Source organism: Pantoea sp. Ae19-2, assembly GCF_059801205.1.
In genome coordinates, this window is record NZ_JBCHWE010000002.1 from 173,015 (window position 1) to 288,357 (window position 115,343).

General features: G+C 51.5%; 87 protein-coding genes, 9 pseudogenes and 1 riboswitch (2 of these 97 running past the window's edge). Of the genes and pseudogenes, 42 read left to right on the plus strand and 54 right to left on the minus strand.

Going from position 1 to position 115,343, the window contains the following annotated elements:
* Positions 1-389: the 5' portion of an ABC transporter substrate-binding protein gene (locus tag AAIE03_RS21430; RefSeq protein WP_014333166.1), read on the minus strand. 364 nt of this gene lie to the left of the window's left edge; the window shows 389 of its 753 coding nt (coding positions 1-389); it begins with the start codon at positions 387-389; the stop codon falls past the left edge of the window.
* A 270-nt stretch (positions 390-659) separates the two neighbouring features.
* Here AAIE03_RS21430 and AAIE03_RS21435 point away from each other — a divergent pair, with 270 nt between their 5' ends.
* Positions 660-1,310, plus strand: a complete 651-nt coding sequence (locus AAIE03_RS21435) for an amino acid ABC transporter permease (RefSeq protein WP_105083258.1) — start codon at positions 660-662, stop codon at positions 1,308-1,310.
* 1 nt (position 1,311) lies between these two features.
* Positions 1,312-2,058: an amino acid ABC transporter ATP-binding protein gene (locus tag AAIE03_RS21440; RefSeq protein ID WP_194761669.1), complete on the plus strand. Its 747-nt coding sequence runs from the start codon at positions 1,312-1,314 to the stop codon at positions 2,056-2,058.
* Positions 2,059-2,595: 537 nt separating this feature from the next.
* Here AAIE03_RS21440 and AAIE03_RS21445 read toward each other — a convergent pair.
* Positions 2,596-2,925: a hypothetical protein gene (locus AAIE03_RS21445; RefSeq protein WP_014598315.1), complete on the minus strand. Its 330-nt coding sequence runs from the start codon at positions 2,923-2,925 to the stop codon at positions 2,596-2,598.
* Positions 2,918-4,462 (minus strand): methyl-accepting chemotaxis protein, encoded by a 1,545-nt coding sequence (locus AAIE03_RS21450; protein ID WP_498563190.1) that lies wholly within the window; start codon positions 4,460-4,462, stop codon positions 2,918-2,920. The genes AAIE03_RS21445 and AAIE03_RS21450 overlap by 8 nt, the downstream gene beginning before the upstream one ends.
* Positions 4,463-5,078: 616 nt before the next feature.
* Between AAIE03_RS21450 and AAIE03_RS21455 the strand changes: the two genes are divergently transcribed.
* The 3 genes and pseudogenes from AAIE03_RS21455 to AAIE03_RS21465 form a co-directional block, all read left to right on the plus strand.
* Positions 5,079-6,014: a flagellin N-terminal helical domain-containing protein gene (locus AAIE03_RS21455; protein ID WP_013027894.1), complete on the plus strand. Its 936-nt coding sequence runs from the start codon at positions 5,079-5,081 to the stop codon at positions 6,012-6,014.
* A gap of 281 nt (positions 6,015-6,295) precedes the next feature.
* Positions 6,296-7,960: a methyl-accepting chemotaxis protein gene (locus AAIE03_RS21460; RefSeq protein ID WP_041457888.1), complete on the plus strand. Its 1,665-nt coding sequence runs from the start codon at positions 6,296-6,298 to the stop codon at positions 7,958-7,960.
* Positions 7,961-8,133: 173 nt separating this feature from the next.
* Positions 8,134-8,362: pseudogene (locus AAIE03_RS21465) on the plus strand (TolC family protein); the annotation flags it as partial.
* A 314-nt stretch (positions 8,363-8,676) separates the two neighbouring features.
* Here AAIE03_RS21465 and AAIE03_RS21470 read toward each other — a convergent pair.
* The gene (locus AAIE03_RS21470) at positions 8,677-9,714 is read right to left on the minus strand and encodes a tyrosine-type recombinase/integrase (protein ID WP_014333174.1); all 1,038 of its coding nucleotides are present in this window, start codon (positions 9,712-9,714) and stop codon (positions 8,677-8,679) included.
* 759 nt (positions 9,715-10,473) lie between these two features.
* Between AAIE03_RS21470 and AAIE03_RS21475 the strand changes: the two genes are divergently transcribed.
* The 3 genes and pseudogenes from AAIE03_RS21475 to AAIE03_RS21485 all read left to right on the plus strand — a co-directional run.
* On the plus strand, positions 10,474-11,511 hold the full coding sequence (locus AAIE03_RS21475; protein WP_498563191.1) for a nucleoid-associated protein: 1,038 nt from the start codon (positions 10,474-10,476) through the stop codon (positions 11,509-11,511).
* Between the two features lie 306 nt (positions 11,512-11,817).
* Positions 11,818-12,957, plus strand: coding sequence for a hypothetical protein (locus tag AAIE03_RS21480; protein ID WP_498563192.1), 1,140 nt, complete (start codon positions 11,818-11,820; stop codon positions 12,955-12,957).
* 310 nt (positions 12,958-13,267) lie between these two features.
* Positions 13,268-13,791: pseudogene (locus tag AAIE03_RS21485) on the plus strand (transposase); the annotation flags it as partial.
* A gap of 19 nt (positions 13,792-13,810) precedes the next feature.
* Here AAIE03_RS21485 and AAIE03_RS21490 read toward each other — a convergent pair.
* The 4 genes and pseudogenes from AAIE03_RS21490 to AAIE03_RS21505 all read right to left on the minus strand — a co-directional run bounded on the left by AAIE03_RS21490 (position 13,811) and on the right by AAIE03_RS21505 (position 17,844).
* A pseudogene (locus tag AAIE03_RS21490) lies at positions 13,811-14,921 on the minus strand (IS3 family transposase).
* A 185-nt stretch (positions 14,922-15,106) separates the two neighbouring features.
* Entirely contained in the window at positions 15,107-15,820 is a 714-nt protein-coding gene (locus AAIE03_RS21495; protein WP_024472081.1) for a 4'-phosphopantetheinyl transferase family protein, read from the minus strand.
* A gap of 142 nt (positions 15,821-15,962) precedes the next feature.
* Positions 15,963-17,083, minus strand: a protein-coding gene (locus AAIE03_RS21500) for an IS3 family transposase (RefSeq protein WP_498563193.1) whose coding sequence is annotated in 2 segments (ribosomal slippage) — positions 15,963-16,825 and positions 16,825-17,083 — 1,122 coding nt in all. Because the reading frame shifts where the segments join, the coding sequence is not laid out codon by codon here.
* 470 nt (positions 17,084-17,553) lie between these two features.
* Positions 17,554-17,844 carry a TetR/AcrR family transcriptional regulator gene (locus AAIE03_RS21505; RefSeq protein WP_019105949.1) on the minus strand — a complete coding sequence of 97 codons (291 nt, stop codon included), beginning with the start codon at positions 17,842-17,844 and terminating at the stop codon, positions 17,554-17,556.
* A gap of 161 nt (positions 17,845-18,005) precedes the next feature.
* Between AAIE03_RS21505 and AAIE03_RS21510 the strand changes: the two genes are divergently transcribed.
* Positions 18,006-18,716, plus strand: a complete 711-nt coding sequence (locus tag AAIE03_RS21510; protein WP_019105948.1) for a KAP family P-loop NTPase fold protein — start codon at positions 18,006-18,008, stop codon at positions 18,714-18,716.
* Here AAIE03_RS21510 and AAIE03_RS21515 read toward each other — a convergent pair.
* Together AAIE03_RS21515 and AAIE03_RS21520 are read right to left on the minus strand one after the other, a co-directional pair.
* Positions 18,703-19,003 (minus strand): annotated as a pseudogene (locus tag AAIE03_RS21515) (ExeA family protein); the annotation flags it as partial. The gene AAIE03_RS21510 and the pseudogene AAIE03_RS21515 sit on opposite strands and share 14 nt — an antisense overlap.
* Positions 18,936-19,154 (minus strand): annotated as a pseudogene (locus AAIE03_RS21520) (IS481 family transposase); the annotation flags it as partial. The pseudogenes AAIE03_RS21520 and AAIE03_RS21515, both read right to left, overlap by 68 nt.
* Positions 19,155-19,245: 91 nt before the next feature.
* Between AAIE03_RS21520 and AAIE03_RS21525 the strand changes: the two are divergent.
* From AAIE03_RS21525 to AAIE03_RS21565, 9 genes are read left to right on the plus strand one after another with little or no spacing between them, the layout of a single operon-like run.
* Positions 19,246-23,622 carry a type I polyketide synthase gene (locus AAIE03_RS21525; protein WP_235193349.1) on the plus strand — a complete coding sequence of 1,459 codons (4,377 nt, stop codon included), beginning with the start codon at positions 19,246-19,248 and terminating at the stop codon, positions 23,620-23,622.
* Positions 23,623-23,667: 45 nt separating this feature from the next.
* Entirely contained in the window at positions 23,668-27,279 is a 3,612-nt protein-coding gene (locus AAIE03_RS21530; protein ID WP_498563194.1) for an SDR family NAD(P)-dependent oxidoreductase, read from the plus strand.
* A 32-nt stretch (positions 27,280-27,311) separates the two neighbouring features.
* Positions 27,312-32,087, plus strand: a complete 4,776-nt coding sequence (locus AAIE03_RS21535) for a non-ribosomal peptide synthetase (protein WP_019105943.1) — start codon at positions 27,312-27,314, stop codon at positions 32,085-32,087.
* Positions 32,087-34,012: a beta-ketoacyl synthase N-terminal-like domain-containing protein gene (locus AAIE03_RS21540; RefSeq protein WP_024472079.1), complete on the plus strand. Its 1,926-nt coding sequence runs from the start codon at positions 32,087-32,089 to the stop codon at positions 34,010-34,012. The genes AAIE03_RS21535 and AAIE03_RS21540 overlap by 1 nt, the downstream gene beginning before the upstream one ends.
* 2 nt (positions 34,013-34,014) lie before the next feature.
* Positions 34,015-34,752: a thioesterase II family protein gene (locus AAIE03_RS21545; RefSeq protein WP_498563195.1), complete on the plus strand. Its 738-nt coding sequence runs from the start codon at positions 34,015-34,017 to the stop codon at positions 34,750-34,752.
* Between the two features lie 35 nt (positions 34,753-34,787).
* Positions 34,788-35,627, plus strand: coding sequence for a GNAT family N-acetyltransferase (locus AAIE03_RS21550; protein ID WP_019105940.1), 840 nt, complete (start codon positions 34,788-34,790; stop codon positions 35,625-35,627).
* The gene (locus tag AAIE03_RS21555) at positions 35,603-36,835 is read left to right on the plus strand and encodes a M42 family metallopeptidase (protein ID WP_232285099.1); all 1,233 of its coding nucleotides are present in this window, start codon (positions 35,603-35,605) and stop codon (positions 36,833-36,835) included. Before AAIE03_RS21550 ends, AAIE03_RS21555 begins: the two co-directional genes overlap by 25 nt.
* Positions 36,832-38,007, plus strand: coding sequence for an MFS transporter (locus AAIE03_RS21560; protein WP_019105938.1), 1,176 nt, complete (start codon positions 36,832-36,834; stop codon positions 38,005-38,007). Before AAIE03_RS21555 ends, AAIE03_RS21560 begins: the two co-directional genes overlap by 4 nt.
* A gap of 1 nt (position 38,008) precedes the next feature.
* Complete coding sequence (locus AAIE03_RS21565; protein WP_498563196.1) at positions 38,009-38,839, plus strand: TauD/TfdA dioxygenase family protein; 831 nt, start codon at positions 38,009-38,011, stop codon at positions 38,837-38,839.
* A gap of 307 nt (positions 38,840-39,146) precedes the next feature.
* On the opposite strand, the pseudogene AAIE03_RS21570 reads toward AAIE03_RS21565, so the two are convergent.
* Positions 39,147-39,248 (minus strand): annotated as a pseudogene (locus AAIE03_RS21570) (hypothetical protein); the annotation flags it as partial.
* Between the two features lie 110 nt (positions 39,249-39,358).
* Here AAIE03_RS21570 and AAIE03_RS21575 point away from each other — a divergent pair.
* Positions 39,359-39,466: pseudogene (locus AAIE03_RS21575) on the plus strand (IS3 family transposase); the annotation flags it as partial.
* Between the two features lie 480 nt (positions 39,467-39,946).
* On the opposite strand, the pseudogene AAIE03_RS21580 reads toward AAIE03_RS21575, so the two are convergent.
* Positions 39,947-40,345 (minus strand): annotated as a pseudogene (locus tag AAIE03_RS21580) (MBL fold metallo-hydrolase); the annotation flags it as partial.
* A 654-nt stretch (positions 40,346-40,999) separates the two neighbouring features.
* Between AAIE03_RS21580 and AAIE03_RS21585 the strand changes: the two are divergent.
* Positions 41,000-42,145 (plus strand): lactonase family protein, encoded by a 1,146-nt coding sequence (locus AAIE03_RS21585; protein WP_019105935.1) that lies wholly within the window; start codon positions 41,000-41,002, stop codon positions 42,143-42,145.
* A 168-nt stretch (positions 42,146-42,313) separates the two neighbouring features.
* Here the strand turns inward: AAIE03_RS21585 and uca are convergent, their stop codons facing one another.
* From uca to AAIE03_RS21615, 6 genes are all read right to left on the minus strand, one after another.
* The gene (uca, locus tag AAIE03_RS21590) at positions 42,314-45,919 is read right to left on the minus strand and encodes an urea carboxylase (protein WP_019105934.1); all 3,606 of its coding nucleotides are present in this window, start codon (positions 45,917-45,919) and stop codon (positions 42,314-42,316) included.
* A gap of 111 nt (positions 45,920-46,030) precedes the next feature.
* Positions 46,031-46,666 (minus strand): urea amidolyase associated protein UAAP2, encoded by a 636-nt coding sequence (locus tag AAIE03_RS21595; protein WP_024471515.1) that lies wholly within the window; start codon positions 46,664-46,666, stop codon positions 46,031-46,033.
* A 10-nt stretch (positions 46,667-46,676) separates the two neighbouring features.
* On the minus strand, positions 46,677-47,405 hold the full coding sequence (locus AAIE03_RS21600) for an urea amidolyase associated protein UAAP1 (RefSeq protein WP_013027907.1): 729 nt from the start codon (positions 47,403-47,405) through the stop codon (positions 46,677-46,679).
* Positions 47,402-48,184 (minus strand): ABC transporter ATP-binding protein, encoded by a 783-nt coding sequence (locus tag AAIE03_RS21605; RefSeq protein ID WP_014333189.1) that lies wholly within the window; start codon positions 48,182-48,184, stop codon positions 47,402-47,404. The genes AAIE03_RS21600 and AAIE03_RS21605 overlap by 4 nt, the downstream gene beginning before the upstream one ends.
* A complete protein-coding gene (locus tag AAIE03_RS21610; protein ID WP_013027909.1) occupies positions 48,181-48,996 on the minus strand; it encodes an ABC transporter permease in 816 nt (271 codons plus the stop codon). Before AAIE03_RS21610 ends, AAIE03_RS21605 begins: the two co-directional genes overlap by 4 nt.
* A 24-nt stretch (positions 48,997-49,020) precedes the next feature.
* Positions 49,021-50,079: a putative urea ABC transporter substrate-binding protein gene (locus tag AAIE03_RS21615; RefSeq protein ID WP_014598306.1), complete on the minus strand. Its 1,059-nt coding sequence runs from the start codon at positions 50,077-50,079 to the stop codon at positions 49,021-49,023.
* A gap of 55 nt (positions 50,080-50,134) precedes the next feature.
* Positions 50,135-50,233: riboswitch (guanidine-I (ykkC/yxkD leader) on the minus strand.
* A 589-nt stretch (positions 50,234-50,822) separates the two neighbouring features.
* On the opposite strand from AAIE03_RS21615, the gene AAIE03_RS21620 reads away from it, so the two are divergent.
* Positions 50,823-51,482: a DUF1345 domain-containing protein gene (locus tag AAIE03_RS21620; RefSeq protein ID WP_013027911.1), complete on the plus strand. Its 660-nt coding sequence runs from the start codon at positions 50,823-50,825 to the stop codon at positions 51,480-51,482.
* A 122-nt stretch (positions 51,483-51,604) separates the two neighbouring features.
* On the opposite strand, the gene AAIE03_RS21625 is transcribed toward AAIE03_RS21620, so the two are convergent.
* Both AAIE03_RS21625 and AAIE03_RS21630 read right to left on the minus strand, forming a co-directional pair.
* Positions 51,605-51,838 carry a hypothetical protein gene (locus AAIE03_RS21625; protein ID WP_014604649.1) on the minus strand — a complete coding sequence of 78 codons (234 nt, stop codon included), beginning with the start codon at positions 51,836-51,838 and terminating at the stop codon, positions 51,605-51,607.
* A gap of 337 nt (positions 51,839-52,175) precedes the next feature.
* The gene (locus AAIE03_RS21630) at positions 52,176-52,439 is read right to left on the minus strand and encodes a hypothetical protein (protein WP_042677088.1); all 264 of its coding nucleotides are present in this window, start codon (positions 52,437-52,439) and stop codon (positions 52,176-52,178) included.
* A gap of 533 nt (positions 52,440-52,972) precedes the next feature.
* Between AAIE03_RS21630 and AAIE03_RS21635 the strand changes: the two genes are divergently transcribed.
* Complete coding sequence (locus AAIE03_RS21635; RefSeq protein ID WP_013027915.1) at positions 52,973-53,329, plus strand: cupin domain-containing protein; 357 nt, start codon at positions 52,973-52,975, stop codon at positions 53,327-53,329.
* Between the two features lie 35 nt (positions 53,330-53,364).
* Here AAIE03_RS21635 and AAIE03_RS21640 read toward each other — a convergent pair whose 3' ends face one another.
* From AAIE03_RS21640 to AAIE03_RS21665, 6 genes are all read right to left on the minus strand, one after another.
* Positions 53,365-54,057 (minus strand): aspartate/glutamate racemase, encoded by a 693-nt coding sequence (locus AAIE03_RS21640; protein WP_014598302.1) that lies wholly within the window; start codon positions 54,055-54,057, stop codon positions 53,365-53,367.
* A gap of 176 nt (positions 54,058-54,233) precedes the next feature.
* The gene (locus AAIE03_RS21645; protein WP_104933846.1) at positions 54,234-55,469 is read right to left on the minus strand and encodes a protein-disulfide reductase DsbD family protein; all 1,236 of its coding nucleotides are present in this window, start codon (positions 55,467-55,469) and stop codon (positions 54,234-54,236) included.
* 23 nt (positions 55,470-55,492) lie between these two features.
* Entirely contained in the window at positions 55,493-56,056 is a 564-nt protein-coding gene (locus AAIE03_RS21650) for a peroxiredoxin (protein WP_498563197.1), read from the minus strand.
* A 213-nt stretch (positions 56,057-56,269) separates the two neighbouring features.
* Positions 56,270-56,806, minus strand: coding sequence for a DUF4865 family protein (locus AAIE03_RS21655; RefSeq protein WP_041457898.1), 537 nt, complete (start codon positions 56,804-56,806; stop codon positions 56,270-56,272).
* 10 nt (positions 56,807-56,816) lie between these two features.
* On the minus strand, positions 56,817-57,224 hold the full coding sequence (locus AAIE03_RS21660) for a tautomerase family protein (protein WP_014333201.1): 408 nt from the start codon (positions 57,222-57,224) through the stop codon (positions 56,817-56,819).
* Positions 57,225-57,233: 9 nt separating this feature from the next.
* Complete coding sequence (locus AAIE03_RS21665) at positions 57,234-57,548, minus strand: carboxymuconolactone decarboxylase family protein (protein WP_028716082.1); 315 nt, start codon at positions 57,546-57,548, stop codon at positions 57,234-57,236.
* Positions 57,549-57,648: 100 nt separating this feature from the next.
* On the opposite strand from AAIE03_RS21665, the gene AAIE03_RS21670 reads away from it, so the two are divergent.
* On the plus strand, positions 57,649-58,527 hold the full coding sequence (locus AAIE03_RS21670; RefSeq protein WP_072137385.1) for a LysR substrate-binding domain-containing protein: 879 nt from the start codon (positions 57,649-57,651) through the stop codon (positions 58,525-58,527).
* Positions 58,528-58,806: 279 nt separating this feature from the next.
* Here the strand turns inward: AAIE03_RS21670 and AAIE03_RS21675 are convergent, their stop codons facing one another.
* The 5 genes from AAIE03_RS21675 to AAIE03_RS21695 are packed head-to-tail and all read right to left on the minus strand — an operon-like array spanning position 58,807 to position 63,870.
* Positions 58,807-59,715 (minus strand): metallophosphoesterase, encoded by a 909-nt coding sequence (locus AAIE03_RS21675; protein ID WP_104933842.1) that lies wholly within the window; start codon positions 59,713-59,715, stop codon positions 58,807-58,809.
* 11 nt (positions 59,716-59,726) lie between these two features.
* Positions 59,727-60,545 carry a carbohydrate ABC transporter permease gene (locus AAIE03_RS21680; protein WP_013027924.1) on the minus strand — a complete coding sequence of 273 codons (819 nt, stop codon included), beginning with the start codon at positions 60,543-60,545 and terminating at the stop codon, positions 59,727-59,729.
* Positions 60,542-61,459, minus strand: a complete 918-nt coding sequence (locus tag AAIE03_RS21685; protein WP_176697742.1) for a carbohydrate ABC transporter permease — start codon at positions 61,457-61,459, stop codon at positions 60,542-60,544. Before AAIE03_RS21685 ends, AAIE03_RS21680 begins: the two co-directional genes overlap by 4 nt.
* 4 nt (positions 61,460-61,463) lie before the next feature.
* Positions 61,464-62,741, minus strand: coding sequence for an ABC transporter substrate-binding protein (locus tag AAIE03_RS21690; protein ID WP_498563198.1), 1,278 nt, complete (start codon positions 62,739-62,741; stop codon positions 61,464-61,466).
* A gap of 25 nt (positions 62,742-62,766) precedes the next feature.
* On the minus strand, positions 62,767-63,870 hold the full coding sequence (locus AAIE03_RS21695; protein ID WP_014333208.1) for an ABC transporter ATP-binding protein: 1,104 nt from the start codon (positions 63,868-63,870) through the stop codon (positions 62,767-62,769).
* A 501-nt stretch (positions 63,871-64,371) separates the two neighbouring features.
* Here AAIE03_RS21695 and AAIE03_RS21700 point away from each other — a divergent pair.
* Complete coding sequence (locus AAIE03_RS21700) at positions 64,372-64,959, plus strand: TetR/AcrR family transcriptional regulator (RefSeq protein ID WP_013027929.1); 588 nt, start codon at positions 64,372-64,374, stop codon at positions 64,957-64,959.
* Positions 64,959-65,891: a DMT family transporter gene (locus AAIE03_RS21705; RefSeq protein ID WP_013027930.1), complete on the plus strand. Its 933-nt coding sequence runs from the start codon at positions 64,959-64,961 to the stop codon at positions 65,889-65,891. Before AAIE03_RS21700 ends, AAIE03_RS21705 begins: the two co-directional genes overlap by 1 nt.
* Before the next feature lie 456 nt (positions 65,892-66,347).
* Here the strand turns inward: AAIE03_RS21705 and AAIE03_RS21710 are convergent.
* A pseudogene (locus AAIE03_RS21710) lies at positions 66,348-68,011 on the minus strand (methyl-accepting chemotaxis protein).
* A gap of 341 nt (positions 68,012-68,352) precedes the next feature.
* Here AAIE03_RS21710 and AAIE03_RS21715 point away from each other — a divergent pair.
* Positions 68,353-68,910: a GNAT family N-acetyltransferase gene (locus tag AAIE03_RS21715; RefSeq protein WP_014333214.1), complete on the plus strand. Its 558-nt coding sequence runs from the start codon at positions 68,353-68,355 to the stop codon at positions 68,908-68,910.
* 194 nt (positions 68,911-69,104) lie between these two features.
* Here the strand turns inward: AAIE03_RS21715 and AAIE03_RS21720 are convergent, their stop codons facing one another.
* Positions 69,105-69,737 carry a LysE family translocator gene (locus tag AAIE03_RS21720; RefSeq protein WP_013027933.1) on the minus strand — a complete coding sequence of 211 codons (633 nt, stop codon included), beginning with the start codon at positions 69,735-69,737 and terminating at the stop codon, positions 69,105-69,107.
* A gap of 318 nt (positions 69,738-70,055) precedes the next feature.
* On the opposite strand from AAIE03_RS21720, the gene AAIE03_RS21725 reads away from it, so the two are divergent.
* Positions 70,056-70,796: a nitroreductase family protein gene (locus AAIE03_RS21725; protein ID WP_029569646.1), complete on the plus strand. Its 741-nt coding sequence runs from the start codon at positions 70,056-70,058 to the stop codon at positions 70,794-70,796.
* A gap of 60 nt (positions 70,797-70,856) precedes the next feature.
* Here AAIE03_RS21725 and AAIE03_RS21730 read toward each other — a convergent pair whose 3' ends face one another.
* The 4 genes from AAIE03_RS21730 to AAIE03_RS21745 all read right to left on the minus strand — a co-directional run bounded on the left by AAIE03_RS21730 (position 70,857) and on the right by AAIE03_RS21745 (position 76,147).
* Positions 70,857-72,398 (minus strand): sensor domain-containing diguanylate cyclase, encoded by a 1,542-nt coding sequence (locus AAIE03_RS21730; protein ID WP_026021009.1) that lies wholly within the window; start codon positions 72,396-72,398, stop codon positions 70,857-70,859.
* 265 nt (positions 72,399-72,663) lie between these two features.
* The gene (locus tag AAIE03_RS21735) at positions 72,664-74,022 is read right to left on the minus strand and encodes a c-type cytochrome (RefSeq protein WP_014333217.1); all 1,359 of its coding nucleotides are present in this window, start codon (positions 74,020-74,022) and stop codon (positions 72,664-72,666) included.
* Complete coding sequence (locus tag AAIE03_RS21740; protein WP_014598283.1) at positions 74,015-75,619, minus strand: GMC family oxidoreductase; 1,605 nt, start codon at positions 75,617-75,619, stop codon at positions 74,015-74,017. The genes AAIE03_RS21735 and AAIE03_RS21740 overlap by 8 nt, the downstream gene beginning before the upstream one ends.
* Before the next feature lie 24 nt (positions 75,620-75,643).
* A complete protein-coding gene (locus AAIE03_RS21745) occupies positions 75,644-76,147 on the minus strand; it encodes a sugar dehydrogenase complex small subunit (protein WP_014598282.1) in 504 nt (167 codons plus the stop codon).
* Positions 76,148-76,613: 466 nt separating this feature from the next.
* Between AAIE03_RS21745 and lplA the strand changes: the two genes are divergently transcribed.
* Entirely contained in the window at positions 76,614-77,630 is a 1,017-nt protein-coding gene (gene lplA, locus AAIE03_RS21750) for a lipoate--protein ligase (RefSeq protein WP_089517847.1), read from the plus strand.
* 86 nt (positions 77,631-77,716) lie between these two features.
* Here the strand turns inward: lplA and AAIE03_RS21755 are convergent, their stop codons facing one another.
* Complete coding sequence (locus AAIE03_RS21755) at positions 77,717-78,607, minus strand: ABC transporter six-transmembrane domain-containing protein (RefSeq protein ID WP_128392700.1); 891 nt, start codon at positions 78,605-78,607, stop codon at positions 77,717-77,719.
* A gap of 94 nt (positions 78,608-78,701) precedes the next feature.
* Here AAIE03_RS21755 and AAIE03_RS21760 point away from each other — a divergent pair, with 94 nt between their 5' ends.
* The 5 genes from AAIE03_RS21760 (at position 78,702) to AAIE03_RS21780 (ending at position 83,900) form a co-directional block, all read left to right on the plus strand.
* The gene (locus AAIE03_RS21760) at positions 78,702-79,286 is read left to right on the plus strand and encodes a TetR/AcrR family transcriptional regulator (RefSeq protein WP_014333223.1); all 585 of its coding nucleotides are present in this window, start codon (positions 78,702-78,704) and stop codon (positions 79,284-79,286) included.
* Between the two features lie 466 nt (positions 79,287-79,752).
* Positions 79,753-81,135, plus strand: coding sequence for a diaminobutyrate--2-oxoglutarate transaminase (locus AAIE03_RS21765; protein WP_014598279.1), 1,383 nt, complete (start codon positions 79,753-79,755; stop codon positions 81,133-81,135).
* A 14-nt stretch (positions 81,136-81,149) separates the two neighbouring features.
* Complete coding sequence (locus AAIE03_RS21770) at positions 81,150-82,616, plus strand: pyridoxal phosphate-dependent decarboxylase family protein (protein WP_014333224.1); 1,467 nt, start codon at positions 81,150-81,152, stop codon at positions 82,614-82,616.
* 305 nt (positions 82,617-82,921) lie between these two features.
* Positions 82,922-83,392, plus strand: coding sequence for a DUF1203 domain-containing protein (locus AAIE03_RS21775; RefSeq protein WP_013027943.1), 471 nt, complete (start codon positions 82,922-82,924; stop codon positions 83,390-83,392).
* A 220-nt stretch (positions 83,393-83,612) separates the two neighbouring features.
* The gene (locus tag AAIE03_RS21780; protein WP_014333227.1) at positions 83,613-83,900 is read left to right on the plus strand and encodes a VF530 family protein; all 288 of its coding nucleotides are present in this window, start codon (positions 83,613-83,615) and stop codon (positions 83,898-83,900) included.
* A gap of 79 nt (positions 83,901-83,979) precedes the next feature.
* Here the strand turns inward: AAIE03_RS21780 and mqo are convergent, their stop codons facing one another.
* A complete protein-coding gene (mqo, locus tag AAIE03_RS21785) occupies positions 83,980-85,629 on the minus strand; it encodes a malate dehydrogenase (quinone) (protein ID WP_014598277.1) in 1,650 nt (549 codons plus the stop codon).
* 380 nt (positions 85,630-86,009) lie between these two features.
* Complete coding sequence (locus tag AAIE03_RS21790) at positions 86,010-86,954, minus strand: Rpn family recombination-promoting nuclease/putative transposase (protein ID WP_014333229.1); 945 nt, start codon at positions 86,952-86,954, stop codon at positions 86,010-86,012.
* Positions 86,955-87,222: 268 nt separating this feature from the next.
* On the opposite strand from AAIE03_RS21790, the gene AAIE03_RS21795 reads away from it, so the two are divergent.
* The gene (locus AAIE03_RS21795) at positions 87,223-88,854 is read left to right on the plus strand and encodes a sensor histidine kinase (protein WP_014598276.1); all 1,632 of its coding nucleotides are present in this window, start codon (positions 87,223-87,225) and stop codon (positions 88,852-88,854) included.
* Positions 88,851-89,570, plus strand: coding sequence for a two-component system response regulator DcuR (gene dcuR / locus AAIE03_RS21800; protein ID WP_013027948.1), 720 nt, complete (start codon positions 88,851-88,853; stop codon positions 89,568-89,570). Before AAIE03_RS21795 ends, dcuR begins: the two co-directional genes overlap by 4 nt.
* Here the strand turns inward: dcuR and AAIE03_RS21805 are convergent.
* Together AAIE03_RS21805 and AAIE03_RS21810 are read right to left on the minus strand one after the other, a co-directional pair.
* Positions 89,564-90,532, minus strand: a complete 969-nt coding sequence (locus AAIE03_RS21805; protein ID WP_028716071.1) for an FAD:protein FMN transferase — start codon at positions 90,530-90,532, stop codon at positions 89,564-89,566. The two genes, dcuR and AAIE03_RS21805, sit on opposite strands and share 7 nt — an antisense overlap.
* A 66-nt stretch (positions 90,533-90,598) precedes the next feature.
* Entirely contained in the window at positions 90,599-93,376 is a 2,778-nt protein-coding gene (locus AAIE03_RS21810; RefSeq protein WP_014333233.1) for a flavocytochrome c, read from the minus strand.
* A gap of 589 nt (positions 93,377-93,965) precedes the next feature.
* On the opposite strand from AAIE03_RS21810, the gene AAIE03_RS21815 reads away from it, so the two are divergent.
* The gene (locus AAIE03_RS21815) at positions 93,966-95,474 is read left to right on the plus strand and encodes a DASS family sodium-coupled anion symporter (protein ID WP_013027951.1); all 1,509 of its coding nucleotides are present in this window, start codon (positions 93,966-93,968) and stop codon (positions 95,472-95,474) included.
* A gap of 156 nt (positions 95,475-95,630) precedes the next feature.
* A complete protein-coding gene (gene fumA, locus AAIE03_RS21820) occupies positions 95,631-97,277 on the plus strand; it encodes a class I fumarate hydratase FumA (RefSeq protein WP_014598272.1) in 1,647 nt (548 codons plus the stop codon).
* A 52-nt stretch (positions 97,278-97,329) separates the two neighbouring features.
* Here the strand turns inward: fumA and AAIE03_RS21825 are convergent, their stop codons facing one another.
* Positions 97,330-97,983: an SDR family oxidoreductase gene (locus AAIE03_RS21825; RefSeq protein ID WP_013027953.1), complete on the minus strand. Its 654-nt coding sequence runs from the start codon at positions 97,981-97,983 to the stop codon at positions 97,330-97,332.
* 87 nt (positions 97,984-98,070) lie between these two features.
* Positions 98,071-99,135 carry an SDR family oxidoreductase gene (locus tag AAIE03_RS21830; protein WP_014333237.1) on the minus strand — a complete coding sequence of 355 codons (1,065 nt, stop codon included), beginning with the start codon at positions 99,133-99,135 and terminating at the stop codon, positions 98,071-98,073.
* Between the two features lie 99 nt (positions 99,136-99,234).
* Between AAIE03_RS21830 and AAIE03_RS21835 the strand changes: the two genes are divergently transcribed.
* Positions 99,235-100,137: a LysR family transcriptional regulator gene (locus tag AAIE03_RS21835; RefSeq protein ID WP_013027955.1), complete on the plus strand. Its 903-nt coding sequence runs from the start codon at positions 99,235-99,237 to the stop codon at positions 100,135-100,137.
* Positions 100,138-100,433: 296 nt separating this feature from the next.
* Positions 100,434-101,219 (plus strand): CDP-diacylglycerol pyrophosphatase, encoded by a 786-nt coding sequence (locus AAIE03_RS21840; RefSeq protein WP_019105901.1) that lies wholly within the window; start codon positions 100,434-100,436, stop codon positions 101,217-101,219.
* Positions 101,220-101,224: 5 nt separating this feature from the next.
* On the opposite strand, the gene AAIE03_RS21845 is transcribed toward AAIE03_RS21840, so the two are convergent.
* Positions 101,225-101,404: an alpha/beta hydrolase gene (locus tag AAIE03_RS21845; protein ID WP_019105900.1), complete on the minus strand. Its 180-nt coding sequence runs from the start codon at positions 101,402-101,404 to the stop codon at positions 101,225-101,227.
* 21 nt (positions 101,405-101,425) lie between these two features.
* Positions 101,426-101,986, minus strand: a complete 561-nt coding sequence (locus tag AAIE03_RS21850) for an alpha/beta hydrolase family protein (RefSeq protein ID WP_019105899.1) — start codon at positions 101,984-101,986, stop codon at positions 101,426-101,428.
* Between the two features lie 273 nt (positions 101,987-102,259).
* Between AAIE03_RS21850 and AAIE03_RS21855 the strand changes: the two genes are divergently transcribed.
* On the plus strand, positions 102,260-103,462 hold the full coding sequence (locus AAIE03_RS21855; RefSeq protein ID WP_014598266.1) for an MFS transporter: 1,203 nt from the start codon (positions 102,260-102,262) through the stop codon (positions 103,460-103,462).
* Positions 103,463-103,824: 362 nt separating this feature from the next.
* Positions 103,825-105,300: a glycine betaine/L-proline transporter ProP gene (gene proP / locus AAIE03_RS21860; protein ID WP_013027960.1), complete on the plus strand. Its 1,476-nt coding sequence runs from the start codon at positions 103,825-103,827 to the stop codon at positions 105,298-105,300.
* Between the two features lie 60 nt (positions 105,301-105,360).
* On the opposite strand, the gene AAIE03_RS21865 is transcribed toward proP, so the two are convergent.
* On the minus strand, positions 105,361-105,897 hold the full coding sequence (locus AAIE03_RS21865; RefSeq protein WP_019105898.1) for a YbhB/YbcL family Raf kinase inhibitor-like protein: 537 nt from the start codon (positions 105,895-105,897) through the stop codon (positions 105,361-105,363).
* Between the two features lie 368 nt (positions 105,898-106,265).
* On the opposite strand from AAIE03_RS21865, the gene AAIE03_RS21870 reads away from it, so the two are divergent.
* Positions 106,266-106,439 (plus strand): GhoT/OrtT family toxin, encoded by a 174-nt coding sequence (locus AAIE03_RS21870; RefSeq protein WP_014333244.1) that lies wholly within the window; start codon positions 106,266-106,268, stop codon positions 106,437-106,439.
* Between the two features lie 318 nt (positions 106,440-106,757).
* Here the strand turns inward: AAIE03_RS21870 and AAIE03_RS21875 are convergent, their stop codons facing one another.
* The 7 genes from AAIE03_RS21875 to AAIE03_RS21905 form a co-directional block, all read right to left on the minus strand.
* A complete protein-coding gene (locus AAIE03_RS21875; protein ID WP_498563199.1) occupies positions 106,758-108,149 on the minus strand; it encodes a VasL domain-containing protein in 1,392 nt (463 codons plus the stop codon).
* A 326-nt stretch (positions 108,150-108,475) separates the two neighbouring features.
* Positions 108,476-108,931, minus strand: a complete 456-nt coding sequence (gene tssE, locus AAIE03_RS21880; RefSeq protein ID WP_013027964.1) for a type VI secretion system baseplate subunit TssE — start codon at positions 108,929-108,931, stop codon at positions 108,476-108,478.
* Entirely contained in the window at positions 108,931-109,476 is a 546-nt protein-coding gene (tssJ, locus tag AAIE03_RS21885) for a type VI secretion system lipoprotein TssJ (protein WP_498563200.1), read from the minus strand. The genes tssE and tssJ overlap by 1 nt, the downstream gene beginning before the upstream one ends.
* Positions 109,454-110,539 carry a type VI secretion system baseplate subunit TssG gene (gene tssG / locus AAIE03_RS21890; RefSeq protein WP_498563201.1) on the minus strand — a complete coding sequence of 362 codons (1,086 nt, stop codon included), beginning with the start codon at positions 110,537-110,539 and terminating at the stop codon, positions 109,454-109,456. Before tssG ends, tssJ begins: the two co-directional genes overlap by 23 nt.
* Positions 110,503-112,257, minus strand: coding sequence for a type VI secretion system baseplate subunit TssF (tssF, locus tag AAIE03_RS21895; protein WP_210448559.1), 1,755 nt, complete (start codon positions 112,255-112,257; stop codon positions 110,503-110,505). Before tssF ends, tssG begins: the two co-directional genes overlap by 37 nt.
* A 37-nt stretch (positions 112,258-112,294) precedes the next feature.
* On the minus strand, positions 112,295-113,896 hold the full coding sequence (gene tssA / locus AAIE03_RS21900; RefSeq protein WP_498563202.1) for a type VI secretion system protein TssA: 1,602 nt from the start codon (positions 113,894-113,896) through the stop codon (positions 112,295-112,297).
* Positions 113,893-115,343 carry the 3' end of an ImcF-related family protein gene (locus AAIE03_RS21905; RefSeq protein ID WP_498563203.1) on the minus strand. It continues 2,017 nt past the right edge of the window, so 1,451 of the gene's 3,468 nt are visible here — the last part of the coding sequence; its start codon lies beyond the right edge, outside the window; the stop codon is at positions 113,893-113,895. The genes tssA and AAIE03_RS21905 overlap by 4 nt, the downstream gene beginning before the upstream one ends.

Below are 115,343 nucleotides of genomic sequence, written 5' to 3' on the forward strand. Positions count from 1 at the left end.
TGCTGAGAGCGATAGACTTTTTTGTTGTCATCACGCACGACCAACCCGGGTCCGAATGCGGTGACCGGCTGTGAGAACGAGATACGTTTTTCACGCTCGGGTGTTGGTGTCATCCCGGCCACGATCATGTCAATTTTGCCAGCAATCACAGACTGAATAAGCGTAGAGAAGGGCACAGCCGTAAAGTTAACATCCAGGTGCTGACGTTTAGCCACTTCGGCAGCCACATCCGGCATGAAGCCTTCAATCTTACCGGTTTTCGTATCCAGAAATGTCGTTGGCGCACTGGAGGGCGGCGAGCCTGCCGTTAATGTGGCAGCGTGCGCACTGTAAGTGACGCCGAGGGCAACAGACAATAAAGCCATAGTAACGTGCGATCGAATAGACATCACTCACTCCTGATTAACATGCGAACAATTAACTTCACTATAATGAAATTAAATCCCCACCTGTCAATCTTTTCTTTTTAAAAATGCCGCGCCTCACAAATTAACACAAAACCCTTTGATTTCGGGGCAAAGTGAGCCTTCAATCCATTTTGTTACATGAATAAGTTAATGCTATGACGTCATCAGATGAAAAGTTTGACAATATTTACGGGTAGCCATATTCATTAAAATGAATTTTAGCCTCACACTCAACACCGGCGGGAGCGCATAATGGACTGGAGCAGTATTCACGTTTACCTTCCCTTTCTTTTGCAAGGGGCGGAAATGACAATTTATATCACGATCTTGTCCTTGCTCATCAGCACGCCGTTAGGTCTGGTGTTTGCTGCCGCAAAAATGTGTCCTTTTAAAATCATCTCCTGGCCCGTGAGCGTCATCATCAATATCACGCGTGCCTTACCGATGATTGTGGTGCTGTTTTATATCTATTTTGTTTTCCCCGATATCGGCATTACCCTGACATCGTTTCAGGCCAGCGTGGTCGGTATCGCTTTCTGCTTTTCTACCTTCCTCGCAGAGATTTTTCGCTCGGGTATTCAATCGGTCGATCGTGGTCAGCTTGAAGCGGCGCGCTCGATGGGCATGAGCTTCTTTAAAGCGATGCGGCGCGTCATCCTGCCTCAGGCTTTTCATGTCGCGCTGCCGCCGTATAGCAATACGCTGGTGATGATGCTGAAAGATTCTGCGCTGGCATCAACGATTGCGGTTACCGAAATGACCCGGCAGGGACAGCTTCTGGCCGCCTCAACCTTTGATAACACCACCGTATATACGCTGGTGGCGTTACTTTATCTGACCTTGTGCATGCCACTGCTGGCTTTCACTAAGCACCTTGAAAATCGTCAGAAAAAAGGAGCCTGAGATGATTGAAATTCGCGATGTCCATAAGCGGTTTGGTGCAGTTGAAGTGCTGAAAGGGGTAAGTTTCCGCGTCGATGAGGGCGAAGTGGTATGCCTGGTGGGGCCCTCCGGTTCCGGAAAATCGACTGTGCTGCGCTGTATTAACGGGCTTGAAAGCTATGAAAGCGGCACCATTCGCGTGCTCGACCAGCATGTTGACAGTAAAAGTAAAAATATCAATTCGCTTCGTCGCCAGATAGGAATGGTTTTTCAACGATTTAACCTCTTTCCGCACCGTAGCGTGCTGGAAAACGTGATGGAAGGTCCGATTTACGTTAACGGTGAATCGCGCAGTAAAGCCGAAAAGATAGCCAAAGAGTTACTGGAAAGAGTAGGGCTGGCCGACAAAGTCTCCGCCTGGCCGTCGCAGCTTTCCGGTGGTCAGCAGCAGCGCGTGGCCATCGCCCGAACGCTGGCATTGCAGCCGAAAGCCATTCTTTTCGACGAACCGACATCAGCACTGGATCCGGAGTTAGTCGGCGAGGTTCTGCAGGTCATGCGCAACCTGGCACAGCAGGGAATGACCATGATCGTGGTCACGCATGAGATGCAGTTTGCAAGAGAGGTCGCCGATCGCGTCTGTTTCCTGCACAGCGGACAAATTGTGGAGCAGGGCCACGCTGAACAGGTGCTGTTGCGCCCTCAGGAGGCGCGCACGCAAGATTTCCTACGGCGGGTTCTGGGAACATCTGCGTCCGGAACAGGATGAGACGGGAGCAATTCTGTCACTCCTGAGACTTTTTAGCGCCTCAAGAAAGGGCATGACGCGCAAACAGCGGATTGACGACGTTACCGTGCAGATACACCCGCCTTGCTGATGGCCACAATCAGCGCGGTTCCGCCGAATCCCCATCCCCAGAATGTTTTCGCAGACTTAATTTTCCTGTCACAAGCGCCTTTAGCATTGTCAGTTCCCTGTCTGAATCCGGTTATATTCGGTCAACGACAGGCTCAAACAGAAACTTTCCTGACATTCTCTTTGAAGACACGCTACCAGACCGAAAGGATGGCCGCGTGTGCGTGAGGCCCGTCAGGTACGGGGAAAGCGTGTCCGGAGAAGGAGAACCGTGCAGCTTCCGGATGATGCATTTACCCGGCATCAGTCGTCGGACAAAAAAAGGCCCGTCAGCATGAACGCGACGGGCCAGCACGGAGGCGACGAGAATATTTCTGACAACAGACACATCACAGCGGAGTAACGTTGACCGGTGTTCTGTGAAAGACGTATTTCAACTGCAGGGAGAGTTTATCGGGGCTTGCTGCCATTCTCTCTGGCCTGGTGCTCCAGGCATCTTATAAAATTCTCTATTATCTGCACAGAGTAAGTTATGGCCAGCAACTCTGCCGTGAGCCGGACATCCATACGCATCAGCGTCTCTATGACGCCGGGCTTGCTGAGGACCGGCTTCATATTTTTTACCCGGTCCATCAGATGTGTCCAGTTATTGATAAAGGTGTCCGGGTCAGCATAGGTTCCATCCCTCAGTTGCGTGTAAATCGCGTCAACATCCGCTTTCATTAGCCTGACGGCCTTAATCAGTCTTTCCTCGTAAGTGGGCTGGTTTTCATCAGACACGGAACGTTTCCACCATACCTCTCAGCGCATGCGCCTGCTCAGACAGTGACTGCGAAGCCGAGGATGACTCCTCGACCAGCGCCGCGTTGTTCTGCGTCACGCCGTCCATCTGACTAACGGCAACACTCACCTGCGAAATGCCCTGCATCTGCTCTGCGGACGCCAGGGAGATGTTATCCATCGCCTCAGCGAGCTCACCGACCAGGCCGACCACCTTCTGGATACTCTGTCCGGTCGATGAAGCTACGCCGACGCCGCTTTCAATCTGATCGACGGCCTGCTCAATCAGCGTCTTGATGTCCTTTGCGGCCGTCGCGCTGCGCTGTGCCAGCGTACGCACCTCTCCGGCTACCACGGCAAATCCGCGTCCCTCTTCACCTGCGCGGGCCGCTTCCACCGCGGCGTTCAGTGCCAGAATGTTGGTCTGGAACGCGATGCCCTCAATCACTGACGTGATGTCGCGGACTTTTGCGGCACTCTCTGAGATGTCCTGCATGGTCGCTGACATGCGCTGTACTTCCGACCCGCCTGCGTGAGCCAGCTGCGCGGTCCCGCGGGCGGACTCTGCTGTCTGCTGCGCACTGGCCGCGTTGCTCTTCACCGTGGCGGTCAGCTGCTCCATGCTGGCGGCCGTTTCCTGCAGCGCAGCCGCCTGCTGTTCGGTGCGGGATGACAGTTCAGTATTACCCTGCGCGATTTCGTCCGAGGCGAGGGCCACAGAGGCAGAGGTCTCTTTAATCTGCGACACCAGGCCGCGCAGGTTGGCCTGCATGCTGTCAAGCGACGCCAGCAGGCTGGTCGTGTCGTTGCTGCGAAGCACGACCGGCGAGGTGAGGTCGCCGGCCGCAATGGTGGCGGCCAGTGCCTGCGCCTGGGCAGGCTCACCGCCCAGCTGGCGCATTAGTACACGGACAACCAATACACAGGCCCCGACACTGATGAAAATGGATGCACCGGCCAGAAGGATCAGGATGAGAGATGAGCGTGAAGTTGAAGTGCTGTTCTCCTTCACCTCAGCAATGCTTGTCTTCTGCTGTATCCCTGTCACAACCTGCAAATCGCTGAGCATTTTATCCTGCACGGGCTGGACCTCTTTTGTCAGACACTCAAAGAAGTCTTTATCGCGATTGGCCAGGCCAAGCTGACTGGCCTTTGTAAAAATGGCAAAAAAAGAGGCCTCTGTATCGGTCAGTCTCTTGAAAGCGTTCCGTCCTGCCGGAAGAGAATCGATCTTCAGCAAGTCACCAAGAGCCTGGCGGTTAGCGCTATATTGCGCCTGAGTTTTCTGCATGCGCTCTGCTACGGGTTTCATTGCCACAGGATCGCTCAGCAGCCCAAGCGTTCTGACGTCTATGGACATCTCTCTCAGTTCACCGAGCATGTCCTGCGCAATTTGGTACTTTTTCATTTTGATGTTTACGATCCTGTCCATTCCTTCCCGGGCTTTATAGAGCGCATTCAGCGCAGTACCGGTGCAGATGATGAACAGGAAGATAAGCAGGCCGAAACCTGCAGCAAGGCGAGTCGATATTTTCATGTCTTTTCTCGTTATATAGGGCGTTCTGGTGTTGGTTAATCTTTGCCGGACGTCAAGAGCAGTCCGACCGGATTAATCCTAGATAGGTTTTTGCATTTAGTGCTTATTTCGCTCCAATATTATTGAGAATAATCTGAAAAAAATTGTTTCTGCGTACTTCAATTGCCTGCGCAACGGCTTTGCCTGACGTCGGAATCTGTCATTTCAGTCACGTCCTGCCCCACTGATGGGATTGCCTTCAGAAAACCCTTATGATGAGAAATCCGTCACGCAAAAAAAGTTGATTGAGAGACTCAACGTCCTTTTCCAACAAACATCTCTCCCCGATCGAAAAGCCGCGATTATCCGTGCCATTACTCGACTTACCTGAGTCCGTGACCAGACAATCCCGGCTTGACGTGAAATGAATGCCCCTTTTTAGGAGGCGCAGGCCATCTGGGCTGATTGACAGGTGGTCAGTAAAAAGAGGCCTGTTGCATGGTCAACATGACACGTCGTCAGTATGTCAAATTAATTCCAGTGATAAATGATCGACCTGCGTCACAATTAAAGAAAGCAACTATCGTGACGATAACGTTAGGGCGTGATTTGCACGCTTTGACTACAGGGAGTCAACATGGCCGTTATCAACACAAATACGCTGTCACTGGTTACGCAGAATAACCTGACAAAGTCACAGTCTTCACTAGGCACGGCGATTGAGCGCCTGTCTTCCGGTCTGCGCATCAACAGTGCAAAAGATGATGCAGCCGGTGAGGCCATCGCTAACCGTTTCACCTCCAACATCAACGGGATGACCGTTGCCGCCCGCAATGCCAACGACGGTATTTCGCTGTCGCAGACCGCCGAGGGCGCGCTGACTGAAATTAACAATAATCTGCAGCGAGTTCGTGACCTGACCGTTCAGGCGCAGAACAGCTCTAACTCAGCCTCGGATGTCGACTCGATTCAGGCTGAAGTTAACCAGCGCATGCAGGAAATCGACCGCGTTACGAAACAGACTGATTTCAACGGTATCAAAGTGCTGAACACCGGCTCCGGCAGCACCACCTACAACTTCCAGGTGGGCGCAAAAGACGGCGAAACTATTGGTATTGCGCTGAGCTCAAGCGACGGTTTTGACCTGGCTGCAGCGGGCAACGCTTCTACAGGCACCACTCAGAATACCAGTTCTACGACAGGCCAGACGGTCAACGGCAATGCCCGCACCACGTCAGCCATCGGCTTCGACGTGCTGAAAGGGGCTGTCACCGGTGGTTCAGGCGGCACAGCGTCAGGTACCACGCCGCTGGCCGACATTGATAAAGCCATCAAAGCGGTCGATAACCAGCGCAGCCTGCTGGGTGCCTCGCAAAACCGTTTCGAGTCCACCATCAGCAACCTGAACAATACCGTGACAAACCTGACCGCGGCCCGCAGCCGTATTCAGGATGCGGATTACGCGACGGAAGTGTCGAACATGTCCCGCGCGCAGATCCTGCAGCAGGCGGGCTCTTCTGTACTGGCCCAGGCCAACCAGGTGCCACAGACCATGCTGTCACTGCTCCGCTAATAAACGCTGAGGAACTGGATGCTGTCTGATGCAGTTCCTCACGATTTCGTCCCGCTCTGTAACCAGAAGCGGGCAAAACCCTGATTCTCGTCGCGGTGGAAATGTCAGGTTGAACATGGGATGTGGGGCGGAGTAGCACTCTGAACACGCCATCAAGATGCTTAAGCAGGGCTATGGACTGATTTAAGAACACCATCTTGCCAAACGCCCGTATTATCGGCTCCCGGCACGAAGCCGTTTTCTTTACTGTTTCATTTTCGAGTGTTAACCGAGGAAAGATAATGAACAATATTAAAATCGGCGTCCGTCTCGGTGCCGGATTTGGCTTTATCCTGCTTCTTCTCATCGTTATTACCCTGGCCGGTTTAATGCGTATCGACTCACTGGGCGACACCGTGGATAAACTGGCCGGCGATCGTTTTGACAAGGCTACCGCTGCCAGTAATCTTCGCTTTTACGTTACTGATATGAGTCGTATGGTTCGCAGCATCGCGCTTGTCGACGATCCGGCGCAAAAAGAAAGACTGAAACAAAATTATGAGCAGGCCCGCACCCGGCTTGAAACGGCTTTCAACAAAGTCGATCACATACTGCACGCTCCAAGAAGTCGCGAGCTGATTGACGTCATGAAAAAAGCAGGGAAACAGTATCTATCTTATTCTGAGCAGGCGGTAAAACTGGGTATGGAAGGCAAGCGGGATGAGGTGACGCAACTACTCACCGGGCCGGCTTATCAGGCTCAGGACGAATACACAACGGCCATCACGGACCTCGCCAGCTTCCAGGGGGAGCAGATGAAGACCGCGGGAGCTAAAGCCGCGTCAGAGCAGCGCAACGCCGTAACGCTACTCGTTTCACTCAGCCTGGCTGCCATTGTACTGGCAGCAACGCTCGCCTGGTTTATTACCCGCAGTATCGTCAGGCCCGTCAATATCGCACTTGAAGCGGCGGTAAGGGTTGCTGAAGGTGATCTCACTGCAGAGGTGCCGGTGAGTGGACGAGACGAAACCGGGAAACTGCTTGAAGCTATTCGTGGCATGCAGCATTCCCTGGTGCAAACCGTGAGTGCCGTTCGGGCGAATGCGGAAAGCGTTGCCGCAGCAAGCCTTCAGATAGCTCAGGGAAACACCGATCTGTCACAGCGCACTGAAGAACAGGCCAGCGCGCTGGAACAGACCGCTGCCACGATGGGTGAACTGGGTGTCACGGTCAGGAATAACGCAGATAATGCCAGCCAGGCCGCCACGCTGGCCGTTACGGTACGTGAGGTTGCCCGGCAGGGTAATGACATCACTTCAGATATCACCGATACCATGAAGGGCATAGGCGAAAGTTCAGGGCGCATTGCGGATATCACATCAGTGATAGACAGCATCGCTTTCCAGACCAACATTCTGGCGCTCAATGCCGCCGTCGAAGCTGCCCGCGCGGGTGAGCAGGGTCGCGGCTTTGCCGTTGTCGCTGGTGAAGTTCGTTCACTGGCGCAGCGCAGTGCGACTGCTGCGGGTGAGATTCGTCAGCTCATTGAGGCCAACGCTCAGCGCGTCAGTGAAGGCTCAACGCTGGTAGCGCGTTCTGCTGGCACGATGTCTGCCGTTGTTTCTTCGGTGGGCCAACTCACTGACAGGGTAGAGGAAATTACCGCCGCTACTGCTGAACAGGCGCGCGGCATTGAACAGGTCAGCATAGCCGTGACGGAAATTGATGACGTCACGCAGCAGAATGCTTCACTTGTGGAAGAGTCTGCCTCTGCGGCAGCAAGCCTGCGTGAACAGGCCGATCTGCTAATGCAGTCTGTATCCGTTTTTACACTTTCAGATCATTCATCCTCCGCCGTTAAAACAGCACTTGTTGCGCCCGTAACGGTTACCGCATCCCCGACGACGCATGACAATTCCATGCGATCAAAAGAGACAACGCTGGAAGAAAACTGGACAACATTCTGAGCATGCCCCGATGTGAGGGGGTAGCAGGCAACGCTACGTGAATTCTGTATAACCCGCAGGGGTTCTGTGCGCCAGTTTTCACGTAGCGCGCCCGGTGATTAACGGGCTTCAGGTCCAGAGAGGACGCAGGTTAGATAAGTAAGTCTGCGATCCTGAGCTGGAGTGCATCATAACCAGCCAGTTTTGCAGTCTAGTGGGAAGGATTATATGATCCTCTCCTGAGTGAGCTCGTTACAGTCGTGCTGTTGCCATCAAGATAGGTCAGTGGTCAGGCGGCACTTGCGTATCAGTCCGCTGAAACGCCACTTGGGCAGGTTCACATTTCCAGGCCGGGATATTGACCTTTTGAGCGGTCTGCGCCGAAGTCGCAAGGCTGCTCAGGATGACTATCAGGCCTCAGAACGCCACCCTTATTGTCGCGAATACTTTGACGGCGTACAGTGGCTCTCGTACGGCGGTGAGCGGGTTTGACTTTTGAGGGTGAGGGCCGGGAAAGGCTGAAACTGCCATAACATAACCGGCGGCGCAGGGCGACTGGCGCCATGTGGGCAGTTCACCTTGGCAGGCATCAACTGTCGCCTGTGATTTTTTATTACCATACAGTCTTGAAGCTGTTAAAAACAAATATAACGTATAAGCGGTAAAATAGAAGCTCCCAATCATGCTTGATGATCAAGCGACTGTGGGACAGAAAACGATTTGTGAGTATTGGCCTTTCAACTGACCACATGTGCATCCATAAAATCAACCATGGCGCCTGCATGAGCATCAACATGCCGGATATAGCGCATCACAGTTTCTGCCTTTTTCCAGGTGCCTTCCTGCATAATCTGTACAGTACTGTATTTTTTTGTGGCCATGTCGATGGCAGCACCCACTCGGGTACTGTGTCCTGACCATCCCCGGTACCGGTTTTTATTGGGTTTAACATCCGCAGCGGGACCCGCCTCGTGCCAGGCGCGGGCAAAAATATCTTCCATTGCACGTGTGGAAAGCGGCCTGTCGGTACTGATTTTCGCTCGATTGGTGCGGTGAACGGGGGAGAATATAAAGGCATCAGGCTCGTTAATCAGGCCCGACGCGTTCAGCCATTCTCTCAGGCGTTGCGTTGAAAGTGCGCCCAGTCCTTTGATAAGCCCCCCGGTCATCACAATGGTTTTCGTCCAGCCGACATCCAGCACAATTCTTCCGTCTGAAGCATGTGAAACATCACGTACGCGGAGACGTCCCAGTTCGCTCACCCGAAGCAGTGTGGAATAGCCCACGTGTAAAAATGCCAGGTCGCGCTGGTGCTGCAGAGAATCTGACCCCGACCATCTGGTATCAAGCGTGAGAAGATCGGTCAGACGAAAGGGTATTGCCTGGCCTGTGCGCTCGCCACTAACCACAGCAGTCCGGCTAATTTTCTTCATTGCCCGAAAAACTAAGGGTGAAGCATGGGGAGGAGTCAGCCCTGCGTTACGGTGTAACATACTGATAAGAGCGAGGTGTGTACCTATAGTCGAAGATGCCCGTCCGTTTGCCTGCAGCCACATAAGATAATCACGCAGGCATTCGGGTGTCATGGGCAGAAAGGTGCGGCCGTACTCCTTCGCCCAGCCGGCGCAGATCCGCATCACGCTGAGCAGCTGCCGCCAGGTATTGTCAGAAAAGGCCTCTCGGTCCTGAACAAACGCCTGGAGCTGCGCCACCACGTCAGCCTGGCCGGGCAGCTGAGCATCAGATACGGGTAAATGTGGTCTGAAATCGTCCATTTTTATCCTTTCAGGAGACAGCGCTACGTGAATTCTGTAAGAGGAGCAGGGGAGAAACCCTGCAGATTTTACGTAGCGATGCCTGTTAATTTGTTCACACAGGCCTGAAGATTTCATGCGCGGTTGTGATCTTCAGACCGGATCCCATGATACAGGGATTCGCTGCCGGATCCTAACTTCATATAAGGTCAATTATATGAAGTTAGGCGTGCAAGGTTAGTAACCAGAAAGAGGCGGGGCGCCCCGAGCGCGTAAGGTTCAAAAAACACCTATTCACAGAACAGGCGCCCGAACGAAGGCGTTTTGGGTACCGGCGCATCTGGCAGTTATTAAGTCGAGAGGGCCTATAACGAGTCCAGACCTCATTCATCGCTGAAATACCAGACGCCGGCTGAATTTGCAGCAAGCTGGAGAAATGGAAAATTAGAAGGTAAACAAACTGACATTACTAACTGAGCTTTGTATCTAATCTTGGGGGCAGGTCACAGGCATAATCATTTGAAAGCATTCTCATTACCTCGAGCTACCGTGATAATTTGACATAAGGAATGGTTTTAAATGTGAAGCTCTAAGAGGTATAAGCCTAATTGAACTTTTTTAATTTTAAACCTTTACAATTGAGATGTGTATTTTCATAACCATCTGAATAATATGTTTTTTTGTTTTAATTTTATCTATTGCTGCATGATTTTTTTTGAATTATCATTAGGCTTGATAACGTATTGGGACTGATTTTTATTACTTTACACAGGCAAATAAATGAGCTTACTAACTGAAGAAGAAATTCAGCAACTCACTATTAATAAGATGATATTTCATGTTGTAGGTAAAGGATTAACTGCCCCTATAACTTTGAAAGAAATAACCCCATTGATTTATAATGAATTTTTTCTGGCGAGGATAAAAAGCAGTCTCAAAGGGAATCTTTTCAAATTTAAGGCTAATTCTAACGTTGAAAGAATTCTCAGGATTATGAGTGAAATAAATAAGCACCCGAAAACGAATTTCACTGAAGAATCCAAGCAATTAGCGGTAGACTTTCACACTAAACATAAAGGAAATGCTAGTAAAGGTGCTTTCTTTGTTTTTGAACTTAATTCAGATGTTAAACGTTTTTATGCATTACTTAAGTACGAGAATGATGAAGTAGTAAGATATTATCTTGATGCAAACAAGAAAAATTACAAACCAAAATTAGAGTTTTTTACCGAGTCATTTACACGTAAAGCTGACTCTATTCAGAAGGTTGCATTGGTAAAACTCGACCCAGTACAGGGTGGAGATATCACTGTTCTTGACCGAAGTAATCGGGCGCATATATCAGAATATTTCGAGGGTTTTTTAGAGGTTAAGCGTTCAAATTCTATAGTTGACCTTAATGTAAAATTGCTTGATGCTTTAAAAGATGTATTCAAAGAAAATCGCTCATTTCTCCCGGAGCATGTTGCCACAGATGGTGTGAAAAGAATATATAAACACTTAGGGACTAAAGAGTTTTCATTTGATACAGTTGATCCTGATACAACTCTAACGGCAATATTTGGTCCACTCGATGACATACCAAAAATCAAGGAGGCTTTTAATAAAAAAGTGAAGGAGTCAGGGTTTCTCGGTGAGTCATTTCAGGTTAAACCAGAATACATAGAAAAACCAGCAACCTATAAATGGGTTACAAAAGAGGGTGTTACAATAATCTTTGACGATAACTCTAAAGTTCAGCGCAAACCATTGCCTAATGGTAAATATGAAATAAAAATCATAACTACAGGATTAAAACAGGATGATTTCAATTCTTAAACTTATTGATAAGGCGATTAGCTCTACAAGACTTTCTGACCCGCTGTCAACAGTGACTGAAACATATGATGAAGTCAATCAGTCTGCAATCGTTATTGGAACAATGACGAAAATATGTCTCAATAAATGGCAGAATATATATGATCACAAAAAAAAGATTGGCTAAATTTTAGTTTTAAGGACTCATTTGATGATTATGTTGAGCCTAAGAAGGCTTGCCCAGGTACTGAATGCACGGTATACCTAAGTTTTAAACAACATAAAAACTCTTATTACTTCCTTTCGATTGAAGGTTGGTCTGATTTCTTGGCTGATTCTACTTCGCCATATAATTGTAGCAATGTTTTCTTACTGGGTTTAACCTCTGGCTTCAGTACCAATTCTTTTGCTGTACATCCATGGTTGTCTGAACCAGTGGAAGGTGAAGATGGTGAAAAAAATGTCAAGTTGAAAGTTCGCCATTTCGTGAAGGTGTCTACATTTGGCATTGAATTTCCGACTAATATATCACCATGGATGATAATGGACAATGTTGATATTAAAAACCCTTATTTTGATGAGTGGAAAATATCAGCTGTAAGGAACCTTCTTTTAACAATTGTTAATGAAGTGGATAAGATTGATGAAGAATTATATGTAAAAATAAGTGGTAAACCACCAAAGAACTTGTTATTTACTCCAAGTAATGCTCCAATCCATATCTATCCCGTCCTCAATGAAATAGTAAGGTGGATCTATTTAGCAGGTGATGAAATCGAGATAAAACACACACTTTTTACATGTGAGCTTGCTCGTGAATGGCCTGAGACTGTTGCATACGAAACTGGGATCGTTAAGAAAATGAATTCTGCTTTTGAATCAGCACGCCTCCTTTACAGGGCTCATTTACTTTCGGCTAGTAAAGAAACGTTGAAAACGCTAGGTGACCTGAGAAAGAATTTGGTAGAAGAAGTTCAGAAGATTGTACAACAGACAAAAGATATTGCTAGCACTTTATGGAAAGATCTCGCACTTGTTCTTGCAACTATAGTTTTTAAATATGCCATGGATAATTCCAGAATGGCTGGAAATAGTCATGTTTATGGTTATGTTTTTATAGCACTTTCAATTTATATTTTATTATCAACCTTCATAACATTGAGAATCAATACCAAGCATATTGCCATAATGAATGAGAGTCGGGAGGTGTGGAAGAGTAAGCTATATTCATTTCTCGATGAGGACGAATATAACAAAATTGCAGGATCTGCATTGAATAAGTCATTTTTTGAATATAAAATTATAGCAAGTACTATAAAATCTATTGCATTTTCAATGTTTTTCTTCCTTATCATGATGGGAATTGATATCATATTTGGATGGGGATGGCTTTGCGACTTTATTGAAAATACCAAGTCATGCATTTCTAATTACTTATATTTTTTAAAACTAGCAATTGGAGGTTGAATTAACATTTTCGTTTTTTGAAATATAATACATGATATGAAAGCTGAGGTCGCATATACAACGATTTGAGACAGTTATCACCAGATTGTATATCTATTAACGCGGCTGACAACGCTATTTAAATTTTGCGAAAGCCGCAGGTGAGGAGCCAGTGATGCCATCTGAGTACGTAAAGGAATACCTTATTTAACTATTCTGGGTTTGAGGGAAGTACATAATTAAAATTATAATCAAAAAGTTCAAAATTTGAATCGCCACGGGTTTAACAGACACCTCAGAGTCATTTAAGATGACTTAAAGAGAGGTGCCCATGAGCGGTAAGCGTTATCCAGAAGAGTTTAAAATTGAAGCAGTCAAACAGGTTGTTGATCGTGGTCATTGTGTTTCCAGCGTTGCAACACGTCTCGATATCACCACCCACAGCCTTTACGCCTGGATAATGAAGTACGGTCCGGATTCTTCCACTAATAATGCACAGTCGGATGCTCAGGCCGGGATCCGCCGTCTTCAGAAAGAGCTGAAGCGGGTCACCGACGAACGGGACATATTAAAAAAAGCCGCGGCGTACTTCGCAAAGCTGTCCGACTGAGGTACGCCTTTATCCGCGACAACAGCCGTTGTTGGCCTGTTCACCTGCTCTGTCGGGTTCTGGATGTACATCCGGGTGAATTTTATTTCTGGCTTCAGCAGCCACATTCACAGCGCCACCATGCAGACCAGATGGTGACCGGGCAGATCAAACAGTTCTGGCTTGAGTCTGGCTGCGTCTATGGTTATCGCAAAATCCATCTCGATCTTCGTGATACCGGGCAGCAGTGCGGAGTGAACCGGGTCTTGTGTAAGCACACCCGTTTTAGTTCCACGCACTTTTTGAGGTTTCCGGTTTTTCGGCCATCAACCGGTACTCCTCCGGCGTCAGGTTATTCAGGGATTCATGAGGCCGCTCGCTGTTGTATTCCATCAGCCAGCGACTTCTGATTTCCCGGGCTTCATTCAGCGTTCTGAACAGGTAAAAATCCAGGATTTCTGTTCGGTACGTCCGGTTAAACCGTTCGATAAAGGCGTTCTGCGTTGGTTTTCCCGGCTTGATAAATTCCAGCATCACTCTGTGCTCTTCAGCCCACTGTGCCAGCGTCAGTGAGACCAGTTCTGGTCCGTTGTCCATCCTCAGTTTCAGTGGATAACCCCGGTTTGCCACGATTCTGTCCAGCACCCTGACCACCCGCTGTGCCGGGATATTCAGATCAATTTCTATGGCGAGGGCCTCGCGGTTAAAGTCATCAACCACATTAAAGGTCCGGAAGCGTCTGCCGCAGACCAGCGCATCATGCATAAAATCGATGGACCAGCTCTGGTTAAGCGCTTCCGGCGTAGCCAGTCGCGCCGGGTTACGTGCGGGTAAACGCTGTTTTCCCTTGCGACGAAAATTCAGTTTCAGCAGGCAGTAAATCCGGTGAACGCGTTTATGGTTCCAGGTGTTACCCTGCCTGCGCAGCAGCTGGAACAGCTTTTTGAAGCCGTATCGCGGGTAGCGCTCTGCCAGCTCAGTCAGCACCTGGATCACCGGTTCATCACGCCGGGTATCGGGCTGGTAAAAACAGACCGTCCTGCTCAGCGATAACGTCCTGCAGGCCTGGCGAATGCTCATGGTAAATTGCGCAGTCAGGTAACCGACGAGCTCACGCTTTATCGCTGGTTTTAAAGCTTTTTTTCGATGACTTCTTTAAGTGCCCGGCATTCAAGGCTGAGATCAGCAAACATCTGTTTGAGGCGACGGTTTTCATCCTCCAGGTCTTTCATCTTTTTTATATCAGAGGCTTCCATACCGCCAAACTTCGCTTTCCAGTTGTAATAGCTGGCTTCAGAGATACCGGCTTCACGGCAGACATCCTAACGGTATGTCCGGCTTCGACGGACTTCAGAACGGCAATGATCTGGTGTTCGGTGAATCGGGCTTTACGCATGGTGATCTCCTCACAGGACATAATCAGTATGTCGGAAGATCTCTAAAAGTGAATGGTCCGGTTTGTCGGGGTACTTACAAGAACAGTAGCAACAGGATATAGAGAGCACAAAAAACAATCATAAATTAAATCATCAAATCTAGAACATCCCCCTAAGAGCTTTACTAGGTCAGCAAAGAAAACCTTCAGGCTACCACTGTAATAACTCTGCCATCTGAAATACTATAATAGCCCTCTATACGAGAACCTGTAATGCGATTACGCGAAAGGTTTTGGGTCAATTCTAATGTTATCTTCTTATTTGAAGTATCGATTCTGCAAACTTTAGCTGCATCAAAATTGAAGAAGCGCCCAACTTCAGGGTAGAGCGCTTTAAAAAGACTCTCTTTCACGGAAAAGATGAGTAATAACGCAGTAGTATAGTCAATGCCGCTGTCTGAAAGAACATACTTTTCATCCGCCGACACAAACATGTCTGCTGTATCCCTCATTGTTTCCGGAGCAAAAAACTCTATGTCAACACCAGGTGTCATACCCGATTTCTTTGGAGCAATTACTGCTATGGAGCATTCATCAGAGTGCGACAAACTTCCGCACCACTCAGATGGCCAAACCGGAGAGCGGTTTGATGACGTCCCTGGTGTTTCGTTACAACCAAATAGCCTGAGAGCTTTTTGTGCAGCATAACGTGCTGCAAGATATTCAGCTTTTCGTTTCACAACGGCCAGAATCAGTTGATTCGGAAAAGGAATTGAAAATTCAGTAAAAAGTTCGTCATCATATTGCTCAACTGAAAATTTAACCTGACAATAAAACATAGACGGAAATGGTTCAACCCAACCCATGTTAATATTTTGGATGAAAGGAGGGGCGGAGTCACTTTTCGTTTCAGTAAACATAAAATCTATCAATTATTTGTAATATTTTAAACAGAAGTACAATTATACCTTACCCACTGTACATTTCATAGACTGACCTCAGGGGGATATTTTTTTAGAATGACACATGATGTTGACCTGCCCCCAGAATTAAATACAAGGCTCAATTAGTAATGTCGGATCCTTCACTCTCAGAATTACCCTTTCTACAGCTCGCTGCAAATTCAGACGGCGTCTGATAATTCAGCGTGGAGTGCGGGCGACATTCGTTATAATCCTGACGCCATTCGCTGATGGTTTTCCTGGCATGACTGACGTCGCTGAACCAGTGTTCATTCAGGCATTCATCGCGAAAGCGCCCGTTAAAACTCTCAATAAATCCGTTCTGTGTCGGCTTGCCGGGCTGGATAAGTCGCAGCTCAACTCCATGCTTAAAGGCCCACTGATCGAGTGCGCGGCAGGTAAACTCCGAGCCCTGAACGGTTATTATCGTAGCCGGACAGCCGCGAAACAGCGCAATGCTGTCCAGAATACGCGTGACCTGCGCGCCTGAAATCCCGAAGGCAACAGTGACCGTCAGACATTCCTTTGTTAAGTTATCGACGCAGGTAAGGCACTTGATCCTGCGACCGGTAGCCAGCGCATTCATGACGAAATCCATCGACCAGGTCATGTTGGGCGCCGCCGGGCGGAGCAGCGGAAGCCGCTCAGTCGCCAGACCCTTGCGACGACGCCTGCGTTTAGCGCCCAGCCCGTTCAGATGATAAAGGCGGTACACGCGCTTGTGATTAACCATAAGCCCTTCACGGCGCAGTAACTGCCATATGCGGCGGTAGCCAAAACGCCTGCGCTCCGGTGCCAGTTCAGTAATGCGCCCTGATAAATGTGCATCAGCAGCCGGACGCTGAGCATCATAACGGCAGGTCGACAGGGACAAACCTGTAAGCCTGCAGGCACGACGTTGCGACAGACCGGTGGCATCACACATCAACAACACGGCTTCCCGCTTCTGGCCTATCGTCAGTACTTTCGCCCCAGAGCCACCTGAAGCGCCTCCTTATCCAGCATGGCTTCGGCAAGCAGCTTCTTGAGCCTGGTTTTCTCTTCCTCAAATGACTTCAGGCGCTTAACCTCAGGCACCTCCATACCGCCATACTTCTTACGCCAGGGATAAAACATGACGTCGGGAATGGCGTGCTTACGGCAGAGTTCCCGGGCAGAAACTCCGGCTTCAGCCTCGCGGAGAATACTGATGATCTGTTCATCGGAAAAAAGCTTCTTCATGGGGATGTCCTCATGTGGCTTATGAAGACATTACTAGCATCGCGGTGTATTACAATCAACGGGGAGCAGGTCACGTGCTTGATAAACTTCTTACGAATGGGTAACAGGTCAAGTTTAAACCTCTGTTTTTAATGTGTTTAAAGTTGATGCTTTTCCCACTTGCATTACAGGCTTGTTTCTACTGAAAGACCTGCGAATGTTGATGTGATTCCCATCTGTGCCCGGCTACAGATTTCAATGACAGTTTTTTGAAAAGCCTGATATCTGCCGATGGCGTGTTATTGATGCCTTTCCCACACCAGTTTCGTCCATGACTTGATGCTTTTCCCATATTTTGGTTCATTGAACCATTATCACCCAACCTTGTGCAGGTGACGGGGAGGATCTGAGGATGTTGACCCTTTTCCCACAAGTAAACAGTTAGCAAGTTGATGCCTTTCCCATACCTCTCCCCGTATGATGAAGTTGACTCATTTCCCATAAGCAAACTGCTCAGTGAAGTTGACACGTTTCCCAATTTCATCGAGATGCCTTTTGCGAACAGCCTCGGCGATCGCCAGCTTATTCGGGAAATACTGATACAGCGAACCGATGCTGACGCCGGCGGTGTGCGCCACCTCGTTGGTCGTGAAGTTTGCCCAGCCTCTCTGCGCCAGAACGCGAGCACCTGCCTCGACAATACTCTCCACCGTACTCTGGGAACGCTGCTGTTTGGGGCGTTTGCGCATCGCGCGGTGTTCTGTGGGAATGCGAGTAGCCATTAACAACCTCCATTATTAATATGAGGATGCGCTCATATTCTGGATTTTTGTAAAACCGGAAGAGTATCTGCAGCTGGAAGCGGGGTTTCTGGCGACGGTGGCGGCGCCGGACGTGGCATCCGTGCTGGATGAACTGCACCCACTGAACGGGGACTTATGACATGACGGTAAGAGACAGCGGTTTCAGCGCAGGCACCGAGGCGCCCGTCAGCCGGGCTGAAGAAGACCGCTATGGTTTTGAAGGCGTAGCAGCAGGTCTTGTCCGCAGCATACTGGCCTTGGACAATGACGTCAGTACGGTGATCGGGATTGAAGGAAAATGGGGCGCGGGGAAAACCAGCCTGCTCCGCCTACTGATGAACAAACTGGAAGATCTTAAACCCGACGGCACATACGTTCTCCACTTAGCGCCGTGGCTGCGAGCTAATAGCATGAGCCCGGTTGACTCACTGCTCTTGCCTGTAGCCGCAATTCTCCGGGAGGAAGAGGAAAGGCGCCAGCCGCCCCCACGTAATCTCTGGCAGAAATTCCAACGGCGCATCCGGAGGGGCAGGAACACCGGCGCGGCGCTGGACATGCAAAACTATCTCCGGCAGACCTCCGGGCGACTTGCGCCTCTGGCAGAGTTTGCCGGCAACTTCGTTCCAGTCCTCGGGATGGCCGCAAAGGGTATGGAGACGCTTGCGAAGCTTGATCTATCGGGCCGACAGCAGACTGCAAGTGACCTGCACGCCAGCCTTGATAAAAAAATCAGGCTACTTGACTTGAATTTTATCGTCATCATCGATGATCTCGACCGGCTGGAGCCGTCTCAGGCCGTGGAAGTGCTGCGTCTGGTACGGTCGGTGGCCAACTTTTCCCGTCCAGCGTAAAAATATCGGTGCGATAACCAATTTCCTCCATCGCCGGGCGATGCAGATCATTACGCAGTTTTGGGTGACCGGCCAGAACGACGGATAGCCGACCACCGCCGTCTTCAACCATTTCCATGTATCGCACCCTTAATGTCTTTCATTAGCTGCTTATGGTGGGCAGTTTCATAATACCCGGCCTGTTCAATAGACTGCGTCAGTCCATAATGCTCCATCACTTCAACCCGCATGGTCTTCTCCTGATTGTCTGCTACGAAAATAGTCTCTAATGCGGACGAGTACTTCACTACGGTTAAGCGTCTCAGTCAGAATACTGTCGATAAACGCCCGGTCTTCATCCGACATTCTGGCCAGCGGTATGGCCAGATCGTCGGCAATTGCCAGTTTTGCCGCAATAACGGTGGGAAAGTGGTATTCAAATTTTCGGGTATCAAAAGGATGACACAGATCACAATTAAGCAAATACATTAGAATTTCTTTATATTTAATTTTTAATTTGTGATAATACTACAAATATTCTTATGTTATATTGATATCTTACTATTTTAAACTCACTGTTTTTGATAGTATTCATCATCACAAGGACGTTGTTTTTATTATGAATAAAATTGCCATTATAGGAAGTTCATTTGAATTCCCATCAGTTAGTAATGATCATGATTTATGGATGGGATTGATAAATAAACGCTGTTTTTTCCATAATAATGCCTATCCTGGAGATGAATACATAAATGCTTGGGGGGGTGTGGAAAACCTGAAAGGTTTTGATTATCACTTCTTTGGTTACTCTTATCATGAAGCCAGCAAAATGGACCCTCAGCATCGACATCTGCTGCAACATAGCTGGTGGGCAATGGAAAATGCTGGCTATATGAACAGGGAATCGTTACCGGTTACGGCGGTATTCGCCTCGGCTAGTGAGAACCATTATCTGTTGCAAAATCTGGCAGGTGAATTGCAGGCGGGAACAGAAAATGAGGCCTTACTAGGCAACCTTCCAGACTTCCTGGCAACCCGAATCGCCTGGAAACTTGGCACAACAGGGCCGGCATTTTCCGTACAATGCGGATGCAGTTCTGGACTGGCTGCTCTCCATCAGGCTCGTATTGCTTTATTAACAGGACAGGCCGAGATGGCATTGGTGGGAGCCGTGTCACTGGCAGCCCCTCACTGTGAGGGATACGATTATCTGGCTGGTGGAATACGGTCTGTAGATGGCAAGATCCGTGTTTTTGATCGTGATGCCAGCGGTACCGTCTTCACGAATGGTGTTGCAGCTCTGGTTCTCAAACCTCTGCATAAAGCACTTGAAGATGGCGATAACATTTTAGGTGTGCTGGAAAGTAGTGCACTGAATAATGATGGAGCGGATAAAGCAGGCTTTACCGCTCCCTCTGTATCCGGTCAGCGTCGTGTTATTCAGCGGGCAATGAAAATAAGCAATATTGCGCCTGAAAACATTGCTTTATATGAAGCGCATGGAACAGGTACCCAATTAGGCGATCCTGTTGAATTTGCAGCGCTTCAGGAAGCTTGGCCCACGAAATCAGTTGCGGAACCTACCTGCGCATTGCAATCTGTAAAGGCTAATCTGGGACACTTGGATACCGTAAGTGGCCTTGCTGGCATCATTAAAGCTTGCCTTGTGTTGAAGCATCGTCAGCTTCCCCCACAACTGAATTTTGAGCATCTTAATCCACATATTACGCTGGAAGACTCGCCTTTCTTTATTAACACAGAGCCTCGGGTACTGGCAGAAAATGCTCGTTACGCTTGCATTAGCGCCTTGGGTATTGGAGGCACAAATGCCCATGTAATTTTGAGTGGGGCACCTGTGTTGACGGCATCCTCTGCTTTATCTTCTTCGCCACATCTCTTTTTACTTTCGGCACCTAGCCAAAAAGCTTTGGGCAGAGTTCGGAATAGCTGGGCAGGATGGCAGGGAGATGACCGTGCTATTGAAAAGGCAGCGGCGATGACCCGATTCGGAAGAACCGCCTTTCCTGTACGTCAGAGTGTTATTGCACACAGCATTGAGGAATTGAAAGCGGGTGTGAAAAATGCGGGAAGCGGCGTTACTGTTCCGGACACTATGCCTTCCATCGTAATGATGTTTACCGGACAGGGTTCGCAGTATGCAGGTATGGGGAAACAGTTATACGAATCTTCGACTTACTTTCGCGAGAGGCTAGATGAAAAATTAGCCATTCTGCGTGAGTTGTCGGGTAAAAATTATCGCGCGATATTATTCGAACTGCAGAATGAAATCCATATGCCTGAACATACCCAGCCCGGACTTTTAGCGCTGGAGGTTGCTTTGGCTGAATATTTAAGCCATTGCGGTGTCAAGGCAGACCTAATGCTGGGCCACAGTCTTGGCGAATATTCGGCAATGGTTGCAGCAAAGGCAATGAGCTTTCGGGATGCAGCAAGCTTGGTTGTTGTCAGGGCACAGTTGATCCAACAGACAGCGCCTGGCGCTATGTGCAGCATCATGGCTGGCGCAGAGTTGTTGCCCTCACTTTTGCACGGGACAGAAGTGGATATTGCCGCGCTCAACAGTGACATGTTAAGTGTTGTTTCCGGTAGCGAAAATGAACTCTCCCGGGTTATGACCCGTGCTCAGCAGGCAGGAATTTTTTATCAACCTTTAAAAGTTAAGCGTGCGTTTCACTCCCGACTACTTGAGCCAATTTTGCCTGCATTTCGTGAGGCTCTTCAGAACGCATCTTTTTCAGCCACACAAATACCGGTGATATCAACACTTACTGCACAGATTGAACCCTTTGCACACATCAGTCAGGCGGATTACTGGGTACGTCAGATGCGTGAACCGGTCGCATTTGCTGCGGCGGTCAGAAGGGCTGCTGCCACGGACAAGGCGGTCTGCTTTATTGAAGTAGGTCCCGGACATACGCTGAAAGCACTGGCTTCTCAGAATACGCATCATCCCTGTATTAACGTCTTACCGCATCCGGCAGAGTCAGAGCAGGCAGATAAAGTATTGATGACAGCTTTTGGTCGGTTGTGGGAGCAGGGGATAAACATTCAGTGGCAAAACATTCATGACCGTCGGCCAGAACCTGCTCTACCTGTGCCACCCGGTTATCCCTTTGAGTTAACTGAATGCTGGACTGAAAAACAGCGTACTGAACGCCTGACTCTGAACAGTTATCAGCGCTGCTGGGTGCCGCTAACTCGGCCGGAAAGGGTGGCGGAAAGTACGGGTGAATGGTTATTCATAACGGATGGTTCCTCTGCTACAGCCGGAATGGCTGACATGTTATGCAGCCGACTGAACTGTCAAGGTGACAGAACGCGCATCATTTCGTTTGATGCAGAGTCCTGGTACAAGATGATGAAAGAGGCTCCTGACAATATCTTACTGTTATTACATCCTGAGACCTTTCGCCGGGAAACCTTCAAACCATTGCTGATCTTATTGGATATGGTAAGAAACTGGCGGGGACAGGGGGCTCGTTGCCTGCGGATCATTACCCAGTCTGCCGTCGATTTGCTGGCGTCCCCTTGCCCTGCACTGGTAGCCTTGACTTCTGCTGTCAAGTCACTCAACCAAGAGTACCCTGCCTTGACGACCCGTTTGATTGATACAGACGGGCAGAATGAGTTGCTACTGGCACATGAAGTGACTGCCCAGTCGCCTGCCGTGGTCGCTCTGCGAGATGCTGATCGGTTTGGTGAAGGATTTCTCGCTGCACCGCTAACGGAAAAAAGCAGTGGTGAAATAACACCGCCCCGTTCCGTAGTCATCCTAGGCGGTGGTGGGCAGGTAGGGCTCCAGTATGCCAAGGTCTTTCTTGAAAACAGTCAGGCACATGTCTGTCTGCTACAGCGTAGCTCGCTCGAGACCCTAAGAAAGCAGGGTGTTGAGGCAGGAATGCAACGCGCTGACCGGATTGAAGCATTGATGCAACGGTGGCCGGGACGTCTGACGTTGGGGGAAGCAGATGTGCAGTCAGTCTCCTCGTTGATGACCGCATGCCAGAAAGCCAGAACGGATATGGGGAGTCTGGACGTACTTATTCATACAGCCGGTATTGATGCATCTATGCATTATCAGCTAATCCGCGATGTGGACGCACCATTCTGTGAGCTGAGCTTTGCGGCAAAAAGCCAAGGGTTGCACAACATGGCAGAAGTTGCCTCTTCGCTTGAGGTGCCGCATTGCCATGTCATTTCATCAATTTCATCTGTGCTTGGCGGTATCGGTATGTATATCTACGGAGCCATGCATGCCTGGCTCGATGCTGCCGTTGCCGAGCTTCGTCGGCATCACTCTTCGCGCTGGACACTGCTGAATTGGGAAGCATGGGAATTTGGAAATGACGAAGACGTGCCTGAGCATTTCCGTCAGGGAGCATTTGGCTCTGAACTTAATCGCTATGCAATGCAGCCAGCTCAGGGGCGCCGGTTTCTCTGGCAATGTTGGCAGGATCTGCAGGGGCAGCGAATCATTTCCAGTGTTGACTTTCAACAGCGTTATCGGGAATGGGTCGAAAACCATCACGAAGCGGCGAGTTCTGTAGATGATGCATCGGCACAAAAAGCTCCTCGTCCTGACATGAAGAGCGAATATCAGCCTCCCCAAACGACTGCCGAAGAAAAAATTGTTGCGGTCTGGGAGTCATTACTTGGTCTGAATGGAATAGGTATTGACGACAATTTCTTTGAATTGGGCGGACATTCATTACTGGCTTTAAGAATGACCGGGCAAGTGAACCAATCTGTCAATGCCTCTATGTCCATGGTGGATATTTTTCAATATCCCACAGTCCGCAAACTGGCTGCGAGTATTACCGGCAACAGAAGTTTCGACACGGCCCGTGCCGATGCTGCCCAACGAGCTCAAAGGCGTCGCCAGAGCCACAACAGCAAACGCGCTTAATTCACGTTTCATCCCTTTTTAACGGAACTATCGGGAAAAATATCCATGAATGACAGTAATAAAATCGCGATCGTTGGTTATGCCGGCTCATTAACGGGTTGTCCTGATGCAGAGCAACTGTGGCAACTGACTTCACAGGGAAAAGAAGGTATCCGACGTTATACACAGGAAGAGATTGCCAAACACCTGCCTGCCTCATTTTATCAACTACCCAGCTTCCGTCCCGTTGGCGGTGGCCCCGAAAATTATCGTCAGTTTGACGCTGCTTTTTTTGGTTATAACCCTAAAGAAGCTGCTTATATGGATCCGCAGATCAGAAAATCACTGGAATATGCCTGGCTGGCGTGTGAACACGCAGGTTATGCACCCGATCAGATTTCCGCGCCAACTGGCGTCTATACCGTTTCGGCTGTAAACAGCTACTTTAATGAAAACCTTGCTGTCCAGTATCACCAGCGGGCTGATTTACATGAGCAAACGCAACTTCTCTATCTGAACGAACCCGATTTCATGGCTTCGCGGATTGCTTATCATTTTAACTGGCAAGGGCCAGCAGTAAATCTTCGTAGTGGATGCTCGAGTTCACTGGTTGCCATTCATGAAGCCTGTATGAGTTTATTACAGTTTGATATCGATATGGCGGTGGTAGGAGGAGCGGTTATTAAACCACGCTATCAATATGGATATCACCATGAACAGGATGGTATTCAGTCCGATTCTGGCCATTGTGCACCTTTCTCCGCAGATGCGGATGGTACGATTTTTACCAATGGTGTTGGCTTTCTTGTGCTCAAGCGCTATGAAGATGCCATTAAGGATGGTGACAGCATTCATGCAGTCGTTCTCGCTACAGCCATAAACAATGATGGCTGCGATAAAGTTGGCTACATGGCACCCTCGGTGTCGGGTCAGATCAGAGTCATGCTTGGTGCGCTGGCAAATGCGGAACTGGAGCCTCAAGATATTACCTATATAGAAGCGCACGGTACTGGCACCAGTGTTGGTGATCCGATTGAATTTGAAGCGCTTACAAAGGTGTTTGACGGGCTGCCTGCGGGATCGGTGGCGCTGAGTACGGTTAAAGCCAATATCGGACATCTGGACGCGTTGTCTGGGATTGCAGGTGTGCTCAAAGTCATTCAGGACATGAAGCATCAATCTGTCTCACCTCTGGCAAATTATACCCAGCCCCATCCTGCTGTCAGACTTGATCAGTCTCCTTTTACCATCCCGCAAAGTCTGACTGAGTGGCAACCCTCCGCGTCGTACCAACGCATTGCTGCCATCAGCTCATTTGGCGTAGGTGGAACAAACGGGGCATTGATCCTCGAGCAGGCACCTGCTGACGTCAGGCCGACAGTGGTAGCAGGTACACCTGTCTTTATCGGCTTTAGTGCTCGTACTCCCGACGTCGTATTTCAGCAGGTTAAGCGGATGCATGATTGGCTAAAGGAGCATCCTGAAAGTCAATTAGCCGACATTGCCTGGACATTATTGAGTGGGCGTAGCGCATTTAAATATCGTTGGGGCTGTGTCGTAGATTCAGTGAGTGATTTGTGCGACAGACTGTCAATGGCTGATTCTGTTGAGTGTATGACCGTTACGGCGAGTCGTAGCTGGACGCTGGAGGAAGCTCAGCAGGCGACGGCGGTGCAACTGTCTGATTTCTGGTTAAGCGATGGCAACATTGTTACCAACACGTCTTTTCCCAAGAGCTGTCGACGTATTCCTTTGCCTGGCTATCCTTTTCAAGCTCACGATCACTGGATCGATGCGGAACCATTCAATACAGAACAGGGACAGTCAACTGAAAATAGAAAAATCAGTGATATTTCCCAGTGGTTTTATACACCCTATTGGAAAAAACAACGCATCTCTGCCTTGACCGTTAATATAACAGGTAAACGCATACTGATGTTCCATCATGACGATAGTTTTTCCGGGCAGTTTAGCGAGGAATTAATCCAACAGGGTGCGAGTCTGTTACATGTAGTCGCTGGGGAAAAATATGCCCGACTGGGCGACGATCATTATCGTATAGAGCCCGGAAATGAAATGCACATGAAGTTGCTGATTCAGGATTTGGCTGAAACAGCTATGTTGCCCGACTGGGTGGTTCATCTGTGGTGTCTGGGTAATCAAAATGAGACAACAGATCGCATTCAGTCTCAAGGGCTGTATACCATGGTTGCCTGGTGTAAGGCGTATAATGAGCTAGCGCTAACGGTGAATTTTCATACGTTACTGGTTGCAGACAGAATGATCAGCATCGTTGGTGAAGAGGATATTGAACCAGCAAAGTCTACTTTGCTTGGCATCTCACAAGTGTTGCCCAAAGAATATCAGGACATCCAGTGTCATCTGGTGGATATCGCGCCTAATTTTCAGGCCGAACAAACGATTCGGATGCTATTGGCTGAGATGGGCAGTGGCAGCAGCAGTGAAATTGCCATAAGAGGTGTCCATAGATTTGTAAAAGACTATGCACGTTATAGCGTGTCAGAAACACAGCTGGGCGAAAGTCTGCTGTCTGGTAACAAAACCATCCTTATTGTGGGCGGACTTGGCAATTTTGGTTTGGAACTGGCGGAGTTTGTGGCACTGAATTATCAGGCACAGGTCTACCTGACTACCCGCACGCGTTTTCCTGCCCATTCAGAGTGGCAAAGCTGGCTGGAACAGCACGGAAGTGAGAACATTGTCAGCGAAAAAATACTGCATTTACAGAGAATTGAAAATCTGGGGGGCAGAGTCGAGATCTTGACGGCGGACATTACTTGCCGGCAAGACTTAGTCCAGATTAAGACATTATTACAGACGCGTCACAGACGTGTGGATGGCGTTATTCATGCTGCCGGAACGGTTGACAGCGGAATGATCCATACAAAGACGCGCGATTCGCTGGAACAGGTCTTCTCGCCTAAAATTGCCGGCACAATGAATCTCTGTGATGTTTTCCTGCCACTTAATCCTGATTTCATCCTGCTTTGCTCCAGCATGAATGCCATCATTGGTGGCTTGGGTCAGGTTGACAATACGGCTGCGAATGCTTTTGTGGATGCCTGGGCGGAGCACTGCCATCAACGCGGCTACACGCAGGTGCTGGCGATTAACTGGGGTGCTGTGAACGAAGCGCGGGCCAGAAACTATTCTGCACAGCCACAGTTCAAAGAACTTAGCCGTGAGCATATTAAAAACAAAATGTCTCAGGATGAAATTTTTGAAGTCTATCGCCGACTATTCTCTACTACTTTCGGTTCCCGTGTTGTGGTTTCCACACTCGATTTCAACAAAGTTATTGAAAACTGGTCACGAGTGGGATCTGTTGCGTCGCTGACGCAGAAAGTAACGCTGATCTCACGTAGTAGGGATGAGTTTGTACAAACCTCGTGGAAAGATCCTCTCTCAACGTATGAAATTACCGTCGCAAAACATTGGGAAGCATTGTTAGGCATCGAGCGGGTTGGTAATGATGACAATTTCTTTGAGTTGGGCGGGAATTCTTTAATCGTTCTGCAACTGATAAGTCTTCTTAAAAAAGACTATCCCATCAGGATGCACGCCATGGCGATTTATGAACATCCAACCGTGCGGGAATTTGCAGCTCACGTTGAACAGTTAGCGCGTGAATATATGGACAAAGTCCAGATTGCTTAATCTGTATCAACGGATGATAAGAGAGATAAGAAATGAATGGTTCCATTATTGAGCGCGTGCTGAAGCACGCAAAGCTTCGGCCGAATGCGACTGCTATTTACTGGCAGCAGGATAAAATTAGTTACTACCAGCTGGCGCAAAAAATTCTAACGCTGGCGGAACATTTCCGTCAGATCCCGCAGCCGGGACCTGTGGCTGTTCATCTGTCCAGAACACCCGATTTAATTGCAGCATTACTGGCAGTTTGGCACAGTGGGCGTGCATTTGTTGCGCTTGATGCCCGGCATCCGGAGGCACGGCGACAAAGTATTATTGTCGAAAGTGCACCAGCAGCCATTGTCTATGACACACAGCCTCCGACTGCAACAGACTGCCAGCTATGGCATATTAGCGAGCTGACAGAAAATAATGCAGCCATGACCGACATGCTGCCTCAACAACATTCTAATGATATAGCTTATTTACTGTATACATCAGGCTCCACCGGCAAGCCTAAGGGGATTGCTATCGGCCACCCCAGTGTGGAGGCATTAACGGACTGGGCTCTGGCATTTTATTCGCCTAAACAGCTGAAATGTGTACTCGCTTCCACAACCATCACCTTTGACCTGGCTATTTTTGAGATTTTTGTTCCTCTTGCTGCGGGAACGTCTCTCTATCTGGTTGATTCTGCACTTGACTTGTTGACGCCATCGTCCAGCTACGCTGCGCTGACATTAATTAATACGGTGCCTTCAGCGGCTCGTGAGCTAGTGCGAGCACAGGCGATCCCTAAGGGGGTTACGACGTTGAATCTGGCGGGAGAAGCACTGCACTGGAAGCTGGTTAATGACATTTACCAGTGCAGCCAAGTGAGCTGTATATGCAACCTTTGGGGGCCATCAGAAGATACAACCTACTCAACTGTTTATCGAAGCTTGAGGGAAGAGGAACGGCCGGAAAGCGGGCCTGTACCGATTGGCCGGGTCATTGAGGGAAGCCAGGCATTTATTTTAAATGATGCACTGCAGTTGGTAGCGTTTGGTGAACCGGGAGAGATATGTCTGGCGGGCAACGGGCTAGCTGAAGGCTACCACAATAATCCCAGCCTTACCGCCGAACGCTTCCCTTTTATCCGTGGGCTGGAAGGACAATTGCTGCGTATCTATCGGACTGGTGACTGGGGACATCAGGATCGCAATGGCATTCTACATTTCCATGGACGTATGGATTTCCAGGTCAAAATTCGTGGTTACCGCATCGAGCTAGAAGAGCTGGAACAGTCCTTACTGACACTCAATGAGGTACGCGAAGCTGCCATCATTGTAGATAACACACTCCAAGAACAGCAAAAATTGATTGCTGTTGTGGTAAAAAGCGATATTAATGAGCCGGACGGCGATTTTACTGCCCGTTGCCTAAGTCGATTACAGGCAATGCTTCCTCCTTATATGATGCCGCATGTGTGGCATATCCGTTCAGTAGCGCTGCCGCGGACAACGAGTGGCAAAATTTGTCGACGCACCCTCAGTGAGGAATGGAGTCAGACATTATCACGCTCAGGTGAGCCCCCGTTGTCTCCAGTTATGCAGATTATGGCAGAGGCGCTTGGATCAGTTCCTGATGAAGATGCGGCATTCATGGCGCAGGGTGGGGATTCCCTATCTGCTGTGAGATTTCAGACACTGCTCCGCACACAACTCGGTAAGTTAATGAGTCTTGATACCCTGCTGAGCCAGAACGTCACGCTCAGGGAACTGGAACAGCAGATTCAAAGCATGCCAGTGTCTGTTGGGGCAGTTTCGGTGCCACTTATGCTTGAAGCTGATCGCCTCAGTGCAATTGAGTACCGCATGTTTAAGGTGTATCAAACGCATCGTGCCAGGGCCTGCTACAACATCGGAGTAACATTATATTTTGATGAGGGCGTCGATGTTCCTCGCTTAAAACAGTCATTTCTCACTGTGCTTCACAGGAGTCGGGCTTTATCTTGCTGTATCGAACCTGATGAGCAGGGGGCCTGCTATCGTCCTGCATGTCTGGATGACGTGTGGCGGCAGGAATGTGGTTCAGGCACAGACGGTGAACTGTCTGCATTTTATGGGATTCCGTTTCAGTTGGAATCTGAGCCTCCTGTTCGGGCATTGTTGCTTAACAATGATCATGCTGTGGGCAGCACGTTGTTGCTTTCAATCGCTCATACCGCAGTGGACGGGCTTGGCTTACGTGCGTTGCTTCAGAATATCGCATTACTTTACCGGGATGAGAGACATTCAGCACCGGAAGCTTATGTGATAACTGAGCCCGATGAGGCACGTCGGCGGGCCGCCCATTCCTACTGGCAAGACGTTTTGAACGGATTTCAGTCAAAACCTGTCTGGCCTCAGTCGTTATGTAATGTACCCGATGGCTCACTCTCCTGGACTTTCAGCCGTGAGGTACATCATGAGCTGGTAGATAAAGGGCGTGAAAAAGGCGTCACGCTGCCGGTATTACTCATGACGACATTGTTTATCGCGCTTCAGCGATTAAGCGGAAATCAGGACATAGTGATCGCCACTCCTGTGGCAAACCGCCAGCAATCAGAGTTACAGCGTTGTGTTGCAAATATGACCAATACGCTGCCTTTACGTTGTCAGTTGAACGATGAGAGCAACGCGGGGGATGTCCTCAGGAAAATTCAGAAACAGCTCAGTGATAGTCTGGCCTGGCAGGACGTAGCCATAGACGGAATAATGGCCGATCTGGAAGGTGTGGCAGATAAAGATGCCATGTTCAGTACGCTATTTAGCTATATGGATTTTCTACAGGGCATGGGAACATCTTTTGACCTGTCTGTTCGCTGTGATTTTTATCAGCCTCAGGAAGCCAAAGCACCGCTGGTGGTTTCCGCTATTGTGACTGAAGAGGGCGATTTAAGAGTTATTTTTGAATATCAGGGAGACACAGTTTATCCGGAATGGGTAAGCACACTCTCCCAGTTGTTCAAACAACTCCTCTGTCAGGGCTGCGCGATGGAAGACACGGTACTCCGTCAAATCAACCCAGTTCCCCTGGCGCAGCAGCCTTTATTACAGGCATTGCAGGAATCCTCCCCTGTGGCAACTGCTACATCGCTGGTGAGTTGGCTGGCCACTAGTGCAGAAATCTTTTCCAGCCGTATTGCTGTTCAGGATGACGATACCGCAATAACGTATGCCCGGTTGTGGCAGGAAACGGAAAGCCTAGCCGCTGGATTACAGGCTTCAGGGGTTAAACCGGGCGATGCCGTCGGTGTCAGTATGGAAAAAGGCTGGCGATTGATTGCCGTTTTATGCGCGGTATTGCGTACAGGTGCTTTCTATGTGCCGCTTGATCCCCGTAATCCGTCTGCGCGAAATCACTATATTGCTCAACAAAGTAAAGTTTGCCTGACGGTGGTGGATGATTCGGTCATACCTGCGCCGAAAGACATTCATTACAGCGTGCTCCTACGCCAGAATCAGAGTATGACACCTGTATCGGTTTCCGGAGACGATCTGGCATATGTCATATTTACGTCTGGGACAACAGGGCAGCCTAAAGGTGTCACTGTAACGCATCATAACGTCTGCAGACTGTTCAGCGCCTGTCAACAATGGGGCAACTTTGGTGAGCAGGATAGCTGGACGTTGTTTCACTCCTTTGCATTTGACTTTTCAGTGTGGGAAATATTTGGTGCCTTACTCTATGGTGGGCGTCTAGTCATCGTTCCACCAGCCCTGGCAACTGACATGGTCGGCTTCGCCTCCTTGTTGGATCAACATTGTATTACGGTATTAAGTCTGACACCCACTGCGTTCCGTAACTTCATTGGGACCACGGGTACGACGTTAAATCATAGCCCGAGGATGATTATTTTTGGTGGAGAAGCGTTACGTCCGGCAGATTTAAATCCATGGTGGCAGTGTTACGGCTCAGAACAAACTCGCCTGATCAATATGTACGGCATCACTGAAATTACTGTTCATGCCACTGTGCATGAGATGTCCCCCGACGACACAATGTCATGTATCGGCAAGCCGCTTGCAGATAATGGAATTGTACTGCGGGATAAGCGAGGATTGCTCTGCCCGGTTGGCGTTCCTGGCGAATTGTGTATCACTGGAGATGGGGTGAGTCCCGGATATCTTAACTCGCCGGCGCTCAATCAGCAGCGGTTTGGCACACTGGTCAGTCAGACAAATCGCTATTACTTTAGTGGTGATTTGGCTGTTGCTGATGGCAATGGGCAACTGTATTACTTGGGTAGGCTAGATCAACAGGTAAAAATTAACGGCCATCGCGTTGAATTGGATGAAATCAGCATCACACTCAGACAGATTCCGGGCATAAAAGCTTGTGTCGTAAGAGCGATTCACATAGGCGGTGGTACACGCATGTTGGCCGCTTGGTATGTCGCGGAACAGGATATTACGCCGCAAACGGTTACAAAGCTTTTGTCACAAACGCTGCCTGTATGGGCAATCCCCGAGAAGCTGATGCGTATTGACGCCCTTCCGCTAACCGTAAACGGCAAAATAGACGAAAGTCAGCTGCCTGACCCGTTAACGGACACCGGCCTTTCTCAACAGCATCCAACACAACCGGTACAGTACATCTGGCAGCAAATCCTTGGCCACAAAAGCCTGCCAGATGATTTGCCATTTTTTGAAGCGGGTGGCAGCTCAATCAAGGCGGCATTGCTAGTTCAGCAGTTGAATAAATTGCTGGAGCAACCTGTTATTACTTTACTTGACATATTTCGCCACCCCTGCATCCGTGACCAGCAACGGTTGGTTGACAAGTTTTTTGAGGAAGAAACGATCTGATGACTATGGATATCGCAATCACAGGAATGAGTGTTCGCCTGCCCGCAAGTGACACACCGTGGCAGCTTCATGAATTATTGGCTGATGCTGGGTCGGCAATTGAACGATTTGATAACGAGCATCCTGACAGAGTGGGAGCCAGGGGAATAATTCAACGGCACGACTGGTTTGATTCCCGGTATTTTCGGTTGGCTGAAGCGGAGGCCAGCCGTCTGGACCCGCAACACAGACTGGCGCTTGAGGAAGCAGTCAAAGCGTTGGAGTCTGCCGGATATCGTTCGCTTAGTAGCCGACAGGCTATTGAATGCGGCGTGTTTGCCAGTTGCTCCGCTAATCAGTCCCACTGGCAGGCCTGTCTGGAACAGGATGCAGACAATGCCATTGCCCGCTATAACCTGTTGCTCGCCAATGATAAAGACTTTTTAGCGACGCGTATTGCTTGGCATCTTGATCTCACAGGGCCTGCAATGACGGTACAAAGCGGCTGTTCCAGTGGTCTTGCTGCTTTGCATCAGGCTTGCCAGGCTTTACGAATGGGAGAGTGCTCTATTGCGCTTGTCGCAGGTGTTTCACTGACATTGCCGTTAAAGGAAGCATATCCTGTCAGTGAAGGAATGATATTTTCTCCATCCGGATCCTGTTGCCCTTTTACTGAAGATGCTGATGGCACTATTGGCGGGACCGGGGCGGTTGTGCTCGTACTGCAACAGCTGGAACAAGCACTGCTGGAGGGAGCCCCGTGTTGGGGCATAATCAAGGGCAGCGCAGTAAATAATGATGGTAGAAAAAAGGTCAGTTTCACGGCACCGAGTATTGACCAACAGATTGCCGTTATGCAGCGTGCGTTAAAAGTGGCGGGAGTAAAAGCCAGCGATATTGGCTTTATAGAAGGTCATGGTACGGCAACAAGCATGGGGGATGCGATTGAGCTGGCTGCCTTGAGTGAAGTCTATGGTCGCCAGATGCCGCTTCCTTCACTCGGGAGTATCAAAGCAAATATCGGTCATCTGGATGCAGCAAGTGGCCTTGCGGGCGTTGCAAAATGTCTGCTGTCATTCCACAACCAACTGATCTATCCGCAGCCTCACAAGACCGGCACGATCCTCAAAGGCACGTCTTCTTTTGCTTTACATGCCCGGCCCTTGCCATGGCGTGGTGCATCACGCATGAGCGTCGTCACGTCGCTTGGCGTTGGTGGAACAAATGTGCATATGGTATTGGGCGAGGCACCACCACGAGAAATGAAGCATATAACCGGGCCCTTCCTTATCCCTTTAGCTGCATCCACTGGGCAGAGGGTACAGGAACTGGCACGTCAGTTGCGCGAAGCGACTGAATCCATGTCGCCTGACACACTGCCATATTGCGCCTGGACGCTTCAACAACGTTATCTTTCTGAAAAATTCAGCTACCGTTGTCATTTGGCTGTACAGAACTGGGAGCACTGGCAGCAGCAGTTACAGCAGGTTGCTGACGGGGCTCCTCTGAGCATTATGCATTGTGAGGATGCTCCGCCAGTACTGAATAAAAATGAGGGGCTGTACAGAATCGCGCTACCAGCGACACCTCTTGACAGCCACAGCATCCCGTCACCAGTTGAGCAGCCCGGCAAGAACTTCATTCAGCCTGAAGGAGGGGAACCTGATAGCGATCCCGAAACCCTGATTGTCGCGGCCTGGCAAAAATGCTTGGGGTTCAGTGATAAACCTACCACTGACACCCATTTTTTTGAAGCAGGCGGGAATTCTCTGCTTTCTGTTCAACTTATACAGGCATTAAGGCAGCAGGGCTTCACCACCGTGAATATCGCCGATATCTACGCTGCGCCAAAGCTAAGCCATTTTGTCAGGCGGCTGAAACAGAAGGACAGTGAGAAAGCTGACGTAGTGCCACAGGAAGTCAATACTGATTATAAGGAGATGTGACTATGTATCTCAGCCCGGTACGTAATAACAGAGCAGATTTTGTCATCCTTTTTATTCCTCATGCCGGCAGTTGCGGTGAGGCTTACATGCCTTGGTTCAGGTATTTTTCTCAGCATGCGGATTGCCGATATTTGCAATTGCCAGCCCGTGGAGCCAGAAGGGAAGACGTTATGCCCGACAGTATCCAGTCAATGGCAGATTTGATATTGCCTGAACTAGAAAATCTCATGGATAAAAAGATAGTATTTTTTGGTCACAGCATGGGAGGTCTGATTGCATTTGAGCTGGCGTGTAAAATGGAAAGTTACTGGGATAAGCCTGCTCATGCTCTATTTATTTCAGGTTGCCGGGCACCTGATGAACCGATTATCCGAAGCCTTACTGGTCTGGGTGATAAACAATTAATCCGGGAGCTGGCAGGCATGGGAGGGACAGAGACTTTCTTACTTGAGCAGCCAGAACTGTTGTACCCCTTCTTGGCCACATTACGCCAGGATATTTGCTTGTGTGAAAAGTATGTCAGTCCGATATCTGAACCTTTGCGGACCCCTATCCATATTTTATGGGGAACGGATGATTATTTGATCACAGAAAAGATGATTGACGGATGGAGGCGATTTTCCAGCGAAAAGAACATCGCCTTTTATCCTCATAAAGGTGATCATTTTTATCATCACCAGCAATCAGAAAATGTAATTAGGCTTATCTGTGAAATCTTAACTCCGGTTGGAAATAATTAATAAACTCACCCAACTTAACGATGGGTAAAATACGCATGCACGATATGGACATTAAAAATACAGAGGAAGATATGATTAACATCAATGAAGTGAATGTCAGTCTTTATATGTCGGGTAATATTTCTGAAAAATTTTCCTCCCTAGCTCGGCAATTGCCGGACATGCAGGTACGTTACCTTAACGGACTTCAGTATATCGACTGTGGTAAACGCTCTGATACCTTTAATACCGTTTTTGGAACACCGACATTACAGGAAGATATTACGCGTATTACCCAATATTATAGTCAAAGAAATATGCCAGCAGCGTGGTGGTTTGCTGAACCCACGACGGTTATTGCAGAGTTATTGGAACAGGCAGGCTGGTGTCATGAAGAAAACGATGTAGGAATGTATTTTCCTCTGACTGCACCGATATCAGCTTGTCCGAAAAAAGTATTATCTTGCATCGAATATTGTGATAGTCCGGTGCGTTTTCGGGATTTTGGAGAGGTTTTATCAGCTATATTCGAGCCGGGTAATCCTGTTGAAGCAGAAAACATCCGTGCAATTTATCAGGCAGCAGGTGAACATTGTACTCGTCTGGATGAACATCTTATTCAGTTGGTAGGGTATCTGGATGGGGTACCTGTGTCGACGGCCACCCTGTATTTAAAAGACAATGTTGCAGGGATTTTTGATATTGCGACTCCGGAAAAGTGGCGCAGGAAAGGCTTTGGTAGCGAGATGTTTCACAGTGCTTTACAGTTAGCACAGAAAAAACAAGCAAAAATTTGCGTGCTGCAGGCATCTCCTGACGGACTAAATATTTACAAGAAATATGGCTTCAAAATTTCCGGTAAATTTGAAGTATGGAATCTGTCTACTACGGCCTAATGCAAGGGCATATAAATACCGTTTGTGATTTTTATTCTTTGAGAGATGATATGTATCGCCACCTGAATACGACTATATTTTTATTTTTGACTTTAATGTCATACTTCTTTTCATTCTCGATTAACGCACAGGATGAAACGGAAAATTTAATTGAAAAGCTAACGAATCTTCCAGGCGCAAGTAGTTTTGAAGGGCCTGTGCGAAATGTCATAACCGAATTGTGGAAAAATAATAATGTTGATATTTCTGTTGACAATGTAGGCAATGTTATTGCGCGGATTAAAAACAAAGAATCAGAAAAATCAAAAAACAATCTTAATGTGTTGATCATGGCTCATATGGATGAAGTGGGTTTTATCATCACAGATATTGATGAGCGAGGATATATTAAAGCTAAACCATTAGGGGGCTGGATAGATCATGTTTTATGGGGGCATCGCTGGAATATTTCGATTGGCGATAAAACGCTGCCTGCTTTCACAGGAATGGATGCACCGCATGTACTCAATGATTTCAGCGTTCCTCCAGCGGTCACATCGGCAAAACTATTCTTTGATACAGGGCTTAATCGGCAGCAACTGTTGGATAAAGGTGTCAGGCCTGGTTTAGCTATCACGCCAGCCGCTAATTTCACGATTCTGGATCCGGGTAAACGCTATGCGGCTAAAGCATTTGACGATCGCGCTCTTCTTGCCATGATGACCGAACTGCTGGCTGACATTAGTAAAAATCCTGAAACTTATAAACATCTCAATCTCACCTTTGCTGCAACCGTACAGGAAGAAGTCGGCATGCGAGGCGCTGCCGCGCTGGCTGGTCAGGTCGATGCTGATGTGATTTTGAATTTGGAAGCGGGCATTGCAAAAGATTACCCCACTCAATTTACCCAGGAAACTACCCCCATACTGGGTGCCGGGCCGGCTTTGTTCGTCTACGACGGAAGTATGTTACCTGATACCCGGTTAGTGACATTTATTCATGATGTAGCCCGTGATCACCATATTCCGAAACAGTGGGAGAGTGAACACAGTTACGGTCAGGATGCCTCTTCGCTACAGTTCTCTGGAAAGGGTGTCCGAGCCATTAATCTGGCTCTACCGATACGTTATGCTCACAGTCAATGGGGAATTATGGCGCGGCAGGATTATGATGCCATGCTTCAGTTACTCAAAGTGGCTTTACAGGAGATAAGCAGGGATAAGCTATGAACCATCAGCGTAGATTCTGGCTAATCATGCTAATGTTGACTTTGCCATCGCTTCTGGGGGCGCTGGCAATGGATATGCTCTTGCCAGCGCTGCCGGACATGGCCGTGTCTCTCCAGCTAACCGCTGGCCAGATTCAGTGGATGCTGAATATTTTTATTCTGGGTTTTGCTTTTTGCCAGCTCCTGGTCGGGTTGGGAGCCACCCGTTTCAGCGATCATCAATTATTTTTGCTGGCAATTGTGTTGTTTATTTTGAGTTCAGCAGCTATTGCTTTCATGACATCTTATACCGGAATACTCGTGTTGCGTTTTATGCAGGCTTTGGCGTCCTGTACAACACTGGTTATATCAATGTCATTAATCACACAAAGTTTTTCCGCTTCACAGGTAACCAAAGGACACAGTATTCTGTCAGGCATAACCAGTCTTGGACCATTGCTTGCACCTCTGGTGGGTGTGGCAATTCTCAACACAGGGGCTAACTGGCGTGGCATATTCTTTATGCTCGCGCTGACGGGCTGCCTGATTCTGATTTTATTTTTTCGGGTTAACCCTTTATTTTACTGGCGCACGCAGCCCGCGCCTCGGCAATATTACGGGAAGATTGCACGGAGTCCTCAATTCTGGCGCTATGCTATATTTTCATCAGCAGGCATGAGTTGGATCTTTTTATTCTTTTCTACCTCGCCTTTTATTGTGCATACGGTCTATCTGCAGGACAAATGGGCGCTTGCCTTATTATTTTCTATAGCTTCGGGTTGCTTCATGATTGGCAGCTACATGGGAGCCGTATCACGGCAGAAAGAGCCTTCAGGGCTGCTTTTGGAGTACTGCCTGATAGCCCAGATAGCATTGTCTGCTTTTTTAGCAACGCTCACTGTTTTTTATGAATTGCCTTTTTATGGATTTGTTACCTGGATAATGATGATGCAAGTAAACTGTGGCCTTTATTTCGGACCTGCCATTTCTGCTGCATTACAAACATTTCCTGATATACCGGTTCAGGCTGCTGCTTTTCAGGGATTTCAGCAATTTTCCATCACTTTTCTGATCGCTGGCCTGTTGCTGTTTTTATTCAGACACGAAATTTACGATTTGAGTGTGATGGTTCTCATTGTTTCTTTTCTGGCTATTAGTGCTGTTTCAATTGTTAAAATTAAATACGGAGTATGATATGGGATTTGAACATACAGAACTGAGTCTGGGATTTGGGCTCAAAGTAACCGGAATTGATGTAAAGTCAATCGATCAGTCAGATGTCGTGTCCTTAATCAGGCTCGTGATAAATCATCAGGTACTGGTTATTTCAGGGCAGCAATTAACACCTGAAGAACAGATTATCTTTTGTCGTAAATTAGGAAACATTTTTCCGCACCCGCTGAAAAAGAATACCTGCCCATGGCCGGAAATGACTTATGTGACTAACGTTCAGAAAAATGGTGAGGCGCAAGGGTATCCAGGCCCCGGGTTTCCTATCTGGCATTCCGATATGTGTTATGAAAAAGAACCCCCACGGTTTACTACCTTTTATGCTGAGAAAGTTCCTGAGCAAGGTGGAAAGACGCTATTCTGTAATACTCTGGCAGCTTGTGATGATTTACCTTTGGCACTTAAGGAAAAATTGGAGGATAAGCAGGCTATTTTCGGTTTTTCTCACAAACTGATGCAGCGCTGTCAGGAACGTGGTTTCATGTTAACTATTGAACCTGAAGATCAGAGACCTGATACTCTGCATCCTGTGTTGCGTCCACATCCAGAGACAGGGCGTAAATCAATTTATGTTAACTGGACTCACACAGACACTGTATCAGGCATGACCGAAGAAGAGAGCCAATCTTGCCTGAATGCCGTTTATGCGCATTGTGAAAAGTCGGATTATATTTACGCGCATCAGTACAAGCAGGGGGACTTAGTCATATGGGATAATGGTTCGACATTACACACCGGAGATGGGGCTGTGCCGGCAGGTCAGGCACGTATTATGCGCAGAGTAGTCATCATGTAATTTTAGTAAGCCCCCATGTCAGGGTAGTTGCCGCCTCTTACTGAAAAAAGTTAGGGAGCTGGAGGGTAGAGTCTGAGGGCGTGGTGTAAATTCAGCAGGATGGTGAAGGCCGTCGGCTTATCCGGTAAGTTAATGGTTGTGAAGACAATTATCTTAAAAGGAACAAACCGATGGCTGACAACACCATGACATTCAGCAATACCCTGATGCAACTCGGCGGTGAGGATTTTCTGCGAGAACGGTAGCACGCCTGCGGTGCAGCGGAAGTCCTTTCCACCTTCACTTTTGTATCCCGCCCAATGATGGTCTCCCCTTCAAGTTCGTTTTTCTGCACTAGGGCGGCGACAGAATCGACCACCACGCCGACGGCGCCGGAAAGCACCAAGGCGTCACAGATTTTCAGCGCCTGCTAGCCGGTGGTAAGCGTTAAGTGAGCGCCGTATTGACGGCTATTTATTGGTGAGATCCACACCATGGCAGGATTTCAGCCACTTTATTCGACGGCCACTCCGGCAACTTGATTACATCGAAATGTTCTATAACAGTAAGCGTCGGCATGGTTCGAGCGATCAGATGTCACCAACAGAATATGAAAACCAGTATTATCAACGGCTCAGGAGTGTCTAGATTATCCGTGGCGATTCAATCATCGTGAGTCCACAACTAAACTTTGGCAACTTTCTGATTCATCAGTAACATCTCTGAAAGAGAGGAACTCATGGACTTAAGATCAAATCCAGCATATTTAACATAAATAGCATTATACGAACTTACTGTGTAACGGGTAAATTCAGATGTCCGCCTCTAGCTGTATAGAAATGTCCGCATTATCGGCCTTTTTCAAGGGTTCGCGGCTGAGGACGCAACTGATGACGGCTTAGGGTTCGGAGTACTTTACGATGAATGAAGTTAACCGCTTCAAAATCCTGCAGGATGTCATTGATGGCAGGCTCACCACTTCGCTTGCATCACAACGACCTGGCATTACGGATCGCCACTGCCGGCGTCTGCTGATAGCCGAATGACGCGAGACAGAATGGCACCACACCGAGCATGTAGTGCCAGTAGGATCCTTCGTGATTTTGACTATCTAACAGATAATCAATTTATATGTAGTGGGGTACTGCTGTACTCCATGCGAAAACGTGAAAAATTATTATGTATCGACAATTTTTTAATTCTGGCGGTATAGCCTGGAAACCTTACTGCCGAGTAGCGCTCATTCGCCACCATTGGATGGCATATTATTCGACATGTGTCAGGTATCCACGGAACACCGCCACAATGGTCATAGTGACCGTGGGAAAGTACAGACGCGGTAAGGTTTGTCAAATCGACTCCCATTAAACCTGCATTATGCATGAAGCTATCATCAGGGCCGGTATCAAACAGAATTGAATCATTTTCATCCTGGATAAACAGACTAAGTCCGGCTTTAGCACGCAGCAAATTTTTAGATTCGGGCTTAAGTCGGTTTTCCAGCAGGACGCTGATGGTTATAGACATGTTCGCTCTTTCCCTGAAGTAATTCGTTACCGCCAGGCTGCGATAACTCTCTGAGGCACAGTCAATAATACTCCATTGGACTATTGGACTGCCCCCACAACCCTAGACAATTTGTGTCCTCACGATGAGGCCTGATCGAAGGCCTCTGGAGTGACGCCGCCGAGGTGACTTTGGCGCCGGGCCCGGTCATTATTCTCATCGAAAACCCTTTACAGAGGCGCGAAATACTTTCCACACCTGCAGATAACGGAGATTAAAAGTTGGAGTACTTGCCTCCCCTGTGACATCTCTCACCCCCTGCCAAAACATTTCCGTTTAGTACTGGAAAAACACTCTCTGTATCCGGCCAGACATTGCTGATAATTTGTCCAGACTCTGGTTTAACATAGCTGACACAACGCTTAACGGACGCATCAGAAAACGAACAGCATCAACGTAAGGCTTCGTGCCACGAGGGGCCGTTTCTGACATTTCAAAAAGCGACACGACTAACAGCAAACGAATACCGCTCATCTCCCTTTTCTGGCAACCGTTTCGACGTGAAGAAAGAACGTATTACTGAAATGCGACGCTCTGCCCTTTTGCTTACTAAGTATTCATTGCCCGGATGTTCAGGCGACCGTAAAAATTAACCACACTGACGAGTAGGGAAAAATGATGAATAAAACGATTCTGGCGCTAGCCGCCGTTGCAAGTGCTTCGGCCATTGTGCCGCTGATGGCTCAGGCATCTTACGCGTATGTGGGAACCTATAATCCCAATGGCGAAGGGGTTTATCGATTTATCGTCAATGCGCAGGGTGAACTGTCGGGAAAAACATTGGTGAGTCAACTGCCCAACCAGGCACAGATGGTGGCGTCAGCGGATGGTAAACATCTTTATGTGGCGAGTGAGACCGAGAAAGGTAGCATCACCGCTTATCAGATTGGTACGGACGGTTCACTCACTGCATTAAATCAGGTCGACACGCAAGGCAAAGGACCGGTGTACCTGTCCCTGACACCCGATCAGCGTTACCTGATGGTCGCAAATTATGTCAGCGGCAGTATTACAGTGTTTGCGGTGACGCCAGAAGGCAAGCTGAGTGAGGCTGTCGATCATCATCAGGACAGCGGCCCGGCTGGCGCAGGCAAGCCGGCCGCAGCGGTAGACGGCAGCTTTGCCATCAGCGATCACAATGGTCCGCATGCACATATGGTCGCCAGCGATCCCACGGGCCAGTTTGTTTACTCGACGGATCTGGGGCTGGACCGCATTTACCAATACCACCTGAATAAAGACGGTACGCTGACGCCCGGCAAACCCGCATGGATAAACGCCTCGTCTGCCGGTGCAGGCCCCCGCCATTTCGTTTTTAGCGCTGAGGGTCATGCGCTCTGGTTAGTGAATGAAGAAGCCTCCACGCTCACACATTACCTCATTAATCCGCAAAGCGGTGCTTTGCAGGAAAAGGCCACGGTTTCTACGCTGCCTGACGGTTATAAAGGCACCAGTTTTGCAGCCGGGTTAGTCATTGATAAGGGCGGGAAAAATCTTTACGTCGCCAACCGTCTGCATGACAGCATTGCGCACTTTGAGGTCAATGCTAACGGCACACTGACGCATAAAGATGATGTGTGGACGCGCGGGGATTATCCCCGAACGCTGACATTATCCCCTGATGGCAGCATGATTTACGTGATGAATCAGCGTAGCGATAACATCACCAGCTTCAGGGTGGATAAAGCGAGTGGTGCCATCAGCTTTACCGGGAACTATGTTGCCGTAGGCGCGCCTTCACAGATGGTTATTGTTCCCTGAAACATTGATGCGGATAACATGCACGTCACACTGTGGTGCGTGTTACCGACGCAGCGTGCAGGTGCACGAGAAGGTCAGCCTCGCGCACCTGCCCGTTCAAGATCACTAACGGGCATGATCGATAAGCACTCAGGCCCAGCGATTATCGCTGCCAGTGCCAACGCAAAATCAAGTGTTATCCTCCACAATCACCGCAACCCGCTGTCCGGCGCGCACGGCACTGCCTGGCTGTACGTTAACCTGCTGGATGATCCCATCGCAGGGTGCCAGCAACGGAATCTCCATTTTCATGGATTCCAGCACCACCAGAACATCCCCCGCCTGAACCCGACTTCCCACCGTGGTTTGCACTTGCCAAAGGTTGCCGGAAACCGGGCTTTCGACACCCTGCTCGCCCTGCTGTAGCGGTGCATCACCGCCCTCTTCTGCCACGTTCTCCTGGCTGTCGAAATGGGCCTGACCACTGGCGATCCAGCGATCGCGTTCCGCATTGAACGCCTGTTGCTGGTGGTCACGAAACGCCGCGATGCTTTGCGCCTCATGAGCGAGAAACTGCTGATAATCACTCAACCGCAGCGTACTGGGCTCAATGCGCAGCGGATAACGCCCCAGCGGGAAATCGCGGCGGATTTGCACCAGTTCCTCGGCGGATACAGGGTAGAACCGCAGTTGATCAAAGAAGCGCAGCAGCCAGGGTTTCCCCGCAAAATCAGCAACCTCTCGATAGCGATTCCACATCTGAAGCGTGCGCCCCACAAACTGATAGCCGCCAGGTCCTTCCATGCCGTAAACGCAGAGGTAAGCGCCGCCGATACCCACCGAGTTCTCTGCCGTCCAGGTGCGCGCCGGGTTGTATTTTGTGGTGACCAGGCGATGGCGCGGATCCAGCGGTGTCGCAACCGGCGCCCCCAGATAGACATCGCCCAGCCCCATAACCAGATAGCTGGCCTCAAACACCGTCTCCCAGACCGCCTGTTCGTCAGGCAGATCGTTAATGCGGCGAATGAATTCAAGGTTACTGGGGCACCACGGTGCATCAGGGCGTACCGTCGTCATGTACTTTTCAATCGCCTTGCGACAGGCGGGATCGTCCCAGGAAAGCGGCAGATGTACTACGCGAGTTGGCACCTGCAGATCATCACTCAGGCAAACCCTGAGCCACTCGCCGCGTACCCAGTCCAGCAGCGCGTCATGGGTGAGGATTTCAGGCTGAAAATGGATCTGCAACGAACGAATCCCGGGCGTGATATCAATCACCCCGTCTTTTGCATGCGCTTCCAGCGCCTGCATCAGGGCATGAATGCGAAAACGCAGAACCAGATCCAGCTCCGGCTCCCCGGCTTCGAGTAGCAGATGCGTATCGCCAGAAAGTCGCGCGACCAGACGCTTATCGGCCTCACCGCAGGTCATCACGATCGGCGAGGTCAGCGGCGCAGGTTGCCAGGCTGTCGCCTGGCCACAGAGCGTTGCCAGTTCCTGGCCTCGCGCTTTAGCCAACTGGCGCGCGGTGGTTAAATCCACCGAGGTAAAGCGCACTTTATCACCGGCTTTCAACTGCCCTAACTGCCAGAGATCGGCTTCGATGACTGTGACCGGACAAACGAATCCCCCGAGGCTGGGTCCATCCGGGCCCAGAATCACCGGCATATCGCCGGTAAAATCAACCGCACCTACCGCGTACGGATTGTCGTGAATGTTTGACGGATGCAGTCCGGCTTCGCCCCCGCTGTCTCGGCTCCAGATGGGCTTGGGCCCAATCAGGCGGACGCCCGTGCGGCTGGAGTTAAAATGCACTTCCCATTCTGTGGCAAAAAAAGTGGCGATATAGTCCGGCGCGAAGAACTCCGGCGCACCGTGTGGACCATAAATTACCCGTAGGGTGCGGATCTGCGGGAGATCCGTGCGCAATGCCTCAGGAAGTGCCACGCCAGCTTCCGTTGCTGCCTGTGGGGCCAGGTGCAGCACATCGCCGCTACGCAGTGCGCGTCCGGCGTGGCCGCCAAACTGGCCAAGCGTAAAGGTGCTTTTACTGCCTAAATACGTTGGCACCTGAATGCCGCCGCTCAGGCAGAGATAGCTTCGCACGCCCGCCCCACTCACAGCACCCAGCTTTAACGTCGCCCCGGCGGGAATGGTAAAAACACAATCCATCGGCACGGGCTGGCCATCCAGGGTAGCGCTCAGTGGTGCACCGCAGATGGCGGCCTGGATGGCGGTATTGAATTTCAGAGTGGGTCCGGTGAGGGTAATTTCCAGTGCGGCTTCCCCCTCGTCATTGCCCAGCAGCCGATTGCCTGAACGCAGGGCGCGGTCGTCCATCGGCCCCGATGGCGGTACGCCGACCGCCCAGTAGCCCAGACGGCCCGGATAATCCTGCACGCTGGTTTGCGTACCGGCGCCTAGCACCTCAACCGTCGCTGCCTGATAGCTCAGCTGTTCCAGACAACGGGTCCAGGGTTCTCCCTGAACAAAGGGCGCAAACGCTAAAATTTGCTGCAGATAGAGGCGGTTGGTTTCAACACCGTATAAACGCGTTTCTGCCAGCGCCTGCGCCAGTGTGGCAATGGCCTCCGGGCGGCTGGGCCGCCAGGCGATCGTTTTCGCCAGCAGCGGATCAAAAAAGGGCGGCACTTCGCAACCGGCTTCAATCCAGTGATCAATGCGCAGGCGAGCATCCTGTTGGTCGGGAAAGGCAACGTCTGTCAGCAGGCCCGGTGAAGGCTGAAACTGCCGTCCCGGATCTTCCGCATAAATGCGTGCCTGGATAGCATGGCCTTGTGGCGCAAGCCCGGCAGCCAGCTCGCGCAGGGGCGGCAAGGTGTCCGCAGCCAGTTCAATCATCCATTTCACCAGGTCAACGCCCCAGACCTGTTCTGTTACGCCATGCTCGACCTGAAGGCGAGTGTTGACCTCCAGGAAGTAAAATTGTTGGTTCAGGCTGTCATAGACAAACTCCACGGTGCCCGCGCTGCGATAGTTCACTGCTTTACCCAGCGCAACTGCCGCCTCGCAGAGCGCCTGTGCCATGCCTTCAGGCAAATTGGGGGCAGGTGTTTCTTCGATGACCTTCTGGTTACGCCGCTGCACCGAGCAGTCACGCACGCCCAGCGCGATAACGTCTCCTTGCCCGTCACCAAAGATCTGCACCTCAAGATGACGTGCGCGTTCGATATAGTTCTCGAGAAACACGCCGGCATCACTAAAGTTGTTCTGCCCCAGCCGCTGCACGGTATCAAACGCTTCCGTCAGTTCATGCGAATCGCGACAAACGCGCATGCCAATCCCGCCGCCACCCGCCGTACTTTTCAGCATCACCGGATAACCAACGGTCTCGGCGACGCGGCAGGCTTCGGCGGCATCGGCCAGTAACTCGCTGCCTTCCAGCAAGGGCACACCTTCAGCTTTCGCCAGAGCACGGGCCGTGTGCTTCAGACCAAAAGTCCGCAACTGCTGTGGCGTTGGGCCAACAAAAATCAGCCCTGCGGCCTCGCAGGCCTCAGCGAACCCGGCGTTTTCAGAGAGAAAACCGTAGCCCGGGTGAATCGCCTGTGCACCGCTTTGCTGCGCTGCGGCAATAATTTTTTCAGCGGCCAGATACGTTTGTGCCGCCGGGCCGTCGCCAAGGGACAACGCTTCATCGGCATCACGAATATGCAGGCTGCCCAGATCGGCCTCGGCATAGACAGCCACCCCCTTGACCTGCATGGCGCGCAGGGTGCGCAAGATGCGGCAGGCGATCGCACCGCGGTTAGCAATCAGTAAGGTATCAAACATAAGCGGAACTCTCAGGAAAGCGGGTCGTCCCGCAGAAAGTCGACATGTCCCCTGGGGCCGTCCCCGGGGCTTCTCCTTTTCAGGCGTGCGTATTGTTCAGTCGCACCAGGCTCAGTTCCATACCAATACCTCGGCGGGCGTGGGATTCCAGCCGTTACAGGGGTTATTCAGCTGCGGACAGTTTGAGATTAAGACCACCGCATTACACTCGGCGCGCAGTTCAACATATTTGCCGGCGGCGGAAATACCGTCTTCAAAGGTCAGTCCACCCTGCGGCGTAACGGGAACGTTCATAAAAAAGTTGATGTTGGCGCCGATATCGCGTTTATGCAGGCGACCGTCATGCAGGCAGGCACAAAGAAAATTATCCCGGCAGCTGTGCATATAGCGCTTGTCGTGAGCATAACGTACCGTGTTACTTTCCTGCGCGCAGGCACCGCCCAACGTATCGTGGCGGCCACAGGTATCGGCGACAATGGTCAGCAGCGGATTGCCCATATTCGAGTAAAGTACGCTGCCGGTGTTCAGGTAAGCATTACCCTGACGGCGCAGCGTACGCTGGGGATCGTAACGCTCGCGCGGATTATCTGCGTTGTAGAACAGCGTATCGATCGCCTGATTCCCTTCCAGGTCGAGCAGACGCAATGTTTGCCCTTGTTTGACCTCAAACAGCCAGGGTTCGCCCGCCGGAATCACATGACGGTAAACCGCATCCTCTGGGCGGCGGTCGCTGGAAATAATCATCATCGCTGACTCCTTACAGGGCAAAAAGTTGGGTGTTATGTATTGCGCGCTGATTTTCATCGCGGATGAACAGCGCTTCGGTGGTAGCCTGTGCGTCATCGGCCTGATACCAGCTCAGCTGGATGGGACGCGGTGCATAGTCAGGGGCAGGATCCATTGGATGGGGGAGCGCGGTCAGGACGATCAGCACGTCCATTGGGGCAAACAGCTCAACAACATCCCCTGCGCGGCTATGTTCGGTATCGAAGCGGAAGCGGCCATCTTCATCGACGGTGACTTTGCTAAAGAAGTTAACGACCATGAGCAGATCTTCAAGACCCAAATCCCATTTGCCCATCTCGACCAGCAGATTATCGACTCCATTGCGGTAAAACCCATTCCGCAGCTCCTGATAGCGCCCTGCGCCATATTTTTCGCGCGTTTCCGCCGCGTTAAGTACGCCACCAAACGGGTCGTGCCAGCCACAACTGTCCGCCACGATCCCGGCGAGTACGCGGCCCATATCGGAATAAAAACAGTGGCCGGTAGTGAGCCGGGCCGTATGCTGGCCCTTCAGCGTATCCGGTAGATTAAGGCGTTCACTTTTCTCATGCGGATTGAGCATCATCATGCTGACGTTCGCGCCGCCATCAATATCGGTCAGGCGCAGGATGTGCCCTTTGCGCAGAATGAATGAAGTATGCGCCCCGCCGGGAAGCCGCTCTTCGCGCAGGCTGGGCGCTGAGTGAAAACGTGCCGTCATTGCTGTCTCCTTAATGCATAAACGTTGTCTTTACTGTCTGTCATCAGCTGTGCCATTCGCGCCTCATTCAGCGGAATGTCATAGGTGATACGCGCCCCCCAGGCATGAGGGGCCTGGGGATCGTGGCGGACTTTGTCAAATACCAGTAGCCGTGTACCCAGGTTGAAGCCTTCGGTAAGATCGTGGGTGACCATAAAGACCGTCATTCGGGTTTCACTCCACAGTTGAAGCAGCAGCGCGTGCATGTCTTTGCGGATACCGGGATCCAGTGCGCCAAAGGGCTCATCCAACAACAGCACTCGCGGTTGCATGATAAAAGCCTGGGCAATTGCCAGCCTTTGCTGCATTCCGCCGGAGAGCTGTGCCGGATATTTATCCAGCGCATTTCCCAGCCCCACTTTGTCCAGCATCTGTCGTGCCTGCTGCCGGGCCGCGCGTTTTCGGGCGCCGAACAGGCGACCCGACAAGGGCGAAGCAGGCAGTTCGAGCCCTATCGCGACGTTATCCAGTACATTGAGATGGGGAAACACGGAATAGCGTTGAAACACGACGCCGCGGCTGCGGTCGGGTTCTGTCGCCAGTGCCTTACCATCCAGGGTGATCTCTCCCCGGGTGGGTTTTTCCTGCCCCAGCAGCAGGCGCAAAAACGTCGATTTCCCGCAGCCCGATGCACCGACCATAGAGCAGAACTCGCCCGCCTTAACCTGCAAATTGATGCGTTCCAGCACCACGTGGTCGCCGTACTCCTGCCAGATATTGTTGATACTGATAAAACTCATTCCCGGCCTCCTTCCGCCCATGGGAAACAGGCGTTGTGCAGCTTGCGCAGGCCCAGATCCATCAGCCAGGCCAGCAGCGTGATCCAGATGACATAGGGGATAATCACATCCATCGCCATGTAGCGACGCACCAGGAAAATGCGATAGCCCAGCCCGGCGGTCGCCGAAATCGCTTCGGAGGAAATTAAAAACAGCCAGGCCGATCCCAGAAGCAGCCGTACCGAGGTGATAAGCCGCGATAACAGCTGCGGCAGCACGACCCGCAGCACGACCGTCCAGCTATTGGCTCCCAGGGTTTGCGCTTTGATTAACAGTTCCGCCGGAATTTCCCGTGCCCGCTGTTCAAGATCGCGTGCCAGCATCGGCGTAATGCCAATGACGATGAGCATGACCTTCGACAGCTCATCCAGGCCGAAAACAATAAACAGCACGGGCAGAATCGCCAGCGGCGGCACCATCGAGACAACCGTCATCAGGGGTGACAGTGCGGCGCGGGACATCGGAAAAACGCCCGCGGCAATGCCGAGGCACAGACCAATCAGCGAGGAGAGCGCCAGCCCCATGAGCAGACGGCTCAGGCTGATAAACGTATCGGCCCACAGCAGGTATTCACCACTGCGCTTATCTGGCGTGAAGGCCATCCGATCAATCGCCTCAATCATCTGCGACAGTCCGGGCAGCAGTTTGTCCTGCGGATTGGCCTCCAGCCGCACCGCTGATCCGATAAACCAGGCGGCGATGATCAGCACGAAGGGCAACAGCATTAGCGTCAGGCGCATGCCCTGGCGGGGATAGCGGTTGATGTAGCGCATGACATGAACTCCCGTGGTCAGTGGTTACAACTTGCCCGCAGCGGCCAGCTTAAGATAGCTGTCGTCAAAGCGCAGTTTGCTGTTAGCCCTATCGCCAACGGTGACGTTGCCCGGGAATGTCATGCCGATAAAATCAGCGCTCTGTGCGCCCTGACCCAGCAGACCTTTGTCAAACGAGAAGTTCGCCACGCGTTGCATGGTCTTTGGCAGATCAGGCGAAGAAATAAAGGCCAATGTCTCAGCAGGCGTCCAGAACAGATGCGTTGTTTTAAGCTGAGCCTGATAGCCCGCGAGGTCGGTACCGGAATCTGCCGCCATTGCACTCAGCGCTTGTTTATCACCCGCCTGCATTTTTGCCATCATTTCAAACCACGCACCGGTCAGCGCTTTGCCGAGGGCGGGGTTATCTTTCAGCGTTTGGGTGTTCACGACCATCATGTCGATGAGTTCGCCGGGCACTTGGGTGGAGCTAAACACTTCGGTGGTTTGTGGCGTCTTTTTGATGACGGACAACTGCGGGTTCCAGGCTACCGCTGCCCGCACATTGCTGGTGCCAAAGGCCGAGACGATATCCGCATCGGAGGTATTAACCACTTTCACATCTTTTTCCTGCAGCCCGGCTTTTTCCAGTCCGCGAACCAGGAGATAGTGCGATACCGAGAGTTCGGGCAGATAAACCGACATACCTTTCAGATCGCTGAGTTTTTTATTCACCCCTTTTAGCACGACGCCGTCGTTGCCATCGGAATAGCTGCCGGTGATGAGTGCTGTCGAATCTACCCCACCTGCCGCCGGGATAGTCAGCGCATCCATGTTGGTCATGGTGCAGCCGTCAAACTGCCCTGCCGTGTACTGGTTGATGGATTCGATGTAGTCGTTGAGTTGAACAATATTGATTTTGATGCCGTATTTGCTGGCCCATTTATCAATAATTTTTTCATTGCTGATGGTGCCCCAGGGCATCCAGCCCGCATAGATCGTCCAGCAGATGTTGAACTCTTTTTTAACCGTGGCGAAGGAAGAAAAGCTGATCAGCAAGGTGAGTGACAGCAAAAGCGTGCGGATGAACGGCGTTGTTTTCATGGTTAACCTCTGGTTGGCACAAAAAAGGAGCAGCGCGACACCTGACGGTGCTGCTGTCTCCCGGGCTTTTGTCCCGCCGTGTAACCTCTCAGAGGTCGCCAGCTCTCGGACCAGACATTCACCTGCGTGAACCGGAACCCTAGCCAGCTATTTAATTCAGATTATGTGTTGCGCTGCTTACCGATCAGGTTTTTGCAATTGACGTGCCAGAATTAATGACAATAAAAATCAGTGATTTAGCATTATTCCTGGTGACGAAGCACCAGAATGATGAGTGACCGAGGGGCATTGCACACAATCAGTGCTGACTGGAACACGAAATATGCTGTGCAGTCCTTACATCATAAGCATAAGCGCGGTTTCTGGGCGACGTTGCAGCGGTAGTGTCCATCCTGACGAGGCGTAACGGTATAACGCCTGACGCAATACCGCTGACGGCGCGAGGTGCTTTAATCCTGTAGATGTCGCGCGGCCAAAGGGGAGCCACTATTACGCGATAGCCATCCTTGTAGCTTAAGGGAACGTACACGCTTTTAACGGTGACCATCCGCACTTCTCGTTTGTTGACCCTCCATTACTGCTATAGATGCCCGCACGCGGGTATGGCAGTGGCGTGCTACACAGAGACTGGCTTCGAGTTCTGCCGGTTCTTTAACCCACCATAAACGTCGCGCGTTTTTTGCAGCAGGGTCATCCGGCCTGCACTACAGTTAACTGACTCAGTAACCAGCAAAAACATAACCATGTCCTCTTCCCTTCGCTCAAATCTGTTTGCCCGGTTGCGCCTGCTGATCTCTGTGGTGGCAGGTCTCGTCTGCTATGTTTTACTGCCTGAGCATCTGGGGCAAATGCAGAGACTGTTAATCAGTTGGAACGTGCTGGCATGGCTCTATCTGTGGTTTATCTGGTTTCGCATGTTGCGTACCGCGCCAGATGAGATTAAACGAATCGCCCAGATGCAGGATCAAAGTGCCGCGCTGGTGCTGGGGCTGGTCATCGTGGCCTGTATGATCAGTATGGTGGCCATCATGAGCGAGCTTCCCACGTTAAAAAGCCTGACGGGCTCGTCGCGGGCCCTGCATCTGCTTTTGACTGCCATGACGCTCATCGCCTCATGGGCCTTACTACCCAGCGCATTTGCCATGCATTATGCCCATCAGCATTACCTGCTTCGCAGCAACAGTATCACGCCGATGATCTTTCCGGAGAAACCGACGCATCCGGGTTACTGGGATTTTCTCTACTTCTCTTTCACCATCGCGGTGGCATCCCAGACGGCGGATGTGGCGACGGGCACGACAGAAATGCGCAAGATCGCCTTGTTGCAGTCGGTTATCTCTTTTATTTTTAATCTGGCGATTCTGGGACTGTCCGTGAATGTGGCAGCCAGTTTGTTAAGTTGAGAGTCTGCCTGCGACGATAGCCAGCAGAGAAGCGCATTGACTGTTACGGGAATTTACCGCTTAAAGCCTGTGCGACGGGAAGCTGCACCCTCTTTGAGAGGGTGCAGAGACTGCGAGAAAAATTAACCGCCCTGCTGCTGTTGCCCTTGCTGTTGACTGGCCGCTTCTTTCTGTTTCTTTTTGGCCATATGATGTCCAACAGCGCAGCCTGCTGCGGCCCCAGCGACACCGTGATGTTTAAGATGCCCTGCCACGCCGCCCACGGCCGCGCCCTTTAGACAGCCTTTGGCTTCAGCTTGTGAACTCATCGCCATGAGCAGACCCGCGGTAACAAGAACAACTGACAATTTTTTCATCGAATGACTCCCTGATAAATAGCGAATACGCATTAATGTCTACTGAGCATAGTTAATCAGGTCGCTTCTGCTGGCCGAAGTCAGTAAATCTTGAAACCGTTTACCCGCCGTTAAGCATTTAACGTTCCGGGAGTGATAGCGATATCATAACAGGCGCTTTTTAGCACAATATTCAGTCCTTAACGCTTATCGATAACGACGGGAAGGAGATGTAAGAGAATATAAAAAACTGCACCTTACTCAGTAAGACGTCCAGCTTTTGAGGTGCAGTTCATTGAGGGGGTTGAGCATAATTAAAAGGCTAAACAATCAGTTCAGGATGTAAAACCGAGCAGGTTCAGGACATATCATCTTGAGTTTCATCGTGTGGGCAAGGTTCGCCGGTGTCATCACAGGCAGGATTAATGCGCAAACCGCCTGAAGGCTTTCGATGAGCAGCAAGTTTGATGTTCCCCGCACTGCCCGTATTGTTCTTTTGCAGCGTAGAAGCTGACTGTTGTTCATGTAAAGATACAGCCAGTGCCGCATTCTGAAAGGTAATCAAGGTCGCGATGGTGAACGCCGTTGTTTGCAGTGCCACTTTTACGGACAACATTTTCATAACTTGCCCTTTAGAGATTACGCCAGGAAGGACAGAACGGTTAGCCGTTCTGCTCTGTGCTGTATTCAAACTCAGCAGTGAGAAAATAGAATCTTTATATTTCCATTTTAAGACGGACCTGATAAATCAGATTACTCCTTGCCAGCCTGATACAGAAAACACCAGGTGGAGGGAAATAATAAAGATTAAGATCATTATCTTATTTACCTCATTCTGTTCGTTGATATTGCAACATCCCCCCTTACTTACACATTTTTCAGATCCTGACTGAGCAGAGCATTAACCAATGACGAGCGGATGAGCGGTAACTGGCTGCACTTTCTCTCTGACTGTCTAAACCTGGCATCGATAGCACCATACTCAAAAACCTGTGCAGGCCGCGGCCAGAAATTTCATGCTTTTAGGGCAATGTATTCTGCGCATAACTTTCATGCCGAAGCGTTTAAGACGCGCTTTGTTTTTCTGTTTTTGTATACGCTGACGTATCAATTCAGACCACGCTGCATCGTTAACGACTGCTCAGGAAGCATGAAATGAAAGTACAAAAACTTGATCAACCCGCTTCAATCAAGACGCTGGAATCATGGGGGACCGTTGAGGGCCTTCCGGGATCGCCCGAGATTGCACTGGCCGGGCTGCAGACGGTAATCCCCGGTCATGAGAATACAGATATGGGCATTTTTGAATGTACGGCGGGCAGTTATCGTCGCGGCGTTAAGCAAGCAGAGATGATGCATTTCCTGTCAGGAACGGGTTCCTTCACAGCGGATGGCGAAGCACCACAGCATTTCAAACCTGGCGATACCTTGTTCTTTGAAGCGAATACAGAAGGGACATGGGTCATGGAGACCACCATGCGCAAGCTTTATGTGATTTTCGACACCCTGTAAAAGTTCGATCACTGATTCATCCCACTGAGGATGAATCAGGACAGCATAAAATCGACGGCATCGTTCGCATGAATGCGCGTTGTATCGAATACCGGTAGCGCGCTTTGTGCTTCTGAAACCAGCAAACCAATTTCCGTGCAGCCAAATATGACTCCTTCTGCACCTTGTGAAGCCAGTTCCTGTATCACCTCAAGATAATACTGGCGGGAGCCTTCCGAAAATTTCCCCATGCAGAGTTCATCAAAAATGATTTGGTTGATGACGTTACGCTGTTCTGCCGGTGGTACCAGGGTAGCAATTGAGAATTGTTTATTCAGGCGGCCCAGATAGAAGTCCTGCTCCATGGTATAACGCGTGCCCAGCAGGGCTACTCGGGTCATGCCTTTGCTCGTTATCGCCCTGCCCGTCGCATCCGCGATATGTAAAAAAGGCAAATGACAGCGAGATTCAATCGCCCCGGCAACCTTGTGCATCGTGTTGGTACATAAGACGATTGCGTCTGCACCGGCACCCGCCAGACCCACGGCCGCTTCAGCCAGTAGTTCACCAGCCCGATCCCAGTCGCCACTGCGCTGGCAGGCTTCAATTTCATGAAAATCCACGCTGTGCAGAAGCAGCTTTGCCGAGTGTAAACCGCCTAATTTGCTTCTGATTCCCTCATTGATCAACCGATAATAAGGGAGCGTTGATTCCCAGCTCATGCCGCCTATAAGGCCGATTGTTTTCATCACTCTCCTTTGAAATACATCACTGCCAAAGCCTGTCGAGGATAATAAAACTGCGCGTTGCCTGAAAGGATTATGACGGATTAGCCGCGTGTTTTCAGGCGTTGCGCTAACCCGTTACCGCCAGAGCCTTGCCGCCGCCGGGCAGCGGAAATCCACTGCCCGGCAGGGATCTATCATCACGTTTTATTGCCTTTTTCACTCGCCTGCTGCAATGCCGTGATGACGATGCCCGGCGTTAACACCTGAGGCAGGACAACGGGTTTTCCGCCGTCAGCAGGATAAACCACATACAGCGGCAAACCGCCACGGCCAAAATCGCTGAGTGCCTGCTCAACGTCAGGATTGTACTTTGTTGAGTCAGCAATCATATAAATGGTGTTGGTGCGCGCCATGGCCGTCTTTACTGCCTGGGTTGACAGCGAGGTACGTTCATTAACCTGACAGGTAATGCACCAGGAGGCGGTAAAGTTCACCAGAACCGGTTTACCCTGGCCTTTTATAGCGTCCACATTTTGGGGCGACCATGCCACCGCAGCCGCTGCCACAACATCCGAAGAATCAGGGGCTGCCGTTGAGGTTTTCAGCGTAAATAACGGTGGTACCAACAGGATAATTACAACAGCTGTGGCGATGTGCAGAGCCCAGTGCCGCCTTCCCATCATCTGCCGCTTCTGAGCCAGGCCATACAGCCAGGCGGCAAAACCCAGCAGCAGGCAACAGGTCAGTATCGCTGCCAGCGCCGTCGAGCCAGCCTGCCGTTCCAGCACCCAGATTAACCAACCCGCCGCACCCAGCATCGGAAACGCCAGGCCATGTTTTAGGGTGATCATCCAGGCACCCGGCGACGGCAGTATTCGGGCAACGACAGGGAAAAAGGAAATCAAGGTGAAAGGCGCAGCAAAGCCCAACGCCAGAGAAAGAAAGATAATAAAGCTGATAACGGGGGGCTGTACAAGCGCATAACCTATGGCGCTGGCCATAAAGGGCGCGCTACACGGGGTAGCAACAACAATAGCCAGCGCCCCCGTTAACGCGGACCCGGTCAATCCCCCCCGCTCGCCCCCGACTTCGCCGGCCCGCTGAAGTGATAATCCCACCTCGAACAGGCCAAACAGATTAAGTGCGGATGCCAGCATCACCAGAACCAGCAACGCAATCACCAGCGGTGACTGCAGTTGAAAACCCCAGCCCACTGATGCCCCACCGAATCTCGCCAGCAACAGCAGACCAACCAGTAACATCATGGTGACCACTACGCCAGCCAGAAAAGCGAGCCCTTCTGCACGAGCCTGTGCGGGCCTGGCGTGATGCCGTATCAGACTCAATGCCTTGAGCGAAATGACCGGGAACACACAGGGCATGAGATTAAGTATGATGCCGCCCAGAAAAGCGGCGGCGATAGCAGTCAACATGATTTATCTGTCCAGATCGGGAATTAAGCCGGGTTGGCCTGGCGGTATTTTTTCACGGCATCCAGCGTTTTCTGAATGTGTGAATCTGGATTTTTATCCGTATAACTCAGCAGGATTTTGCCATCCGGTGCAATAACATAAGACGTACGATCGGAAAGCGTTTTACCTTTCATCTCCATCGTACTTTTGTATTCTGCAGCCACTTTTGCGCCCGGATCGGCAGCAACGGTGAATTTATCGCGGCATTCAAGTTTAGAAAATTTCTCAATCTGGTCAGTATTACCTGCGGTGACGCCGATTACCGTTGCGCCCTCTTTTTTAAAGTCATCTGTCGCTTCTGCAAAGGCATGCGCCTCTAAGGTACAGCCTGCACTAAACGCCGCCGGGAAAAAATAAAGAACGACCGGGCCTTTTTGCAGTGCCTGCTGTAAAGAGAAGGTGGTTTCTTTACCTGCCAGTGCGGCTTCCAGTTTGAAATCCGGCGCCTTTGCACCCACCGGCAGTGCCGCGAACGCGGAGGTCATCGGAAGGCTCAGTGCCAGTAATGATGCAGCCGTCAGCATTTTCAGGTGATTCTTGATACGCATTCTCTTTTCTCCGTCGACAAGCAGGCATAAGTGCCCCTTGCACGTTAATACTAGGTTCATTCACTAAAAATGAAAAAGTTTGCGTCATGGAATAACGCGATAGCGTCACCAGAGCGTTAATGCAAACGTGTCTGGCATCTACAGTAAGATAGTCTTACAACCGATCATTTAGATATGCGGTTAGGCGATAATTTTGTGTCAGACGGTAAATATTCAGGGAACAGAGAGATGCCCTACCTGATAACGCTGAAAATGGCCCGAATCTTGCGCGGGCGCCGTTGTCCAGAGACAAAAATCTATGTGGCGCCAGTGAAAGGTATCCAGAGCCGATACGCGAGCTAACGCCCCGGCTTGTTTTGGGGGCTGTGTTAACCCGGCGAGATCGGCGTAAGCAGGAACGGTGCTGACGTTCAGGGAAGCAAAACCGGCTTGAACCATCTCTGGCGACAGCCTGGCCGATAACACCGGGAAGGTATGCACCTGCGGCCAGCCAAAATCCTCAGTAAGCTTTTTAAAACCTGCCCCAGACAAAAAACAGTGCATGCTCTCTGCGTCCTGCCAAAGATAAAAGGGCGCATACACATTTTCATCCGTATTTGTGGGACCTTTGGCTTTGCACGCATAAAGCCAGGCTTTGAATATGAGACCAGGAAATCCCGCCATCTTATATCCGTTGTCATCAATCCGGCGTTGAATAATCGTCATGTCGTAATCGGCGGGAAGAACAAAACGGTATTGCATAGCAAGCATGGTTTTCTCCTTAAAGTTGGGGAATATCCGCCAGGTCAAACATCTTCCCATGACTAAAAGACCAGTCTTCTGGCTGAGTGAAATGAAGAACGATCATGACATCATGAGGTTTTATACCCATCGATTTTTCAAGACGCCGGGTGAGATCCTGATAAAAGGCCTGTTTCTGCTGCGTATTACGCGTTTTACCTGCGGTAATGGTAAACAGAAGAAAGTCATTGCTGCGGCCCGCCTCAGCACCACAAAGATAATGCCGATCAAAAATCCGGCTGTGCGCGTCATAACAATCAAAAAACTGAAAGCAGTCTCCGCGCGGTACGGAAAATGAAGCTTCAAGCGATTGCTGTAACGCAGCAGAAATTTTCTCTCGCCACTGCTGAAAACGCGCTGTTGAGATGGCTATATGGCTTACAGGCATCGGTATCCCTCACTCAGGCTGTGTGTTTTTGAAGACGGTCAACGCGGAAACGGCGTTGGGCCAGCCGCAATAAAAGGCAAGATGCGTTATCACTTCGATAATTTCATCGTCTGAAATGCCATTTTGGCGAGCAAATTCCAGATGCCAGCCCAGCTGTTCATTTCGATACAGTGCAATGAGGGCGCTGACCGTAATCAGACTTCTGTCCCGCGGTGAAAGCCCGTCCCGCTGCCAGATATCGCCAAATAAGACCTCTTCACTGAGACGTGCCAGCTTGGGGGCTATCCCGGCCATATTCTCCCGACTCACCTTTATCGTGTTCATTTTTGTTTCTCCTTGAGGATGTGGTAGAAAGATAGGATGCTTTGACGATCTATAAAATCAGAAATATTGGGACCCTGAATCCCATAAAACGGGATGAAAAATGGCAAAAAGACCCGTTACGTTCGATGCTGAAACATTACGAACCTTTGTCACCGGTATTGAGTTGGGAAGTTTTGCTGCTGCTGCAGAGCGCCTTGGGCGTTCAACATCGGCGGTAAGCGCTCAGCTTAAAAAGCTTGAGCAGCAGGCAGGCGCCGCGCTGGTGCAAAAGTCAGGACGACATCTGGTCCTTACTGCCCAGGGGGAAATGATGCTTGCCTATGCGCGCAGGCTGATGAGTCTCAACGACGAAGCTTACCAGGCGGTGAAATCGGTGGGCATCCGTGGCGAGGTTCGGCTGGGATTGCAGGAAGATTTTGGAGAATCACTTCTCCCCTCCCTTCTTGGGCAATTTTCACGTGCGCACCCCGACGTTCAGGTCTCCGCGACCGTGACCCGCAACAAGCCTCTGCTGGATGCAATACGTCACAATGAACTTGATGTTGCCCTGAGCTGGCAGGGTGACGAAAGCACCGCTTACAGCGAGTCGCTCGGGTCATTACCACTCTGCTGGATTGGCGCAAAAGATTTCGATATCGGCGCATTTACCGATCGAAACCGACCTCTGCCGTTACTGGTTTTTGAAGCACCCTGTCTGATGCGTAGCGCGGCGACAGCGGCCCTGGACAGCATGAATATCCCCTGGCGCATTGCGTTTACCAGCAGAAGCCTGAGTGGGATATGGGCGGCCGCGGCGGCCGGGCTCGGAATGACGTTGCGAACACAAACGGGCATGCCGTCATCACTCGCGATATTTGACCAGCAAAAATTGCCAGATACTGGCGCGATTGGCATTCGTCTGCATCAGTCTGAAAAAAACGTATCAGCCGCAGCAGCCTCGCTTTGCCAGATGATAAAAACGCACTTTCGTGGCACATAAGCCAACTACCGCGCCTGAAGAAATCCAGCCAACAGACAGCATCAATCAATGACCGGACAGGCAGGATTTCTGGCGGTTGAGGCTGAGCACAGGGCTGTCAGATTGTGGTCGTTTAAGCAACGCCCTGCTTTTTGTCCGGCCCGGCTTTGGCACCTCTCCTGCTTGCTGCGCTAATCCTGTCGCGGGCACCTGAGTAAGGCCACTTAGAGTATGATGTAACTAAAATCGTTACAGAAGATACTCTGCTCACACTTTTGTGACATTCATCGCCAATGCTGTTTACCCCCGGCTTATCTCTCCACCATAGCCTTGTACGCTGAGCGTATCACCGTCTGCTTCCACCCACGCGAAGGGCACAACTGAAGGGCCGTCGAGCATGCCCTTCATGATAAAAAAGTCGGTGTCCAGAATACGGGCATAGCCTCCGCGATGATCGTGTCCGGCAAAACAGGCGCGCACCCGGTAGCGGGTGAATAAATTCACCAGCGCGTCGGCGTTCATTAACATATGCGTATTCCCGGGAGCCAGCGGATAATGCCCGAATACCACGATGCTTTCTCCGCACTGCTGTGCCGCCTGTAACTGCTGCTCTATCCACACCAACTGTTGCGCGCCCACGGCACCGTTCCAGGGCTGCGCGTGGGGTTGATGCTCATGTTGCAGCCGGGCCAGCAACGCTGCCGCCTGTTGGCGATCGGTGCCGTTGAGCGCATTGCAGTAAAGACTCATATCATTGCCATCGTAGACAATGAAGCGCCAGCCGTTAAAACGGAAAGCGTAATAGCTCTTGGGTAGGGGAACCTTACCTTCAAGTCGTGTGGCAATCGTCTGCGCATCATGATTACCCAGCACCACGGCATGGGGATGCTTTAATTCTTGATATACCGGCAATACCGCAGCATAGCTGTACCAGTCGCGATCGACGAGATCGCCCAGGGTCACCACAAAATCGAGCGGCTGCGCGTTGAGCGCCGTGATGGCCTGGTGCAGTTTTTGTAGTCCGTTGCGATAGTAAAGATGGTTGTCAACATCCGGTTCGATATCCGCATATTGCGGGTCGGCGATCAAACCAAAACGAACAACGTTGTTCCGCGCAGGTAAGGGACGCAGCAACGGCGGTTGATACAGCGGTGCGACGTCCGCCAGCAGTTCGCGCTGCTGCAGACTAAGCGAGTGAGGCGTTAACATTGGCGTTCACCTTAACGTATACCGGCACGCATGAAAGACTGAATAAACTGACGCTGAAATATCAGAAAGAGCAGCAAAAGCGGCAGCGTTGTCATCAATGTTGCTGCACCAATAAGCGCCCACTGCACGCCCTGCTCTGGCGCGGAAAATAGCTGCAGCCCGACGGTTAAGGGCCGTACCTTAACCGAGTCGGTAATCACCAGCGGCCAGAGAAAATCATTCCAGTGAAAGCTGACAGAGACTAACGCAAAGGCGATATAAATCGGTCTGGCCAGCGGGATGTAGATCTTACGTAAGATATAAAACCGGCTGGCGCCTTCCACGATCGCCGCCTCTTCCAGCACTAAGGGGATGCTTTTAAACGTCTGGCGCAGCAGGAAGATGGCAAAGGCAGACGCAAAATACGGTAAGGCAATGCCGGTCAATGTATCGCGCAGGCCCAGTGCGCCAATGGTTTTATAGTTATTCAGGATCAGCACATCGGGGCTGATCATGAGCTGCAATAGGATAAGGGCAAACAACATGCCCGAATACTTCAGGCGAAAACGGACCAGTGCGTAAGCCGCCATCGTGGCCAACACCAGTTGGACTGTAACGATCATCATCACCAGCAAAATCGTATTCATGAAGTAACGGGCAAAGGGGGCAGCATGCCAGGCGTTAATAAAATTTTGCAGCGTCAGCGGCGCAAAAAGCCGGAAGCTGCCCTGCTCTGCCGCGGGATGCACCGCAACCCACAGCGCCACCAGGATAGGGAGCAGCCATAGCAGCGCCGCTAACCAGATAATCAGATTCAGGCCGAGGCGGCCAACAGAAAAGGAAGGCTTCATTGATAATGGGCTCGTTTATCCATCAACTTAAATTTAACTAGCGCAATCGCCGCCAAAATCAGCAGCAACACCACGGTCATGGCCGCCGCTGCCGGTAAATCCCAGTAACTGAATGCTGTGCGATAGATGTAAAACAGCAGCAGGCTACTGCTGTTGTCCGGGCCGCCGTTCGTCATCGCAATAACCTGATCGACGATGCGAAACGCATTCATGGATGCATTGATCAAGACAAATAACGTGGTCGGCATCAGCAATGGCCACTGGACGCGCCGGAAGAAATAGCCCTTTGATGCCCCTTCGATTTCCGCCGCTTCACGCAGGCGCGGATCAATCTGCTGCAGGGCAGCAAGATAGAAAATCATAAAGAAACCGGCCTCACGCCAGACGGAGACCGCCATCAGGCACCACAGGGAGGTGCCCGGCTCGCCAAGCCAGTTAACCGGAGCAATGGAAAACAGCGACAGAAGTTTGTTCAGTAAGCCCAACTGTGGCGTGTAAAAAAACAGCCACAGGTTAGCAATCGCAATCATTGGCAGAAGAGAGGGAATAAAAAAAGCCGCACGTATCACGGCGTTAGCCGCCAGTCGTCGGTTAACGGCCAATGCCATGAGCAGAGCCAGCATCACCGCCAAAGGGATAGTGACCAGGGCATAGAGCAGATTGTTCCACAACGACCGGATAAACACATCGTCATCCAGCAGCGCAGCGTAGTTATCCAGCCCAACAAACTGGGCCGGATGACCGTTACGTGAGGCGCTGAACAGACTTTCCCACACCGTCGCCAGAGCAGGATAATGGGTAAACAGCAATAAAAAACCCAGTGCCGGTAAGATCAGCAAATAGCCGCACAGCTGTAATGATCCGACGCCTGAACGTAAAGCAGGGGATGCTGTTGAAAGTGTATTCATCGCCATCGTATTACTGGTAAGCCTTCAGCAAACGATCGGCCTGCTTCTGGGCGGCTTCCAGTGCTTCTGCCGGTGTTTTCATCTGGGTTATCGCGGCTTCAATGGCGTGGTTCAGCGCCTCCTGAATTTGCACGCTGTTATAGGTCGAGAGTTCTGGCTGGGCATAGTTAAGTTGCTCACGTGCCACCAGCGCCTGCGGAACCTGTTTCACATAGTCTTTCATGGCTGACGTTTCCCAGGCGGCGGGTGAAGTCGCGACATAACCGGTAGCAATACTCCAGCGAGCAGCCTGTTCAGGGGCGGTGACCCAACGGATAAACGCCATGGCGGCTTTCTGCTGTGCCGGGGATGCATTTTTGAAGACATACAGATTACCGCCACCGGTCGGGCTTCCACGCTGTGTCTTTTCAGGAAGCATCGCGACACCAAACGGGAACGTCGCATTTTTACGCACCACGCTCAGATTACCCGTGGTGGTCACCATCATCGCGGTTTTGCCACTCAAAAAATCTTGTGGCGTGGTGCCCCATGCCACGGCGCCTTTAGGTGAAACGCCCTCTTTCTGACCGAGATCGGTTAGCCACTGCAGCGTTTCAATGTTCCCGGGCGTGTTAAAATACACGGCCGTGCCCTTGCCATTATCAAGATGCGCACCGTTGGTCGCAGCAAACCCCTGAAACACCCAATAGCCATTTGGCGTAGTCGGGATTTCGATGCCCCACTGGCTGACGTTTTGCCCGTCTTTCACGACCAGCTTTTTGCCAAAGTCCACCACCTGCTGCCAGTTCGCAGGCGGCGTATCAGCATCCAGACCCGCTTTTTCAAACGCCTGCTTATTCCAGTACAGCACCACGGTCGAGCGCTGAAAAGGAACGCCCCAGACTTTTCCGTTGATATGGCGTAAGAAAGCAGGATAGAAACTGTCGATCCATTTCTTACCCTCATCGTCTTTGGCCAGATCGCTGGCCGCGACAATCGCCCCCGCATCCATCAGTGAATAAGCTTCGATATCGCCAATAACGGCCATTTGTGGCGCATTACCGCCACGAAAAGCGGTCAATGCTTTGGTCACCGTCGTGGCGTAGTCACCGGTATAGACCGGCTGAATACTGACTTCGGGATGAATTTTTTCGAAATCAGCAACCAGTGCTTCAACGGTGTGGCTGATCGCGCCTCCCACTGCGATGGGATAATACATTTGCAGTTTTACCGGATCGGCAGCAAAAACTGACGCGCTGGTTGCGATAAGCAATGCAGGAAGCAGATGTGACAGACGAATAGCAGACATGATTTTCCCTTAGGTAAAAAGATCGTTAAACCGCGTATTTTTTGGACGAAACAGACATCAGCTGTTCTGCATGCAAACAGCGTTTACCGCTATCGGTGGAAAACAGGTATTGCTTATCAGCAGGCCATTGCAGCCCCACAAGGCTTCCCTCACTGAACCGTTTCATTCCTGCTACCGTCACCGTTAATGTTTCGTGGCTGTGAGCAAGCTGACACATTAATAAGGTATCAGCCCCCATATATTCGTAACTCACCACGCTGGCCGTCAGCACCGCGCCATCAGCGTTAATAAGCTGAATATCTTCAGCCCGAATGCCCAGACTGAGTGCGCCGGCGGTGAAACCTTCGACGACAGGCTCCCTGAGCGGACTCAGATAGTGGTTCGCGTTGTGGCAGGCGAGCGGCAGGATGTTCATGGGCGGTGCGCCAATAAACTGTGCCGCGAACACGCTGGCAGGGTTGTTGTAGAGATTATCAGGTGTGTCGTGCTGCTCAATTCGTCCCGCGTTCAGCAAAATAATGCTGTCCGCCATGCTCATGGCTTCCGTCTGATCGTGAGTGACATAGATCATTGTCAGACCCAACTTCTTCTGTAAGGCACGGATCTCACGGCGCATGCTTTGGCGTAGCTTGGCATCAAGGTTAGAAAGGGGTTCATCCATCAGGCAGAGCGTATTGTTGGCGATAACGGCTCGCCCCAGTGCCACCCGCTGTTGTTGACCACCGGACAACTGGGACGGCAAGCGATCCAGCAACGCCTCCAGTTCCATCAACTTACTGACCCGACTCAGACGATCGGCAAACGTGAGCTTATCTTCACCGCGGGCTTTTAAGCCAAATAACAAATTTTCTTTAACGCTCAGGTGAGGAAAAAGCGCATAAGACTGAAACACCATGGAGAGCTTGCGTTGGGAGGGGGGCAAATGGGTGATATCCACATGATTGAAACTCACCGAACCCGTGTCGGCCGTCTCCAGGCCGGCAATAGTGCGCAGCAGCGTCGATTTACCACAGCCTGAAGGCCCCAACAGAGCAACGAACGTCCCTTCGGCGGCGTCAAAATGGATATTATCCAGTGCGATTTTCTCGCCCCAGCTCTTGGTGATGTGATGAAGCGCCAGATGGCTCATACATGCGCCGCTTTGCAAATAAGAATTGCAGTAAGCTAGCCGAGAAAAATGAACGATTTATGGCTGAAAAATGACAGAAAAAAGATGCACCCATTGATTAATCATGCGGGCTTATCCTTCCCTGCCTTACCAGGCCGCCGTCGCGACCGAGCTTTTCCTCTTGTTCCTGACAGCGAATGAACGCAGAAAGCGGCATCCTGACAACCTGTCGTGCCCATAAGTGACGTTGAACGTCTTGATTGACCAGCCGAGACTGCATGCGATTCTGCTGCACGACAGGGCCAGGGCTAACGTAATACGTTCGGCGGCACCCCGGATGCTATAAGAAATGACCAGACGCGTGCAAAGCGCCAGAGACTCACACAACGTCTCGGAATCCTCGCTGCAGCCACAGAGAAAGGGCTGCAACGACTGTTCACTGCCGGAAACAGACACAGGTTGAATATTTCCGCTTAGTAGGTAGACTGGTATACATACACACCACTAACAAAGGTTATCGTCATGCCAACTCAATCTGCCAGCGCAGAAACTGCTTATGATAAGTTGCTCAGTGCGGCGCGCGTGCTGTTTTACAACCACGGCATTAACGGGACAGGTATCGATGCCATCGTAAAGCGGGCCGGGGTCGCCAAAAAAAGCTTATATAACAACTTTGCCTCTAAAGATGAGCTGGTCGCGATTTATCTCAGGGTTCGTCACGAGGAATGGCTTGCCTTGTACAAAAATCGTCTGGACCTTGCCATGACGCCGAAAGAACGGGTACTGGCCGTATTCGCGGCTTATGAGGACCATGCTGAATTTGCCTATGAAAACGGATTTCGCGGATGTGGCCTGCTGAACGCAGCGGCAGAGTTGCCCGCCAGCGCGCCGGGACGACAGGCCGTTCGTGAGCACAAGGAGGAAGTGGAGGCGATTCTGACCGCGCATCTGACAGATTTGATGATGGGAGATGCAGAAAGCGCGCGCAAGATGGCACGGCACTTCGCTTTTCTACTGGAAGGCAGCATTTCACGAGCCGGGCTGGAAGGTAACAGCGACTGCGTGAGTCAGGCCGGTATGATTGCTGAACAACTGATGGAGGCATACTGATGCCTGCATCCGGACACCAAACGGGTGGCGCAACGGCCGTCATTATCGCGGCTGTGCTCTGGGGAACGACCGGTACAGCAGCCACCTTTGCCCCGGCTTTAAGCCCGCTGGCCGTGGGCTCGGTGGCAATGGGCATCGGTGGACTGTTCCAGGGACTTATCGCTGCAACCCCGCTTATTCGACAGCGGCGACTGATTTTTCGACATTGGCCTTTTCTGCTGACGGGCGCCCTCGCAGTGGCGGTTTATCCGCTCGCTTTTTATGCGTCTATGCGCTATGCCGGGGTCACTGTCGGCACTGTCATTTCCATCGGCTCTGCCCCGCTACTGTCAGCCCTCATTGAGTACCGTCTTGAAGGCGTACGCCTCACAAAGCAGTGGGCAGGCGGTGCCGCTACAGGGCTTGCCGGCATGATCCTGCTTTGCCTTGCGGAAAGCGGTGGGCACAGTACTGGACAAGGTTCTGCAATGACGGGCATTACGCTGGGGCTGCTGGCTGGTTTTACCTATGCCCTTTATTCGTGGTCTGCGCGGCGGTTAATGCAGGGCGGCATAGCTCCACGCGCGGCAATGGGGGCGACCTTTGGAGCGGGCGGTATCCTGCTTGTCCCTGTCCTTCTGATGACCGGCGCACCGCTTCTGGAAACCTGGAATAATGCCGCCGTCGGGATATATATGGCGCTGGTTCCAATGTTTCTGGGATATCTCTGCTATGGCTACGGACTGGCGCGCATCCCGGCCAGCATGGCAACCACGATCACGCTGCTGGAGCCGGTCGTCGCCGCTCTGCTGGCCATTCTGCTTGTCGGGGAAAGGCTGCCGCTTTCAGGTTGGGCCGGTGTAGGACTCATTATTGCCTGCCTGGGTGTGATCACCTTTCCAGCGGGCAAGCGCGCCTCCCCTTCAGCCCAACGCCGGGCTGATAACCTTTAATCTGGGGGCAGGAAAAAGGAGGAAAAAGCGGCCTTCGATGCATCCTGGGCTCTCGACATACGCACGGGCGCTCTCATTAAGCTTGAGGAAAGCAAAACCCGCCTGGAGAATGATAACTGACTCCATCCCTGAACCTGAGCAGAGGTGTCCTGTGGCGCCTGTATCAACGATAACGTCCAGGATTTACAGGGCCCCAGGGTAATCTGCATAGTCAATCCGGGTACGATGAAGACAGGACCAGAGAAATCGAATGTTCTGCTGCCTGGCGTCTCCGAGGGTTCAGGCGGGACGATACCTTTCGCTTTTTGCTCATGGCTGACATTACCAACATCAGCCGCGATGTCTCAGCCCTCTCGGTCTGCCCTTATCAAATATAAAACGCCTGTTGCAGGGCATCAGGCGTTTAAAAGCTGCCAGATTTCGATCCTTATCAGAACCTTTTATGGCCTACTTTTATCAGAACTGCTCCCAGTTTTGATCCTGTCCGCCAACCACTGCGGTCTGCGGTTTCTTAAAAACCGGCGACGATACCGCTGCGGCGCGGTTTTGCTCCCGATTATTACTGGCTAACTGACCCGCAAGCGTAATCGTGAAGGCACCCACTAAATGACCCAGCGTGGAGGCCTGATCTATCAGAGAACGCGATGCTGCGGAGGCCTGCTCAACCAGTGCGGCGTTTTGCTGTGTCGCTCCATCCATCTGATTTACGGCCTGATGGACCTGGCTGATGCCTTGCGACTGTTCTCCGGCGGCTACGGATATTTCATCCACCAGATCAGTGACCTGCCGCACCGCATCATTCATGCGTGACATGTTAGAGCCTACCCCTTCCGCCTGCTCAGAACCGGCCTCGACAAAGCCCATTGATGACTCAATCAACTCCTTGATTTCACGAGCTGAAGAGGATGAGCGCTGTGCAAGATTACGAACCTCACCCCCACCACCGCAAATCCCCGCCCCTGCTCACCAGCACGTGCAGCCTCAACGGCGGCATTCAGCGCCAGGATGTTGGTCTGGAAGGCAATCCCTTCAATGAGTGCAATGATGTCAGTGATTTTGGCTGAGCTTGCCCTGATGTCACTCATAGTGGACAGTAGTGTGCGGACACGACCAGCACTGTCTTCTGAGATATCCCGGGCGTTTTTCGCCAACTGACTGGCAAGACGCGTATTTTCAGCGGTCTGACGGACGGTTTCGCTAAGCTCGGACATACTCGCTGCTGTCTGCTCCAGGGAGGCCGCCTGCTCTTCCGTACGGGAGGACAGGTCTTCATTACCCGCCGAAATCTGTGCAGAAGCAGAGCTTACCGACTGAGCAGAAGCTTCCACCTTAGACAGTGAATCTGAAACATTCTCAATCAGATGGTTGAAGGCCCTTGCCGTCAGGCCGATTTCATCATGACGTGACTCATCAACCCTGAGAGTCAGGTCGAGTTTTTCACTGGCCTCTTCCATGGTCTGACGCATGCCGTTCAACTGACGGCGTATAGACATGATGGTTTTGATCGTGAAAAAACCCAATACAAGGATGACGGCGCCAGATCCGGCAATCAGTCCCCATAGAGTCGTATAGTAGATATGGGTATTGGTTTCATCCAGTTGAGTGCCGATATCAATATTTATCTGCAGTTGCTTACGGTAACTGCTTGTAAGCGTGCGAATGGCTTCACTCAGATTTTTACTGCTTTCATCTGAGTTCGCCGTCGATGATGACTGGGGAATCCTGTTGGTCTGCAGGAAAGGCAGCAGCCTGTCATGAATGTTTTTAATCATGACGAACGCCTCTTTGGTCAGCCGCAGATCTTCGTCGCTGGATATATCATTCTCAAGATAATGCTGATTGAGGGTATTAAGGCGCTCAACCGTTTTGTTCATTTCTGATTCAATTTGCCCCTGCCTGGCAGGGTCTTTTGCGCCCTGATAGTCGTATAGCTTAATGAGAAGTTCATTGTTCTCATCAATCAGTACGTTTAAGTCGATGATCGAAGGTATGGCGTTAATCTGAACATAGTGAAAGCGATACTGGAAGCCAGTAACGACCACGATGGAAATAATAACCATAGAAACGAGAGAAGCTGAGAGCAGAGAAAACGTAAGATAAAGTCGCTGTGAAATTGTCATACCTCACCCTGTGTGTATTTAAAAAATAAAAAACCAACGCTTAGTAAATCGTCGAAATAAACGAAAACTTGATTTTTTTAGAGAGAGGCTGGTGAGTTATGGAGATGAGTAGAGTGAGAATGTGCAGGGCCTGAACATAAACGTGAATATGGCGTAAAACCTACGGCTAACAAAGCCGCGAAAGGCTGCTCAAGTTTCGCTTTCTGCTGAATGTAGAAATTGCGCAATAAGCTGGCTGTTTTTTGCCTGAATGGGCACGGCTCACCCTTTTCACTCTGTTAGGCTAATGCAGCTTTTCATCGCTTATGATAAAAAAGATAACCCGCACTAAGGAGATTTTTATGTATCTGGATGATATTCCTTCTTCTTTTCGGCAGCATGACATGCTTTATCTGACAGCGCCTGACCTGGGCCGTGCAGAAGAAATGCAACGAAAACTGAATGCGTTCAGCTCACTTCATCATGAGTTCTTACTCTGGTCTCCGGGTTTTCACTCTATTGATTCAGTTGAGAAAAACATGGCAGATGCCGCAGATAACTTCCTGAATGACAGAGACGAATATAAGTTTTTAATCATTGAACGCAAGTCAGATGAACTCTTAGGCTGCATAAGCTTGTTCATCCGCAATCAGGCTATCCCTTACGTCGAAATCGGCTACTGGCTTGCAACCAATGCACTGGGCAAAGGCATCATGCCCGAAGCGTGCAAACTGGCCACTAAAATAGCCTCCGATTTTTTGCACGCAAAGAGAATTGAAATTCGTGTCGCGGGACGTAATGTGCGGAGTCAGTCCGTTGCATTAAAATGCGGTTTCAAACTGGAAGCCAGACTGGTTAACGAGCGCCTCGACAGCATGGGAATGACTGACGATACCTTGATCTACAGATATGGCGGTTGACTCTCCCCATCCTGTGAAGTCAGCCTTTCGCTGAGCGCGGCTCTAGACTGTTACGCATGTCCGCTTTATGCCGGGACGGGTCGTTACCCTCAAATTAACCCATCTGTGTCCTCTCACCCACGGTTTCCCTCTCCGGCGAGCCACAGAAGAAAGAACGGATGATTAAGCGCGCCCAGGGTAAACAGTCAGGCTGCTTATTTGGTGAATGATGAGGAGATTAGTTTGATACCCAGTATGCCCAGGACCGCTGAGGAAACGCGATCAACTGACGTCTTGATACGTAAATATACCTGACGCGGTTTCTCGGCAGACAGCGCGACAGAAACGATGGAGTACCAGACAAAATCGATCAAAAAGCTCATCAGAGGGATGACGACATAAAACAGTAGCGGGATATTTTTAGGCAAAAGGGCACTAAAAATAGAGGCAAAGATAATGGCTGTTTTGGGATTGCTCAGTTGTGTTAATAACCCATCTCTGAATGTTTTTAGCCATGTCTTGCTGTGCCCATTTTGTCCATTCAACGCGAGGTGTACAGGCTGAGATGCACCTTTGAAGATGTTAAAAGCCAGCCATAATAAGTAAAACCCGCCCGCCACCTTCATAACTACAAACAGTTCCGGCACCAAAAGTAGCAGCCTCTGTAGCCCAAGCATCGCGACCAGGGCAAAAATCGCAGCACCAACGCCAGTGCCTAAAGCGGTCACGATTCCGTGAAGACGAGAATGCACAACAGCATTTCTGGCAACATAGATAAAGCTTGGGCCGGGGCTTATCACCCCCATAATCAGAACGGCAGCAATGGCCATAAGGCTTGAAATCAACATCCTGGACCTCGGCAGGGAATAATCAGAGCGGCTATTCTAAAGGAAATGATCCGTTTTCACAGGGTGTGATTGTGTTGTCTCCGGGATTCGAAAACGAAACAGGCCCGCTGAAGCAGCTTCTTGCTCGTCACTATCGTTCATCGCTCACCACCCAGGCGCATCGGTTTAATACCTTTGCTGGTTACCCACGAACAGCCTGACTCACCTGTTAAATTTGTTATTAATCGGCAGCTTAAAGCCAGTGCGGTTAAAGAGGTGCCAGTCTGTATTTGCTATCCTTGGGAAACGAATTCTTGGGTTACCCTTTTTGGAGCAATAATGAGCGATATTATTAATCTGTTCACCAGCCATAAAAGTGAGCGCAGCTTTACCGATAAACCTGTTGACGATGCCATCCTTGATCGCATTATCAGCACCGCCTATCGCGCCCCTACCTCCGTTAACTCACAACAGGTTTCACTGGTCGTTACGCGGGATGCCGCTCAACGTCAGGCCATTTCAGAGATTGCCGGTGGACAGCCCTGGATTGCCAAAGCGCCCGTTTTTATCACCGTCGTTCTCGATATGCATAAATCCCGGGTCGCCATGGCGGCCGTGGGCAAAGAGCAGGTTGCTCAGGACAGCATTGAAAGTATTGTTTCTGGCGCGACTGACGTGGGCATTGCACTAGGCAGTATTATGGCCGCTGCGCGGGCGGAAGGTTTAGGCATCGTGCCCATCGGGGGAATTCGCCGCGATCCTGACGCGATGATCGAACTGCTTAATTTGCCGGAATATACTTTCCCTGTCGCGGGCGTCGTTATCGGTTACGTCGACCAGCCCGCTTTCCAGAAGCCGCGCCTGCCTCTGCAGACCTTCCGTCACGAAGAAAGTTATCACACCGAAGGTCTGGAACAGCAGATCGCCGCTTACAATGCCGAAATGGTTCAGCACTGGCAAGCCACCGGGCGAGCTGACGGCGAAAGCTGGAGCGACAGCGTGAGCGGATACTATCAGCACATCTATTTCCCAAAAGTCCTGCCTGCACTGCACAAACAGGGATTTGGTAGCGACAAATAACCGTCATTCGTCCGGGCAATGCCCGGGCGATGTCTTTCCCTCTGGCTCAACTCTCACAGGCTAACCCCTTGCCCCGTTTCGCCCCTCGTGTTTAGCACGATAGAGCGCTTCATCCGCCCGTTTAATTAATCGTTCCGCCCTTTCTGGCCCTTCCCCTGCCACCGTTGTTGCCACGCCGGCACTCAGCGTGACGCACCCGGTTTCCAGCCCTGTCGAGCTGTGCGGTATCGCTAACTTCCTGACGGCCTCAACCACGCTTGAGGCTATTTTTAACGCATCCGCGGCGCAGGTGTCGGCTAACACGATGGCAAATTCTTCTCCGCCATAGCGTGCGGCGATATCGATGCGGCGCTGGGCAAACGTCTTCAGTAAGCGTCCTACTTGTTGTAAACAGGCGTCACCCGCGACATGGCCGTAGGTATCGTTGTAGCGTTTGAAATAATCGATATCGAAAAGGATTAATGATACCGGCCCACCGCTACTGCGGCCGTGCAGCAGGCTTTTTATCAGAAAGTGGTCAAAGTACCGGCGGTTAGCCAGCCCGGTGAGCCCATCGCCGTTTGCCAGATTCTCCAGTGAATGATTCGCTTCGGTCAGTTCATCCCTGAGATGGGTTAATTCAATTTGATAGCGTAAGCTACGTTTGGCCTCATGCCGTATCAACATCCACAGCAGAATGATCGCCATCAGAAGCACCAGGCTTAATACTACGCCCTGAACCCGGCTTTCGGCCCAGCTAATCAAAAGCCCCTCTTTGTCAAATCCTGCAGCGACAACCAAGGGGTAACGGCTAGAACTGGCGAAACCAAAAATGCGGGTTACGCCGTCAACCTTCGCTTTCCACTGGCCGCTGCCGCGTTCGGCATTGGCTAACAGCTGGTGAAAAAGCGGGCTGGAGGAGAGATTTTTACCGATGTAGCTGTTCGATAAAGGACGAGCATAGAGCACGGTGCTGTCTGCCAGCATCAGCGCCAGTAAGTCCTTTGGACCAATAACAAAATAATCGTAGTAGTGACGAAAGTAATCGATGCTCACCGTGGCAAGGAGTACACCACGGAATCCCTGGTAGTTATCACTGACGCGCAGCGAAACAGGAATAACGTAGCGGCCCGAACTGCGGCTTCGTAATGCAGGCCCCACGTGCAGGCTGTTGCGTGGATTGTTGCGATGATAGCTGAAATACTCCCGGTCGGCGTTATTTCCTGAAAACGACTGCATTAACGAACTGGCGACCCATCTCCCCTGCGCATCGTAATAGAAAATACCCTCCAGCTGCGGCAGGCGGCTCTGTAACGTCCGCATGATGTCGTTGAGGGTTGAGACATCTCCGCCCGTCTCTGCCTGAGACTCGATTTCACGCTGGACTTCACGCAGCGACAGTTCCGTTTGCAGAAAGGTATCTTCGGCCTGACGGGCCTGAGCCAAAGAAAGATCAATGGCGCGTTCTTCAGTGATACGAACCGTTCTTTGCCAGTCCTGGTAAAGCGTCCAGACATTGATCACAATAACGCCAATCGTCAATAAACTTCCCGCCAGGGTAATGCTTCTGAGCAGTGGTGAAAGGCGCATCATTGCCGCATCTTTTTTTCGACGTAATTCCATGCTGGTTAACCCTTCTCTCGCCACGGGATAATGCAACATATCAGAAACAACGTGTTATCAATAACATCCTGAAAGGCCATTTATATCTGCTGTTTTCAGTTTAGATTAAGACAGGAACGCCAGCATCGCCTTGCGCCTGTTCAGAGTACAGGCAGCAGGCTCTGATAGCAGGCTGATGGTGCCAGCCTCACCGGTCGGGCGTATCGGGGAACGCGCAGATGTCGAGGCAGCGCTCCACGTCATCCATGACATGGAGAAGGAGAGGTTAACGTCGGCGGCGCCACCACCAAAACAGCAGCAGTCCGATCGTCAGCACAACTACTGCCAACCCTGCGCGGGCTATCGGTAAAAGCAGTGACGGCTCGCCGCCCTGACGCAGTGATTTCACCCGTTCCGGGGTAATGCGCACGGCACTGTTGCCTATATCCTGCATGACATAATTCGTGACGTCGGCAATTTGCGTATTATCCAGCGTATGGGCAAAACCAATCATGCCCTGACCGTTTGCGGGCCAGACACCTTCAAGCACGGCCATGGCAACGTTATCGGCCGTAGGCTTTTCCAGGATCGGATGTTTACTCAGGGCAGGTAAACCATTCAGGCCCTGTCCCTCAAGGTTATGGCAGGCGGCACAGTTGTTGCGGTATACGCGCTCGCCATCCGTTAAATCGGACAGCATGTCTGGCGTATCATCTCCGGTCACCGGCGTGAGTCCGCTAGCCGGTTCCTGAACATCTGAATCCGCGTCAGCCTCGCCTTCTTCCTGATCGGCGGCAGGCATCAGGTAGGTTGCTATGGCCGCCCGATCTTCCGGCGTCATACGCGAAAAACTCTTGTCTATCGCTTCAAGCATCGGCCCCGCCGCCGTCGCACCGTTATCGGCGTGACCGCTCGCCAGATAAGCTGCCAGCGATTCCCGTGACCACTGATCGTCACTCTGTAAGGTATTGGCGGTGATGTCAGGCGCAAACCACGTCCCTAAAGAGGCGCCCTGTAACGATTTGCTCTGCTGCTCAGCCATTAAAAAATTGCGCGGCGTATGGCAGGTGCTGCAGTGCGTTAGCCCTTCGACCAGGTAAGCCCCCCTGTTCCATTCCGCGGACTGGCTGGGATCGGGCTTGAAGGGTTTTGTGTCCAGGAAGAGGAAATTCCACGCCGCCATACTAAAGCGAAGATTAAACGGAAACGGCAAATCGGTTTTTTCTGGCTGGCTATCGACCGCTTTCACACCATGCATAAAGTAAGCATAAAGCGCAGACACATCGCTATCACTCACTTTGGCATAGGCGGTGTAAGGCATAGCCGGATACAAATGACTGCCATCGGCACGAATGCCTCTGCGTAGCGCATCGGCAAACTGTTTTTCAGTGTAGTGACCAATACCGGCTGTTTTCGAGGGCGTGATATTGGTGCTAAAAATAATGCCTAAAGGGCTACCGATAGCATGGCCGCCGCTGAACGGCGCTTTGCCTTCCTCTGTGTGGCAGGCCGCACAATCCCCAGCCACAGCAAGATATTCCCCTCGTTTTATGAGGTCAGTCTGGCTTTCCGCCCACGCGCTACTCTGAGTTGCAGTCAGCATTAGCAGCGTAGCGGGCAGCAATCGGCTCAATCGCTTACCCATGCTGTGTCTCCTGCAAAATCTTATCAGCGGTACGCAGCGCAAGCGCCATGGCGGTGAGCGTGACATTACAGGTGCCGACCGTTGGCATCACGCCGGTACCGACCATAAACAGGTTTTCATGATCGTGCGCCCGTCCCCAGACATCGGTTACGCTGGTTGCCGGATCGAGTCCCATCGACAACGTACCGATGATATGTTGACGGTTCGAAAATTTACCGCTTTTGCTGTGTCGGATATTGGTCGCACCCAGTTTTGCCGCTATCGCATCGTAGCACTCTCGCGTTTTTTCCGTGCCCTTCTGCACATAGTCATCCACATCCCAGAACAGCGCAGGCGTGGGTAATCCTAATGCATCTTTATTGCTGCTAAGGGTCACGCGGTTATCGGGATTGGGGAGCTGTTCCAGCGCATTTTTAATGCTCAGTCGGCGGGCCGCACGAAAACGAACCTGCTCCTGGAGTTTTTTACCAAAGTACCCCTCTTCCAGCACTTCCTTCGTCACCGCTGCCACCTGTGATGCATTGGAGATATCCAGACGGAATGGCGCATGTTCGCGGCGGAATTCGCCGTCTCTGAACTGCCCTATTGAACAGGGACTGACAGGTCCGCGTCCGGGCCAAATCTCTTCATCCACGTCGAAGGTGACGCCAATGGCGGGATGGTCGCAGAGATTACGACCAACATTGTCACGGGCATTGCCAATCCCGTGCGGAAATTTATCGCTGGTCGACATCAGTAAAAGCTTTGGCGTTTCAATCGCATTGGCCGCCAGAACAAATGTCTGTGCCGTAATGCGATGGCTGGTTTTATTCCAGTCATAATAGTGGGCGGCAACAATTCTGCCCTGCGCGTCATGCTCAAGCTTATACACGACCGCCTCGGTGATCACCTGAACGCCTGTGTCCTCAGCCTGCTGAGCGGCCAGACCGCCGTGATACTGAGCATCAATCGGACACACCGGCATACAGTTGTTGTTACCGCAGCAGGCCGGGCGACCATCGTAACTGCGACTGTTGCGTCCCGTGCTGTCGTCCAGCACGGTGAAGTCGGGTGCCAGTCTGGCCGTGACGCGTTGCTGAAGCCATGAAGCCGGCACGCGCGTCATCGGAAACGGTTTACTGCGTGGCGAGCCGTTGTCAGGCGAACCGCCGACGCCGGCAATGACCTCTGCCTCATAGTAATAGGGCTCCAAATCCTGATAGCCGATCGGCCAGTCTTTGCCCACGCCATAAAGGGTATGCTGCTGAAAATCATTTGGCACAAAGCGCCACAGCTGAGCAGCCCAGTGCCAGCTGGTGCCGCCAAAAATACGGATGTACTGCGCATTAAACGCCTGCGGACCGAGCTGTTGCAGATAATCATTAGGCTCAGGCGTATAGCGTGGCTGAGGTGCCATGGGAGAAAAGGGATAAGGTGACATAAAGTCAGACTTAAAGGCGGAACTGCGAAAGCGCTCGACCAGTTCATCGCGCCCAATTTTCGGCCCGGACTCAAGTAATACAACGGATTTACCCGCTTTGGCCAGTCGGGTAGCCAGCAAAGCGCCATTTACGCCCGCGCCTATCACAACGACATCCGCCGACTCATTCTTCTTCATTGATGACATTACTCATAAAAAGGATCACGGTTGACTCGCCCAGCTGCCGCAGACGCCATAGGAGAAGCTCGGCGGTACCAGTTTGTCATTCACAATTTGATTCGCGAGCGTGTTAATGTAGGTGATGTAGCGTGCATTTTTGCCTTTGCCCACAACCCCGGTGTACCAGCCGCTCAGGATAGTGCTCGCCAGCTTCGCGCTACCTGCGTCACTCTCAGCAAACGGCAGGCGTTCCTGTTGCAACAGATCGGGCTGATGGGCCAGCAGGCTACTCAAACGCAAAAGCGCAGAGGAGAAATTCTTTTGGATCTGACTCAACGTGTCATACAGCGCAGCACCCACGGTTTCGTTAAGTTCATCCTGCTGGGTAAGCTGCTGAGAAATCTGCATAAAGATATCCAGCTCATCTGTCTGGGCATCGGGTTGGGCGGCGTTGAGGCGAGCAAGAGGGAGCAGATGTCCGGCAGCGCTGGTTACAGCAACCAGACCGACCATCTTCAGCACGCGTCGGCGTGAATAGTGATTCATCATATCTTCCAGTAAAAGCCACCTGTCGCTGGCAGCAAATCAGCCTGCGTAATACGGATTATTATGCTGGCAGCGCGCATAATATTTGGGCCAGGATTCACAGCCATTCCCTGCCGCGTTCGCACCTGAAGCCGCTGATTAAGCGCCAATTCAACAGCATAATGGTTGGTGAGTCTGCCATCTGCCGCTTTCAGTCTGCGGGATCATGAACGTCTCTTTCTCAATGATCCACTGGTAATTAACTAAATGTTAACAATCCGCTGAGGATAAACCAGATAGTTGCTTGGGTTATAAATATATTAAATCGATATTAAACAAATTTGATACGAAGCGGAACTGAGAGCATGCTGGCCCATGTGGCATTTTCAGGCTATGGAGGGCGATCGTGGTCTTTGAAGCGGAGTGAAGTAAACTGCCATTCTGCCCTGCTGCAGCGGCACACGTTCTCAAGCAAACGGAGTTGATCATGCCCCCATTACGTTTACTGTTATCAGAATCGAACGATCCCTGGTTTAACCTGGCGGTAGAAGAGTGTATTTTTCGCCAGATGCCGGCTAACCAGCGCGTACTGTTTTTGTGGCGTAATGCGGAAACGGTGGTCATTGGTCGGGCGCAGAACCCGTGGAAAGAGTGCAATACACGTCGTATGGCAGAGGACGGTATTAAGCTGGCGCGACGCAGCAGTGGAGGCGGCGCGGTGTTTCACGATCTGGGCAACTGCTGCTTTACCTTTATGGCGGGCAAGCCAGGTTACGATAAAAGTGTCTCAACCGCTATCATCCTGCAGGCACTGGCAACGCTGGGCGTCAATGCGCAGGTTTCAGGACGAAACGATCTGGTGATCGACACCGGTGACGGCGTGCGCAAAATATCCGGCTCTGCTTATCGCGAAACGCCCGACCGTGGCTTTCATCACGGCACAGTTCTAATTAATGCCGATCTGTCGCGCCTGGCTGATTATCTTAATCCCGACGTGAAAAAGTTACAGGCGAAAGGCATCGCCTCCGTGCGAGCACGCGTGACAAACCTGCAAACGCTGGTGCCCAATATCAGCTACGAACGCCTTTGCCATGCCATCACGGAAGCCTGTTTTGAACACTTTGCCACTCGCTGTGAACCCGATGTTATTTCTCCTGATAACCTGCCGGATCTGCCGGGCTTTGAACAACAGTTTGCCCGTCAAAGCAGTTGGGCGTGGAATTTTGGCCAGGCGCCAGACTTTTCGCATCTTCTGGATCATCGCTTTGTATGGGGCGGCGTGGAGATACATTTTGATGTTGAACGGGGCGCCATTAGCCGCTGTCAGATATTTAGCGACAGCCTGAACCCTGCGCCACTGGAGGTGCTGGCCTCCCGCTTACAGGGTGCAGCCTATCAGCCTGACGTTATGGCTCAGCATGTAGAAACGTTGAAAACGGACTATCCGCTGCAGCAGCACGAACTGGATGAGCTTGCACAATGGCTGGTGACAAGTCTCCGCTGACAGTCCGGTGAGCGAGGTAGCGTTTGCCCGGCTCAGCAGCATAAATGGGCCGCATCAGACGATTGCCTGCGGCTGCCCAGGTTCACTTAGCTTCCCGTATTGACGCGTTTGCCGATATCTTTCAGTTGCGAATATTTTTCAAGCAATCGCGGTCCATCATCCAGGCTCATGGCAAACATCCACAGATAGGTCATGACCGAATAGATGTGCCCTGCGTTACCCATCCCTTTACGGGTCATGGACAGGATGGTAAAGGCAAACAGCAGCGCCGCTGCTGTACCTATCGTTATAAAACCTAACGCCTCGCGATCGGATAGCCCTATGCGTAATCGCGCCAGTACGCCGTAGTGTTTCGCCAGAGCGGGTGCCTGGGCAACGGTGACCAGGCTAACCTCTTTTTCAAGCCGGTTATTCAGACGGCCAAACAGCGCTTCGTTCTTGCGCGAGAAGCCCGGCAGAAAGCAGGCAAGTATCAACAAAATGATCAGACAGCCCACGCCCGTCCAGAACTCAATTACCAGAAGCATAATGGCTGCGCCGCTAATCGATGCCAGAGAGGTGATCAGCGTTGGCAGATGCAGCTCAAAAAAATCGACAAACTCACGTGACAATGTCACGCGAGCGGCGATAGTGGAAGCATTTTGCTTCTCGTGACGTTGTGCCACGATAACCGGCACGGCCAGTCCGGCATAAATACGGGCGAAGGTGCGGGTATCAACGCTGCGTCTTGCGGCGCCTATTGCCCACATTGCAAAGACCATGACCGCATAAAGCACAGCATGAAGCGCCTGCCCGGTGACAATGGCGTTAATGGCGAACCCGGCTAACAGCGGATAAAGCAGGTAGGTAACGTTTTCCGCCACCACTAACAGCAGGGTAAGAACGAGCTTTTTACTGTGACGACGTCCCAGCATCTTGAGGGTGGCAATGGCATTTTGCGGCGCCGTCTCCGGCGTTATTGTTTTGTGAGAACACATGATTTTCTTTTGGTAAACGGTTAAAATTGAGCGGTCGCTCAATAGCCAGCGCATCGTATTTGAGCGATTGCTCAAAGTCAATCCAGGAGTCATAATGAAAGCATCAACGGCAACATCTGGAGAAACACGCAAAGAGACGATTATTGCGGGCGCCATCGCGCTGTTTATCGAGAAGGGAATTGAAAAAACCACGACACGTGACTTAACGGAATCGCTGGGTATTTCACGCAGCCATATTTATCACTACTTTCCTGACTGGCACACGCTCACCCTGACTGCGCTGGAGCACTTTATGCAGCGCGAGTTGGATGATTTCACCCTTGAGCTGGCCGCGCTGGATCCTGTGCAGCAACTACACTCTATGATTGAAGGCCACATTCCTGACACATCAGATTCAGTCTGGCGGCTTTATGCTTCCTTCTGGCAAATGGCCAGCCATAATGCCGATTACGCTGAACTGGCCGACAAGATTATCGCCGGTTGGGATGCGTTGCTCTGCAAGATTATTCGCGCGGGCGTTGAACAAGGGTGCTTGCATACGGATGATGTGGCACGCAGCGCACGCCAGCTTAACGCCCTGCTCAACGGCTACGCCGATCTGCTGAGTATTACGTCTTCACCCGCGCGAATTGAGCAGGCGTTGGCCGACATTCACCACTTTGTGCAATTTATGCGTTAACGGAGCGGGAAGTCAGTAAAGCGCCGTTTTCTTCTTTATTGCCATTAATTAAATGTTAAATAGAAGTTATACGAATGATGTGCAGTACGCTTTAAATGTGTCATTCAAATGGCGCGCGCTTTACATTTTGTGACTTGATTAATCTCAAATTTTATCGCTTATTCGCGCAGAAATGCTTGCTAACACACTTTATTTTTCTCGCCCAGACTGATGCTGAAATGCGATAAGCAGGTGTTTTTTGGCGCTTTATTGTTTACAGGTTTTGATAAAAGTGGCTGCCCTGGCCGTTAATTTGGGTCTAAGTCGCTGGTTTATAAAGTAAATACATTAACAAATCCTCATAAAATTAATCATTGAGTCCTGTGATAAAAACCAATATATTGGCCGCGTTTTTAACACTAGCTCTAAATTTTATTCACTTATCCAACTGCAGCGTGATGCCACGCCCGGTTGTAGGAGAGATATGATGACGGATAAAGTCCGTATTGATAGTTTGAATGCGAATACATTAAACGGTAACAATGAGTCTTATCTGGCCCGCCAGGCCGAGTTTGAATCAAATGTTCGAAGTTATCCGCGTAAATTACCATTAGCGATTGCGAAAGCTAATGGTGTCTGGATCACAGACGTCGAGAACAAACAGTATCTTGACTGTCTTGCCGGTGCCGGAACGCTTGCGTTAGGTCATAATCACCCTGACGTACTGCAAAGCATCCAAAATGTCATTACCAGCGGCTTGCCGTTACATACTCTGGATCTGACCACGCCACTCAAAGATGCGTTTTCAGAATACCTGCTCTCCCTGTTACCGGGTCAGGGCAAAGAATACTGCCTGCAATTCACCGGTCCTTCCGGCGCGGATGCCGTTGAAGCCGCTATCAAGCTGGCGAAGAAACATACTGGCCGTTCAGGGGTGATCAGCTTCTCCGGGGGTTATCACGGCATGACGCACGGTGCGCTTTCTGTCACCGGTAACCTGTCACCGAAAGAAGCCGTTAACGGCATGATGCCTGAAGTGCAGTTTATGCCTTATCCGCACCTGTACCGTTGCCCGCTGGGCATTGGTGGTGACGCGGGCGTAAAAGCGCTGACCTACTACTTCGAAAACCTGATCAACGACGTTGAAAGTGGTGTGCGCAAACCTGCGGCCGTGATCCTCGAAGCAGTTCAGGGTGAAGGCGGCGTGAACCCTGCCCCGGCTGAATGGCTGCAGCGCATCCGTAAAGTTACCCAGGAACACGGTATTCTGCTGATTCTGGATGAAGTTCAGGCAGGTTTTGCCCGCACTGGTAAATTCTTTGCGTTCGAGCATGCCGGTATTGAGCCCGATATCATTGTAATGTCAAAAGCCGTCGGCGGCGGTTTGCCGCTTGCCGTGCTGGGGATCAAAAAGCAGTTTGATGCCTGGTCACCTGGCCACCACACCGGGACATTCCGTGGCAACCAACTGGCCATGGCAACCGGCCTGACCACGCTGAAGCTGCTGAAAGAAAACAACATCGCTGGCAGCGTCGCTGAAAAAGGTGAGTGGCTGAAAGGCAAACTTGCCGAACTGCAGAAACGTTATCCTGCCATCGGTAACGTTCGCGGTCTTGGCCTGATGATCGGTATTGAAATGGTCAAGCCGAACGAAGCGCAGGATCATATGGGCTGCTACCCGGCCGATGGCGATTTATCGGCTCTGGTTCAGAAGAAATGCTTTGAAAACGGTCTGATCCTTGAGCGCGGGGGACGTCACGGTTGCGTATTGCGTCTGCTGCCTTCCCTGTTGATCAATCATGACGAAATGCAGGTTTTCCTGGATAAGTTCGAAAGCGCCCTGCTTGCCGCTGGCGTCGAAGCAGTTTGAGTGGAGTAAATTCGATGTCACGGTCAAATCCGATTCTGGCGTCCTCAGTGCAAAGCACTGAGGCTTACCAGCAGGCTATCGCACAAAGCAGTGCGGCAGTGGTTAAGTGGCTGGAACAGCCTGAAATGTATCAGGGTAAAACAGTTGCTGAACTGCGCGAACGTATCCAATTGGACTTTAATCCCGAGGGCCTGGGCAACCAGGCCGCCATTGAGCGCGCGATTGAGTATTTCCTGAAAGACAGTCTGTCGGTCCATCACCCACAGTGTGTGGCGCATTTGCACTGCCCGAGTCTGGTCATTAGCCAGGCTGCCGAGGTGCTGATTAACGCGACGAATCAGAGTATGGATTCCTGGGATCAGGCGCCTTCTGCCACCCTGATTGAAATGAAGCTGATTGAATGGCTGCGTTCACAGGTGGGTTATCAGGCAGGCGATGCCGGTGTGTTCACCAGCGGCGGCACCCAGAGCAATCTGATGGGGCTGATGCTGGCGCGTGATGCCTTCTTTGCCCGTCAGGGCCATTCTGTTCAGCAGGACGGACTGATCGGCGATCTCAGAAAGATCAAAGTCTTTTGTTCAGAGAATGCCCACTTCTCCGTGCAGAAGAACATGGCGCTCCTCGGCCTGGGCTACCAGTCCGTGACGTTAGTGAAATGCGATGAGTTTGCACGCATGGACATAACCGATCTGGCTGACAAACTGGCACAGTCGAAAGCCAATAATGAACAGGTGCTGGCCATTGTCGCGACAGCAGGCACCACCGACGCCGGTGCTATCGATCCGCTGCGTGATATCGTCAAACTGGCCGCAGAGCAGAAAATCTGGGTGCACGTTGACGCGGCCTGGGGCGGTGCATTGCTGCTGTCAGAGAAGTATCGTCATTATCTGGACGGGCTGGACCTGGTGGATTCCGTTACGCTGGACTTCCACAAACAGTTTTTCCAGACCATCAGCTGCGGTGCTTTTCTGTTAAAAGAAGCCCGTCACTATGAGCTGATGCGCTATCAGGCGGCATACCTGAACTCTGAGTTTGATGAAGCACAGGGCGTGCCGAATCTGGTTTCGAAATCGTTGCAGACCACCCGTCGTTTTGATGCGCTGAAACTGTGGATGGGGCTGGAAGCCCTCGGTCAGAAGCAGTACGCCGCCATTATCGACCATGGCGTAACGCTGGCTCAGCAGGTGGCGCAGTTTGTTGAGCAGCACGACGCCTTGGAACTGGTTATGAAACCTCAACTGGCAAGCGTCCTGTTCCGTTATCGTCCACAACAGATGGCGGAGTGGAGCGATGCCGACGTTGCGCTGTTCAATCAGCGTATTGGCGATGCTCTGCTGGAATCAGGTCGCGCCAACGTTGGCGTGACCGAGCATAACGGCGTTACCTGTCTGAAAATGACGTTGTTAAATCCAACCGTGACGCTGGAAGATATTACCGTCCTGCTGGCACTGCTTGAGAAAACAGCTCAGTCATTACGCTAAATGCTTTATCATGCCGGTGACAGTGTCACCGGCATGGCGCTTTTATTCCCCATGCTGATGGCGCATGAGTCCGCTGCACCTTCCCTCTGAATGCCTCCCTGCCCCTTTAATCAACAGGTTATCATCTGTTTGGACGTCACGGCGTTGCTGGACTTGCCGTTTGCAGGTCTCTTTAAGGCGAAGAAAAAGCGCAGCACCTATGGGATATCGCGCAGCACTGGCGTGATCATCTCCGTGGCCGAAAACAGCGAGAACGGCTGACGCAGAAACGTTATCGTCCTTCTGTTGATAACCGGAGGAGCACAATGACCTATCAAATCTCAGGCCTGAAAGCCGATGCTTTCACTCACCTTTACGGACAGAACGAGCGCTATTTAAAACAACATGGCGTAATGAGACTGAAAGTAGAAAACGCTCCTGGTTATCCCGACAGAATTTCACTGCGTGATATCCCGGCGGGTGAAACCGCGCTGCTGATTAATCATCTCTATCAACCGGCCCGAACGCCTTATTATGGTTCTCATGCGATCTACCTCTGGGAGCACTGTACCCAACAGGGCATTTACATTAATGCATTACCCCCGGTCATGACGCACCGGCTTCTTTCGTTACGGGGCTTTGATGTGCAAGATTTACTGATCCAGGCAGACGTCTGCGAAGGAAAAGCAGCAGACGAAATGATAACGCACTTTTTTAGCCACCCGACGGTGCGCTATATCCAGGTCCATAACGCCAGGCAGGGATGTTATTCCTGCCGGGTAGATCGTTGTGAGTAACGGGCCCGGCAGTGACCGGGGGAAGGCGAAAGGTGCGCTTCGTCTGTTTTGTTCCCGAAGTCGGTGAGGCGCAGAGAGTGAAATGATACAGCGCGCTCAGATAGCCCAGGAATGCGTGCAGCAGATTTTCAGAACAGACAGCGAATATGTCCAGTCAGCGCTTGCACCCTGAGGCACCATACTGCAGGATCGGTTTTTTACCGCATTTATCGGAAAGACTATGACCGTTCACGCCTCTAAAGATCCCCTGCATGGCGTTACGCTTGAAATGCAGGTCAACAGCCTTGTCGCACAGTATGGCTGGCCTGAACTGAGTAAGCGCATCAATATTAACTGTTTTAAAAACGACCCCAGCGTGAAGTCCAGCCTGAAGTTTTTACGCCGTACGCCGTGGGCGCGGGCAGAAGTGGAAGCGCTCTATCTGGCTTCGCTGAGTGAATCTCAGCCGGATTCTGCGCCCCCAGCCAGTGATGATCCCTGGGCTAACTGGCGCGAAGATAAAACCTGAAAACGTGTTAACGCCCTTCTAAACAAAAAAAAGCCCGCGTCACGGATGGCGCGGGCTTAGTTTCGTTCAGATGACCGTATTACAGCGCCATATCGTGCTTCGCCGAGGCTGGGGCTTTTTCGCTGTTAGCAGCGGGCGCTTCAGTTGGCTGATTGCCCATCTGAATAACCGGCGGCTTGGTCAGCTGCAGCGTTGCTGCCGTTTCATCCCAGACCTGCTGTGTGAGCGCAGGGTTGTCGTTCAGTTTCTGGCCGTAAGCAGGAACGATTTTACGGATTTTTTCCTGCCATTCTGCTGACTTGAATTGTTCAGGGAACAGTTTCTGCATCACATTGATTGCGATAGGTGCAGCCGTGGATGCGCCAGGCGATGCACCCAGCAATGCGGCAACGGTTTTCTGCTGATCGGTCACAATTTCCGTACCCAGTTTCAGCACGCCGCCTTTATCCGCATCCTTTTTGATGATCTGCACGCGCTGACCGGCCTGAATCAGTTTCCAGTCTTCTTTCTTCGCTTCAGGATAGTACTCTTTCAGCGCGGCAAAACGGTCATCATCGCTCAACATAACCTGACCGATCAGGTATTTGACCAGGTCAAAGTTATCCATGCCTACGTGGGTCATCGGCATAAAGTTGTGGGTGGTCGTTGTGCTCAGTAAATCAAACAACGAACCATTTTTCAGGAACTTGGTTGAGAACGTTGCGAAAGGTCCAAACAGCACGACACGCTTACCATCAAGGTAACGGGTATCCAGATGCGGAACCGACATCGGTGGCGCACCCACGGAAGCCTGACCATACACTTTTGCCAGATGGCGATCGGCAATCGCGCTATTCTCTGTCACCAGGAAGGATCCCCCTACCGGGAAACCTGCGTAATTGTCGGCTTCCGGAATACCGGTTTTTTGCAGCAGTTTAAGCGCACCGCCACCTGCACCGATAAAGACGTATTTCGCGTCTACGGTACGTTCGCCGCCATTTTTGGCGTCTTTAATGGTAACGTGCCAGGAATTATCACTGTTACGTTTAAAATCGGTCACTTCCGAAGAGGTTTCCAGGCGGAAATTATCGTTCTTCTTCAGGCTGCCAATTAACTGACGGGTGATTTCACCATAGTTAACGTCGGTTCCTACTGGCGTCCAGGTAGCAGCCACTTTTTGTTGTGGATCGCGACCTTCCATAACCAGCGGCGCCCACTGCGCGATCTGCTTGTGATCGGTTGAGAACTTCATGCCCTGGAACAGCACAGTTTTCTGCAGTGCGGCATAGCGTTTCGTCAGATAATCAACGTTATCGCCCCAGACAAAGCTCATGTGCGGCGTTGAGTTAATGAACGAACGCGGATTATTTAACACGCCGTCTTTAACCTGAGAGCTCCAGAACTGACGAGAAATCATGAAGGCTTCGTTGATTTCCAGCGCTTTGGTCACGTCAATAGAACCGTCTGCACGCTCTGGCGTGTAGTTCAGTTCCATGTTGGCTGAGTGGCCGGTACCGGCGTTGTTCCAGCCGTTAGAGGATTCCAGCGCTACGCCATCAAGTTTCTCAACCATGATCTGTTTCCAGCCCGGTTGCAGCTCTTCCAGCAGGGTGCCCAGAGAGGCGCTCATGATACCGCCGCCAATCAGCAGAACATCTGTTTTTTCTGGTGAATTTTCAGCGTGGGTCACTGAAGAAACGAGTAACGCTGCAAGCGACAGTGCAGGTACAAATTTAGTTGATTTAATCATTAGGGATCTACGATTTCGTGGAGAACTAGTTAAAAAAAGTTCCGAAACTTTAAAATATTGTTATTTCGTAGTTAATATGAAAATAGTTAAAAAATTAAAAGACAGGGTTTTGCAGTTAATTTAGTTACAAAAGATTAACTTTGTTATCGATATATTTTAACCACACAATAAAGGGGCGTTTCGAAATATACAATGCCCTAACACAAATATTCTCTGTGCGACGAATAAACGGAAATGGCGGCGCCTGACCGGAAAGTGGGGTTATTTACTGCGACAAACGTGCATTAACATGCACGGAACAGGATGAGGCGGTTGACGAATAAGTATGGGCAGTACACGCAACCTGATGTCCCTGAACGATACGCCTTCAGGGACATGGATTAGTGGCGAATCAGCGCCAGTTCGTCTTCACTCAGACCGGTCATCTTCATAACCGTCTCACGGTCAAGACCGCTTTGAAGCATAGTGCGGGCGATTTTCAGCGTCGCTTCGCGCTCTCCCTCTGAGCGGCCTTCTTCGCGACCCAGTTGGATGCCTTTTTCCATGCCTTTTTCCATGCCTTTTTGTTCGAGCTGCTGCGCAATGGTCATCAGTACATCTCCGTGTTGCGGCACGCGATGTGCCAGTTCTCTTACCAATGCTTCGGCGTCGGCGGTTTCTCCCGCCTGCACGATATAGTGTATCAGCGATACGACCTGTGATGAAGAAAGATAGCCCGCCAGTAAGACCGGGACAAGCTTATCAACCAACTCCGCTAAATCGCGCTGGTGGATATGTTTCTGAAGCAGGGTTAACGCGGCCATACTGCGGTGCTCTGCAATCTCCTCGTCAGGAATAATCGTGACATCCACCAGCGGAAAAGCCGTGCTATAGAGCCGGTTGGCCAGCGCAGGATCGGTAAATTCATCCAGCCAGCGCGTGGAATAAGGATAAGGACGACGTTTCCCGGTATAGAACAAGACAGGGATGACCAGCGGCAATTTTTTATGGCCGGCTTCAAGGTGGCGCTGCATCGCCGCCACGGCATAACGCAGCAGCCTGAATGCCATGTGCTTATCCGGTGAGGACTGATGTTCAATCAGGACGTGAACATAGCCGTCATCGCCTTGTGCGGTTTTCAGGCTGTACAACACGTCGCTGAAATATTGGCGAAGATCATCTTCAACGAAAGATCCGGATTCGAGTTTTAACGTGCTGAGATCGCACACGGCCCGTAATTCCGCAGGCAGGTGCAATTCCATAAAATCACGCGCAATCTCTGGCTGCGTAAGAAACTGGCGGAAGGTGGCATCGTGAGGCGTGGGTGTACTGTTTTTTTTCTTCATCTGTCCTGACTCTGCAAGCGCAACCTGGCGTAATGCTCACCGGCGCGAAAACGAATATGTCGATTCACACATACATTTTGTCCAGCACTCTCTGATTTACCTGCCATGCTGTCAGTATGATTTACAGGCGTTGTCCGTCATCATGCCAGATATCCACGGTTAAAAGCACGCTAACCTGCTTAATTTACTGGATTTCAGGCGCAAACTGTACTGGTGCGACGACTTCGCGTATGTTGCAACGCGTACCTCAACACATCTGATGCTGACTATGAATGACTACCGGCCACAACGATCGTTAAAGAAGCGCCCAATGAAGCTCAGCACCCTGTCGTCATTGATGATGGCGGCCGTGCTGATGACCGTAATATTAAGCGTCCATCTGCTTTATTACATCCAGATCGATAACTTCACCCGTTCGCATTTGAAAGATAAAGCGATGGCGGTGGCGCGCACTCTGGCCGACAGCCCGGAGATTCAGCAGGCCCTGACGCGGCCAGACGGAAGCACCATCATTCAGCCGATCGCGCAGGCAACGCGAAAACGTAACGATTTGCTGTTTGTCGTCGTCACCGACATGCGCGGTATTCGCTTCTCTCACCCGAACCCTGAAGTGGTTAATCAGCACTTTGTCGGGAACGATATTGAACCGGCGTTACGCGGCAGGGAGAATGTCGCGGTGAATCATGGCGTACTGGTTGAGGCGCTCAGGGTATTTACGCCCGTTTTCAATCAGGCGCATCAGCAAATTGGCGTGGTGGCAATTGGGATCTCGGTGAATGACGTCGCGGCGCAAATTGCGAAAAGCCGCTGGAATATTCTCTGGACCGTGCTGTTTGGCGGGCTGGTTGGCATGCTCGGCATATTAATCTTAGTGAAACGCTTAAAGCACATCTTACTGGGATTAGAGCCGTATGAGATTTCCAGCTTGTTTGAAGAGCGTCAGGCTATTCTCGATTCGATTAAAGAAGGTGTGATTGCGGTTGACGATCAATCCCGCGTCAGCCTGATTAATCAGGCTGCGCAGCAGCTGTTAAAAGAAACCACCCGCGAAGCGTTTCTGAGCGGTGACCGCGTGCCGGAAAATGCACAGATGCTGACGCATTTACGCGATGCATTGCACGAAGGCAAAGCCTCTTATGACGAAGAGCTGAACGTACGCGGCAAAATACTGATCAGTAACACCGTGCCGGTGCGCAGTCGTGACAGTATTATTGGGGCAGTGAGCACATTCAGGGATAAAACAGAAATCAGCCAGCTAATGCAGCGTCTCGACGGCATGGTAAACTATGTCGATGCACTGCGGGAGCGATCCCATGAATTCATGAACAAGCTGCATGTGATTCTTGGTCTGCTGCACATGAAAAACTATGCGCAGATGGAAGAGTACATCCTTAAAACGGCCAATAACTATCAAACGGAAATAGGTTCGCTGCTACAGAAGATTAAGTCGCCTGTTATTGCAGGCTTCCTGTTGAGCAAAATTAACCGCGTAACAGATGAAGGCCACCAACTGATCCTGAGCGAAGCCAGCTATCTGCCCGACAACGGCAGTGAACAGCAAATCGCAGCACTTATCACGGTACTGGGCAATCTGATTGAAAACGCGCTGGAAGCGCTTGAGCCGGAAATGGAAGGGGAAATCCATGTCATGCTGCATTATCAAAACGGCTGGCTGTCGTGCGAGGTCAGTGACGATGGCCCCGGTATTCCTGCCGATCAGCTCGCCGCCATTTTCGAACGCGGCGTCTCTACCAAAGGTGAAGATCGTGGCGTTGGACTGTTTTTACTCAAGCAACAAACGGAAAGTCTGGGCGGTAACGTCAGCGTGGAATCAGAACCGGGCGTTTATACTCAGTTTCTGGTTCAGCTTCCGTGGGAAAGAGGGAATATTAGCGAATGATCAATGTGTTAGTCGTAGACGATGATGCCATGGTGGCCGAACTGAACCGATGCTATATCGGGCAGATTGACGGTTTTACCTGCTGTGGTACCGCGTCCACCTTACAGCAAGCCAAAGAGCGCCTGTTGCAGACAGATCCGCCCGTTGATCTTATTTTGCTGGATATCTATATGCAGCAGGAAAACGGACTGGACCTGTTGCCAGAGCTGCGCAGTGCGGGGCGTCCGGTTGACGTCATTATCATCTCATCCGCTGCCGATGCGGCGACCATTAAAACGTCGCTGAACTACGGCGTTGTGGATTATCTGATAAAACCCTTTCAGTTTTCCCGCTTTGAAGAAGCGCTGACCGGATGGCGTCAGAAAAAACGGCTGATGGATAATCATCAGTTTTATCAGCAGGCCGATGTGGATCAACTGCTGCATGGTAATCAGGCCAATGCCAGCGAGACAAAACGCCTGCCAAAAGGGCTGACGCCGCAGACATTACGTACGCTGTGTTTGTGGATTGATGCGCACCCCGGTACCGAGTTTTCTACCGATGAGCTGGCCACTGAGGTGAATATTTCTCGCGTATCGTGCCGTAAATACCTGATTTGGCTGGCGCAGAGCAATATTTTGTTTACCAGTATTCACTACGGCGTCACGGGACGTCCGGTGTATCGCTATCGTCTGCAGCCGGAGTACCACACGCTTTTACGCCAGTACTGTCAATGACGGAGCTGAAAGCGGTTATCCAGTAAGGTGAAGTGAAAGTGACGTTGTGACGAGCAAATGACCTGCTTGTCGCGCGTCACGAAGACAGCCTCAATATCAGGATGGCTTTTCAGATACGCAATGCCCTTCTCAACGCCCATGCCATAAATCAGCGTGGTATAAATATCACCGTCGATCGACTGATCGGAAATAATGGTCACGCTATACAGCTCATTATCCAGCGGATAGCCGGTATGTCTGTCAAGAATATGGTGATAACAGACGCCATCCTGTTCGAAGTAACGTTCGTAGATCCCGGACGTCACCACGGATTTGTTCACAACATGAATGACCCCAATCAGGGCATCCTGGGCCGCAAAAGGGGTTTTCAGACCGATTGCCCATCCCTGCTGCGGCGCATCACGAGGTGCGCCTAACGTTTGCACGTTGCCGCCAAGGTTAATCAACGCGCTATCGACGCCCTGCTGCTGCAAAAAAGCCTGCACCCGATCGGCAATGTAGCCTTTGGCGATGGCACCCAGATCAATTTCCATCCCCGTTTTGTTCAGAAACACCGAACGCGTGTCCGCATCAAGCTGGACATTTTCAGGACAGGTTAAGGGCAACGTTGCCAGTATTGTCTCCCGCGCAGGAACGCAGTCACCCTGAAAGCCAATTTTCCAGCATTTCACCAGCGGGCCAATCGTGAGATTAAAACTGCTGTCTGGTAACAGACTGACGTTAAGTGCGCGCTGAATTAAATCAAAGACGGGTTGACTGACGCTCACGGGATGCTGACCGGCAGCATGGTTAATCGCCATCACTTCGGAGTGCGTCCGGTTAACCGTCAGCAGATTTTCGTACTGTTTGATTAATCTGAAAGCCTGTGCCGCAAGCTTTTCGTCGTGCTCGAATAGCTTAAGCAGAATGGGCGATCCCATCAGGACGGCGGAATAAGCACAGACTTGCGACTCGGTTTGCATAAGCGACACCGCTCTGGGAGGGAATAAAACCGGCACCTGCATGCGGGCAGATGCCGGCGGTGACGACTAGCGTTTGGCTAACGCCGCAGCGTTGGCACCTGCCAGAATACCAAAGATGATGATGTCCGCAACCGCGTTACCACCGATACGGTTTGCACCGTGGATCCCGCCGACAACTTCACCGCACGCCCAGGCACCGTGGATTGGCTGTTTATGGCTGTCGAGCACGGCTGTGGTGGTATCAATGGTGACGCCACCCATTGTGTGGTGAACACCGGGCGCGATGCGGATCGCATGGAAAGGGCCCTCGTTCAACGGATGACGCAGCGCGGTCTGACGATCGAAGTCCGCGTCTTTCTGCTGTATCACAAAGCCGTTATAGCGATGCAGCGTTTCTTCCAGCGTCCGGTGTTCCATATTCAGTTTCACCGCCAGCTCGCCTACGGTTGGCGCGCTGATAACAAATCCTTTGGCAATATACTCATCGGCCGCTTTGTTATTCATACGAACCTGCTCATCGAAGACAATCCAGGCGCTTTTCTCCGGCAGTGCAATAATCTGCGCAGAAACTTTATCGCGGGTTTCCATCTCATTACAGAAGCGCTGTCCCGCCTGGCTGACCAGAATGGCCCCACCGCCACGAATAGACTCTGACACCAGATAGGATGTGGTTTGCTCAACCGTTGGGTGAATCTGAATCTCGCCCATATCCACGGTATCTGCACCAATTTTTTGCAGCATCGCAATGCCTGCGCCAGTGGCCCCTTTATGGTTGGTGGTGACAAAGCCATCCAGCTCAGGGCGGTATTTCACCACCATTTCCCGGTTGGCGCTGAAGCCACCTGTTGCGACGATGACGCTTTTCGCATTGAGAATACGGCTGTCGTTGTATTCATCCACCACTTTGACACCGCTGACCGCGCCGTTGTCGAACAAAATTTCCTCTACGGCGGTTTCAAGCAGGACGTCAATATTACGGTTATTGATATTTTTCACTAACCCACTGATCAGGAAGCCGCCAACGGCCGAGCGGTCGGCAGGACGGTGCGTACGATCAATGCTCATGCCGCCGGTGATGGTGATGTCATTCAGTTCGATACCGTGATCGGCCAGCCAGTCAATGGCTTCAGGCGCCAAATCAACGAACTCGCGCAGCAGGGTCGGGTTGTTTTTGTACTTACCGCCCTTGAGCGTTTCCTCATAAAACAGTTCTTTGCTGTCTTCGATACCTTTCAGTTTCTGAAAACGCGTCTCGGCGGCGTTCATCCCTACGGATGCTTTGATCGTGTTACCGCCGATAGTGGGCATTTTCTCAATGACAACCACTTTGGCACCTTCATCATGCGCCTGAATGGCCGCGGCCAGACCGGCACCGCCGCTTCCCACGACCACCACATCATACTGTTGCGGTGCATTGGGATTACCGCCCTCTTCAATCACATGGGCTTTATTTGAAGTGGTCATTGCACGCGATACTGCTTTTTTCAGGGCCTCACTCTGCGTGGTCGCGCCGGTGATAGCATCAACGTGTGGGCTGTTAGCCACCAGAATACGATTACGCAGGCTTTCGAAGGTGGTAGTGAAGTCAACGTCCAGCGTGTCGTCCGGTACCAGCGAGATATCTGTAATACGGTCGGTATCCAGCGTGACGTTGATCTTCAGCTTAAGCGCTTCAGCCTCAACTTTTTCCTGATAAACACCGGCTTTGTATTTGCGTCCCGACTCACTCATATCGCGAATCATGGCGTCAACCAGCGAGAAACGCCACAGCGGTTCAGGGATCAATAACGCTTCACGCTGGTTACTGTCGATGTAAAGTTCAAGATGCTCATTATTGATAATGCGATCTGTCCAGTCGGGATAAGCGATGCAGGCTTTACCAATCGCAACCAGGTCATAGCCTTTTTCCAGCGCTTTTTCCGCATCTTCTTTGTTTACCACACCGCCAACGCCAATGACCGGCACTTTCGCCAGCGTTGGGGACCGCATGTTAATAAACTTCTCAATCAGCGGGGTTGGATCGGTGGTATCAACGATAGAGGGGCGCATAAGCTGCCCAACAGAAAAGTGGACATAATCGAGCCCGCGTGCCGCCAGCTTTTCCAGTAGGTACAGGGTGTCATCGAAACGGATGCCCGGGACTTCAAGTTCTTCAGGGGAAAAACGATAGCCGATGATGAACCCGTTATGTGCAAATCGCGCGGCCATTTTATGGGTAATTTCGAGGACTTCCAGCGGAAAGCGGGCACGGTTATCGCGACTGCCGCCCCATTTGTCATCGCGTTGATTGGAATTGGGTGAGTAAAATTGCTGTATCAGATAGGTGTTTGCGCCATGAATTTCAACGCCATCAAATCCGGCTTTAATGGCGCGGTTAACGGCGTCACCAAATTTAGTGATCATGGTATCCACTTCTTCTGCCGTTAGCGCGCGCGGCGTCGTGGCACCCTCACGAGGTGCGGCAATGGCGCTTGGGGCGACAGGGGTTTTCCCCCCTATCAGCTCAGGCTCAACCATGCGGCCGCCGTGATAGATCTGCAAAATCGCTGTCGAACCTTCCTGCTTGATGGCGTCAGCAATTCGCTTTAGGCCCGGAATTTTGTTGTCGCTGTCGATGGCTATAGCCCCTGGAAACGCGGGACCTTTTGGATCGATAAAACAGCATTCAACAATGACCGTTCCGATGCTGCCAGCACGGGCACGATAATATTCAACCAGTTCACTGGTGACCGTTCCGTCATAAAAACCGGTGCAGGTTGTCATGGGTGCCATGATCAGGCGATTTTTTAAAACCGCGCCACGCGGCAACGTAATGGGATTGAGAATGGGGGTGAGTGTATTCATTGCGATTAACTCCAAAAATTCAAAACTCGGGAATTCTGTGCGGACGCTTTTTTATTAATAAATAAGTGGTCCGATGTCATAACGCTAATATACCAATTATTTTAATTTCATAAGTTATAATTTTAGTTTTTTAACTTTTAAATATTTCAGGTTTACTATTTGATTAAAGCAGGATCGTAATGTATATTTATTGTTAATCAATAGTTAAAGAAAATCAATGAGAATTATAAAATTAAAAATAATACAATAAAAACAACAAGTTAATCATATATTCGTGTTGCTCACCCTTGCGAGAGCAAGGCTTAAAACCCTTATTATTGCAGTTTAAATATTTACCTTTGGGTTATTAATAATTTAGTTGTTAAAAATTTAATCGTATATTTTAACTTACTTGATCTGGATCAATATTCTGTTTTTAATTAATCGCATCATATCCACATGATCTTTTATAAATGCCTCCATCGCACCAGAGGACAAGTTAAAGAATTATAAGGCATCACGGTTTATTCTCATAATTTAGAATAAAAATTCCCTATGGACGAATTGCCGGGACGCTGCTCGAATTATCCTTAACACGTAGAAAAATACTATGAAAACACTCTCAAACGTCAAAGAGCCTCCAAAAGCAGCCCCTGCAGCTGCGGGCAAAAATAAAGCACTTATGCTCCTTTTGCCGGTTTTGGTCGCCGTCCTGTTGTTACTCGTCCCCGTGCCAGCGGGTCTTGAACCTTATGCATGGCACTTCTTTGCCATCTTCGTCGGCGTCATCGTCGGGCTGATTTTTGAACCCTTGCCCGGCGCAGTGATTGGTCTGACCGGCGTCGTCGTCATCGCCTTATTCAGCCAGTTCCTGCTCTTTAGCCCGGCAGAACTGGCCAACCCCAAATTTAAAGTGGCGAGTGAGTCATTTAAATGGGCGGTCAGCGGCTTCGGTAACTCAACCGTCTGGCTGATTTTTGGCGCATTCATGTTCGCTGCGGGCTATGACAAGACCCAGTTCGGCCGCCGTCTGGCATTGATTCTGGTGAAATACCTGGGCCGCCGGAGTTTAACCCTCGGCTATGCCATCACCTTCGCGGATTTGCTGCTGGCCCCTTTCACCCCGTCGAACACGGCCCGCAGTGGCGGTACCATTTATCCCATCATTGCCAATCTGCCGCCGCTTTATGGTTCAAAACCCAATGACCCCAGCGCGCGTAAAATTGGATCTTATCTGATGTGGGTTGCTATCACCGCCGCCTGTATCACCAGCTCCATGTTCCTGTCCGCCCTGGCCCCCAACCTGCTCGCCCTTGCGCTGGTCAAAAGCGTCATTGGTTTTGATATCTCCTGGGGAATGTGGTTCCTTGCCTTTTTGCCACTGGGCCTGCTGTTGATTCTGACCATGCCGCTGCTGGCGTACTGGTTCTATCCGCCTGAAGTGAAGGTGAATGATGAAGTGCCTCGCTGGGCGATTGCTGAGCTGGAAAAACTGGGTAAGTTGACCCGTAATGAAATCCTGTTACTGGTGTTTGTTGTCTGTGCGCTACTGATGTGGATTTTTGCCACGGCCTGGATCGAACCGGCCATGGCCGCTCTGCTGGTGATTATTCTGATGCTGTGGACCGGGGTACTTAACTGGAACGACATCACCAGCAATAAAGCCGCCTGGAACACCTTTGCCTGGTTTGCCACACTGGTTGCGCTGGCCGATGGTTTAGCCCGCGTAGGCTTTATCGCCTGGCTGGGCAAAGAAGGGGGAATGTTACTGCAGGGATACGATCCTCAAGTGTCGGCTGTGGTGCTGTTGATTGCCTTCTTCCTGCTGCACTACCTGTTTGCCAGTACCACCGCGCATACGACCGCCTTGCTGCCTGCGATGTTAACCATTGCCGCTTCCATTCCAGGTATTAACATGCCCGTGTTTTGTCTGATGCTGTGTACTTCACTGGGTGTGATGGGGATTATCACCCCTTACGGTACCGGCCCAAGCCCTATTTATTACGGCAGCGGCTATTTACCTACGAAAGATTACTGGCGTCTGGGCACCATCTTTGGTGCTATCTTCCTGATTGCTATGATGCTCATCGCCTACCCCTGGATGGTGTGGATGTTCTGATTGTGTCAAATGCATTTCGACGCGTCATACGATAACATGCCAACACTTGCCAGCCTGTGCTTATGGCTGGCAAGCATAATAAACAACTCATTCGCCTTTGATGTTGCTCCTGTCAGCCTGCGTTAACGGAGCCAGCACGTCATTAAGTGAGATACTATGTCGAACAAACCTTTTTTTTATCAGAACCCCTTTCCTCTTGCCCACGAGGACACCGAATACTATTTGCTTAGCCCCGACCACGTTTCCGTGGCTGAGTTTGACGGCCAGTCCATATTAAAAGTGGACCCACAGGCATTGACGCTGCTGGCCCAGCAGGCCTTTCATGATGCGTCTTTTATGTTGCGCCCGGCCCACCAGCAGCAGGTTGCGTCAATTCTGGCTGACCCTGAAGCCAGCGATAACGATAAATACGTCGCACTGCAGTTCTTACGAAACTCCGAGATCGCCGCTAAAGGTGTCTTGCCAACCTGCCAGGACACCGGCACCGCCATCATCATGGGCAAAAAAGGCCAGCGAGTGTGGACCGGTGGCGGTGACGAAGCCGCGCTGTCGCAAGGTATCTACAATACCTATATTGAAGATAACCTGCGTTACTCCCAAAATGCCGCGCTGGATATGTATAAAGAAGTGAACACCGGCACCAATCTTCCGGCGCAGATTGACCTCTACAGCGTGGACGGTGATGAATACAAATTCCTTTGCATCGCCAAAGGCGGCGGTTCCGCCAATAAAACCTATTTGTATCAGGAAACCAAAGCACTGCTCAGCCCCGGCAAGCTGAAAAATTATCTGGTCGATAAAATGCGTACGCTGGGTACTGCGGCTTGTCCTCCCTACCATATCGCCTTTGTCATTGGCGGCACCTCTGCCGAAAGTACGCTGAAAACCGTCAAGCTGGCATCGACTCACTACTATGATGGTTTACCTACAGAAGGTAACGAGCATGGTCAGGCGTTCCGTGATGTTCAGCTTGAGCAGGAGTTACTGGAAGCGGCGCAGCAGCTTGGGCTGGGAGCACAGTTCGGCGGCAAATATTTTGCACATGATATCCGCGTAGTGCGTTTGCCTCGCCACGGCGCATCCTGCCCGGTTGGCATGGGGGTTTCGTGCTCCGCTGACCGCAATATCAAAGCTAAAATCAACCGCGAGGGTATCTGGATTGAAAAACTGGAAGCCAATCCTGGGCGTTATATCCCTGAGGCACTGCGCAAGCAAGGTGAAGGCGAAGTGGTCCACATCGACCTGAATCGCCCGATGAATGACATCCTTGCCCAGCTTTCGGAATACCCGGTTTCGACACGTTTGTCCCTGACCGGGACCATCATCGTTGCGCGTGACATTGCCCATGCCAAACTAAAAGAACGCATTGATAACGGCGAAGGCTTGCCGCAGTACATTAAAGATCACCCTGTCTATTATGCGGGTCCGGCCAAAACACCGGAGGGTTACGCATCTGGCTCTCTGGGCCCGACGACGGCAGGCCGCATGGATTCGTATGTCGATCTTCTGCAGGCGAATGGCGGCAGCAAAGTCATGCTGGCAAAAGGTAACCGTAGCCAGCAGGTCACCGATGCCTGCCACAAGCACGGCGGTTTTTACTTAGGCAGCATTGGTGGTCCGGCTGCCGTTCTGGCGCAGCAGAGCATCAAGAGTCTGGAGTGCGTGGAGTATGCCGAACTGGGGATGGAAGCTATCTGGAAAATAGAGGTCGAAAATTTCCCGGCCTTTATCCTGGTGGATGACAAAGGAAATGACTTCTTCCAGCATATCGAACGTGAGCACTGCTCGCGCTGTGTGAAATAAACACGCGGCGGTAAACATGATGAAACGGCCCCGTAACAGGGGCCGTTTTTTATCATCGTTGCAGACGGGACATGGCGTCGCTTATGCTTTCGTCGCCTTCGGTCAGCTCAATAATTTTGCGCGAAATTTGCGGTGTTTCGACCAGAGCCACCAGCGTGGCGGCCACATCCTCACGCGGGACCGACCCGTAAGGAATCGCAAAATCTGCACGTACGGTGCCGCGCCCCGCCACATTGGTTAGCGTACCGGGACGAAGAATCACCCAGTCAAGTTGGCTTTCGACCAGGCGAACATCAGCCAGCCGCTTCACGCGCATGTAATTTTCGAAACCTTCAGATGTCTCTTCGCCACGTGCGGCATCCGGGAAGACTGAAACCAGCAAAAACCGCTTCACACCGGCCTTTTCGGCTGCGGCAACCGCCAGGGACAACCCCTCGCCGTCAATGGCGTTGGTCAGCTCAATACCCGCGCCTCCCGCCCCAGCGCTAAAAATCACCACATCGTGGCCGGCCATTTTCTGCGCCAGTTGATCCACGGTCAGCTTCTTGAGATCCCCCGCCACGGGAACCGCTCCGGCGGATTTAAGTGCTTCAGCCTGCTCAGATTTACGATGCAGTGCAGAAACCGCATGTTGCTTAGCACTGAGCTGTTTCGTCAGATGAGAGCCAACGTTGCCCGCCGCGCCAATAATAAAACATGTCGTCATCGTCCTGCTCCTTTGAAAAAGTCAGATATCAGTATAGACAATAAGCGCAGCGGTAATGAGCGCCCGTCGGGGCGCTCCAGGACATGATTAAGGAATGATTTTCTCATGCTTCAGCTTATCGAAAAGCTGAGTGAAGGAATCCAGAGTGCTCCGGTAGCCAGTAAAGCCCGCCTTGCGACTTTTACTCATGTCGGTGAAGGCTTCCATGGGTCGCCCCAGATCCGCGTCGGTATGCCACCATGAGGCCAGACGCGTGATATCCTGTTCACGCAGGTTTTCACGCTGAGCAAGCGCCTGCCATACGCTGGCCGCCTCCTGCATGCGCCCGTCAAGCGGCATCATTTTCGCCGGATAAGCAGCAGCCTCGAGACCAAAATATGCCGCCAGTTTTGGCCACATCCAGTTCCAGCGGAAAACATCACCGTTTACCGCGTTGAAGTCCTGATTTGCCGCGGCCGGGCTGGTCGCCGCCCACTCAAGTTGCTCAGCCAGAAGACCGGCGTCGGTCATATCCACCACGCCATTCCATTGCTCGGGTGAGCCTGGGAAGATAAACGGCCAGCCTTTTTCTTTACATAAGGTGGCGTAAACGGCCAGAGTCTGCCCCATGTTCATGGCATTTCCGAGCGCATAGCCAATGATGGTATGCGGACGGTGGACGCTCCAGCGATAGCCATATTTTTCGGCACCAGCGAAGACTTCATCCTCCTGGGCATAATAGAAGTTGTCTACCGGCTGACGACCCTGCTCTTCGCGGAAAGGCGTGACCGGCACAGCGCCTTTGCCGTAAGCTTCAAATGGCCCCAGATAGTGCTTAAGGCCTGTCACCAGCGCCACATGTGCGCCCTGGAGGCGTTCGCCAAGCGCTTCAATAACGTTGCGGATCATGCCGCCATTGACGCGGATATTCTCTTTTTCACTGTCCTGGCGCGCCCAGACGCTGAAGAACACTGCATCAGGTTTGACCGCTTTCAATGCCGTTTTTACCGCTTCAGGATCGGTTAAATCTGCGGTGAGGTTGCTGCAGCCCTCAGGTACCGCGCTGCGGCCCCGTGACAACCCGCTGACCTGCCAGCCTTCGTTATTTAGCCTTTCTGCTAACGCTCGACCAATCACACCACTGATTCCAACAATCAAAGCCTGCTTTTGCATGTTAATTCTCCTCTTTTTGCGTAATGCTAAGCGTAATAGAGAATTTCATTCCTATTTTGGGTAATAATTCACATCATTATCAACCTGAGTTCATCAATCATGCACGATCAGCGTCTTAAAGACATTGTTCCTTTTGTGGCCAGTGTAGAAAGCGGGAGTTTTACCGCTGCGGCTGCCCGTTTACATGTCACGGGTTCTGCCATCAGTAAAAGCGTTAGCCGACTGGAGATGCGACTGGGCTCGCGCCTGCTCGAACGCACAACGCGAAAACTGCAACTGACGGATGCGGGCAGCGCCTATTACCAAACCTGCTTACGCATCATGGAAGAGCTGGCCGAAGCAGAAGCCGTCCTGGCTGCGCAACGGATTATTCCTTCCGGCCGTCTGAGACTGGCCGTGCCGCATACTTATGGTCGGCTGAACGTGATGCCGTTGCTGATTCCGTTTTGTCAGCAGCATCCCGAGCTTGAATTGAGAATGAGTTTTTCAGATCGCTTCATCGATCTGTTTGATGAAGGCATCGACGTTGCGGTCAGAATTGGCGGCTCAGATGATTTACCCGCATCAATGGGCTGCCGTCATATTGGTCGTGAACGCATGGTGTTTTGTGCCTCGCCAGCGTGGCTGGAACGCGAAGGACGGCCGCAAAATGAACAGGCACTCATGCAGCATCGGGCCATTCTGTATGAACGGGCCGATAACACGCCAAAACCCTGGTTATTTAGTGGTAAAGATGGTCATTCGTACTGGCGGGACGTTCCCTTTCGCATGGCGCTGGCTGATGTGGATGCACAACTACAGGCAGTAATTGCCGGATTAGGCGTTGCACAAATGCCCTCGTGGCTGGTACAGAACGCCGTTGACAGTGGTGAACTGGAAATCTTACTGCCGCAGCAGCAACCCGAGGGGCTGCCACTCAGTGTGATTTGGCCCCGGCGTAAGCAGCTTCTGCCTAAAGTGGATGTTTTATTAACCACGCTAACGCAGTTAACCATTCGTTGATTGCGAGAGAATTTAATCGCTTTTTCACAGGGTGAGTAATGGAATATGGCGGATAATATAACGTCATTATAACGTTTATGCCTGTGCTGCCAGAATCGGATGGGCAGGTTAGGTCATAATATTTCAGTACTTTCTGGTCAACCCAATGGTGTTTATAACGGAGTGGCGCTAACGTAGAGGCATTCCAATCCGCTCAGGCGTAGGGACAAAGGCGATATGGCAGCAAGGGCGGTGAGCGTTAAAAAAATCAAAGGTTGTGAAACGTTGCCGGTACCTGACAGTGAACGGCTGCGTTTATGCTAAGTCTGCTCTTTCGCCTGATGGTACTGACTATAATGGCACTTACGCTGGCGGGATGCGCACGCTCAGATGCATTATGGGCGGTGACGAACAACGTTTGCATGGTGAACTATCACTACACTGGCCACCCGTCACCCTGTCAGCAAATCTATATTCCAGAGGGCAAACGGCAGGGTTTTAGCATTATTCAAAACCCTCGTTATCCCTATCATTTCATTCTGGTTCCCACGATTCCGGTATCCGGTATTGAAAGCCCGTGGCTATTCATGCCTGGCCGTCCAGATTATTTCGGCTACGCCTGGCTGATGCGTTATCAGTTGATGTCTCAATACGGCAGGCCTGTGCCGGAGGACATGCTGGGCATGGCAATCAACTCGGCCTGGGGCCGCAGTCAGAATCAGCTACATATCCACCTCACCTGCCTGCGAGAAGATGTTTACAGGCAGTTAAGGGCTGAACGTCCCTATATTCAAGATGCGTGGCATCCCCTGCCCGATAAGCTCTTAACGCATACTTATTACGCTCGCCGTGTCCTTCAACCTACAGCGATGGGCATTTACCCTATCGCATCCGTTGCTCACTACTTTCGCCTGACGCCGCCTATGCTGGCTGAATATGGCGTCGCGTTAGTGCCGACAACGTTCTCGGGTGAAAAAGGGTTCATCCTGCTGGCAACCCGTCGCGGCTGGGATAAAGGCAATCGCGCCTCCGTTGAGTCTTTACTGGATAAGCGATGTGACATTCTGGGTTCGGGATCCGCAAAACCCTTACGTTTTAGATAATTAACTCACTTATGTAAAATGCGCTGAACCCACGCCCTCAACGCCTGATGTTCCCGAGGATGATGAAAATAGTGTTCGGCTCCTTGCACCGTCGTCAGTACCGCTTTGTGGCGGTGTGCAAAGGTGACAACCGCACTGAAATCGGCAATCTGGTCCTGGCTTCCAACCATAATATTCAGGGACAAGTTTTCTCCCGAAACCCGGTGCTATTGGAGATACGCAAGATAATCGGCTCGAAAAACCGTGCCGTCAGAAGCAATGATGGCCTTCTCGCGATTGAGCCGGGTTTCATCAACATCAGCCTTGACCATCATTTTTCTGATGAGACTGTCGAGATCGATAACAGGCGAAAGAAATAATGCCTGACTTATTTTTATTTTCTGAGCTGCAATCATGCTAAAACTGGCACCAATGCTGCAGGCAAATAGTGCCGTTGCACTGAATTGTTTCTGAGCATAAGCAAGCATGATTTTAATGTCATCAACGGCTTGTGCTACATGGCATTCAGACTCTACATCACGCCTTTCACCATGAGCAGGAAGATCGAAACTCAGTATGCTATATCCCGCTTTTACAGCCTCAGATGCCAGAATCTCAATGCATTGATCTTTTTTATGGGAAAAATAGCCATGTACGGCAAGGATAAGCTTACCGCCTGCCCGATTACCCCAGTGAACGCAGGAATGCCCTGCACATGGCTTCGTGTGTTTAACATAGCGCTTCGCCTTCTTCAGCCTCTCACGTCCTCTGAGTCTAACCGGGCTCACAGCAGAAAATTTTGATTCTGGAAAGTCTTAAACGGGACAGTTGTCGACGCCGCCAGAGAATGTGGACAACAGTGTACCCCTGCATGGATACCTCTCACCGCAGAACGGCCTTCAGACCTCACCGCCGCTAGACCAGATTACATAAAAAGTGAATTTTTTCATTTTGTAACTTTAACGTTATGTTACTTGGTATTTTTGCTGCCATGATTCATTGCGTTACTTATTGAAATGTGTTGGTCACCCAAACCTTACTATTGCTACAGGGAAAATCACATGTCACAACGGTCACTTCAGGCACTGTGTCTGATGAGTTTTTTTCTGGCCGACGTCAGAGACGGTCTGGGACCATTTTTAGGCATTTTTCTGACAGAACGCCACTGGAGCCCGGATGAAATAGGCCTGGTCATGACCTCAGGCGGCATTGCAGGGCTCCTCTCAACGTTGCCCGCAGGCGTGGTGGCGGATGCAACGCGCTATAAACGTCTTGTCATCCTGACAGGATGCATCGTGATTACCGTTGCGACCTTATTACTCTGGTACAGCAACCAGTCCTGGACGGCGATCATTTCACAGATCGTTGCCGGTATTGCTGCCGCCTTTATTGGCCCGACCGTAGCAGGGATAACGCTGGGCCTGACGGGGCAAAAAGGGTTCAACCACCAGATGGGGCGGAACGAGGCTTACAACCATGCCGGAAACACTCTGGCGGCTGTACTGGCAGGATTCGCTGCCTGGAAATGGGGGCTCGGCGCCGTTTTCATTTTAATGATGATAATGGCCGTCTTTGCCGCCATCGCGACGTTGGCGATACGTGGAGAGGATATCAATCATGAGGTTGCGCGCGGATTAGAAGACAATCAGTCTCAAAAGCCGACTCTGAGCCTGTGGATCCTGGCGCGCAAACCCGCACTGCTGGTAACCGGTCTGACTTTACTGCTGTTTCATCTGGCCAACGCCGCACTGTTGCCCATGCTGAGTATGCGCGTTGCCTCATCAACCGGGCCAGATGCGGTCGATCCCGGTTTGTATGCTGCGGCAACGGTTGTTATTTCTCAGCTGGTGATGATCCCTGTCGCGATTTACGTTTCACGCCGTGTGGATAAAATTGGCTATCGCTATTTGATCATGACGGCCCTGTTAATGATGCCGCTTCGGGCGCTTATTGCGGCAGAATTTCCAGAGACGCTATTCGTTATTCCAGTCCAGGTGCTTGATGGCATTGCGGCAGGAATACTGGGCGTTGCCGTGCCGGGCTACATTGTCTCCCTGCTGCGCGGCAGCGGGCACGTTAATGCGGGTCAGAGTGTGGTGATGCTAATGCAAGGCGTAGGTGCCTCCATGAGCCCGGCGATGACGGGGCTGATTGTGGCTCGCTATTCCTACAGTATTGCCTTTAGCGCATTGGGTTGTATCGCCCTAGTGGCCTTACTGCTGTGGTGGAGTACCGGACGAACGCCGGCGGCTGAACCGGCATAATTAAGGGTAATCTGCCAGCAATCTCACGCTGGCGGATTCTGGTTTGCCCCTGAATACCGCATGCAATAGGCGAATCCGCCATCCTGAATGCCGTTTAAAAGGGACTCAGGCACCATCATATGTGCCAGAATGTAAACAAAGGTAAAAAATGATTTATGCCTATCTCACTTATTAATCACTCTTTTTTCCTGATTACTTGCAAAAAATTACATTCATGTACTATGTTTTCTCGCTGCGGTTAAGAACGCTCTATCATTAATGTCACTGGCCTCTTATAGCTTTCTCTTCCTTTATTTCCGTTAACCTCGCTGACTGGCTGCGAAAGCTATAGGTCGTCTTCATTTAAGTAGTTTGAGGAAAATATGGATACAAACCGTTCATCGTCACCCAGGCCTAAAAAACATTTCTGGAATAAAAAGCAAAAAAAACTCACGGTTGATGACATAACCGTTATCGATAATGACATGTTAAAACGCGCTGTCGGTGCCGCCGCATTAGGTAATGCCATGGAGTGGTTTGACTTTGGCGTCTACAGCTACCTGGCTGTTATCATTGGTAAGGTCTTTTTCCCCGATGCCAATACGGCAATTCAGTTGATCGCGACCTTTGGTACCTTTGCAGCGGCGTTTTTAGTCCGCCCACTGGGCGGTCTGGTATTCGGTCCGCTGGGTGACCGAATCGGACGTCAGAAAGTGCTGGCCATCACCATGATCATGATGTCGATAGGCACATTTTGCATCGGCATCATTCCATCCTATGCCTCAATCGGCATCATGGCACCCATCCTGCTGCTGGTGGCCCGACTCGTTCAGGGATTCTCTACCGGTGGCGAATATGGCGGTGCAGCAACCTTCATCGCAGAGTATTCGACAGATAAACGTCGTGGTTTTATGGGAAGCTTCCTGGAGTTCGGTACATTAGGCGGCTACCTGCTGGGTGCCTGTCTGGTGACCGTAATGACGAGCTTTATCTCATCAGAAGCCATGATGTCCTGGGGCTGGCGCGTGCCCTTCTTTATTGCCGCGCCCCTTGGCTTGTTCGGCCTGTATGTGCGTTTGAAACTCGAGGAAACACCGGCTTTTAAACAACATATGCAGAAGCAGGAGGAGCTGGAGCAGAGTAAACCGCGCCTGACGCTCTTCAAGATGTTAAGTAAGCACCGCGTGCCCATGATGAAGTGTATCGGGCTGGTCTTATTGTTTAACGTTTCCAACTACATGCTGACCTCGTATATGCCCAGCTATCTTACCGGCGTACTGGGTTTACCTGAGCTCAGCGGGCTGCTGCTGGTAATGATCGTGATGTTTGTCATGATGCCGTTAACGCTGATGTGGGGCCGCTGGACCGATCGAATTGGTCGTCGCCCGGTGATTGGCTTCGGTGCAGTGGGCCTGATCCTGCTCGCTATCCCCAGCTTTATGTTGATCGGTTCACATAATATGTGGGCAGTCTTTGCCGGCCTGCTCATACTGGGTATTCTGCACACCTGCTTCAGTGGCACCATGCCCTCAACGCTACCCGCGCTTTTTGCCACTGATATTCGTTACAGTGCACTGGCGATCGGCTTCAATCTTTCGGTTTCACTGTTTGGCGGCACCACGCCTTTACTTACCGCATGGCTGGTTGATACCACGCAAAATACCATGATGCCGGCGTACTACATGATGGTTGCAGGGGTGGTGGGATTACTGACGATTCTGACGGTACGTGAAACGGCCCGTAAGCCCTTAACCGGCTCTTCTCCTGCTGTCGCAAGCGAAGCCGAAGCCCAAAGCCTGATTAATAAAATGGACAGAAAGGCTGAATCCGATCGACCCGCGCCAGCTGACGCGAAATAATCCGCCGTTTTCATCCAAAACACCCTGTCCGCAGGGTGTTTTTTTATGTGTACATTCAGTCTAGTCATTACCAAACCGGGCCACCGAGCTGGCCGCACCCAGGGCATGTCCTTTGAGTTTCTTCATCAGCTCGTCATGAGTCAAACCCGGTTCAAGCGCAGAGGGTGCAAGATCCGTGGCAATCAGCACGAAGTTATAGTGGTGAATGCCTGAACCGACAGGCGGACAGGGGCCGTAGTAATGGGCGGTGCCCGGTGAGTTTTTCCCACCCGTGTAACCTTTCCCCGTTGTCAGTTCACCCTGAGCAAAAGCACTGCGTTCAGAAGCAATGTTGTAAGCCACCATATGACTCACCCCGAGACCTTTAGCCCCCACGGGATCGGTCATCAGTAAGGCAAAGCTTTTGGTACCGGCCGGACTCTCTGACCAGTTAAGTTCGGGTGATACGTTTTCGCCGGTACAGGCCGCATTACTTTTATTCGCACCGGCAAATTTTTTATCTAACAAGCCATTATCGCTGAAGTCTTTCGACTGCAGGGTTAAAGCCAATGCAGCAGGACATAAAAAGATTAACAACAGATAAGGAAATTTTTTCACCTGATACTCCTGTGTTATCGAGAGGTTATCCTGGGACGAGAGCGAAATTCATCCAATCCACAGTGAAACAGTATATGTCTCAAAACCCGACAGAGAAGTGAGACAGGAGCCCACAGAAGAGAGGAGAAGAGAAATAAAAACGGCAGTTCGCCAGGGGCGACAGGCCTTAAGGATCGGCCTGTGAAGGGGAATAAGGCTTATTTTACTGTCATCTTTCAGGGTGAAATCGCCAGTATTTAGCGCCAGATTGCCGGTAGCAAACCGGTCTGACGCCTTTTTTTTATTTACACAAAAGGCCTGATACTTGATCTGAATCACAAAAATCCGCATGATCTGCATCAAACATTTAAACAGGTATTGAGGCAAAAATGACACTTTATCAACACATGCTGGTCTTCTATGGCATTGTTGCCTCGGTAGCGGCACTCATCACCTTCTTTATCGCCAAAGACAAGCTCAGCATCAAACTGTTGAGTGCTTTTCTGGTTGGTGCAACCTGGCCTATGAGTTTTCCGGTAGCATTAATGTTCGCGCTATTTTGAAATTTCTCTCCTGTAGGTCAGATACATCGCTACCTGCTGGGCGGTCTTCACACTGCAATAAGACACCTTCACCAGACAATTTTGCATAACCTTCCCTTGGCGCAACCGCTGCCCTGTACTGTTCTGCAAAACCCGCTTTTTCTTGCAAGCGATGGCTGCAATCATCGCCACAGCGTGCCGTTCCGATAGACGCCTTTTGTCATACACCGCACTTGCTGACGTCGCAAGATACCTGTTTTGGCAGCGCGCGATCGCCCGCTACCGAAAGGGAAAATCGTAGGGTAACAGACTGAACCTCGTGAAGTTTTTACCCCACCTTTATTGTGAACCCTGGTGTGTTATTTCAGCATAACGGGCCGTCAGTTGCTTCAGGTGCATTTCCAGTTGAGACCGGGCAGCGACAGGTAAAGGTTCGCCCGCAGGATGTTGTGACAATGCCCGCAGTTGCTCTTCAACCGGTATGGATTGGTTAAAGGACTGCATAGTGGAAAAAACCACTGATTTCAGCTCGCTGACCGTCATGTATTTTCCCTTTTGTTCATCAAGTCCGTTCAGTCTGTCACTCAGTTTTTGGAGTGACATCATTCCCTGAAACCAGCCATTTAGCTGCTCTGCTGGCAAAGCGGCAGCATAGCGTTGTTGCTGCCATTGCTGCGCCAGCGGTTTCGCCTGCTCTGGCCATAGCGCCTGAGCCTGCTCTACAAGCTGCCGACTGTAGTCAATGTTCCAGCCTGGCGAAAGTTGGTCCAGACGGGTCAGTTGTTGCTGCGTCTGTGCAATAAAGTCCTGCGGCAGGGGAATCTGCTGACGCAACCTAATCACCTGTTCAGGCGTGAGAGTGGCAGGTAAAGGCGCCAGGGAGGCGGCAAGCTGAGTCTGTAACGGGTCAGGCCGGTGAAGATCGTGCCAGCCCCACACTGTGGCTGTGCTTATTACCAGCATGGTACTCATCCCGGCAAGAAAGGGTTTCCACTTTTTTACCGGCGCCGTTATTGCTGCCAGTACGTCCACATTGGCCTGGTGTTCCGGCTGCGCAACGTACACCCACTTCACTGAGCTACCTGGCCCTGAGGAGTTTTCAAATGGCCCGCCAGCCTGAGAACCTGTTGATATTCCCGCGTCCTTCACCAGGGGGGCAGGCAGCACGAAACCTGGCTGACTCGTCGCCGTTGTCGGGATTGTGTCATCGCTGTTTTCCAGCCGGACAGCACTGTTGTGCATCAGGGTACGCAACGTATCCAGCTGGCTGAGATGTTTTAGCTCCAGACGCTGCAGCACCTCCACCATAACGGTGAGACGTTGCTCTGCCCGATACAACTGACCGAGGTCGCTGTAATTCAGCGGGAGCGAGCGCATCCGTTGCTGCAGGCGCTGGCTCAAACTGCTGAGAATTTCCATTCGGGCGTGAACAGGCTGCGGCCAAAGTGCGCACCACTGATGGCTGATCAGCGCCTCCAGTATCGCCAGACCTTCATTGAGGCCGAATAATCCGGCAAGTTGCATACGGGCAAGCGTATACCAGGCCGCGCTCTGCAACTCCACACCGTTCTGCTCAAACAGTGAAAGGCAGAGCTTTTCGACATAGAGCCAGTTCACATCAGGCCGCGCCGGATGTGACAGCTTGCTCAGTTCATTGCGCAGGGAAGCATAATCCGGCAGCGTGCGCGGGTCGCCACCGGTTTTGATTTTACGTGGAGTAATGTCATTCATGACCAGTTGTCCATTTGACGTGTCGGTAGCGGTGGAAAATATTGCGGTTTCGCTTTCTGCGTAGTCGGAACGCTGCAGAGACTGTCGCGCGGCCAGATTTGCGATATGTTCCCTTTCGCGCGCGGCCGCACCATCGCGGGAAATCCTGGGGCTGTGAACGGCGCCATATTCAGCCCGGTATCTTTCAGCCAGGCATCTATCGGTTTCTGAAAATGCACCACGCCCGGGCGAAACTCAGCGAGACTGGCCTGACGCCCGGTGACGACGGGATTGGATGTACCGTTTTTTGAGGAAACGTGAGGGTACTGACAGGCCGTTATCAGGCTTCACAGACGGGTTAAGGTATCAAGATACTGCTGTTGCTTAAGATGCCTCAACAGGACCCGCCCCTCTGGCATAAACTCGGTGCCGTAGCGCACCAGTCCTATACCTTTGAGTTCAGCGTCAATGGCATAGCGCAGCTCTCCGGGGACTTTCTGTTCCAGCATGACAACCGTTATTTTTTTCAGACGTGGCTCATACTTGAGCAGAACTGCAGATAAGGTGCCCATCATTTCATGGGCCGTACCTGGCATGCCTTGCAGGATTTTCGTCATGTCCGGCAAACCGTAATCCGGCAAATGCGCCAGCGTTCCGGCGCGACAGTTGAGGATTCGCTGCATGTTATCCAGCACTGAGAGGATAACCTGGTTTTCCTCACTCACCTGATTGAGGCTCAGACCACCGGAGAAATTGCCGGCGAGTAGCTCATACAGTGAAGGGGATTGATGAAACTGAGGCATTAGTCATCCTTTGGCGGTAATAACTGCAGATAATGACTCCCGGCTTCAATCACCCGCGCCTCGTCAGGATCGAGTGCTTCGCGGTCAATCGTCAACTTCCAGGTATTTTTCACCGTATCCGGATCCCGAAACAGCCCGGCAACCGCCACGTATTTCGCGTCGTCTTCCATGGCCATATTCAGCGAGACATCACCACCGGGCTTCAGCACGACATCACGAGTGGCAAGTAGATCCCCCCCAAGCGTCGTTTCTCCCTCATTCAACAATTGCTGATAGACGCTGCTGTCGAAGGTTTTGATGTCTTTGAGCTGATAAATGCGTAGCACTACCGATTGAGACAAGGCGTTGTTCTCCCGCGCGTCCGTATTGAGGGCTTCGCGCGCGGTGAAATCCAGATGTAGCATTTTAATCTTTTTATAAAACACCGCGCTAAAGGCCGATTTGGTCCCATCGCTGACGCTTTGGGTCAGACCGCAACCGGAAAGCGCGATTGCCAGCATGGGTAACAGCCAGCGTGCAGATTTAGTCAAACTTGTATGTAACACGTTGGTTTCCTTGTTGTGGTGTCGCGGGCAGCAGGCCGGTGTAATAGCCCAGTTCCGTCGTAAAGGTTTGCGGAATATCCTTCGGGAGAGCTTCGTCTTCCGCGCCCAGTACGCCGTTCATCCCAAGCCAGAAAGGGCCTTCGCCGAGGGGCGGCGCGGCCAGCAGCCGGGTGCGGGTGGTCAGGGTAATTTTGGCCTTGAATCGCCAGCCGAGATAAACACGCAGCATCACCAGAAAGTCTTGATAAAGCAGACCGTCCGGTTTCCAACCCTGCGACTCCTGTTCGTTATCGGTAGACAGGGCGATCAGCAGTTGACTGTTGGCATCCATCGCCTCGTCGCCAAGCGGCGTGTTGCCGTCCAGCATAAAATCGTTATCACCGTGAAAGCCCAATGGCTGGCTGACTTCTACCGGTCGCAGGCAATACGGGCTCACCTGAACCCTGGTATCAGGTGCCAGCAGGCTCACCAGTGCCTGCATCCCCTCTTGGGTTTTACCGGGCTGTTGCAGTACGCCCAGCAGTGACAGAAAACGGGATACCGGTGTGGCGATATGCTCAGCGGTGCCCGGTATGCCCAGCCCCACCAGACCCAGCAACGACTGGGAAATGCTGTCGGTTCCGCCCGGTTCAAAGGTGGCCTGGTAAGCGTACTTTCGCCAGATGCGGTAAAACTGCGTCAGGATGCGGTGGCTGAAGATATCCAGAAAGTCCTGCAGCACATCATGCCCTTCCCGGCGCTGGCTGATGTCATCGAGATAGGCCGTCGGCAAAGGGGAATCGACACCGTACATCCCCATAAACGTCGTGCGGATCAGCGGTGGCTTGCTGTCATCCTCCTCGTTATATTCGACAGCCTTCAGTTCGCTGGCCGGAAAACCCATCCCTGGATGCGGCGCAAACCGCACCGGATCGTCCGCGGGGTGGCTCGTTGACCCCATCAGCGGCCTGCCCGGATTACGCTTCTCCAGCAACTGGCAGAAGCGGTAAAAGTTAATCCGGGTAAGGTCAGCCTCCAGTCGCGGGGTCAGCCGGGAATACGGCGGTTGTGCTTCTCTTGCCATTCCAGACGTTCTCCGTTTGGTTGCAGGATGATGATCAGACGGTTAAACAGATAGATATCGGTGTAGAGCGCGAAGAAACGACTCAGCATTTCGCCAAACAGACAAATATCGCCACGCCCGGCAAAACCGTGACTGTCCAGGGTCACTTCAATCTGTACACCGCGCACCAGGTAACCCTGCTCAAAGCGTTCGGTTTCACTGTGCTTAACTTCAATGATCGCTTCCAGTCGACGGCGGTTCATCTCACTGTCGGTCCATTCATAAAGCGCCAGGGTACCGCGCAGCACGTCAGCATTATCCATCATCGACAGGAATCCGCTGCCGAGGTGGCTCAGCACTCGCCAGTGAAAACGGTCCTGCGCCGGTGGATAACAGGGCAGCGTAGGCGCACACAGGTTACGCACGGCGATACGGGTCGAGGTGGTTTTCATCACCGTATCGAGCACGGTGCTTTGTAATGCACGACGCGGCAGCTGGCCGTTGGTGCCGGTGAGCGTCAACGACAGGCTTTCGTCTTCCGGCACTGTGTGGTTATCGAATGCTTCACCGCCGAGGATAAGCCAGGTGTTATGCAGCCCCGACGGGCCACGGCGAACGCGGGTGTGATAGTAATACTCCGGTGCATCATGACGCATCATCCCGCCTTTGTGACGGAAGCTGGAGAACGGCACGTAAGTATGCTGGCTCGATGACATCACCGAATCCACAGCGTAAATCTCGGTGTGCCCATCCTGCACACGCATCGGCCGCAGCAAGTATTCGGTCTGCAGGGCGTTGAGCGTCAGCGGGTCAGATTCCAGCGGGAACAGATTAATCACCGGCACGCAGTTCAGGCGCAGATGCTTTTCGGTAAAGCTGAAGTCATGCTCCCAGCGTTCTGCCAGTACCACGTCGATCTCAAACCAGGGAAGCTCCGCCGGAAAGGCCACGCTCTCGAGTCCGCGCAGACCTGTGAACATGAATTTTTCGCGAAAGGTGAAGTACTCCAGCAGCAGCTGATAGCCGCTAAAACTACTGCTGCCCTTGGGCCACAGGTCGTCGTGTTCACCAAAGCCCAGCGCGGTAAAATGCCCGTCGAGCGCGTTGCGGTCCACTTCGCCAGGCAAACGCAGCCACAGTCGCGCCACATTCATAGTGAAGGCTTCGTGCATGGCGCAGGCCAACGGCGCGTCGGCATTGAAATAGAGCGGGACGAGGCTGAGGTCGATGCGCGTCCAGTCGGCCAGCGCGCTGCAGTTAAAGCGCAGGCTGATGACCGAACGCCCGTCCGGATCCGTTGACAGGCGGACGTGATCCAGCGACAACGGCTGAAGGGTTATCTCTTTGGTGGTGGAGTACCGACAGCGCGTGCCCTTTTCACCGATCGGCCGTGAGCTCACCTCGAAACCTTTGACGATACGCATCGGCTCTTTCATCTCGCGCCAGTCAGGAGTGAACTCCACCACTGACATCGACGGAATGGTGCGCAGATAATGCGGCCACAGCAGGCTGACCAGCCCTTCAGTCAGTTCCGGCAGGTCATCATCAAGCTTTTCACGCAGACGGCCCATCAGAAAGGCAAAGCCCTCGAACAAACGCTCCACGTAGGGATCGCGCGCGCCCGCTTTATCAAGATTAAGCATTGCCGCCTGCTCGGGGTGAGCGCGGGCAAACTCTTCGCCCGCTTCCAGCAGGTAGCGCATTTCAGCGTCGTAGTAACGCAGGGTTAAGTCATCCATAAAAACCTGAATAATTGTGTTTTAAAGGTATGCGTGATTACCCGCAAAGCACCGCACTGCTTGCCGGATCGAGCGCAATCAGACCGGACAGCAGTAAGTCCATCTCAGGCTGAAGCCGCGCTTTATCGCTTTCGCTACGGCTGGCTTTCATGCGCAGCAGTCTGAGTCGACGGGATTTCACTTCAAACAACAGTGCCGGTGTCCACTGCGTGAGCGTGATGGACTGCGCGGCACTGTCGAGCTCTTCCAACAGATGCAGGGCAAGTTCATTCTTTCCCTTCTGCTCAGCCACTCGGGCCATCAGCAAACGCAGCAACCATTTGTCTTTCGTGGCGTCGGTGCCCGGACGGGTCTGCAGCCAGTGAAGTGTGGCATCAAGGCCGTCAGTGTCCGCTTTCTCCAGCGCTTCCGGTTCAAGTGCCAGGATACCGTTATCTGTCTCACTGACGGCACTGACCGGTTCATCACGCCAGCCCGGCGTATCGTCGAGCATGCTCTGATTTATCCAGTTCAGCGTGACTTCATCGGCAAACGGCGTACCGTCGTTGAAGGCCAGCGTTTCAAGCCCGATAAGGCGACGCAGCAGCCCTTTCAGGTCGGCGGTGATAATATCGGCAAAGATGTCCTGACCCGACTTCACCAGGGCCTGATGGATATACCACTGCAAATCCAGCCAGAGATGATTGGCACCGCGCGAAAAGGTGCTGTCCGCCTGCTCCAGTATCTCCAGCCAGCTCTGCTGCAGGTACAGGCGTTTGAGCATCGCCCGCTGGTCAGCGCGCGGCGGTTCGATTCGGGTTTTCCCCTGTGCATCCGGGGCAGGAATACTGTGCAATGTGTCATGACGCAGGCTTTTCATCAGCCGGTGTGCGGCAAGCCAGCCATTGGGTTGTTCACGCAGATACGCCGTCAGTGTACGGGCCTGGGCCAGCAGATCCTGACCGGACGTGATACGGCTCAGTAACGGTGCGTCAGGTTCGGTGATGTGTGAGGGGGCCTGCAACTTTGCTTTATTAGCGGCGTTTTGCGGGACCACGGCATCCATGCCACCGGCTTTCATCAGGCGAGACTCCAGCGCGCTGTACAGGGTATTCAGTTCTGGGCGTGACGCTTCCGGCTCGGTCTCCAGACTGTCGCGAATAAGCAGCAGTGCGCCGGCAGTGCGCAGGGCATCGTCGCGCACTACTTCCGGCCAGAGTGACAGGCTGTCCAGAACGCGGGAGCCTGCGAGCCACTCCAGCGCCGGTTTACGGCTCCGCTCACGCTGAGGATGAAGCTGCGTTCCATAGCGCTGTAGCAATCCCGCCAGCAGTTCAAGCCCTTCGGCAAATCCGTTTTCCCCGTCCTGGTGCAGACGCGCCCAGCAGTAATAGGTGGCAATCCGGATATCTTTGGCTGTGGTGGTCAGCAGTTTTTCAGCAAGTGTGCAAATCAGCCCGGTATCGATGCCGGAAAGCTTATTGACCTCCTCCCGGATACGGAGAAAATCATCGTCATAGCCGGGGTCTTCTCCGGTCGGACTGGCGTCAGTTATCGGAGCAAGCCAGGGCTGCCAGTTTTCTGTGTGTCTCTGCGCCTGTTGCTGCAGCTGGGCATCGTCAGCCTGACAGGCCACGATCAGATTCTGTAGAGTGCTCATGGTTCGATTCCGTCTGCGTCACTGTTTCCTGTGTAAGCTATCAGCGCCCGATCGGCAATCGCGCTGTCAACACTGAATATCTGATCCGGCAGCGTGAAACCGCGCAGGTCCAGCAGCGCCAGCGGACCGTTTTCGTGCTGAGAGCGCAATACCCACTGCAGGGTCCGGCCATCCGGCGCGGTAAAACTCATCATCCACCGGCTGTGGTCAAGCTGCTCCCGCCTGCCCTGCTCCAGCCAGCGGATCAGCCCCCAGGTGCCGCCGTAGTCACCGAACAGGCGCGCACCGGCGTTGACCGTGGTCCAGGTCAGCATGGTCCCCGGCCTGTACGTCTCTCCCGGCCAGCGGAAACGCTGCCAGCTGGCCATCTGGTTGAAGTAGTGCAGCTTCTGTCCGTCAATGGTCAGCTGCGTTTCCACCACCTGCGGTACCGGGCGCGCCTGCAGCTCAAAGCTGAGCCCCTGACTGCCGTCGGTGAACAGAATGTCTGACAGCCGGCTCAGCTGGTTAATGGCCCGCAGGAAGGCCGGGTTAAAGCTCAGCCCCTGGCTGTTGACCCTGTCCGGCACCCACTGGCTGCCCTCTCTGTGCAGCACGCCGCTGAGCTCCGTTGCCAGGAAGCGCTCAATGCGTCCGCTGTCCTTGCGCACAAACTCAGCCAGCACCGGCAGGGAGGCATCACTTTTGCTCGCCGCAAACGGGAAACGCCCGTTAAAGGCGGTGTGCCAGTCCGCCACCACGGACCGGCTCCATTTGTCATTCAGGCCCGCCGCCGACGGCCCAAGCAGGCTCTCCCAGGCCCGGGTCAGCGGCTGCACAAACACCGTGCTGCCAAACCCGCTCCACTCTTCCCCCAGGCTTGCCGCAATCAGACTGCCGTACTGCCGGGTGTCGGTCAGGTCCACGCTTTTGCCCTGAAATACGGTCTGCGCCAGGGTCTGCATCATCGCCTGCGGATCGGAGGTGCCGGCGACCTGCTGCACGCGCAGCCGCACGCGGGTGATGCGGGTCAGATACGTCTGCAGGCTCAGCGAGTTGTCAGCCGACATGACGTTACTGCCCGTGTTTTTACCCAAAAGCTGAAGCAGCGGACCGAAAGTTTCATCCAGCGGCCCCCGGGGACCTGTCGCTGACTGGTCAATCGTAGGTTTGTCTTTTCCAGCAACCAGCTCTCTGGCCGATTTGATGATGGAGTCCGAAAGACCTTCGCTTTGCTGGCCGGTCTGCCCCTGCCAGGCGAGGGTATTCATCAGGGCTATCAGTGGCGACTGGCGTATATCACTCATCAGTGTCAGCTGGTCGGTCACGTCTGCAATATTGTTCGCCGGGTTAAGACGCAGGCTGTTCAGGAAGCTCAGCCAGCTGCCGGCAAAGTCGGTGAAGTAACGCTGCGTCAGGCGCGCCTTCAGGGCCTCCGGCGACAGGCCCGCGGAGACGTCCCTGCCGG

What these genes read in the sequence shown, in the direction of transcription:
- AAIE03_RS21435 (WP_105083258.1), top strand. Translation starts at nt 660, where the DNA reads ATGGACTGGAGCAGTATTCACGTTTACCTTCCCTTTCTTTTGCAAGGG.
- AAIE03_RS21440 (WP_194761669.1), top strand. Translation starts at nt 1,312, where the DNA reads ATGATTGAAATTCGCGATGTCCATAAGCGGTTTGGTGCAGTTGAAGTG.
- AAIE03_RS21450 (WP_498563190.1), bottom strand. Translation starts at nt 4,462, where the DNA reads ATGAAAATATCGACTCGCCTTGCTGCAGGTTTCGGCCTGCTTATCTTC.
- AAIE03_RS21455 (WP_013027894.1), top strand. Translation starts at nt 5,079, where the DNA reads ATGGCCGTTATCAACACAAATACGCTGTCACTGGTTACGCAGAATAAC.
- AAIE03_RS21460 (WP_041457888.1), top strand. Translation starts at nt 6,296, where the DNA reads ATGAACAATATTAAAATCGGCGTCCGTCTCGGTGCCGGATTTGGCTTT.
- AAIE03_RS21470 (WP_014333174.1), bottom strand. Translation starts at nt 9,714, where the DNA reads ATGGACGATTTCAGACCACATTTACCCGTATCTGATGCTCAGCTGCCC.
- AAIE03_RS21475 (WP_498563191.1), top strand. Translation starts at nt 10,474, where the DNA reads ATGAGCTTACTAACTGAAGAAGAAATTCAGCAACTCACTATTAATAAG.
- AAIE03_RS21495 (WP_024472081.1), bottom strand. Translation starts at nt 15,820, where the DNA reads ATGTTTACTGAAACGAAAAGTGACTCCGCCCCTCCTTTCATCCAAAAT.
- AAIE03_RS21505 (WP_019105949.1), bottom strand. Translation starts at nt 17,844, where the DNA reads ATGGCTACTCGCATTCCCACAGAACACCGCGCGATGCGCAAACGCCCC.
- AAIE03_RS21510 (WP_019105948.1), top strand. Translation starts at nt 18,006, where the DNA reads ATGACGGTAAGAGACAGCGGTTTCAGCGCAGGCACCGAGGCGCCCGTC.
- AAIE03_RS21530 (WP_498563194.1), top strand. Translation starts at nt 23,668, where the DNA reads ATGAATGACAGTAATAAAATCGCGATCGTTGGTTATGCCGGCTCATTA.
- AAIE03_RS21535 (WP_019105943.1), top strand. Translation starts at nt 27,312, where the DNA reads ATGAATGGTTCCATTATTGAGCGCGTGCTGAAGCACGCAAAGCTTCGG.
- AAIE03_RS21540 (WP_024472079.1), top strand. Translation starts at nt 32,087, where the DNA reads ATGACTATGGATATCGCAATCACAGGAATGAGTGTTCGCCTGCCCGCA.
- AAIE03_RS21545 (WP_498563195.1), top strand. Translation starts at nt 34,015, where the DNA reads ATGTATCTCAGCCCGGTACGTAATAACAGAGCAGATTTTGTCATCCTT.
- AAIE03_RS21550 (WP_019105940.1), top strand. Translation starts at nt 34,788, where the DNA reads ATGCACGATATGGACATTAAAAATACAGAGGAAGATATGATTAACATC.
- AAIE03_RS21555 (WP_232285099.1), top strand. Translation starts at nt 35,603, where the DNA reads ATGGAATCTGTCTACTACGGCCTAATGCAAGGGCATATAAATACCGTT.
- AAIE03_RS21560 (WP_019105938.1), top strand. Translation starts at nt 36,832, where the DNA reads ATGAACCATCAGCGTAGATTCTGGCTAATCATGCTAATGTTGACTTTG.
- AAIE03_RS21565 (WP_498563196.1), top strand. Translation starts at nt 38,009, where the DNA reads ATGGGATTTGAACATACAGAACTGAGTCTGGGATTTGGGCTCAAAGTA.
- AAIE03_RS21585 (WP_019105935.1), top strand. Translation starts at nt 41,000, where the DNA reads ATGATGAATAAAACGATTCTGGCGCTAGCCGCCGTTGCAAGTGCTTCG.
- uca (WP_019105934.1), bottom strand. Translation starts at nt 45,919, where the DNA reads ATGTTTGATACCTTACTGATTGCTAACCGCGGTGCGATCGCCTGCCGC.
- AAIE03_RS21595 (WP_024471515.1), bottom strand. Translation starts at nt 46,666, where the DNA reads ATGATGATTATTTCCAGCGACCGCCGCCCAGAGGATGCGGTTTACCGT.
- AAIE03_RS21600 (WP_013027907.1), bottom strand. Translation starts at nt 47,405, where the DNA reads ATGACGGCACGTTTTCACTCAGCGCCCAGCCTGCGCGAAGAGCGGCTT.
- AAIE03_RS21605 (WP_014333189.1), bottom strand. Translation starts at nt 48,184, where the DNA reads ATGAGTTTTATCAGTATCAACAATATCTGGCAGGAGTACGGCGACCAC.
- AAIE03_RS21610 (WP_013027909.1), bottom strand. Translation starts at nt 48,996, where the DNA reads ATGCGCTACATCAACCGCTATCCCCGCCAGGGCATGCGCCTGACGCTA.
- AAIE03_RS21615 (WP_014598306.1), bottom strand. Translation starts at nt 50,079, where the DNA reads ATGAAAACAACGCCGTTCATCCGCACGCTTTTGCTGTCACTCACCTTG.
- AAIE03_RS21620 (WP_013027911.1), top strand. Translation starts at nt 50,823, where the DNA reads ATGTCCTCTTCCCTTCGCTCAAATCTGTTTGCCCGGTTGCGCCTGCTG.
- AAIE03_RS21625 (WP_014604649.1), bottom strand. Translation starts at nt 51,838, where the DNA reads ATGAAAAAATTGTCAGTTGTTCTTGTTACCGCGGGTCTGCTCATGGCG.
- AAIE03_RS21630 (WP_042677088.1), bottom strand. Translation starts at nt 52,439, where the DNA reads ATGAAAATGTTGTCCGTAAAAGTGGCACTGCAAACAACGGCGTTCACC.
- AAIE03_RS21635 (WP_013027915.1), top strand. Translation starts at nt 52,973, where the DNA reads ATGAAAGTACAAAAACTTGATCAACCCGCTTCAATCAAGACGCTGGAA.
- AAIE03_RS21640 (WP_014598302.1), bottom strand. Translation starts at nt 54,057, where the DNA reads ATGAAAACAATCGGCCTTATAGGCGGCATGAGCTGGGAATCAACGCTC.
- AAIE03_RS21645 (WP_104933846.1), bottom strand. Translation starts at nt 55,469, where the DNA reads ATGTTGACTGCTATCGCCGCCGCTTTTCTGGGCGGCATCATACTTAAT.
- AAIE03_RS21650 (WP_498563197.1), bottom strand. Translation starts at nt 56,056, where the DNA reads ATGCGTATCAAGAATCACCTGAAAATGCTGACGGCTGCATCATTACTG.
- AAIE03_RS21655 (WP_041457898.1), bottom strand. Translation starts at nt 56,806, where the DNA reads ATGCTTGCTATGCAATACCGTTTTGTTCTTCCCGCCGATTACGACATG.
- AAIE03_RS21660 (WP_014333201.1), bottom strand. Translation starts at nt 57,224, where the DNA reads ATGCCTGTAAGCCATATAGCCATCTCAACAGCGCGTTTTCAGCAGTGG.
- AAIE03_RS21665 (WP_028716082.1), bottom strand. Translation starts at nt 57,548, where the DNA reads ATGAACACGATAAAGGTGAGTCGGGAGAATATGGCCGGGATAGCCCCC.
- AAIE03_RS21670 (WP_072137385.1), top strand. Translation starts at nt 57,649, where the DNA reads ATGGCAAAAAGACCCGTTACGTTCGATGCTGAAACATTACGAACCTTT.
- AAIE03_RS21675 (WP_104933842.1), bottom strand. Translation starts at nt 59,715, where the DNA reads ATGTTAACGCCTCACTCGCTTAGTCTGCAGCAGCGCGAACTGCTGGCG.
- AAIE03_RS21680 (WP_013027924.1), bottom strand. Translation starts at nt 60,545, where the DNA reads ATGAAGCCTTCCTTTTCTGTTGGCCGCCTCGGCCTGAATCTGATTATC.
- AAIE03_RS21685 (WP_176697742.1), bottom strand. Translation starts at nt 61,459, where the DNA reads ATGGCGATGAATACACTTTCAACAGCATCCCCTGCTTTACGTTCAGGC.
- AAIE03_RS21690 (WP_498563198.1), bottom strand. Translation starts at nt 62,741, where the DNA reads ATGTCTGCTATTCGTCTGTCACATCTGCTTCCTGCATTGCTTATCGCA.
- AAIE03_RS21695 (WP_014333208.1), bottom strand. Translation starts at nt 63,870, where the DNA reads ATGAGCCATCTGGCGCTTCATCACATCACCAAGAGCTGGGGCGAGAAA.
- AAIE03_RS21700 (WP_013027929.1), top strand. Translation starts at nt 64,372, where the DNA reads ATGCCAACTCAATCTGCCAGCGCAGAAACTGCTTATGATAAGTTGCTC.
- AAIE03_RS21705 (WP_013027930.1), top strand. Translation starts at nt 64,959, where the DNA reads ATGCCTGCATCCGGACACCAAACGGGTGGCGCAACGGCCGTCATTATC.
- AAIE03_RS21715 (WP_014333214.1), top strand. Translation starts at nt 68,353, where the DNA reads ATGTATCTGGATGATATTCCTTCTTCTTTTCGGCAGCATGACATGCTT.
- AAIE03_RS21720 (WP_013027933.1), bottom strand. Translation starts at nt 69,737, where the DNA reads ATGTTGATTTCAAGCCTTATGGCCATTGCTGCCGTTCTGATTATGGGG.
- AAIE03_RS21725 (WP_029569646.1), top strand. Translation starts at nt 70,056, where the DNA reads ATGAGCGATATTATTAATCTGTTCACCAGCCATAAAAGTGAGCGCAGC.
- AAIE03_RS21730 (WP_026021009.1), bottom strand. Translation starts at nt 72,398, where the DNA reads ATGGAATTACGTCGAAAAAAAGATGCGGCAATGATGCGCCTTTCACCA.
- AAIE03_RS21735 (WP_014333217.1), bottom strand. Translation starts at nt 74,022, where the DNA reads ATGGGTAAGCGATTGAGCCGATTGCTGCCCGCTACGCTGCTAATGCTG.
- AAIE03_RS21740 (WP_014598283.1), bottom strand. Translation starts at nt 75,619, where the DNA reads ATGAAGAAGAATGAGTCGGCGGATGTCGTTGTGATAGGCGCGGGCGTA.
- AAIE03_RS21745 (WP_014598282.1), bottom strand. Translation starts at nt 76,147, where the DNA reads ATGAATCACTATTCACGCCGACGCGTGCTGAAGATGGTCGGTCTGGTT.
- lplA (WP_089517847.1), top strand. Translation starts at nt 76,614, where the DNA reads ATGCCCCCATTACGTTTACTGTTATCAGAATCGAACGATCCCTGGTTT.
- AAIE03_RS21755 (WP_128392700.1), bottom strand. Translation starts at nt 78,607, where the DNA reads ATGTGTTCTCACAAAACAATAACGCCGGAGACGGCGCCGCAAAATGCC.
- AAIE03_RS21760 (WP_014333223.1), top strand. Translation starts at nt 78,702, where the DNA reads ATGAAAGCATCAACGGCAACATCTGGAGAAACACGCAAAGAGACGATT.
- AAIE03_RS21765 (WP_014598279.1), top strand. Translation starts at nt 79,753, where the DNA reads ATGACGGATAAAGTCCGTATTGATAGTTTGAATGCGAATACATTAAAC.
- AAIE03_RS21770 (WP_014333224.1), top strand. Translation starts at nt 81,150, where the DNA reads ATGTCACGGTCAAATCCGATTCTGGCGTCCTCAGTGCAAAGCACTGAG.
- AAIE03_RS21775 (WP_013027943.1), top strand. Translation starts at nt 82,922, where the DNA reads ATGACCTATCAAATCTCAGGCCTGAAAGCCGATGCTTTCACTCACCTT.
- AAIE03_RS21780 (WP_014333227.1), top strand. Translation starts at nt 83,613, where the DNA reads ATGACCGTTCACGCCTCTAAAGATCCCCTGCATGGCGTTACGCTTGAA.
- mqo (WP_014598277.1), bottom strand. Translation starts at nt 85,629, where the DNA reads ATGATTAAATCAACTAAATTTGTACCTGCACTGTCGCTTGCAGCGTTA.
- AAIE03_RS21790 (WP_014333229.1), bottom strand. Translation starts at nt 86,954, where the DNA reads ATGAAGAAAAAAAACAGTACACCCACGCCTCACGATGCCACCTTCCGC.
- AAIE03_RS21795 (WP_014598276.1), top strand. Translation starts at nt 87,223, where the DNA reads ATGAATGACTACCGGCCACAACGATCGTTAAAGAAGCGCCCAATGAAG.
- dcuR (WP_013027948.1), top strand. Translation starts at nt 88,851, where the DNA reads ATGATCAATGTGTTAGTCGTAGACGATGATGCCATGGTGGCCGAACTG.
- AAIE03_RS21805 (WP_028716071.1), bottom strand. Translation starts at nt 90,532, where the DNA reads ATGCAAACCGAGTCGCAAGTCTGTGCTTATTCCGCCGTCCTGATGGGA.
- AAIE03_RS21810 (WP_014333233.1), bottom strand. Translation starts at nt 93,376, where the DNA reads ATGAATACACTCACCCCCATTCTCAATCCCATTACGTTGCCGCGTGGC.
- AAIE03_RS21815 (WP_013027951.1), top strand. Translation starts at nt 93,966, where the DNA reads ATGAAAACACTCTCAAACGTCAAAGAGCCTCCAAAAGCAGCCCCTGCA.
- fumA (WP_014598272.1), top strand. Translation starts at nt 95,631, where the DNA reads ATGTCGAACAAACCTTTTTTTTATCAGAACCCCTTTCCTCTTGCCCAC.
- AAIE03_RS21825 (WP_013027953.1), bottom strand. Translation starts at nt 97,983, where the DNA reads ATGACGACATGTTTTATTATTGGCGCGGCGGGCAACGTTGGCTCTCAT.
- AAIE03_RS21830 (WP_014333237.1), bottom strand. Translation starts at nt 99,135, where the DNA reads ATGCAAAAGCAGGCTTTGATTGTTGGAATCAGTGGTGTGATTGGTCGA.
- AAIE03_RS21835 (WP_013027955.1), top strand. Translation starts at nt 99,235, where the DNA reads ATGCACGATCAGCGTCTTAAAGACATTGTTCCTTTTGTGGCCAGTGTA.
- AAIE03_RS21840 (WP_019105901.1), top strand. Translation starts at nt 100,434, where the DNA reads ATGCTAAGTCTGCTCTTTCGCCTGATGGTACTGACTATAATGGCACTT.
- AAIE03_RS21855 (WP_014598266.1), top strand. Translation starts at nt 102,260, where the DNA reads ATGTCACAACGGTCACTTCAGGCACTGTGTCTGATGAGTTTTTTTCTG.
- proP (WP_013027960.1), top strand. Translation starts at nt 103,825, where the DNA reads ATGGATACAAACCGTTCATCGTCACCCAGGCCTAAAAAACATTTCTGG.
- AAIE03_RS21870 (WP_014333244.1), top strand. Translation starts at nt 106,266, where the DNA reads ATGACACTTTATCAACACATGCTGGTCTTCTATGGCATTGTTGCCTCG.
- AAIE03_RS21875 (WP_498563199.1), bottom strand. Translation starts at nt 108,149, where the DNA reads ATGAATGACATTACTCCACGTAAAATCAAAACCGGTGGCGACCCGCGC.
- tssE (WP_013027964.1), bottom strand. Translation starts at nt 108,931, where the DNA reads ATGCCTCAGTTTCATCAATCCCCTTCACTGTATGAGCTACTCGCCGGC.
- tssG (WP_498563201.1), bottom strand. Translation starts at nt 110,539, where the DNA reads ATGGCAAGAGAAGCACAACCGCCGTATTCCCGGCTGACCCCGCGACTG.
- tssF (WP_210448559.1), bottom strand. Translation starts at nt 112,257, where the DNA reads ATGGATGACTTAACCCTGCGTTACTACGACGCTGAAATGCGCTACCTG.
- tssA (WP_498563202.1), bottom strand. Translation starts at nt 113,896, where the DNA reads ATGAGCACTCTACAGAATCTGATCGTGGCCTGTCAGGCTGACGATGCC.